Source organism: Streptomyces sp. NPDC051913, assembly GCF_044593635.1.
Taxonomy (GTDB): domain Bacteria; phylum Actinomycetota; class Actinomycetes; order Streptomycetales; family Streptomycetaceae; genus Streptomyces.
On record NZ_JBIUCI010000017.1, the window covers coordinates 57672 to 171476 of the forward strand.

Annotated in this window: 98 protein-coding genes and 3 tRNA genes (2 of these 101 running past the window's edge); 45 read left to right on the forward strand and 56 right to left on the reverse strand. The window is 71.2% G+C overall.

Features of this window, described 5'->3' with window-relative positions; genetic code table 11:
- The 5 genes from ACIHIX_RS37635 to ACIHIX_RS37655 all read right to left on the reverse strand — a co-directional run.
- Positions 1–13: the start of an MMPL family transporter gene (locus tag ACIHIX_RS37635; RefSeq protein WP_399964384.1), read on the reverse strand. The gene continues 2090 nt to the left of window position 1, outside the view; the window shows 13 of its 2103 coding nt (coding positions 1–13); its start codon is at positions 11–13; the stop codon falls past the left edge of the window.
- A gap of 174 nt (positions 14–187) precedes the next feature.
- Entirely contained in the window at positions 188–874 is a 687-nt protein-coding gene (locus tag ACIHIX_RS37640; RefSeq protein ID WP_399964386.1) for a response regulator, read from the reverse strand.
- A complete protein-coding gene (locus ACIHIX_RS37645) occupies positions 871–2052 on the reverse strand; it encodes a sensor histidine kinase (protein WP_399964388.1) in 1182 nt (393 codons plus the stop codon). The genes ACIHIX_RS37640 and ACIHIX_RS37645 overlap by 4 nt, the downstream gene beginning before the upstream one ends.
- A 139-nt stretch (positions 2053–2191) precedes the next feature.
- Complete coding sequence (locus ACIHIX_RS37650) at positions 2192–2968, reverse strand: IclR family transcriptional regulator (protein WP_399964390.1); 777 nt, start codon at positions 2966–2968, stop codon at positions 2192–2194.
- On the reverse strand, positions 2965–3384 hold the full coding sequence (locus ACIHIX_RS37655) for a MarR family winged helix-turn-helix transcriptional regulator (RefSeq protein ID WP_399964392.1): 420 nt from the start codon (positions 3382–3384) through the stop codon (positions 2965–2967). The genes ACIHIX_RS37650 and ACIHIX_RS37655 overlap by 4 nt, the downstream gene beginning before the upstream one ends.
- Before the next feature lie 204 nt (positions 3385–3588).
- Here ACIHIX_RS37655 and ACIHIX_RS37660 point away from each other — a divergent pair, with 204 nt between their 5' ends.
- The 8 genes from ACIHIX_RS37660 (at position 3589) to fxsT (ending at position 15961) form a co-directional block, all read left to right on the forward strand.
- On the forward strand, positions 3589–4506 hold the full coding sequence (locus ACIHIX_RS37660) for an SDR family NAD(P)-dependent oxidoreductase (RefSeq protein ID WP_399964394.1): 918 nt from the start codon (positions 3589–3591) through the stop codon (positions 4504–4506).
- A complete protein-coding gene (locus tag ACIHIX_RS37665) occupies positions 4506–5381 on the forward strand; it encodes an amidohydrolase family protein (protein WP_399964396.1) in 876 nt (291 codons plus the stop codon). The genes ACIHIX_RS37660 and ACIHIX_RS37665 overlap by 1 nt, the downstream gene beginning before the upstream one ends.
- Before the next feature lie 10 nt (positions 5382–5391).
- Positions 5392–6897 carry a long-chain fatty acid--CoA ligase gene (locus tag ACIHIX_RS37670; protein WP_399964398.1) on the forward strand — a complete coding sequence of 502 codons (1506 nt, stop codon included), beginning with the start codon at positions 5392–5394 and terminating at the stop codon, positions 6895–6897.
- Between the two features lie 8 nt (positions 6898–6905).
- The gene (locus ACIHIX_RS37675) at positions 6906–7361 is read left to right on the forward strand and encodes a MaoC family dehydratase (RefSeq protein WP_399964400.1); all 456 of its coding nucleotides are present in this window, start codon (positions 6906–6908) and stop codon (positions 7359–7361) included.
- A gap of 376 nt (positions 7362–7737) precedes the next feature.
- Positions 7738–9858 carry an FxsB family cyclophane-forming radical SAM/SPASM peptide maturase gene (locus tag ACIHIX_RS37680; protein WP_399964402.1) on the forward strand — a complete coding sequence of 707 codons (2121 nt, stop codon included), beginning with the start codon at positions 7738–7740 and terminating at the stop codon, positions 9856–9858.
- On the forward strand, positions 9855–10691 hold the full coding sequence (locus tag ACIHIX_RS37685; protein ID WP_399964404.1) for an aminoglycoside N(3)-acetyltransferase: 837 nt from the start codon (positions 9855–9857) through the stop codon (positions 10689–10691). The genes ACIHIX_RS37680 and ACIHIX_RS37685 overlap by 4 nt, the downstream gene beginning before the upstream one ends.
- A 43-nt stretch (positions 10692–10734) precedes the next feature.
- Positions 10735–12033, forward strand: a complete 1299-nt coding sequence (locus tag ACIHIX_RS37690) for a TIR-like protein FxsC (RefSeq protein ID WP_399964406.1) — start codon at positions 10735–10737, stop codon at positions 12031–12033.
- On the forward strand, positions 12020–15961 hold the full coding sequence (fxsT, locus tag ACIHIX_RS37695; RefSeq protein WP_399964408.1) for an FxSxx-COOH system tetratricopeptide repeat protein: 3942 nt from the start codon (positions 12020–12022) through the stop codon (positions 15959–15961). The genes ACIHIX_RS37690 and fxsT overlap by 14 nt, the downstream gene beginning before the upstream one ends.
- A 7-nt stretch (positions 15962–15968) precedes the next feature.
- On the opposite strand, the gene ACIHIX_RS37700 is transcribed toward fxsT, so the two are convergent.
- The 8 genes from ACIHIX_RS37700 to ACIHIX_RS37735 all read right to left on the reverse strand — a co-directional run bounded on the left by ACIHIX_RS37700 (position 15969) and on the right by ACIHIX_RS37735 (position 27499).
- Positions 15969–16808: a PaaX family transcriptional regulator C-terminal domain-containing protein gene (locus ACIHIX_RS37700; RefSeq protein WP_399964410.1), complete on the reverse strand. Its 840-nt coding sequence runs from the start codon at positions 16806–16808 to the stop codon at positions 15969–15971.
- 56 nt (positions 16809–16864) lie between these two features.
- Positions 16865–18532, reverse strand: coding sequence for a histidinol-phosphatase (locus ACIHIX_RS37705; RefSeq protein ID WP_399964412.1), 1668 nt, complete (start codon positions 18530–18532; stop codon positions 16865–16867).
- A gap of 16 nt (positions 18533–18548) precedes the next feature.
- Entirely contained in the window at positions 18549–20372 is a 1824-nt protein-coding gene (locus ACIHIX_RS37710; RefSeq protein WP_399964414.1) for a LamG-like jellyroll fold domain-containing protein, read from the reverse strand.
- Positions 20373–20407: 35 nt separating this feature from the next.
- Positions 20408–23326 (reverse strand): glycoside hydrolase family 2 TIM barrel-domain containing protein, encoded by a 2919-nt coding sequence (locus ACIHIX_RS37715; RefSeq protein WP_399964415.1) that lies wholly within the window; start codon positions 23324–23326, stop codon positions 20408–20410.
- Positions 23323–24162 (reverse strand): carbohydrate ABC transporter permease, encoded by an 840-nt coding sequence (locus ACIHIX_RS37720; RefSeq protein WP_399964417.1) that lies wholly within the window; start codon positions 24160–24162, stop codon positions 23323–23325. Before ACIHIX_RS37720 ends, ACIHIX_RS37715 begins: the two co-directional genes overlap by 4 nt.
- A gap of 16 nt (positions 24163–24178) precedes the next feature.
- Positions 24179–25129: a carbohydrate ABC transporter permease gene (locus ACIHIX_RS37725; RefSeq protein ID WP_399964420.1), complete on the reverse strand. Its 951-nt coding sequence runs from the start codon at positions 25127–25129 to the stop codon at positions 24179–24181.
- Positions 25129–26415: an ABC transporter substrate-binding protein gene (locus ACIHIX_RS37730; protein WP_399964423.1), complete on the reverse strand. Its 1287-nt coding sequence runs from the start codon at positions 26413–26415 to the stop codon at positions 25129–25131. Before ACIHIX_RS37730 ends, ACIHIX_RS37725 begins: the two co-directional genes overlap by 1 nt.
- A gap of 64 nt (positions 26416–26479) precedes the next feature.
- Positions 26480–27499, reverse strand: coding sequence for a carbohydrate kinase family protein (locus tag ACIHIX_RS37735; RefSeq protein ID WP_399964425.1), 1020 nt, complete (start codon positions 27497–27499; stop codon positions 26480–26482).
- A gap of 128 nt (positions 27500–27627) precedes the next feature.
- Here ACIHIX_RS37735 and ACIHIX_RS37740 point away from each other — a divergent pair, with 128 nt between their 5' ends.
- The 5 genes from ACIHIX_RS37740 (at position 27628) to ACIHIX_RS37760 (ending at position 35187) form a co-directional block, all read left to right on the forward strand.
- Positions 27628–28392, forward strand: coding sequence for a DeoR/GlpR family DNA-binding transcription regulator (locus ACIHIX_RS37740; protein ID WP_399964615.1), 765 nt, complete (start codon positions 27628–27630; stop codon positions 28390–28392).
- Positions 28389–29726, forward strand: a complete 1338-nt coding sequence (locus tag ACIHIX_RS37745; protein ID WP_399964427.1) for a 6-phospho-beta-glucosidase — start codon at positions 28389–28391, stop codon at positions 29724–29726. The genes ACIHIX_RS37740 and ACIHIX_RS37745 overlap by 4 nt, the downstream gene beginning before the upstream one ends.
- Before the next feature lie 71 nt (positions 29727–29797).
- Positions 29798–32839 carry an alpha-mannosidase gene (locus ACIHIX_RS37750; protein ID WP_399964429.1) on the forward strand — a complete coding sequence of 1014 codons (3042 nt, stop codon included), beginning with the start codon at positions 29798–29800 and terminating at the stop codon, positions 32837–32839.
- 3 nt (positions 32840–32842) lie between these two features.
- A complete protein-coding gene (locus ACIHIX_RS37755) occupies positions 32843–34093 on the forward strand; it encodes an alpha-L-fucosidase (RefSeq protein WP_399964431.1) in 1251 nt (416 codons plus the stop codon).
- Between the two features lie 272 nt (positions 34094–34365).
- Positions 34366–35187, forward strand: a complete 822-nt coding sequence (locus ACIHIX_RS37760; RefSeq protein WP_399964433.1) for a sulfotransferase family protein — start codon at positions 34366–34368, stop codon at positions 35185–35187.
- 3 nt (positions 35188–35190) lie between these two features.
- Here ACIHIX_RS37760 and ACIHIX_RS37765 read toward each other — a convergent pair whose 3' ends face one another.
- The gene (locus ACIHIX_RS37765) at positions 35191–36882 is read right to left on the reverse strand and encodes a carbohydrate binding domain-containing protein (protein ID WP_399964435.1); all 1692 of its coding nucleotides are present in this window, start codon (positions 36880–36882) and stop codon (positions 35191–35193) included.
- Positions 36883–37063: 181 nt separating this feature from the next.
- Positions 37064–38194, reverse strand: coding sequence for an ATP-grasp domain-containing protein (locus tag ACIHIX_RS37770; protein ID WP_399964437.1), 1131 nt, complete (start codon positions 38192–38194; stop codon positions 37064–37066).
- Positions 38195–38440: 246 nt separating this feature from the next.
- Between ACIHIX_RS37770 and ACIHIX_RS37775 the strand changes: the two genes are divergently transcribed.
- Complete coding sequence (locus ACIHIX_RS37775; protein ID WP_399964617.1) at positions 38441–39301, forward strand: metallophosphoesterase family protein; 861 nt, start codon at positions 38441–38443, stop codon at positions 39299–39301.
- Positions 39298–39978 (forward strand): 4'-phosphopantetheinyl transferase, encoded by a 681-nt coding sequence (locus ACIHIX_RS37780; RefSeq protein ID WP_399964439.1) that lies wholly within the window; start codon positions 39298–39300, stop codon positions 39976–39978. Before ACIHIX_RS37775 ends, ACIHIX_RS37780 begins: the two co-directional genes overlap by 4 nt.
- A 71-nt stretch (positions 39979–40049) precedes the next feature.
- On the opposite strand, the gene ACIHIX_RS37785 is transcribed toward ACIHIX_RS37780, so the two are convergent.
- Complete coding sequence (locus ACIHIX_RS37785) at positions 40050–40280, reverse strand: hypothetical protein (RefSeq protein WP_399964441.1); 231 nt, start codon at positions 40278–40280, stop codon at positions 40050–40052.
- A 241-nt stretch (positions 40281–40521) separates the two neighbouring features.
- On the opposite strand from ACIHIX_RS37785, the gene ACIHIX_RS37790 reads away from it, so the two are divergent.
- Positions 40522–41544 carry an alpha/beta fold hydrolase gene (locus ACIHIX_RS37790; protein WP_399964618.1) on the forward strand — a complete coding sequence of 341 codons (1023 nt, stop codon included), beginning with the start codon at positions 40522–40524 and terminating at the stop codon, positions 41542–41544.
- 7 nt (positions 41545–41551) lie between these two features.
- Here the strand turns inward: ACIHIX_RS37790 and ACIHIX_RS37795 are convergent, their stop codons facing one another.
- Both ACIHIX_RS37795 and ACIHIX_RS37800 read right to left on the reverse strand, forming a co-directional pair.
- Positions 41552–42085, reverse strand: a complete 534-nt coding sequence (locus tag ACIHIX_RS37795; RefSeq protein ID WP_399964620.1) for a toxin-antitoxin system, toxin component — start codon at positions 42083–42085, stop codon at positions 41552–41554.
- 32 nt (positions 42086–42117) lie between these two features.
- On the reverse strand, positions 42118–42774 hold the full coding sequence (locus ACIHIX_RS37800; protein WP_399964443.1) for a helix-turn-helix domain-containing protein: 657 nt from the start codon (positions 42772–42774) through the stop codon (positions 42118–42120).
- Positions 42775–43011: 237 nt separating this feature from the next.
- On the opposite strand from ACIHIX_RS37800, the gene ACIHIX_RS37805 reads away from it, so the two are divergent.
- Complete coding sequence (locus ACIHIX_RS37805) at positions 43012–43671, forward strand: hypothetical protein (protein WP_399964445.1); 660 nt, start codon at positions 43012–43014, stop codon at positions 43669–43671.
- An 18-nt stretch (positions 43672–43689) separates the two neighbouring features.
- On the opposite strand, the gene ACIHIX_RS37810 is transcribed toward ACIHIX_RS37805, so the two are convergent.
- The gene (locus ACIHIX_RS37810) at positions 43690–44454 is read right to left on the reverse strand and encodes a cache domain-containing protein (protein WP_399964447.1); all 765 of its coding nucleotides are present in this window, start codon (positions 44452–44454) and stop codon (positions 43690–43692) included.
- A gap of 39 nt (positions 44455–44493) precedes the next feature.
- Positions 44494–45252: a FadR/GntR family transcriptional regulator gene (locus tag ACIHIX_RS37815; protein ID WP_399964449.1), complete on the reverse strand. Its 759-nt coding sequence runs from the start codon at positions 45250–45252 to the stop codon at positions 44494–44496.
- 103 nt (positions 45253–45355) lie between these two features.
- Between ACIHIX_RS37815 and ACIHIX_RS37820 the strand changes: the two genes are divergently transcribed.
- Genes ACIHIX_RS37820 through ACIHIX_RS37835 form a run of 4 tightly spaced genes read left to right on the forward strand, consistent with a single transcriptional unit; the run spans position 45356 to position 49320 of the window.
- On the forward strand, positions 45356–46393 hold the full coding sequence (locus ACIHIX_RS37820; protein WP_399964452.1) for an ABC transporter ATP-binding protein: 1038 nt from the start codon (positions 45356–45358) through the stop codon (positions 46391–46393).
- A gap of 25 nt (positions 46394–46418) precedes the next feature.
- Positions 46419–47627, forward strand: coding sequence for an ABC transporter substrate-binding protein (locus tag ACIHIX_RS37825; RefSeq protein ID WP_399964454.1), 1209 nt, complete (start codon positions 46419–46421; stop codon positions 47625–47627).
- A 3-nt stretch (positions 47628–47630) separates the two neighbouring features.
- Positions 47631–48494: an ABC transporter permease gene (locus ACIHIX_RS37830; protein WP_399964456.1), complete on the forward strand. Its 864-nt coding sequence runs from the start codon at positions 47631–47633 to the stop codon at positions 48492–48494.
- A 10-nt stretch (positions 48495–48504) separates the two neighbouring features.
- Positions 48505–49320, forward strand: coding sequence for an ABC transporter permease (locus tag ACIHIX_RS37835; RefSeq protein ID WP_399964458.1), 816 nt, complete (start codon positions 48505–48507; stop codon positions 49318–49320).
- 3 nt (positions 49321–49323) lie between these two features.
- Here ACIHIX_RS37835 and ACIHIX_RS37840 read toward each other — a convergent pair whose 3' ends face one another.
- From ACIHIX_RS37840 to ACIHIX_RS37855, 4 genes are read right to left on the reverse strand one after another with little or no spacing between them, the layout of a single operon-like run.
- Positions 49324–50133, reverse strand: coding sequence for an ABC transporter ATP-binding protein (locus tag ACIHIX_RS37840; RefSeq protein ID WP_399964460.1), 810 nt, complete (start codon positions 50131–50133; stop codon positions 49324–49326).
- A 20-nt stretch (positions 50134–50153) separates the two neighbouring features.
- Entirely contained in the window at positions 50154–50933 is a 780-nt protein-coding gene (locus tag ACIHIX_RS37845; RefSeq protein WP_399964462.1) for an ABC transporter permease, read from the reverse strand.
- Positions 50930–51712, reverse strand: a complete 783-nt coding sequence (locus ACIHIX_RS37850) for an ABC transporter permease (RefSeq protein WP_399964464.1) — start codon at positions 51710–51712, stop codon at positions 50930–50932. The genes ACIHIX_RS37845 and ACIHIX_RS37850 overlap by 4 nt, the downstream gene beginning before the upstream one ends.
- Positions 51709–52677 carry an ABC transporter substrate-binding protein gene (locus ACIHIX_RS37855; protein ID WP_399964467.1) on the reverse strand — a complete coding sequence of 323 codons (969 nt, stop codon included), beginning with the start codon at positions 52675–52677 and terminating at the stop codon, positions 51709–51711. The genes ACIHIX_RS37850 and ACIHIX_RS37855 overlap by 4 nt, the downstream gene beginning before the upstream one ends.
- A gap of 138 nt (positions 52678–52815) precedes the next feature.
- Between ACIHIX_RS37855 and ACIHIX_RS37860 the strand changes: the two genes are divergently transcribed.
- Positions 52816–53685, forward strand: a complete 870-nt coding sequence (locus tag ACIHIX_RS37860; protein ID WP_399964469.1) for an IclR family transcriptional regulator C-terminal domain-containing protein — start codon at positions 52816–52818, stop codon at positions 53683–53685.
- Here ACIHIX_RS37860 and ACIHIX_RS37865 read toward each other — a convergent pair.
- The 3 genes from ACIHIX_RS37865 to ACIHIX_RS37875 are packed head-to-tail and all read right to left on the reverse strand — an operon-like array spanning position 53600 to position 55790.
- Positions 53600–54538 carry a PDR/VanB family oxidoreductase gene (locus tag ACIHIX_RS37865; RefSeq protein WP_399964471.1) on the reverse strand — a complete coding sequence of 313 codons (939 nt, stop codon included), beginning with the start codon at positions 54536–54538 and terminating at the stop codon, positions 53600–53602. The genes ACIHIX_RS37860 and ACIHIX_RS37865 overlap by 86 nt on opposite strands.
- Positions 54535–54720, reverse strand: a complete 186-nt coding sequence (locus ACIHIX_RS37870) for a hypothetical protein (RefSeq protein ID WP_399964473.1) — start codon at positions 54718–54720, stop codon at positions 54535–54537. The genes ACIHIX_RS37865 and ACIHIX_RS37870 overlap by 4 nt, the downstream gene beginning before the upstream one ends.
- The gene (locus ACIHIX_RS37875; RefSeq protein WP_399964476.1) at positions 54717–55790 is read right to left on the reverse strand and encodes a Rieske 2Fe-2S domain-containing protein; all 1074 of its coding nucleotides are present in this window, start codon (positions 55788–55790) and stop codon (positions 54717–54719) included. The genes ACIHIX_RS37870 and ACIHIX_RS37875 overlap by 4 nt, the downstream gene beginning before the upstream one ends.
- A gap of 270 nt (positions 55791–56060) precedes the next feature.
- Here ACIHIX_RS37875 and mftF point away from each other — a divergent pair, with 270 nt between their 5' ends.
- Complete coding sequence (gene mftF, locus ACIHIX_RS37880) at positions 56061–57458, forward strand: mycofactocin biosynthesis glycosyltransferase MftF (protein WP_399964478.1); 1398 nt, start codon at positions 56061–56063, stop codon at positions 57456–57458.
- Positions 57455–58957, forward strand: coding sequence for a mycofactocin system GMC family oxidoreductase MftG (gene mftG / locus ACIHIX_RS37885; RefSeq protein WP_399964480.1), 1503 nt, complete (start codon positions 57455–57457; stop codon positions 58955–58957). The genes mftF and mftG overlap by 4 nt, the downstream gene beginning before the upstream one ends.
- A gap of 41 nt (positions 58958–58998) precedes the next feature.
- Here the strand turns inward: mftG and ACIHIX_RS37890 are convergent, their stop codons facing one another.
- Both ACIHIX_RS37890 and ACIHIX_RS37895 read right to left on the reverse strand, forming a co-directional pair.
- Positions 58999–60009: a zinc-binding dehydrogenase gene (locus ACIHIX_RS37890; protein WP_399964482.1), complete on the reverse strand. Its 1011-nt coding sequence runs from the start codon at positions 60007–60009 to the stop codon at positions 58999–59001.
- The gene (locus tag ACIHIX_RS37895; RefSeq protein ID WP_399964483.1) at positions 60002–60430 is read right to left on the reverse strand and encodes a 4-oxalocrotonate tautomerase family protein; all 429 of its coding nucleotides are present in this window, start codon (positions 60428–60430) and stop codon (positions 60002–60004) included. Before ACIHIX_RS37895 ends, ACIHIX_RS37890 begins: the two co-directional genes overlap by 8 nt.
- Before the next feature lie 119 nt (positions 60431–60549).
- Here ACIHIX_RS37895 and ACIHIX_RS37900 point away from each other — a divergent pair, with 119 nt between their 5' ends.
- Complete coding sequence (locus ACIHIX_RS37900; RefSeq protein WP_399964485.1) at positions 60550–61179, forward strand: TetR/AcrR family transcriptional regulator; 630 nt, start codon at positions 60550–60552, stop codon at positions 61177–61179.
- Positions 61180–61702: 523 nt separating this feature from the next.
- Here the strand turns inward: ACIHIX_RS37900 and ACIHIX_RS37905 are convergent.
- Entirely contained in the window at positions 61703–62128 is a 426-nt protein-coding gene (locus ACIHIX_RS37905) for a tautomerase enzyme (protein ID WP_399964487.1), read from the reverse strand.
- A 144-nt stretch (positions 62129–62272) separates the two neighbouring features.
- Between ACIHIX_RS37905 and ACIHIX_RS37910 the strand changes: the two genes are divergently transcribed.
- The gene (locus ACIHIX_RS37910) at positions 62273–64327 is read left to right on the forward strand and encodes a phosphocholine-specific phospholipase C (RefSeq protein ID WP_399964489.1); all 2055 of its coding nucleotides are present in this window, start codon (positions 62273–62275) and stop codon (positions 64325–64327) included.
- A 63-nt stretch (positions 64328–64390) separates the two neighbouring features.
- Here the strand turns inward: ACIHIX_RS37910 and ACIHIX_RS37915 are convergent, their stop codons facing one another.
- Together ACIHIX_RS37915 and ACIHIX_RS37920 are read right to left on the reverse strand one after the other, a co-directional pair.
- A complete protein-coding gene (locus ACIHIX_RS37915) occupies positions 64391–65380 on the reverse strand; it encodes a hypothetical protein (protein ID WP_399964491.1) in 990 nt (329 codons plus the stop codon).
- The gene (locus ACIHIX_RS37920; protein ID WP_399964493.1) at positions 65377–66195 is read right to left on the reverse strand and encodes a phosphatase PAP2 family protein; all 819 of its coding nucleotides are present in this window, start codon (positions 66193–66195) and stop codon (positions 65377–65379) included. Before ACIHIX_RS37920 ends, ACIHIX_RS37915 begins: the two co-directional genes overlap by 4 nt.
- A gap of 238 nt (positions 66196–66433) precedes the next feature.
- On the opposite strand from ACIHIX_RS37920, the gene ACIHIX_RS37925 reads away from it, so the two are divergent.
- Positions 66434–67048, forward strand: a complete 615-nt coding sequence (locus tag ACIHIX_RS37925; RefSeq protein WP_399964495.1) for a TetR/AcrR family transcriptional regulator — start codon at positions 66434–66436, stop codon at positions 67046–67048.
- A 180-nt stretch (positions 67049–67228) separates the two neighbouring features.
- Here ACIHIX_RS37925 and ACIHIX_RS37930 read toward each other — a convergent pair whose 3' ends face one another.
- Genes ACIHIX_RS37930 through ACIHIX_RS37940 form a run of 3 tightly spaced genes read right to left on the reverse strand, consistent with a single transcriptional unit; the run spans position 67229 to position 70753 of the window.
- Positions 67229–68248, reverse strand: coding sequence for a DUF2510 domain-containing protein (locus ACIHIX_RS37930; RefSeq protein WP_399964497.1), 1020 nt, complete (start codon positions 68246–68248; stop codon positions 67229–67231).
- Between the two features lie 59 nt (positions 68249–68307).
- Positions 68308–69462, reverse strand: coding sequence for an anhydro-N-acetylmuramic acid kinase (locus ACIHIX_RS37935; protein ID WP_399964499.1), 1155 nt, complete (start codon positions 69460–69462; stop codon positions 68308–68310).
- Positions 69463–69466: 4 nt separating this feature from the next.
- Positions 69467–70753, reverse strand: a complete 1287-nt coding sequence (locus tag ACIHIX_RS37940) for an MFS transporter (protein ID WP_399964622.1) — start codon at positions 70751–70753, stop codon at positions 69467–69469.
- A gap of 190 nt (positions 70754–70943) precedes the next feature.
- On the opposite strand from ACIHIX_RS37940, the gene ACIHIX_RS37945 reads away from it, so the two are divergent.
- A complete protein-coding gene (locus tag ACIHIX_RS37945) occupies positions 70944–73628 on the forward strand; it encodes an ATP-binding protein (protein ID WP_399964501.1) in 2685 nt (894 codons plus the stop codon).
- Positions 73629–73706: 78 nt separating this feature from the next.
- Here ACIHIX_RS37945 and ACIHIX_RS37950 read toward each other — a convergent pair whose 3' ends face one another.
- From ACIHIX_RS37950 to ACIHIX_RS37985, 8 genes are all read right to left on the reverse strand, one after another.
- Positions 73707–74498: an SDR family NAD(P)-dependent oxidoreductase gene (locus ACIHIX_RS37950; RefSeq protein ID WP_399964503.1), complete on the reverse strand. Its 792-nt coding sequence runs from the start codon at positions 74496–74498 to the stop codon at positions 73707–73709.
- Between the two features lie 64 nt (positions 74499–74562).
- A complete protein-coding gene (pcaD, locus tag ACIHIX_RS37955) occupies positions 74563–75684 on the reverse strand; it encodes a 3-oxoadipate enol-lactonase (RefSeq protein ID WP_399964506.1) in 1122 nt (373 codons plus the stop codon).
- Positions 75681–77006 carry a 3-carboxy-cis,cis-muconate cycloisomerase gene (gene pcaB / locus ACIHIX_RS37960; RefSeq protein WP_399964508.1) on the reverse strand — a complete coding sequence of 442 codons (1326 nt, stop codon included), beginning with the start codon at positions 77004–77006 and terminating at the stop codon, positions 75681–75683. Before pcaB ends, pcaD begins: the two co-directional genes overlap by 4 nt.
- Entirely contained in the window at positions 77003–77608 is a 606-nt protein-coding gene (gene pcaG, locus ACIHIX_RS37965; RefSeq protein WP_399964510.1) for a protocatechuate 3,4-dioxygenase subunit alpha, read from the reverse strand. Before pcaG ends, pcaB begins: the two co-directional genes overlap by 4 nt.
- Before the next feature lie 6 nt (positions 77609–77614).
- Complete coding sequence (gene pcaH, locus ACIHIX_RS37970; protein WP_399964512.1) at positions 77615–78388, reverse strand: protocatechuate 3,4-dioxygenase subunit beta; 774 nt, start codon at positions 78386–78388, stop codon at positions 77615–77617.
- A gap of 104 nt (positions 78389–78492) precedes the next feature.
- Positions 78493–79695 carry a thiolase family protein gene (locus ACIHIX_RS37975; RefSeq protein ID WP_399964514.1) on the reverse strand — a complete coding sequence of 401 codons (1203 nt, stop codon included), beginning with the start codon at positions 79693–79695 and terminating at the stop codon, positions 78493–78495.
- Positions 79692–80339: a CoA transferase subunit B gene (locus tag ACIHIX_RS37980; RefSeq protein WP_399964516.1), complete on the reverse strand. Its 648-nt coding sequence runs from the start codon at positions 80337–80339 to the stop codon at positions 79692–79694. The genes ACIHIX_RS37975 and ACIHIX_RS37980 overlap by 4 nt, the downstream gene beginning before the upstream one ends.
- Positions 80339–81094, reverse strand: coding sequence for a CoA transferase subunit A (locus ACIHIX_RS37985; RefSeq protein WP_399964518.1), 756 nt, complete (start codon positions 81092–81094; stop codon positions 80339–80341). Before ACIHIX_RS37985 ends, ACIHIX_RS37980 begins: the two co-directional genes overlap by 1 nt.
- A gap of 195 nt (positions 81095–81289) precedes the next feature.
- Here ACIHIX_RS37985 and ACIHIX_RS37990 point away from each other — a divergent pair, with 195 nt between their 5' ends.
- The gene (locus ACIHIX_RS37990) at positions 81290–81754 is read left to right on the forward strand and encodes a MarR family winged helix-turn-helix transcriptional regulator (protein WP_399964519.1); all 465 of its coding nucleotides are present in this window, start codon (positions 81290–81292) and stop codon (positions 81752–81754) included.
- Between the two features lie 27 nt (positions 81755–81781).
- On the opposite strand, the gene ACIHIX_RS37995 is transcribed toward ACIHIX_RS37990, so the two are convergent.
- Positions 81782–82801 (reverse strand): DUF3048 domain-containing protein, encoded by a 1020-nt coding sequence (locus tag ACIHIX_RS37995; RefSeq protein ID WP_399964521.1) that lies wholly within the window; start codon positions 82799–82801, stop codon positions 81782–81784.
- Between the two features lie 223 nt (positions 82802–83024).
- On the opposite strand from ACIHIX_RS37995, the gene ACIHIX_RS38000 reads away from it, so the two are divergent.
- Positions 83025–84215 (forward strand): zinc-dependent alcohol dehydrogenase, encoded by a 1191-nt coding sequence (locus ACIHIX_RS38000; protein ID WP_399964523.1) that lies wholly within the window; start codon positions 83025–83027, stop codon positions 84213–84215.
- A gap of 10 nt (positions 84216–84225) precedes the next feature.
- On the opposite strand, the gene ACIHIX_RS38005 is transcribed toward ACIHIX_RS38000, so the two are convergent.
- Positions 84226–85296 (reverse strand): ATP-dependent DNA ligase, encoded by a 1071-nt coding sequence (locus ACIHIX_RS38005; protein WP_399964525.1) that lies wholly within the window; start codon positions 85294–85296, stop codon positions 84226–84228.
- Positions 85297–85371: 75 nt separating this feature from the next.
- On the opposite strand from ACIHIX_RS38005, the gene ligD reads away from it, so the two are divergent.
- Positions 85372–86397 carry a non-homologous end-joining DNA ligase gene (gene ligD / locus ACIHIX_RS38010; protein WP_399964527.1) on the forward strand — a complete coding sequence of 342 codons (1026 nt, stop codon included), beginning with the start codon at positions 85372–85374 and terminating at the stop codon, positions 86395–86397.
- Here the strand turns inward: ligD and ACIHIX_RS38015 are convergent.
- Positions 86384–88579: an OmpL47-type beta-barrel domain-containing protein gene (locus ACIHIX_RS38015; RefSeq protein ID WP_399964529.1), complete on the reverse strand. Its 2196-nt coding sequence runs from the start codon at positions 88577–88579 to the stop codon at positions 86384–86386. The two genes, ligD and ACIHIX_RS38015, sit on opposite strands and share 14 nt — an antisense overlap.
- Positions 88576–91056 (reverse strand): ThuA domain-containing protein, encoded by a 2481-nt coding sequence (locus ACIHIX_RS38020; protein WP_399964531.1) that lies wholly within the window; start codon positions 91054–91056, stop codon positions 88576–88578. Before ACIHIX_RS38020 ends, ACIHIX_RS38015 begins: the two co-directional genes overlap by 4 nt.
- A 198-nt stretch (positions 91057–91254) precedes the next feature.
- Between ACIHIX_RS38020 and ACIHIX_RS38025 the strand changes: the two genes are divergently transcribed.
- From ACIHIX_RS38025 to ACIHIX_RS38035, 3 genes are all read left to right on the forward strand, one after another.
- Positions 91255–92235, forward strand: coding sequence for a multicopper oxidase domain-containing protein (locus tag ACIHIX_RS38025; protein ID WP_399964624.1), 981 nt, complete (start codon positions 91255–91257; stop codon positions 92233–92235).
- A 26-nt stretch (positions 92236–92261) separates the two neighbouring features.
- On the forward strand, positions 92262–93188 hold the full coding sequence (locus ACIHIX_RS38030; RefSeq protein WP_399964533.1) for an ornithine cyclodeaminase family protein: 927 nt from the start codon (positions 92262–92264) through the stop codon (positions 93186–93188).
- A 183-nt stretch (positions 93189–93371) separates the two neighbouring features.
- The gene (locus tag ACIHIX_RS38035) at positions 93372–94385 is read left to right on the forward strand and encodes a LacI family DNA-binding transcriptional regulator (RefSeq protein WP_399964535.1); all 1014 of its coding nucleotides are present in this window, start codon (positions 93372–93374) and stop codon (positions 94383–94385) included.
- A 72-nt stretch (positions 94386–94457) separates the two neighbouring features.
- Here the strand turns inward: ACIHIX_RS38035 and ACIHIX_RS38040 are convergent, their stop codons facing one another.
- Complete coding sequence (locus ACIHIX_RS38040; RefSeq protein ID WP_399964537.1) at positions 94458–95249, reverse strand: VOC family protein; 792 nt, start codon at positions 95247–95249, stop codon at positions 94458–94460.
- A gap of 196 nt (positions 95250–95445) precedes the next feature.
- On the opposite strand from ACIHIX_RS38040, the gene ACIHIX_RS38045 reads away from it, so the two are divergent.
- Positions 95446–95691, forward strand: a complete 246-nt coding sequence (locus tag ACIHIX_RS38045) for a WhiB family transcriptional regulator (protein ID WP_399964539.1) — start codon at positions 95446–95448, stop codon at positions 95689–95691.
- On the opposite strand, the gene ACIHIX_RS38050 is transcribed toward ACIHIX_RS38045, so the two are convergent.
- On the reverse strand, positions 95672–98143 hold the full coding sequence (locus ACIHIX_RS38050; protein ID WP_399964541.1) for a hypothetical protein: 2472 nt from the start codon (positions 98141–98143) through the stop codon (positions 95672–95674). The two genes, ACIHIX_RS38045 and ACIHIX_RS38050, sit on opposite strands and share 20 nt — an antisense overlap.
- 97 nt (positions 98144–98240) lie before the next feature.
- Here ACIHIX_RS38050 and ACIHIX_RS38055 point away from each other — a divergent pair.
- The 4 genes from ACIHIX_RS38055 to ACIHIX_RS38070 all read left to right on the forward strand — a co-directional run bounded on the left by ACIHIX_RS38055 (position 98241) and on the right by ACIHIX_RS38070 (position 100930).
- A tRNA-Ser gene (locus ACIHIX_RS38055) sits at positions 98241–98312 on the forward strand.
- Between the two features lie 10 nt (positions 98313–98322).
- A tRNA-Asp gene (locus ACIHIX_RS38060) sits at positions 98323–98394 on the forward strand.
- Between the two features lie 32 nt (positions 98395–98426).
- Positions 98427–99758 carry an SDR family NAD(P)-dependent oxidoreductase gene (locus ACIHIX_RS38065; protein ID WP_399964543.1) on the forward strand — a complete coding sequence of 444 codons (1332 nt, stop codon included), beginning with the start codon at positions 98427–98429 and terminating at the stop codon, positions 99756–99758.
- Positions 99755–100930, forward strand: a complete 1176-nt coding sequence (locus tag ACIHIX_RS38070; protein WP_399964545.1) for a ribonuclease inhibitor — start codon at positions 99755–99757, stop codon at positions 100928–100930. Before ACIHIX_RS38065 ends, ACIHIX_RS38070 begins: the two co-directional genes overlap by 4 nt.
- 3 nt (positions 100931–100933) lie before the next feature.
- Here ACIHIX_RS38070 and ACIHIX_RS38075 read toward each other — a convergent pair whose 3' ends face one another.
- Both ACIHIX_RS38075 and ACIHIX_RS38080 read right to left on the reverse strand, forming a co-directional pair.
- Positions 100934–102730 (reverse strand): AAA family ATPase, encoded by a 1797-nt coding sequence (locus ACIHIX_RS38075; RefSeq protein ID WP_399964547.1) that lies wholly within the window; start codon positions 102728–102730, stop codon positions 100934–100936.
- Entirely contained in the window at positions 102731–104134 is a 1404-nt protein-coding gene (locus ACIHIX_RS38080) for a hypothetical protein (protein ID WP_399964549.1), read from the reverse strand. It abuts the gene before it with no gap.
- A gap of 90 nt (positions 104135–104224) precedes the next feature.
- Here ACIHIX_RS38080 and ACIHIX_RS38085 point away from each other — a divergent pair.
- Positions 104225–104301: transfer RNA gene (locus ACIHIX_RS38085), tRNA-Trp, on the forward strand.
- 9 nt (positions 104302–104310) lie between these two features.
- On the opposite strand, the gene ACIHIX_RS38090 is transcribed toward ACIHIX_RS38085, so the two are convergent.
- The 4 genes from ACIHIX_RS38090 to ACIHIX_RS38105 form a co-directional block, all read right to left on the reverse strand.
- Positions 104311–105150, reverse strand: coding sequence for a hypothetical protein (locus tag ACIHIX_RS38090; protein ID WP_399964551.1), 840 nt, complete (start codon positions 105148–105150; stop codon positions 104311–104313).
- Between the two features lie 65 nt (positions 105151–105215).
- A complete protein-coding gene (locus ACIHIX_RS38095) occupies positions 105216–106190 on the reverse strand; it encodes an acyl-ACP desaturase (protein ID WP_399964553.1) in 975 nt (324 codons plus the stop codon).
- 226 nt (positions 106191–106416) lie between these two features.
- Positions 106417–107193: a dimethylargininase gene (gene ddaH, locus ACIHIX_RS38100; protein WP_399964555.1), complete on the reverse strand. Its 777-nt coding sequence runs from the start codon at positions 107191–107193 to the stop codon at positions 106417–106419.
- Positions 107194–107392: 199 nt separating this feature from the next.
- Positions 107393–109015 carry an ABC-F family ATP-binding cassette domain-containing protein gene (locus tag ACIHIX_RS38105; protein ID WP_399964557.1) on the reverse strand — a complete coding sequence of 541 codons (1623 nt, stop codon included), beginning with the start codon at positions 109013–109015 and terminating at the stop codon, positions 107393–107395.
- A gap of 300 nt (positions 109016–109315) precedes the next feature.
- Here ACIHIX_RS38105 and ACIHIX_RS38110 point away from each other — a divergent pair, with 300 nt between their 5' ends.
- The gene (locus ACIHIX_RS38110) at positions 109316–109975 is read left to right on the forward strand and encodes a GPP34 family phosphoprotein (protein ID WP_399964559.1); all 660 of its coding nucleotides are present in this window, start codon (positions 109316–109318) and stop codon (positions 109973–109975) included.
- A 73-nt stretch (positions 109976–110048) separates the two neighbouring features.
- A complete protein-coding gene (locus tag ACIHIX_RS38115; protein ID WP_399964561.1) occupies positions 110049–110939 on the forward strand; it encodes an isocitrate lyase/phosphoenolpyruvate mutase family protein in 891 nt (296 codons plus the stop codon).
- Between the two features lie 20 nt (positions 110940–110959).
- Here ACIHIX_RS38115 and ACIHIX_RS38120 read toward each other — a convergent pair whose 3' ends face one another.
- Complete coding sequence (locus ACIHIX_RS38120) at positions 110960–111376, reverse strand: SsgA family sporulation/cell division regulator (RefSeq protein WP_399964563.1); 417 nt, start codon at positions 111374–111376, stop codon at positions 110960–110962.
- Between the two features lie 294 nt (positions 111377–111670).
- Between ACIHIX_RS38120 and ACIHIX_RS38125 the strand changes: the two genes are divergently transcribed.
- The 3 genes from ACIHIX_RS38125 to ACIHIX_RS38135 all read left to right on the forward strand — a co-directional run.
- The gene (locus tag ACIHIX_RS38125; protein ID WP_399964565.1) at positions 111671–112744 is read left to right on the forward strand and encodes a WD40/YVTN/BNR-like repeat-containing protein; all 1074 of its coding nucleotides are present in this window, start codon (positions 111671–111673) and stop codon (positions 112742–112744) included.
- A gap of 65 nt (positions 112745–112809) precedes the next feature.
- A complete protein-coding gene (locus tag ACIHIX_RS38130) occupies positions 112810–113139 on the forward strand; it encodes a plasmid stabilization protein (RefSeq protein ID WP_399964567.1) in 330 nt (109 codons plus the stop codon).
- A 38-nt stretch (positions 113140–113177) separates the two neighbouring features.
- Positions 113178–113805, forward strand: the 5' portion of a protein-coding gene (locus ACIHIX_RS38135; protein WP_399964569.1) for an endonuclease V. Its footprint extends 131 nt past the window's final position; only the first 628 of its 759 coding nucleotides appear in the window; the start codon lies at positions 113178–113180; the stop codon falls past the right edge of the window.

Here is a 113805-nt window from a genome sequence, read left to right on the forward strand (position 1 = left end):
GTGTGGAGAGCACGGTCCCTCCCGGCGAGGCGTCGGTTGACATGCCCTCAGGCTCGCGGGGAAGGGGGCGGTACCGGATCGCCGGAGCGAGCGGTTTCCGGGGCTCCGTCGTACGGGGGAGAGGGGGCGGCGACTCACTCGCGCGGGGGAGGCGACTGCCTGACCGTACGCGGCGAACCGCTCGCGATCACGGTCCGTCGTCCTCGCCGGACGACCCCGGCACCACCAGACCTGTCTCATAGGCGCAGATCACCGCCTGCACCCGGTCCCGCAGTCCCAACTTGCCCAGCACATTGCTGACATGGGTCTTCACGGTGTGCTCGCTCACGAACAGCGTCGTGGCGATCTCCGCGTTGGACAGCCCCCGCGCCAGCATCCGCAGCGTCTCCACCTCGCGGGCCGTCAGGACACCCAGGCGGTCCGGGGTGACCTCCGCCGTGGCCTCCTCCCGGCGGCGGCGCACGATGTCCGCGACCAGCCGACGGGTCACGGCGGGCGCGAGCAGCGAGTCCCCGGCGGCGACGACCCGCACGGCGTGCACCAGGTCGTCCCGGCGCACGTCCTTGAGCAGGAAGCCGCTGGCGCCCGCGTACAGGGCCTCGTAGACGTACTCGTCCAGGTCGAACGTGGTGAGCATGACGACCTTGCACGCGGACTGTCCGCACACCCGGCGGGCCGCCTCCAGGCCGTCCATCACCGGCATACGGATGTCGAGGAGCAGCACGTCCGGTGCGTGCCGGCGCACCGCGGCGACCGCCTCCGCGCCGTCCCCGGCCTCGGCGACGACCTCGATGTCCGTCTGCGCCTCCAGGATCATGCTGAAGCCGCTGCGCACGAGTTCCTGGTCGTCGGCGACGACCACCCGGATGCTCACCCCGGCCCCGCCCGCCGTCCGCCGACCGGAAGCCGTACGACGACCTGGAAGCCGCCGTCCGGACCGCGCCCGGCCCGCGCGTCACCACCGCAGGCCACGGCCCGCTCCCGGATGCCGATCAGGCCGTGTCCGCCGCCCGGCGTCATGGGCCCGCACCCGTTGTCGGTCACCGTCAGCGTCAACGCCTCCTCCGTCCACCCGAGTTCGACGGTCGCGGAGGAAGCGTACGCGTGCTTGACCGTGTTGGTGAGCGCCTCCTGCGTCACCCGGTAGGCCGCGACGTCGGTGTCCGGCGGGAGGGGGAGAGGTTCGCCCGTGGTGCTCAACTCCACTCGCAGGCCCGTGGATGCACCGACCTGGCGGACCAGGCCGGGCAGGGCCCTGATGCCGGGCTGCGGTGAAGTCCCGTTGCGTTGCTCCTCCTTGAGGACGCCGAGGATGCGCCGCAGCTGCGCCATGGCGTCCCGTCCCGCTCCCGCGATCGCGTCGAACGCGGCCTCCGCGCGCGCCGGATCACTGCGTACGACGACCGGTCCGGCCTCGGCCTGCACCACCATCAGACTCACCGCGTGGGCCAGGATGTCGTGCATGTCCCGGGCGATGCGGGCGCGCTCCTGGGCCGTCGCCCGTGCCGTGTCAGCGGCCCGCTCCCGCTCCAACCGCCGTGCCCGGTCCTCCAGTTCGGCGGTGTAGGCGCGCTGGACGCGGGCGAGCACCCCGAACGCGTAGGCGCAGGCCACGCTCATCAGCTGGAAGGCGTACTCGAAGGGCTCCGGGCTCTCCTTGTGCAGCATGACGAGCGAGACACCGATCGCCCAGCCGACCAGCATGAAGCGCCGCTGCCACGGCAGGCCCCGGGCGGCCATGGTGTAGAGGACCACGAACCCGCCGTACATCAGGTCCGGCGGCGGCGCGTGGTACAGCGCCTGGGCGGGCGTGGCCGCCGACACCGCGCACGCCATCGCGAACGGCGCGCGATGCCGCCACACCAGCGGGACCGCGGTCGCCGCGCCGAGCAGCCAGCCCTGCCAGGTCAGCCGGTCGTCCCCCTCGTCGGGGAAGATCCACTGGAGCGAGGCGGCGAACAGCACGAGCGCGGCGAGCGCGGTGTCGACGACGTACGGATTCGCCGTACGCACCCGCGCGACCAGCGGCGCGAACCAGGACTGAGCGGACATCGACGGCTCCTCGGGGCAGGGGCCGTCCCAGTATCGCGAGGGGCTCGGGTGCGGTGCCTCGCCGGTGAGAGGGATATCCCGGCGCCAGGTGTATTGACCCGCGGGGTTGTTCACGCGTGGGGTCCAGTGGCCGGGGGCGTCACTTCTCCGGGCGCCACCCCAGCGCCCGCGATATCCCGCGCGCCGCGACCCGTACCGCCGGGATCAACACCGGCACCTGTGCGTCGACCTGAGGCACCACGATCGACACCGCGGCCAGCACCGCCCCGCCCCGGCCGCGTACGGGGGCCGCCACCGAGATGGCGTCGTCGGTGACCTGACGGTCGCTCACCGCGACCCCCGTGCGCCGCGTCTCGGCCAGGATCCGGCGCAGGCGGGCCGGTTCCGTGATCGTGTACGGGGTGAAGTCGGCGAGGGGGCCCGCGCAGTAGCGCTCCTGGGCGTCCGGGGTGTCGTGGGCCAGCAGCGCCAGCCCGACGCCGGTGGCGTGCAGCGGCCAGCGGGCGCCGATCCTGATGTGCACGCCGACCGACGAACGCCCCGACAGCCACTCGATGTACACGACGTCGGTGCCGTCCCGTACCGCCAACTGCACGTTCTCGTGCGTCGCTTCGTACAGGTCCTCCAGGTACGGCAGCGCGATCTGCCGCAGGGCGAGACCGCGCGGGGCGAGGGCCGCGACCTCCCACAGCCGCAGCCCCACGTGATAGACACCGGAGTCGTCCCGCTCCAGGGCGCCCCACTCGGTGAGCGCGCCCACCAGCCGGTGCGCGGTGGTCAGGCTCAGCCCCGCCCGTCGGCTGATGTCCGTCAGGCTCAGCGCCGGATGCCCGTGGTCGAACGCGCCGAGCACGGACAGCAGCCGGTCGGGCGCGGTGGCGGCGCCGCGTGAACGAGTTCTCGGCCGGCCGGTCATGGCTGGTCGGCGATCCTCAGCAGCAGGGCGTGCAGCGCGTCGCGCTCCCCGGCGCCGAGTGGCTCCAGCAGGTCGTTGGTCACCCGTCGCCCCGCCTCGTCGGTGTCGCGGAGGAAGGCGAGGCCCTTCTCGGTCAGGAGGACGATCTTGCCGCGCCGGTCGTCGGGGGAGGGGCGGCGCTCGGTGAGGCCGAGCTTCTCCAGGTCGTCGACCAGGCCGACGATCGCGCTCGGGTCGTAGCCGAGCCGGGTGCTCAGCTCCCGCTGGAGGGCGCCCCCGGAGCCGGCGAGATAGCGCAGCACCGCGTAGTGGCGCAGCCGCAGCCCGGACTCCTGGAGGAAGGTGTTGAAGAGCTGACCGGAGCGCAGCCCCAGGCGGTAGAGCAGGTAGCCGGTGTCCGCGTGCAGCCCGCGCATCCACGGCTCGTCCGCGTCGATGGGCTTCGGGGTGGCGTGCTGGCGTGTGATGGCGGGCTCCCAGGGTCGGGTCGGTGCGGCAGACGGATCGGCAGGTGGATTCCAGCATGACGTACCCGTCGGTCGCCAACAACTATTGACGTCAACAATTATTGCTCTTAGCTTCGATCTCGAAGCGGTACTCATGCTGAAAGGACCCCTCCCGTGCCCAGCATCGATCTCTCCGGCAAGGTCGCCGTCGTCACCGGCAGCGGCCGGGGCCTCGGCCTCGCCTATGCGCACGCCCTCGCCGCCCACGGTGCCCGCGTGGTCGTCAACGACATCGACGAGGCCGTCGCCGAGCAGGCCGTGAAGTCCATCACCGAGGCCGGCGGCACGGCCGTCGCCGAGGTCGTCCCCGTGGGCACCACCGAGGCCGCCGAGCGGCTCGTGAACCGCGCGGTCGAGGAGTTCGGACGGCTCGACATCCTCGTCACCAACGCCGGCATCCTGCGCGACAAGGTGCTGTGGAAGATGACCGACGACGACTTCGACGCGGTGATCACCACCCATCTCAAGGGCACCTTCACCTGCGCCCGCGCGGCCGCCGTCCGGATGCGCGAGCAGGGCGAGGGCGGCTCCCTGATCCTGGTCGGCTCCCCGGCCGGCCAGCGCGGCAACTTCGGCCAGACCAACTACGCCGCCGCCAAGGCCGGCATCGCCGCCTTCGCCCGCACCTGGTCCATGGAGCTGGGCCGCGCGAACATCACCGTCAACGCGATCGTGCCCGTCGCCGCGACCGCGATGACCGAGACGATCCCCGCCTTCGCCCCGTACATCGAGGCCATGAGGAACGGCGAGCCGCTCCCGGACTTCCTCCGCAAGGGCGAGGGCTTCGGCACCCCCGAGGACTGCGCTGCCCTCGTCCCCTTCCTCGCCTCCGAGGCCGCCCGCGGCATTACGGGCCAGGCCATCGGCATCGGCGGTGACAAGGTGGCACTCTGGTCGCACCCGCAGGAGATCAGCACGGCGTACGCCGACGGCGGCTGGACCCCCGACACCCTGGCCGACGCCTTCCCGGCGTCGGTGGGCGCCGAGCTCCAGACCGTGGGCATTCCGGCCCCGAAGCTTCCGGAGGCGTGATGGACCTGGAGTCTCTTGTCGCCATCGACGTACACACCCACGCGGAGGTGTCGTCGAAGGGCCACTCCTCGCTCGACGACGACCTGCACGACGCCTCCTCCGCCTACTTCAAGGTCGAGGGCAAGCGGAAGCCGACCCTGGAGGAGACGGCCGCCTACTACCGCGAGCGGAGGATGGCCGCGGTCATCTTCACGGTGGACGCGGAATCGGCGACCGGCACCGCACCCGTCCCCAACGAGGAGGTGGCGGAGGCGGCAGCCGCGAACTCCGACGTCCTCGTCCCCTTCGCCTCCATCGACCCCTTCCGCGGCAAGGCGGGCGTCAAGCGGGCCCGTCGCCTGGTCGAGGAGTACGGGGTGAAGGGCTTCAAGTTCCACCCCAGCATCCAGGGCTTCTTCCCCAACGACCGTTCCGTGGCGTACGCCCTGTACGAGGTCATCGAGGAGACCGGCACCATCGCCCTCTTCCACACGGGCCAGACGGGCATAGGCGCCGGAGTCCCGGGTGGCGGCGGTATCCGCCTGAAGTACTCCAACCCGCTCCACGTGGACGACGTGGCGGCAGACTTCCCCCACCTGAAGATCATCCTGGCGCACCCGTCCTTCCCCTGGCAGGACGAGGCCCTGGCGGTCGCCACGCACAAGCCGGGCGTCCACATCGACCTCTCCGGCTGGTCCCCGAAGTACTTCCCGCCGCAACTCGTCCAGTACGCGAACACCCTGCTCAAGGACAAGGTCCTCTTCGGCTCCGACTTCCCCGTCCTCACCCCCGACCGCTGGCTCGCCGACTTCGCGAAGCTGCCGATCAAGGACGAGGTCAGGCCGAGGATCCTCAAGGAGAACGCCGCCCGTCTGCTCGGGCTGACCAAGCCATAAGGGGCCGTAGATGCGCAACGAGGGACTGGGGTCGTGGCCCGCACGCCGGGCCCGCAAGACTCCGCACCGCACCGCGCTGGTGCACGGCGACACGGCATGGACGTACGCGCAACTGCACGAGCGCACCACCCGCCTCGCCCACGCACTGCGCGCCCGGGGCGTGCGGCGCGGCGACCGGATCGCCTACCTCGGCCCCAACCACCCCTCCTACCTGGAGACGTTGTTCGCGGCGGGCACCCTCGGCGCGGTCTTCGTCCCCCTCAACATCCGCCTCGCGGGACCGGAGATCGCCTACCAGCTCAGCGACTCCGGCACCAGGGCACTCGTCTACGGCCCCCAGTACGCGGGCCTGGTCGCGGGCCTGCCGGGCGACACGGACGTGCGGGCGTACGTGGAGGTGGGCGCCGAGTACGAGGCGGAACTGGCGAGTGCGGCCACGGGCGACCCGATCGACGAACCGGTCGCCCCCGACGACACCTGCATCATCATGTACACCTCGGGCACGACCGGCCGCCCCAAGGGCGCGATGCTCACCCACGCCAACCTGACCTGGAACGCGCTCAACGTCCTCGTCGACACCGACCTGATCGCCGACGAACGCGCCCTGGTCTCGGCCCCGTTGTTCCACACGGCGGGCCTGAACATGCTGACGCTGCCGGTCCTGCTGAAGGGCGGCACCTGCATCCTGGTGGAAGCCTTCGACCCTTCGGCCACCTTCGACCTGATCGAACGCCACCGGATCACCTTCATGTTCGGCGTCCCGACGATGTTCGAACAGATCGCCCGCCACCCGCGCTGGCCGGACGCGGACCTCTCCTCCCTCCGCATCCTCACCTGCGGCGGCTCACCCGTCCCCACCTCGATGATCGCCGCCTACCAGGAGCGGGACCTGACCTTCCTCCAGGGCTACGGCATGACGGAAGCCTCCCCCGGCACGCTCTTCCTGGACGCCGAACACGCGGTCACCAAGGCCGGTTCGGCGGGCGTGCCGCACTTCTTCAGCGATGTACGGGTCGTACGACCGGACATGGCACCGGTCGACGTCGGAGAGACCGGCGAGGTCGTCCTCCGCGGCCCCCATGTCATGCCCGGCTACTGGGGGTTGCCCGAGGAGACGGCCGCCTCCTTCACGGACGGCTGGTTCCGCAGCGGGGACGCCGCCCGCGTCGACGAGGACGGCTACGTCTTCATCGTCGACCGCCTCAAGGACATGATCATCTCGGGCGGCGAGAACATCTACCCCGCCGAGATCGAGGACCTGCTCCTCACCCACCCCGACATCGTCGAGTGCGCGGTCATCGGCGTACCGGACGACAAGTGGGGCGAGGTCCCGCGCGCGGTCGTCGTGCCCCGCGAGGGCGCCTCGCTCGACCCCGGCGACGTGCTGGCCTCCCTCTCCGGCCGCCTCGCCAAATACAAGATCCCCAAGTCGGTGGTGCTCGCGGCCGAGCTGCCGCGCACCGCCTCCGGAAAACTCCTCAAGTCCCGCGTCCGTACCCGCTACGGCAACAGCTAAGGAACCCCATGAGCATCACCGTCAACGGCCTCGACGAACTCAAGAAGCTGGCCGGCGCCGACCTGGGCACCAGCGACTGGATCGAGGTCACCCAGGCCCGCATCGACACCTTCGCCGACGCCACGGGCGACCACCAGTGGATCCACGTCGACCCGCAGCGCGCGGCCGAGGGCCCCTTCGGCGCCCCGATAGCCCACGGCTATCTGACCCTCTCCCTCTTCATCCCCCTGTTCACCGAGCTGTTGGACGTCCAGGGCGTCACCACGAAGGTCAACTACGGCCTGAACAAGGTCCGTTTCCCGTCTCCGGTGAAGGTGGGCTCGCGGATTCGGCTGGTGGGGAAGCTGGCGGAGGTCGATGAGGTGGCGGGCGGGGTGCAGATCGTCGTCGACGGGGTGATCGAGATCGAGGGTGGGGGGAAGCCGGCGGCGGTGTTGCAGAGTGTGTCGCGGTTCTACGTCTAAAAGAGCGTCGGGGCGGTCCGGGGCGATAAGCTGTCCTTGCCGTCAGGGATTCGGTGCCCCGGTCACTCAGTTGGAGCGTGCGGTCTGCGCGCGGGGACCGATCGGTTGTAACGTGCCGGCACTTCCCGCCGCCTGACACTGTGCGGGAGTGCATCACTCGCTCCTTCCTGCATCGGGACCGCCGTGACGAATTCAGCAAACACCAAGCCCCAGCCAGCGGTTGCCACCCCTTCCCCGTGGCTCCTGTCGCCGAGTGACACATCGTCCGGCCTGCGCAGCGTGCGCGGCGTCCGCCGCGCCCTCGCGTCCACGCGGACACCGGGCAGGGCCGCGAGGGCCTTCCAGTCCAGCATCTGAGATCACCTGATCTCCCGTCATGTCCGGTTCGTACGGGCCGTTTCGGCAGCTCGTGTTGAAGGTGCACAGCAGATGCGATCTCGCCTGCGATCACTGCTATGTCTACGAGCACGCCGACCAGAGCTGGCACACCAAGCCTCTTCGCATCACGCGGGACAGGGTCTCCTGGACGGCCCTGCGACTCCTGGAGCACGCCAAGTCTCATCAGCTCTCCTCCGTGCAGGTCGTTCTGCACGGAGGAGAGCCGCTCCTGCTCGGCCCCCGTCAACTGCGATCCGTGTGCGCCGAGTTCACCGCCGCCTTTCAGGGGGTGTGCGCCTTGGACCTGCGCATTCACACGAACGGTGTCCAGCTCCGTGAGCATCACCTCGACCTGTTCGCGGAGTTCGGGGTCAAAGTGGGCATCTCCCTGGACGGCGACCGCCAGGCCAACGACCGGCACCGCCGGTTCGCCGACGGGCGCAGCAGCTACGACCAGGTCCTCGACGCGGTCACCCTGTTGAACCAGGACCGATATCGCCCTCTGTTCGCAGGGATCCTGTGCACCGTCGACGTGCGCAACGACCCCGTCGCCGTCCATGACGCGCTCCTCGCGCTGGACCCTCCCCGCATCGACTTCCTGCTCCCGCACGCCACCTGGGACACCCCGCCCCCGCGGCCCGACGGCGTCGCCACCCCGTACGCCGACTGGCTCTTGAAGGTCCACGACCGCTGGAGCGCGCTCGGACATCCCGTGCCGGTGCGCCTGTTCGACTCGATCGACAGCACGCTCCGCGGTGGCCCCAGCGACACCGAGGGACTGGGTCTTGAGGCACCGGGCATCGTCGTCGTCGAGACGGACGGCACGTACGAGCAGACGGACTCCCTGAAGACCACCCATGACAACGCGCCCGCCACCGGGATGAACGTGTTCGAGCACAGCCTCGACGCGGTGGCCGACCACCTGGACACGAACGCTCCCGGACAGGGCCCGGCAGACCTGTGCGCCCAGTGCCGGGGCTGCCCCGTGGTGCACTCCTGCGGCGGCGGACTCCTCGCCCACCGCTACCGCGGTGCCACCGGGTTCCACAATCCGTCCGTCTTCTGTGCCGACCTGATGGCCCTCATCCGGGGCATCGACCGGGGCACCGCAGCCGACGAGGACCGGGTGATCGGGGCGTTCGATCCGATGGCCGACGGGACCGACGACGGCGACGCCGTAAGGGAACTGGCCGCCGGACGGCGGCGCCTGACGCACCAGTTGCTCAATCTCGTGGGCCAGGAGCGCTCCGCTCAGGCCGACCCGCTGTGGCGCGCCTCATGGCGGCTCGCGCAGGACCTGGCGCGACGCGACGGCGAGCTCCTGGAGCCACTTCTGGCTCACCCCTACACCCGGACCTGGGCCGCACGCTGCCTCGACGGCGCTGCCCCGCCCGAACACCTCGCCTCTCTCATGGCCGCCCTCGCCCCGGCCTGCGAGACGCCCGTCGACGTGCCCGTGCGCGACGGGTTCGTCCACCTGCCGGGACGCGGGCGCCTCGCCGTCCGGACGGCCCGCGCGACCGTCGGAGTGACCGCGGCCGACCTCGTGGGCCCGCAGTGGGAGCCGCTGCGCAGCGTGCGCACAGACGGGCTGCACGTCGTACTGGACGACCTCGACCTCTACCGCGACTGCTTCGACGCCCCCGTCTGTGACCGGCCCGACGACATCGAGGCGGAGCGCCGACGGCGGGTTCTCGAACAGGCCTGGGCCCTGGTCCGGACGGCGGTTCCGGCCGTGGCGCACGCCATGACGCGAGGCGTTCGCGTGATCACCCCGCTCGCCGCTCCCGCCCCCGAACGCGTGTTGCCCGGCGGTGGGTTCACCGCCCTGGGCGTCCACCTCACCGCCGACCCGGTGCGGGTCGCCGTCGACCTCGTGCGGGGCTTCCGTGCCGGACTGCTCGATGCCCTGCTCGACCAGTGCACGCTGTACGCGGAAACGGACACCCGCACCGGCACCCTGCTCCTCGACACCTATGCCCGCGCGGCCACCGACCCCCTGCTCCGCGATCCCGCGGATTCCCGCCGCACGCGGACGCAGTGGGAGGTACTCTCAGCGGCCCCCTCGCTCACCCCACTCGGACGACGGTTCGTCGACGGCATCGGACGGAGCCTATGACTGTGACCACCCAACTCGTCGAGGAGCTGGCGGCCCTCGGCGTGCTGGCCGGGACCGTGCTGCTGGTGCACGCCGCGTGCCGGAACCTGGGCACTTCGCCCGGCGCCGTCCTGGCCGCCCTGCTCCGCGCTCTCGGACCGGAGGGCACCCTGGTCGTGCCGACCTTCACGGCCGGCAACTCCGACACGTCACCGGCGTACCGCCGGTGCACCCTTGGCATGACGGAACGTGAAGCGGCCGCCTATCGAGCGGCGATGCCACCGTTCGACGTCCATCGCACGCCCTCGCAGGACATGGGTGCGCTCGCCGAGAAGGTGCGGCTCAGCCCGCGGGCGGTGCGCAGCGCCCATCCACAGACATCGTTCGCCGCGCTCGGTCCCCAGGCCGTCGAGCTGACGGCCGATCACGACGAGGCATGCCACCTGGGCCCGGACTCACCGCTCGGCCGACTGGAGCGCGCAGGGGCCCAGGTGCTGCTGCTCGGCGTCGGTTTCACCGTGTGCACCGCCTTCCACCTCGCCGAATACCGCCTCCCCGACCCGCCCCGGCGGGAGTACCGCTGTGTGGTCGGACGCGACGGCACGCGCCGCTGGACCTCTTTCAAGGACGTGGACCTGGACGACAGCGACTTCGGCGCCCTGGGAGCCGACTTCGAGCACTGCCGAGCCATGGGCCCGGACCCGCTCGTCCGTACCGGTCGCGTCGGCGCCGCATACGCCAGGCTGTTCCCGCTGGCCCCCGCCGTCGACTTCGCCACTGGCTGGCTGTCCGGAAATAGACCCCGTCACATTCCTCCAGCATCGTCACAGGGAGCGGCGCAGTTCCTACACTGAGTGTTCACCCTCAGAGGTGTGGGGGACGGGATCGGGGGGTCGCGTGGAGCCGACGGAGCCTGCGGGGGCGGACGCCACCGCTCCCTACTTCTTTCTGAGTTACGCCCACATCCCGTCGGCCCGTCCCGACGAACCCGACCCGGACCTGTGGGTGCACCGTCTCTTCCGCGACCTGTGCGAGCACATCCGCAATCTGACCGCACACCCCGGCGCGCCCGGGTTCATGGACCGTTCGCTGCGAGCCGGCCAGATCTGGAGCGACGAACTCGCCGACTCCCTCGGCGGCTGCCGCGTCTTCGTGCCGCTGTACTCGCCGCGCTACTTCATCAGCCCCTGGTGCGGTAGGGAATGGGCCGCCTTCGGTGAACGCCGGGCATGCCACCGGGACCCGGAGACGCGGGGCAGGCCCAGCGCGATCGTGCCGGCCCTGTGGGCGCCGGTGCCGGACCGCGGGCTCCCCGACTGCGTGAAAGAAGTGCAGTACGCGCATCCCGAACTGGGCGACCGCTACCGCACCTTCGGCCTGTACGGACTCGCCAAGCTGCACGCGTTCCGCCGCGACTACCAGAAAGCGGTGTTGCACCTGGCCAGGCGCATCGTCGAGGTCGGTGAGAGCGTGGTCGTCGAACGCGGGGAACCGCACGGCCTGAACACCGCACAGGATGCCTTCGCCACCCTGTCCACCACCGCCGTCGCGCCGCCCGGGCGGCGGCTGCGGATCAGCGTGGCGGCGGGCAGCCTCGGCCGGCTGCCCGAAGGGCGCAGCGCCCATTACTACGGCCCCACACCCCTGCACTGGAACCCCTACCACCCGGAGTCCGAGCAGCCGCTGGCCCAGGTCGCCGCAGGCATCGCCACCCGCCTCGACTTCCGTGCCGACGTGAGCGAGTTCGACGAGCGGTCCGCTCGCTGCGACGCCCCCGAAGTGCTGCTCCTCGACCGCTGGGTGCTGCGCGACCCCGGACACCGCACCCGGCTCGTCGAGTACGACGCCGGGGAGGGGCCCCCGGCCGGTCTGGTCGTGCCGTGGAACGACGACGACCCCGACGGCGACGAGGCGGAACACGAGCTGGCCGCGCAGCTGGACGCCACTCTCCCGCGCCGGGTGCGGCAGGGCCGCGACGCCTGCCGGGCCGCCGTACGGGGGGTGCCCGACGAGAGGTCCTTCCGCGAGGTGCTGCCGCGCGTAGTGCGCTGGGCGGAGGGCCAGTACCTCAGAAGTGCCCCGCCCGTGACACCGGCCGGGCAGGCCGCCCCACGTTTCCGCCTCGGCGCCTCCGGGGGATGGGTGCCGACAGCGCACCCGGAGGACGAGAAGGAGGCGCACGATGAACGGGCCTGACGGACCCGGCGGCAGCCAGGGCCGCATCGTGACGTTCTACTCGTACAAGGGCGGCACCGGCCGGACCATGGCCCTCGCCAACGTCGCCTGGATCCTGGCCGCCAACGGCCACCGCGTCCTCGCCGTCGACTGGGACCTGGAGGCCCCCGGCCTGCACCGGTTCTTCCACCCCTTCCTCGACCCGGGCACCGTCGGCGCCACCACCGGAGTCGTCGACCTGCTCCTGGAGTACGCCTGGGCAGCCACCGGCGACGGCGCTGCCCCCGAGGAACGAGCCCCCGACTGGCATCGTGAATACGCCCGCGTCCAACGCCATGCCGTCTCCCTGAACTGGCTGTTCCCGGAGCCCGGCACCCTCGACCTGGTGCTCGCCGGCCGACAGAACCGTGACTACGCCTCCACGATCGCCACCTTCGACTGGGACAACTTCTACGACCGGCTCGGCGGCGGCCTGTTCTTCGACGCGCTGCGCGAGAACATGCGGCAGAACTACGACTACGTCCTCATCGACAGCCGCACCGGCCTCTCCGACATCGCCGACATCTGCACCGCGCACCTCCCGGACGTCCTCGTGGACTGCTTCACCCTCAGCGACCAGAGCATCGACGGCGCGGCCGTCGTCGCCCGCGACATCCACGAGCGTTTCCAGAGCCGACGCATCCGCGTCCTGCCCGTCCCCATGCGCATCGACGAGGGCGAGAAGGAGAAGGCGGACGCCGGGCGTGCCCTGGCCAGGGCACGCTTCGACGGATTCCCGACCGGCCTGGACGAGGACGGACTCGCCGGCTACTGGGGGGCCGTCGAGATCCCGTACCGCCCCTACTACGCCTACGAGGAGACCCTGGCCGCCTTCGGTGACGAGCCCGGCGTCTCCACCTCCCTGCTGGCCGCGTTCGAACGCCTTGCCGGCGTGATCAGCGACCAGACCGTGACCCGGCTGCCCCGCATGCCGGGGGACGTGCGCGACGGCGTCAGGAGGAAGTTCAGCCGCGCCCGCATCCCGCTCCCGGCGGAGCTGAGACTCAGCTACGCCGCCGAGGACCGCCTGTGGGCCGACTGGATCACGGACCTGCTGACGCGAGCCGGATTCCGCGTGCTGCCGGGGTATGTCGGCAGTTCGGAGGACGGCGCCGAACAGCCCGCCGACCGCACGGTCTTCGTACTGTCCCCGGCCTTCCAGCGCTCCGCACGCGCCCACCGTGTGTGGCAGGCGGCCACCGGCGACGACCGCCGTCAGATCGTCGCGGTCCGCGTCGGCCCGCTGCACCCGGCGAGCACCTACGACGAGCGGCCGTGGCTCGATCTGACGGCCGGTGACGAGCGGGACGCGGCTGCCGCTCTGCTCGCCGCCCTCGGCCGCCCGGCCCAGCCGGTGGAGGGAGCGGACGCCGTCACCGACGCCGACACCCGCTTCCCCGGCACGGTGCCCCGCTTCTGGAACGCCGCACCCCGCAACGCCCAGTTCACCGGCCGCAGCGCCGTGCTGGAGCGGCTGCGCGACGTCCTGGGCCACGGCACCTCCGGCCGGACTCCGTCGCCGTACGCCTTGTGCGGGCTGGGGGGAGTCGGCAAGACCCAGATCGCGCTGGAGTACACACACCGGTTCGCAGCCGACTACGACGTGATCTGGTGGATCAGCGCCGAGCAGCACGAGTTCGTGGTGGAAACCCTCGCGGACCTGGCCCGCCGACTGGGGCTGCGCACCGGCGACGACGTCGCTCAGGCCGCCCGAGAAGCCGTCGACCACCTGCGCCAGGCGTCCGGCCTGAGGTGGCTCCTGGTGTTCGACAACGCCGACGAGCCCGATGAGATCAGGCGCTACTTCCCCGGCGGCACCGGGCATGTGCTGGTCACCTCCCGCAACCGGGCCTGGCTGCAGCACGTCGAGGTGCTGGAGATAGAGCCCTTCCTGCGCGAGGAGAGCGTCGAACGCCTGCTGCGCCGGGCCCCGGACCTGCGGCTCGACGACGCCGACCTGGTCGCCGCGGCCGTCGGTGATCTTCCTCTCGCCCTGGACCAGGCGGGCGCCTGGCTCGCCGAGACCGGCACCCCGGTCGACACGTACCTGGCCGAGCTGGAACAACAGATCGTGCAGGTGATGTCGTTGGACACGCCTACGGACTACCCGCAGCCGGTCGGCGCCACCTGGAACGTCTCCATCGAACGACTCAAGGAACGCTCCCCGGCAGCGGTGCGGCTGCTCCAGCTGTGCGCGTTCTTCGGTACCGAACCCATCTCCATGAAGTTGCTCTACAGCGACCCGATGGTGCGCGTCCTGGCCGCGGAGGACCCCGCGCTCCACGAGAAGCTGTTCGTGGGTCGGGTGATCAGGGAGATCGGCCGGTTCGCCCTCGCGCGGGTGGACTCGGCCACCCAGTCGATCCAGGTGCACCGGCTGGTGCAGGCAGTGATCCGCTCCGAGCTCACGCCCCAGGAGCAGGCCGAGGCACGCCACACCGTGCACCGCATCCTGGCCGCCGCCAGGCCGTCGGGCAACGAGCCGGTCGACGACCCCGAGAACGGGCCCCTCTTCGCGGCGATCTGGCCCCATCTCGAAGCATCGGACGCCGCCGACTGCGACGAACCGGAGACCCGGCAACTGCTCATGGACCGCGTCCGCCATCTGTGGCGGCGCGGCGACCTGAACCTCGCCCTGTCGCTCACAGAGGAACTGCGCACCCGGTGGCAGAGCCGGCTGTCCGAGAACCTGGACGTGGCACTCCAGACCCAACTGCTGCGCCTGCAGACCCAGACCGGCAACGTACTGCGCTCCCTGGGCCGGTACACCGAGGCGGCGGAACTGGGCTTCGCCACCCTGTCCGGGCAGCGCGCCCTGCTCGGGCCGGGCCATCCGCACATCCTGATGACGGCCACCGCACTCGCCGCCGACCTCGGCAGCCTCGGCCGCTTCGAGGAGGCCCTGGAGCTGGCCGGCGAGGCGCACACGGGCTTCGAGGAGCTCTTCGGCGAGAACCATCCGCGCACCCTCAGCGCGCGCAACAACCTCGCCCTGTGCATGAGGCTGCTCGGCCGGTACGCCGAGGCCCGCGCCCTCGACGAGGAGATCTACGAACGCCGCCGCACCCTCCTCGGGAGCGCGCACCCGCACACCCTGTTCACCCTCACCAACCTGGGGCGCGACCTGCGCGAGACGGGCCACTACGAGGAGTCGGTGTCGCAGCTGAGCAGCAGTCACGAGTTGTACCGGGAGCTCTTCGGCGAGGACCACCCGGAGACGCTGCGCACCGCCAAGAGCCTTGCCGTCTCCCTGCGCCGGGCGGGCATGGCCGACGGGGCCCGCGTCCTCACCGAGCAGACGCAGGAACACCACCGCCTGCGCGAGACTCCCGTGACCACGCCGGACGTCCTCGACTGCACCCTGAACCACGCCTGCGACCTGTACGCCACCGGCGCCCGCGGACGGGCCTTGGTCCTGGCACGGGACATCGTGGGGCAGTACCGCGCGGCGCTCGGCGAACGTCATCCGGCGACTCTGGCCGCGGTCAACAACCTCGGCATCTTCCTGGGCGGTTCGGGAGAGCCCGGTCAGGCCCGGCTGGTGCTGGAGCGCAACCTCGCCGCCCTGCGCACCGTGCTGGGCGAGCACCACCCCTACACGCTGTCCTCCTCGGTCAATCTCGCCAACGTCCTGGCGGAGCTGGGCGAGCCGGCCCGGGCCGAGGAACTGGAGCGGACGGCCCTCGCCGGCTTCCGTTCCGTCCTGGGCGGCCGCCACCCGGACACCGTCGTGGCCCGTGCCAACCTGGCCATCACCTTGCGTGCCCTCAACCGCATCACCGAGGCCGATGAGCTGCGGGCGAGCGTGCTGGTCGAGTTCGAGCGGCTGCTGGGCGGAGAACATCCGCACACGGTGAGTGCGCGTGAGGGCAGGCGCATCCACCAGGACCTGGAGCCGCCGCTCGTATGAGACCGACTCAGCCCTCGTCGTCCACGGCGCCGCGTACCGCCACCATGTCCAGCAGACGCCCCGCCGCCTCCCGGGCCAGCGGCGTCAGTCGCTCGTGCACCGCCCGGAACGTCTTCTCCGCCTGCTCCGCCGGCCAGTCGTCCGGCAGATGCTTCACCGGCAGCCGGGGATCGCGCCGGATGACCCGGAGCCACTCCGCCTGGAGCAGGAGGCGTTGGGCCAGAGCCTCGTCGGCTTCCGGTGCCCGCGTCTGCCAGGGCTGCCAGCGGTTGACGAACGCCGCGTAGCGGTCCGCGAGTTCGGCCAGTTCCCAGGTCTCCTCGATCATCGCGCCGATGTCCATGCCCGCGTCGGCGTGCGCGCGGAAGACCTTGACGTGGGCGGACAGGCCCAGCTCGGCGACGAGTTCGGCGACGTCGACCTCGCCGGGGGCGATCCACAGGCCGCTGAACAGGGGGCCGAAGCCGGACCAGGTGAGTTTGGAGCGCAGGTCGTGGCGCTGGCGCTGCCAGGACTCGGGGAGGGAGAAGCCGAGCAGGGTCCAGGTGCCGTCCCAGTGGCGGTTGACGGCGCCCGTCTGCCAGATGCGGCGTTCGCCGTCCCGCAGGACCGCCGCCGAGTGCTCGGTCAGGCCGAAGTACATGCGGCGACCCTCGCGCTGCCGGCGCAGCAGGCCGCGGTTCACCATGCGGGTGAGGGTGGAGCGCGTCGCCTGTTCGCCGACGCCGACACGGGCGAACACGTCGATGACGCTGCCCGAGTACACGCAGACGTCACGCCCGAGCACCTGGTCGCCCAGGAACGTGAGCATGAGGGACTGGGGCCGCAGCGACTCTTCCGTGGTCACGCGGCCACCGTACCTCCCTCCGATTCAGCTGGTGACCTGGTGGTACGAGGACTTCGTCAGGCGCCCGCCACGTCGACGAAGACGGGGTTCGCATAGAACCACGTGTCCGCCCACGGGTCACCGTCACCGGGCGTGTGGGGGATCGGGCCGTTCGGGTCGATCGACGCGCCGAGGTAGCCCGCACCATGGCGGTTGCCGTCGCTGCCGCGCAGTCGGAGGTAGAAGGACTCGTCCCCCGCGGTCAGCGGGATGCGCAGGGTGTACGTCCCCCTGCGGCCGCTCACGTCCTTTGTCTGTACGACCTTCGTGTCCGGCGCCAGCCAGGCGTCACGGTCGGCGGAGGCACCGCGCACCGCGCCCCGGATCACGTCCACGTGCGCCAACTCCGGCAGGATCCCCTGGGGGTTGGGCCGGGACGCGGTCGTGACCGTCACGTACAGGCTGATCTTCTCGCCCTTGCGGACCCGCAGCCGGCCGCCGAGCGTGACGCCGCGGCCGGAGTCGCAGTCCCGCTTCAGGCGCACGTCGAGGCCGTCGAGCAGATGCCCGTGGTCCAGCCAGACGCGGCCCGCGCGCAGGCCCGCCATCACCGCGCGGTAGCCGTAGCGGGTGACGCCGACGTGGGTGCGGCTGAACTCGCCCGGCCAGAAGTCGCTGCCCGGCTGCGGGGTGTCGGTGTTCACCGGGTCGGGCAGCTTGCCGGTGTTGTCGAAGTTCTGGCCGGCCGGCCAGTCGCCGTTCTTCCAGGTGTCGAAGACGGTCCGGTGGTTGTCGGAGTTGGTGGTGATCGAGAACAGCCTGCCCTCGGCCAGCATCGCGTCCCACAGGCCGCCGACGGTCGCCGTCGCCCAGTCGAAGCCGCCGTACGTCACATACGCCTCGGCCGGATAGCCCGCCCAGGACTGCGCGGACGGCTTGTTCTCGTACTCGCCGCGGATCGACGTGGCCCCGCGCCAGCCGGGCAGGGCCGCGCCCTGGGCGCCCGGTGCGCCCTCCATGCCGATCATGATCTCGGGGGCCGCGTCCCGCCAGTTGCGCATCTCGTGCGGGGAGTCGATGCCGAGGCGGAGGGGGTGGTTGGCGATGACCAGGACGTCGTCGACGTATCCCGAACGGCGTTGTTCCGCGAGCCACTTGATCGCCTTGACGGCATGCGCCTCGTTGCGGGCGGTGTCGGTCGCGCCGGCCGAGCCCTCGGTGTAGCCGAGCAGCTTGCCGTCGTAGGCGAGCTCGAACCGAGTGAGCAGATCGGTCTCGTGGGGGCCGGGGGCCGCGAAGACCGTGCAGTGCTCGGCGGCCGGGATGTACCACTCCAGGCCCTGGAAGATCAGCTGGCGCGGGTTCTCGGCTCGGGCCTTGACGATCTCGGCGTGCTCCAGCTTCGCGCCGTACGCGGCGTGGCCGAAGTTGGAGTGCTCGTTGAACACCATCCAGTCCAGGCCGTACTTGGCGGCGGCCCTGGCCTGCTGGGAGAACGTGTACTTGGCGTCGTGGCTGTAGACGGAGTGGATGTGGTGGTCGCCGACGAGGTAGGCGAGCCGCGGGTCGTCGCCGCCGAGCCGCTGTTGGGCGGCCTCGGCGGGCACCGCCGCCGCGCCGAGGGCGAAGGCCGCGCCGAACAGACCGGCGCCGCGCAGGAGCCCGCGCCTCGACAGGCCCTGCGGGTCGAGGTCGGCGGGGGAGACGGAGGGGTCGGCCCAGGAGGGCAGCTGCTGTTCGGTCATGACGGTCCTCGACAGGTCAGTGGTTCATGAAGGACGTGACGGGCAGCGCCCGTTCGACGATGCGGACGTCGCCGAGGCGTCCGTGCAGGATCTGGTCGATCTTCCCGCCGTACTCGTAGCCGCCGAGCAGCCAGGGGAGTCCGACGGAGGTGATGCCGGTCGATGTCGCCCTGGGGTTGCGGACGACCGGGCAGCCCTCGACGTAGAGGGTGGTGTGCCGGCCGTCGTTGACGATCGCGAGGTGCCACCAGGTCTCCAGCGGCGTCTCCTGGCCCCAGTTGGTGGCGATGCCCTCCTGGTTCAGCGGGCGCATCGCCCACTGCGGCTCACGGTCGTTGGAGAGGGACAGCGTGGCCAGCGGCTCGTCGGGGTCGTCGGCGGTCTTGCCGGCGGCGCCGCCCGTGCCGGTACGGCTGACGATGCCGGACCAGGCGTGGTGGCCGGGGTCCCAGTCGGCGGGGAGGCGGTAGAAGGCCTCGATGGTGTAACCGGCCTTGAACATAGCCGAATTGAGCGGGGCGCCGTCGACCGTGCGCAGATACGCGCCCTTCAGCGGTGACTTGTAGCCCTGGAACTCCAGGCTGCCGTGGCCGGGTTGGTCAGGATGGTGGTCGGACGACCAGCCGAGCGTGCCGCCGCCGACCGTGACGAGGCTCAGGTCGTTGCCGCGCCCGGACAGGTCACGCACCTTGTCCGTCACCGCGCTGTCGAACCGCCAGTAGGCCACCGTGCCCGCTATCAGCATCCGTGACACCGGACGGGCCGGACGGGCGGGAGCCGGCGCGAAGCCGGAGAAGCGGTCGGCGAAGTCGATGTCGACGGTGAACCGGTCGGTGTCACCGCTGAGTTCGATCTCCTGCCGCTCCAGCTCGTTGAGCCCCTTCCCGGCCCGGCCCAGGATCCACGGCGAGACCGTCTCGACGTCGATCACGTTCCGGTCCAGGTCGAAGCGGTAGAGCCGGATCATCGCGGCCCCGCCGAAATAGCGGTTCTGGTAGTTCGTCAGATGCAGATGGACGTCATGTCCGGCCGCGTTCCTGCGCGTTGCCCGGGCTGCCGGCCAGTAGTGGCCGTTGAGAGTGAGGAAGATCTGGTCGTGGTCCGCCACCAGGCGGTCCCACAGCTGCTGCCCGTACGTGGACAGCGTGTCGTCCTCGACGACCAGCTCGTGCGTGGTGAGGATGACCGGCGTCTTCGGGTGTGCGGCCAGCACCCCTTTCGCCCACGCGTAACCCTGGTCCGACAACCGCCAGTCCAGTGCCAGGACCAGCCACTCCCGGCCCGCGGCCCGGAAGAGATGGAAGGTGTTGTAGCCGTCGGCGGACGCCCCGCCGAACGTCGGCTTCCCCTTGAACCGGTCCGGGCCGAACGCGTCCAGGTAGGGGGTCGCCCCGCGCTGGTCGGTCGTCGACGACTTCACGTCGTGGTTGCCCGCCAGGACGCTGTAGCCGACACCGCGCCGGTCGAGCAGCTTGAACGCCTCGCTGATCGCGGCGACTTCGGCCGAGGACCCGTTCTGGGTGAGATCCCCGAGGTGGGACAGGAAGACGATGTTCTCGTCCTTCCCGTGCTCCAGCAGATAGCGCAGCGAGGCCTCGACCGGCGCCTTGTCGATGCTCGGCCCGTCGAAGAGGTACTGGGTGTCGGGCATGACGGCGAGGGTGAAGCGACGGCTGTCGGTGTCCGGTCGCCCACCCGATGCGGGGGCGGCCTCGGCCGCGGTCGGCAGCGCGACCCCGGCCGTGGCCGCGGCGCCCAACAGGGCTGTCGCCCGCAGGAAGCCGCGCCGTCCGGCGCCCGCCTGGGCATGCTCGGACCCGTGTTCGGGCAAAGTGCACACGTGTGCTCCGTAAGGGGGGTGAGAACCAGGGGAGTTCAGAGAACGCTCAGGGTCCAGCTCCAGCGGTGGACACCCGGTGCGACGAGATAGGACGGGAAGGTGTCGGGGCCGCACGACGCCGTGCCGAGACCCCGGTGGGCCGCGTCGAGGTGCACGACGCACCCGAGGCGCGGGACCAGCTGGTCGTGGTGGGCCACCGCGCCCAGGTCGGCGGCCCGGTGGCGCGTCACCGACACCTGGCGCGGCTCGTCGAGCGCGACCGCGAGCCCGGTGGCGTCCGGCGCCGACAGCCTGAAGTGCCGTACACCGTTGCGGCCGCCGCTCTCCTGAGGCCGCAGATAGGGGGTGAACAACTCGTCCACCGGCACCGAGTGGTGGCCGACGGGCGCGGTACGGCGGTCGGGGTACGACTCCCAGGGCCCGGGCCCGTACCACTCCATCAGATCGAGCCCCGGCACCGTCTCGAAGACGGAGCCCACCCGCGCCACATCGGCGAGGGCGTCCGGCAGTTCGGCCGACTCCTCGATCCGCACCCCGCCCTCGACGGGCGTGAACACCTGCACATGCCGTACGACACCCACCTCGGCGGCGTACTCGGCCAGCACGGTGACCTGGTCCCCGTCCCGGCGCACGTCGACGACCTTGCGGACCAGGGCGTCAAGGCCCCAGGCCCGCCAGCGCAGTGCCATGCCGCCCAGCTCGTCGTTGTCGGTGGGCGCCCGCCACAGGGAGAGCGCGGGGGCGGCGGCGAGGAGAGGGTGGACGAGCAGACCGTCGTCATCCACCTGGACCGTGCCGGAACGGTTCTCCACGGCGGAGACCGTCGCCTCCCGCAACCGCACCTGCGGCAGACACAGCACGGTCCCCGCGGGCGCCCACGCCTCCTCCCGCGCGGTCGTCACCCGCAGCGTCAGCCACGCCTCCCCACCGTCCACCGGCAGCGCGAAGGGGAGCGGCACGGCCGCGGTCTCACCGGGCCGCAGGTCGGGCAGGTCGGCCGGCGCGGTCAGGACCCGGCCGTCGGCGAGCGACAGCGCCCACTCGCCGGACAGCCAGTCCAGGCCCCGGAAGTGCTGATGGTTGCCCAGCACGATGCCCTCGTGCCGGTGGGCCTCGATCCGGACCGGCGCCGCGATCTCCCGGTGTTCGTACATCACCGGCTTGGGCGTGCGGTCCGGGAACACCACGCCGTCCGCGATGAACGCCCCGTCATGGAGGCGTTCGCCGAAGTCGCCGCCGTACGCCCAGCGGTGTCCGGGCGCGGCGACACCGTTGTCATAGAGCCCGGCGCCCCCACGCCCGACCGGTCTTCCGTCGCTCACGCGCTGAAGGATTCCGTGGTCCCAGAACTCCCAGATGAACCCGCCCTGAAGACCCGGGGTGGACTCGATGGCGGCCCAATGGTCGGCCAGCGTGCCGTTGCTGTTGCCCATGGCGTGCGAGTACTCGCACTGGATGAGCGGCTTGGTCTGCTCGCCGGACAGCGCGTGCGCCACGCAGTCCTCCAGCGGCGCGTACATCGGGCAGGCGATGTCGGAGGCCACCCCCGGATCCGCCCAGCCCTGCTTGGCGGCGCCCTCGTACTGGATCGGCCGCGTCGGATCGTGCCGGCGCGCCCAGCCGGCCGCCGCGTCATGGCCCGCGCCGTAGTCGGACTCGTTGCCGAGGGACCAGATGATCACCGAGGGGTGGTTCTTGTCGCGCAGCACCATCCGCGAGACGCGGTCCACGAAGGCGTTCAGATAGCGCGGGTCGTCGGCGATCTCGTGGGCGTGGTCGTGGGACTCGATGTCCGCCTCGTCGACGACGTAGAAGCCGAGTTCGTCGGCGAGGTCGTACAGACCGGGGTCGTTCGGATAGTGGGCGGTGCGGATCGCGTTGAAGCCGAAGCGCTTGAGCAGGACCAGGTCCGCGCGCATGTCGTCGTACGACACCGTCCGCCCGGTCAGCGGATGGAAGTCATGGCGGTTGACGCCCCGGATGTAGACCCGCTCACCGTTGACCAGCAGGTCCCGGCCGACGATCTCGACGTCACGGAAGCCGATCCGGTGGTACGACGTGTCGGCCACCGTGCCGTCCGCGCGGTGCAGTCGGACGGTCAGGCCGTACAGCTCGGGCGTCTCGGCGTTCCAGGTGCGGACGTCGGCGACGGTGGTCCGCATCCGGGCCTCACCGAGGAAGTCGGAGACGCGTTCGTCCTCGGTGTTGAGGCGGTCGAACTCCGCGTCCTGCGTCAGCGGGACTCCGTCGAGGTCCCCGCTGACGTACCAGCCCTCGGGCAGCGCCCCGCGCCTGTCCCGCACCTGGCAGTCGACGCGCAGTTCGCCGCTGTACGCGGCCCGTACGGTCACGTCGGCGAGGTGCAGCGGGTCCGTGGCGTACAGCAGCACCGAGCGGGTGAGGCCGCCGTGCCACCACTGATCCTGGTCCTCGATGTGTGAGGCGTCCGACCACTTGACGACGGTGAGGCGCAGGGTCGCCGACGAGCCGGGTCGCACCACGTCCGTCAGGTCGAACTCGGCCGCCAGATGGGAGTCCTTGGAGAGGCCGATCGGCCGCCCGTCCACGTGCACGAGCAGCACACTCTCCGCGGCGCCGACCTGGAGGACGATCCGGCGTCCGGCCCAGTCGGCGGGGACGTCCACTTCCCGCTCGTAGACGCCCGTCGGGTTCTCGGCGGGCGTCGAAGGCGGGACCTCCTCGAACGGCATGCGGATGTTCAGGTACTGCGGCAGGTCGTCCGTGCCCTGCATCGTCCAGACGCCGGGGACCTGGGCGGACGACCAGGGACCGCCGACCGGCGCGTCCGGAACGGGCAGCAACCGGAAACGCCAGTCGCCGTCCTGGGGGAGTGATCCGGAGCGCCGGTCGACGGCGTTCATGGGGAGCCGACCCCAGGAGGTCACCTCGGGTGCCTCCCAGGGGCGCAGGGCGATGAGCGGATCGTGGTTCATCCGCGGACGGCTCCCTTCGCGAGGTCGCCGATGATCTGCTTGGCGCCGACCGCGAAGACGATCAGCAGCGGGATGAGGGCGAGCAGTGCGCCCGTCATCACGATGCCGTAGTCCGTGGTGCCGTGGGTGCCGTTGAGCTGGGACAGGGCGACCTGCAGTGTCACGTTGTCGGGGTTGGTGAGGGCGATCAGGGGCCAGGCGAAGTCGTTCCACTGGCCCATGAAGGTGAAGATGCCGAGGAAGGCGAGGCCGGGGCGGACCACCGGCAGCGCCACATGCCAGTACTGGCGCAGGAAGTTCGCGCCGTCCAGCTTGGAGGCGTCGAGGAGTTCGTCGTGGATGGCGCTCTTCATGTACTGGCGCATCCAGAAGATGCCGAAGGCGTTGGCCGCGGCCGGCACGATCAGCGAGGTCATCGAGCCGATCCAGCCGATCTTCGCCATGATCACGAACTGCGGGATGACCGACAGCTGCGCCGGCACCATGAAGATGACCATGAGCAGCCCGAACAGCACGTTCTTGCCGGGGAACTCGAACTTGGCGAAGACGAAGGCGGCCAGCGAGTCGAAGAGCAGGACCAGGAAGGTCACCGACACCGCGACCAGCAGCGAGTTCCACATCGACCCGAAGAAGTCGATGGCGTCGAAGAGATTGCGGACGTTCTCCAGGAAGTGCGTGCCCGGCAGCAGCTTGGGCGGGTAGGAGAAGATCTCCGTCGAGCTGTGCGTCGACATGATCACGGCCCAGTAGAACGGGAAGGCCGAGATCAGTGTGCCGATGATCAGCGGGAGATGCAGCGCGATCCCTCTGCGGCGAGATCCCTTGATGGAAGTCATGATGCGCGCGCCCTTCCTAGTCGCCACGGCGCTGCACGAGGCGCCAGTTGATGATCGAGAAGAGGACGACGACGAGGAAGATGCCCCACGCCACGGCGGCGCCGTACCCGAAGTCGTTGTTGTCGAAGGTCTGTTGGAAGAAGTAGAGGACCATCGTCTGGCCGGAGTGGCCCGGACCGCCCGCGAACGTGGAGTCGTTGGAGGAGGTCTGGAGCAGCACCTGCGGTTCGGAGAAGCTCTGCAGACCGGTGACCGTCGAGACGACCAGGACGAAGAGCAGGGTCGGCCGCAGCAGCGGCAGCGTGATCCGGAAGAAGGTCTGGATCGGACCGGCGCCGTCCATGCGGGCGGCCTCGTAGAGGTCGCTGGGGATGGTCTGGAGGCCCGCGAGGAAGATGATCGCGTTGTAACCGGTCCACTGCCAGGTCATCAGCGCGGCGATGGTGACCTTGATGCCCCAGGGTGTGTTCAGCCAGGCCACCTGGTCGATCCCGACCGCGTGCAGGACGGCGTTCACCATGCCGGCGTTGGTCGAGAAGATCGAGCCGAAGACGATCGCGATGGCGACGACCGAGGTGACGTTCGGCAGGAAGTAGGCGACGCGGTAGAGGCCCTTGAAGCGGACCGCGGAGTTGAGCATCACGGCCGTGACCATCGCCAGGAAGATCATGGGGAAGGTGGCCAGGGCCCAGATGATGACCGTGTTGCCGATCGAGTTCCAGAAGTCGCTGTCGCTCAGCAGGTACTGGTACTGCGAGAGCCCGGCCCACTCCATCGAGCCGAGCCCGTCCCAGCGGTGGAAGGACAGGTAGAGGGAGAAACCGACCGGGAAGAGGCCGAAGGCGAGGAAGATCAGGTAGAAGGGGGAGATGGCGGCGTAGAGATGCCAGTACTTGCGAAAGCCGCTGACGGGCTTGGTCGTTGACGGTTGCGCCACCGCGGGCGGCGTCTGCTCCAGAACGGCCATCAGTAGCTCACCCCCAGGTGCTTCGCGATGCGACGGCACTTGCTCATGGCGTCACTCCAGGCGTCCTTCGGGTTCTTGCCGAGGACGCCGACGTTCTTGATCTCGTCCTTGAGGGGCTGCCCGAGGGCGATGTCGAAGGGGCTGTTGTAGGCGACCACGATCTTCTGCGCGGCCGGTCCGAAGACGTCGGTGGTGACCTGGCCGCCGAAGAACTCGTCCGGCTCCCGCATCTGCTTGAGGTCGTAGGAGGCGGGCGTCGAGGGGAAGAGGCCCGCGTCGACGTAGCCCTGCGCCTGGTTCTTCGCGTCGAGGAGCCAGGTGATGATCTGGAACGCCTGCTCGGGCTCCCGGCACGCCTTGGTGATCGACAGGAACGAGCCGCCGTTGTTGGCGGGCCGCACCGGCATCTGCGCCACCCGCCATCTGCCCTTGGTCTTCGGCACACCGTTCTTGATGTCGAACGAGGCCCAGGAGGCGTTCAGTTGGCTCGGCAGCTTGCCGTCCTGGATGGCCGACAGCTGGTCGGGGGTGCCGCTGACGAGGTCCGAGACGATCCCGCGCTGCTTGGCCTCCACGGCCAGCGCCCACGCCCGGCGCACATGGTCCTGGTCGCCGATGAAGTGGCGGTCCTTGTCGACGTACCGCTGGGCGCCCTGCTGGACGACGTTCTCGAAGACGGAGTTGACGTCGGTGAGGAGCTTGGCGTGCGGGATCCGCTTGCCGAGCTGGACGCCCGCGTCGAAGAACTTCTCCCAGGTGTTCAGCTCGTTCGTCACGTCGTCCGGCTCGTAGGGCAGGCCGGCCTTCCGGAACACGTCGTACTGGTAGTAGTGCGCGACCGGCCCGCAGTCGATCGGGAAGCCGACCATCGTGCCGTCGTCGGCGATGCCCTGGTCCCACTTCCAGGACAGGTACTGGTCCTTGTACTTGTCCGCGCCCAGCGTCCGCAGATCGATGAACTGGTCCGCGTTGGGGAGGTAGGCGGCCATGTCCTCGCCCTTGAGCCCCGCGATGTCGGGGATATGGGCGCGGCCCGTGATGGTGGTGATGAGCTTGGAGCGGTACTGGCCGCCGATCTGGATGGCGTCCAGGCTCACCGAACTGTCGTAGCGGGCCTTGGCGTTCTTCACGACGGTGTCGCTCAGACCGCCGCTCCAGTACCACAGGACCATGTTCCGGCCGGTCGAGCCGGTCGGAACGGCACAGCCGGACGCCAGGCCGCCGAGCGCCGTGGCGGCCGTACCGGCCAGGCCCGCGCGGAGCAGGCCTCTTCGTGAGAGCCGCACAGCTCCCACCGCCTTTCGGATCTTTTCGAAACTTCGCAGGGAAGGGGCGTGGGGGGAGGGGGGATCAGGTCTGCCGTGCCGGCGGGGTGATCGGCGCGTACGCGACCGGCGGCCCGGGATCGTCCGGGAGCCGGTCCGCCAGGAAGCCGTACGCCGACTTCAGGCCGGGGTCGGTCAGGGAGCGCCACCAGCGGTCGACGCCGTACCAGCCGGGAGCCGCCAGCGCGCCGCCGGGCCGCTGGACGGAGAGCCCGGCGGCGAGGACGGCGAACCGCAGCCGTTCCTCCAGCGGCCAGCCGCCGAGCGAGGCGGCGACGAAGCTCGCACCGAACACGTCGCCGGCGCCGGTCGCGTCGAGGACATCGATGTCGAGGGCAGGGACGTCGGCGTACTCGCCCGTCGTCTGGTCCACCGCCACGGCCCCGTCGCCGCCGCGCGTGACCACGGCCACCGGCACCAGCTCGGAGAGGGTGCCGAGGGCCGCCGTCGCGCTGTCGGTGCGGGTGTAGGCCATCGCCTCGGACTCGTTCGGGAGGAAGGCGTGGCACAGCTTCAGCTGGTCCAGCAGGTCGGTGGACCACTGCTGGGTCGGGTCCCAGCCGACGTCGGCGTAGACGTGAGTGCCGTTCGCGGCGGCCTTGGAGATCCACTCGCGGGGCTCGGCCTCCAGATGCACGAGGGCGGTGCGTGCCTCGGGCGGGTCGCCCATCAGCACGTCCTGCGAGAACGGGGGCTCGGAGCCATGGGTGACCAGGGCGCGGTCGTGGCCCTGGGCCAGCGAGACGGTGACGGGGGTGGGCCAGCCGTCCGCGGTGCGGGAGAGCGAGAGGTCGATGTCCTCCTGGTCGCACAGCACGTCCCGGCAGTACTCGCCGTAGAAGTCGTCGCCGAAGACCGTGGCCAGCGAGGTGCGCAGACCGAACCGGGAGGCCGCCACCGCGAGGTTCGCGATGCCGCCGGGGCCGCAGCCCATGCCGCCGGTCCAGATCTCCTCGCCCGGCGTCGGCGGCTTTCCGAGCCCCGTGAGGACGAGGTCGTAGAAGAGCAGCCCGGTCAGGAGTACGTCGGGCCTGTCGTCATCCACACTCGGCACCTCTCGTCAAAACTCGTCAATTTCGATGACCGGAATCGTGCGCCGCTCCGCACGATTGGTCAATACCCGAGCAGAACTGAGCATGGAAATGATTGAAGATGACGAGTACTGTTCACGGCATGCTGGCGGAACGACGACATCAACTCATCCTGCGGGCCCTGCGCTCGGGCGGCCCCGCGGCTGTGACCGACCTCTCCGAGCAGCTCGGTGTGAGCCCCGCCACCATCCGGCGTGACCTCGTCAAACTGGAGGAGGACGGGCTGCTCACCCGGGTCCACGGCGGTGCCCGTGCCGAGGAGGGCGACCAGCCCTTCGCGGAGGTCGCCGAGGTCCGGGTGGCCGAGAAGGACGCGATAGCGGCGCACGCGGCGGCCATGGTCAAGGACGGCCAGTCGGTCCTCCTCGACATCGGCACCACCGCCTACCGCCTCGCCCGCCAGCTGCACGGCCGCCGCCTCACGGTGATCACCAGCAACCTGGTGGTCTACGAGGAGCTCGCCGACGACGAGGGCATCGAGCTGGTCCTGCTCGGCGGCATGGTCCGCCGCGAGTACCGCTCCCTGGTCGGCTTCCTCACCGAGGACAACCTGCGCCAGCTGCACGCCGACTGGCTCTTCCTCGGCACCAGTGGAGTGCGCCCCGGCGGGCAGGTGATGGACACGACGGTCGTCGAGGTGCCGGTCAAACGCGCCATGATCAAGGCGAGCGACAAGGTGGTACTGCTCGCCGACGCGGCGAAGTTCCCGGGTACGGGGATGGCGAAGGTCTGCGGTCCCGAGGACCTGGACGTGGTGGTGACGAACGCGCCGGTGGACCCGGCGACGCGGGCCTCCCTGGAGGAGGCGGGCGTCACGGTGGCACTGGCAGGAAAGGCTCAAGTGTGAAGCTGACGATTCTGGGCGGCGGCGGATTCCGCGTGCCGCTCGTGTACGGGGCGCTGCTGGGCGACCGCGGTGAGGGGCGGGTGACCGAGGTCGTCCTGCACGACCTCGACGCCGGCCGGCTCACCGCGGTGACCCGGGTCCTCGCGGAGCAGGCCGCCGCGGTCGAGGACGCTCCCGTGGTGACCGCCACGACCGACCTCGACGAAGCCCTGCGCGGCGCCGACTTCGTCTTCTCGGCGATCCGGGTGGGCGGCCTGGCGGGCCGCGCCGACGACGAGCGGGTGGCCCTGGCGGAGGGCGTCCTCGGCCAGGAGACGGTCGGCGCCGGCGGCATCGCCTACGGCCTGCGCACCGTTCCCGTCGCCGTGGACATCGCCCGACGCGTCGCCCGCCTCGCTCCCGACGCCTGGGTCATCAACTTCACCAACCCGGCCGGTCTGGTCACCGAGGCCATGTCCCGCCACCTCGGCGACCGTGTCATCGGTATCTGCGACTCGCCGGTCGGCCTCGGCCGCCGTATCGCGCGCGTGCTCGGCGCGAACCCGCGCGAGGCCTGGATCGACTACGTCGGCCTCAACCACCTCGGCTGGGTCCGCGGCCTGCACATCGCCGGGCGCGACGAGCTCCCGCGGCTGCTCGCCGACCCCGAACTGCTCGGCTCCTTCGAGGAGGGCAAGCTCTTCGGCGTCGACTGGCTCCGGTCCCTCGGCGCGATCCCCAACGAATACCTGCACTACTACTACTTCAACCGCGAGGCCGTCCGCGCCTACCAGCAGGCCGAGAAGACCCGCGGCGCCTTCCTCCACGACCAGCAGGCCCGCTTCTACGACGAGGTCGGCGCCCCCGGTGCGAAGGCGCTGGACGTCTGGGACCGCACCCGCGCCGAGCGCGAGGCCACCTACATGTCCGAGAACCGGGAGACCGCCGGCGCCGGCGAGCGCGACGCCGACGACCTCTCCGGCGGCTACGAGAAGGTCGCCCTGGCGCTGATGCGGGCCATCGCCCGCGACGAGCGCACCACCCTGATCCTGAACGTCCGGAACCGGAGCACCCTCTCGGTGCTCGACAACGATGCCGTGATCGAGGTCCCGTGCCTCGTGGACGCCAACGGCGCCCACCCTGTCACCGTCGCCCCACTGCCCGACCACGCCACCGGCCTGGTCTGCGCGGTCAAGGCGGTCGAGCGCGAGGTGCTCGCCGCGGCCGAGTCCGGCTCCCGCGAGACCGCGGTGAAGGCCTTCGCGCTGCACCCGCTCGTGGACTCCGTGAACGTCGCCCGGCGGCTGGTGGAGGGCTATCGCGAGGTCCATCCGGGCTTGGCGTACCTTAGGTGAACACCTGCTGGTAAGCGCTTTCCCCCGCCTTCTCCGCCGACCCCTTCTCTTCCTCCTCCCTGGAGCTCTCCATGCACGACGAACGCCGACGGATCGAGGAGCGCGTAGAGCGCCTCCACACCCAGCGCATCAAGCCCGCGATCTACGCGGCCACCGTCCCCTTCGAGGTCGAGGCGTGGCAGGCGCCCGGGGAGCCGGTCTCCTTCGAGGAGGCCGCCGCCGCCCGCTACGAGCCCTTCGCCATGAGCACCCCGTGGGGCCCGCCGTGGGGCACCACCTGGTTCCGGATGCGCGGTGAGGTGCCGGCCGCGTTCGCCGGGCGGCGCGTGGAGGCGGTCATCGACCTCGGCTTCGTCGGCGACTGGCCCGGCAACCAGGCCGAGGCCCTGGTCCACCTGCCCGACGGCCGTCCCCTGAAGGCGGTCAACCCGCTCAACCAGTACGTCCCGATCGCCCACCCGGCCACCGGCGGCGAGCGGATCGACTACCTGGTCGAGGCCGCCTCCAACCCCGACATCCTGGCGAACAACTTCTCCGAGCCCACCCTGCTCGGCGATGTGCTGACGGCGGGCGACAAGCCGCTCTACACCTTCCAGCGCGCCGACATCGCCGTCCTCGACGAGGAGGTCTTCCACCTCGACCTGGACATCCAGGTGCTGCTCGGCGTCATGACCCACCTCGGTGACCACGAGCCCCGCCGCCACGAGATCATGCACGCCCTGGACCGGGCCATGGACGCCCTCGACCTGGACGACATCTCCGGCAGCGCGCCGGCCGTGCGCGAGATCCTCGCCCCGGTCCTGGCCAAGCCCGCCCACGCCAGCGCCCACGTCGTCTCCGGCGTCGGCCACGCCCACATCGACTCCGCCTGGCTGTGGCCCGTCCGCGAGACCAAGCGCAAGACGTCCCGCACCTTCTCCAACGTGACGGCCCTGGCCGACGAGTACGACGACTTCATCTTCGCCTGCTCCCAGGCCCAGCAGTACGAGTGGGTCCGTGACAACTACCCGCACGTCTGGGCCCGCATCCAGGAGTCCGTGAAGAAGGGCCAGTGGGCGCCGGTCGGCGGCATGTGGGTCGAGTCCGACGGCAACCTGCCCGGCGGCGAGGCCATCGCCCGCCAGCTCATCCACGGCAAGCGGTTCTTCATCGAGCACTTCGGCGTCGAGACCAAGGGCGTCTGGCTGCCGGACTCCTTCGGCTACAACGCCGCCTACCCGCAGCTCGCCAAGCTGGCCGGCAACGACTGGTTCCTCACCCAGAAGATCTCCTGGAACCAGACCAACAAGTTCCCCCACCACACCTTCTGGTGGGAGGGCATCGACGGCACCCGCATCTTCACCCACTTCCCGCCCGTCGACACCTACAACGCCCGCTTCAGCGGCGAGGAGATGGACCGCGCCGTCCGCAACTACGCCGAGAAGGGCGCCGGTACGCGCTCACTCGCCCCCTTCGGCTGGGGCGACGGCGGTGGCGGCCCCACCCGCGAGATCATGGAACGCGCCCGCAGGCTCGCGGACCTGGAGGGCTCGCCCAAGGTCGTCGTCGAGCACCCCGACGAGTTCTTCGCCAAGGCGCGCGCCGAGTACGAGGACGCCCCCGTCTGGCACGGCGAGCTCTACCTCGAACTCCACCGCGCCACCTACACCTCCCAGGCCCGCACCAAGCAGGGCAACCGCCGCAGCGAACACAAGCTGCGCGAGGCCGAGTTGTGGGCGACGACGGCCGCGCTGCACGCCCCGGACTACTCCTACCCCTACGACAAGCTCGACCGCCTGTGGAAGACGGTCCTGCTCCACCAGTTCCATGACATCCTGCCGGGCTCGTCCATCGCCTGGGTGCACCGCGAGGCAGAGGCCGAGTACGCCCGCGTCGCCGAGGAGCTGGAGGCGCTGACGGCGGAGGCGGTCGCGGCACTGGGCGGCGGCGGCCGGCGGGTCTTCAACACCAGCCCGTACGACCGCAACGAGGTGATCCGCACGGATGCCGGCGACCTGGCGTACGTGTCGGTGCCCGCGAACGGCAGCGCTCCGGCAGTGGCCGCCGAGCCTTCGCACCCCGTGACGGTCGAGGGCCGCGTCCTCGACAACGGTCTGGTGCGGGTGGAGGTGGCCGAGGACGGCACGCTGTCCTCCGTGTACGACCTGCGCGCTCGGCGTGAAGTCCTCGCGGACCAGGGCAACCTGCTGCGGCTGCACACCGACCTCCCGAACTACTGGGACGCCTGGGACATCGACAAGCACTACCGCAACCGGTACACGGACCTGCTGGAGGCCTCGTCGGTCGAGGTCGTCTCGGACGACCCGCTGCTGGCTGCGGTCCGTGTCACACGCGACTTCGGCAAGGGCTCCAAGCTCGTCCAGACCATCACCCTGCGCGCCGGCAGCCCCCGCATCGACTTCGAGACCGAGATCGACTGGCACGAGGCCGAGAAGATCCTCAAGGCCGGCTTCCCGGTGGACGTCCGCGCAGCGCACTCCTCCGCCGAGATCCAGTTCGGCCACATCCAGCGCCCCACGCACACCAACACCAGCTGGGAGGCGGCCCGCTTCGAGGTCTCCGGCCACCGCTGGGTGCACGTGGGTGAGCCCGGCTACGGCGTCGCCGTCATCAACGACTCCACCTACGGCCACGACGTCACCCGCACGGTCCGCGAGGACGGCGGTACGACGACCAAGGTCAGCCTCAGCCTGGTGCGCGCCCCGCGCATCCCCGACCCGGAGGCCGACCAGGGCAAGCACCGCTTCACCTACGCGCTGCTCCCCGGCGCGAGCATCGAGGACGCGGTCGCCGAGGGCTACGCCCTCAACCTGCCGCTCCGCGTGGCCGACGCGGCGGGCGCGCCCGAGCCGGTCGTCTCGGTCGACGGCGACGGCATCACCGTGGAGGCGGTCAAGCTCGCCGACGACGGGTCCGGTGACGTGGTGGTGCGCCTGTACGAGTCGCGGGGCGGCCGTGCGCAGGGGCTGCTGCGGACCGGCTTCCCGCTCACGGGTGCCGACGTCACCGATCTGCTGGAGCGCCCCCTGGAGGCCGCGAACGTCGCGGACGGCACGGTCTCCGTCGCGCTGCGGCCCTTCCAGATCCTGACGCTCCGACTCCGGAGGGGATGACCCGTGGCGATGCAACCGTGGTTCACCGACGCCAAGTTGGGGATCTTCGTCCACTGGGGCATCTACGCCGTCGACGGCGTCCAGGAGTCCTGGTCGTTCTACGACGACATCGTGCCGCACGACCGGTACATGTCCCAGCTGGACCGCTTCACCGGCGCCAGGTACGACCCGCGCGAGTGGGCCGACCTGTTCGCCCGCGCGGGCGCGAGGTACGCGGTGCTGACGACCCGTCACCATGACGGAGTGGCCCTGTGGGACACGGAGTTCGGCGACCTGAACCTCGGCAGGGACTACCTCGGCCCCTACGCCGAGGCCCTGCGGGAGAAGGACCTCAAGGTCGGCTTCTACTACTCCCACTCCGACTGGAACCACCCCGACTACGCCAGCACCCGCAAGCCCGGCCGACCGCCGGAGCAGGAGGACAACCCGTACTCCGAGTGCGCGGCGCAGGACGAGGACCTGGCGGCCTGGGAGAGGTTCCTCGCCTACCGCGACGGCCAGATCCGCGAACTGGCCTCCCGTTACCGCCCGGATCTGATGTGGTTCGACGGCGAGTGGGACCGCAGCGAGGAACAGTGGCGCATCCCGGAACTGGCCGCGCTCATACGGTCGTACGTGCCCGACGTCGTGTTCAACGCGCGCATGCTCAGCGAGGGCGACTACGCCACCCCGGAACAGGGCGCGCCCATCGAACCCCCCTCCGGACCCTGGGAGTTGTGCCTCACCATCAACGACTCGTGGGGTTACCGGCACGCCGACCACAACCACAAGTCGCTCACCCAGCTCATCCGCTACTTCACCGAGACCATCGGGGGCGGCGGCAACCTGCTGCTCGACGTCGGCCCCATGGAGGACGGCACCGTCCCGCAGCCGCAGGTGGAGCGCCTGGAAGGGCTGGGGGAGTGGATCGGCAGGCACGCCGAGGCCGTGTACGGCACGGTGCGCGGGCTGCCGGCCGGGCACCACTACGGTCCGAGCACCCTCTCCGCCGACCGCCGCACGCTGTATCTGACCCTTTTCGACATCCCGCGCGCCGAGATCGGCGTCCGTGGTCTCGTCACCGGGGTCCGCAAGGTGACCGTTCTCGGTACCGGGGCCGAGCTCGGCCATCGGGTCGTCGGCGGGCTGCACGACGCGGTGGGGGTGCTGTGGATCGACCCGCCCGCGCTGACCGACCTCGACCCGCACGCCACGGTGCTGGCGGTCGAGCTGGACGGGGAGCTTGAGCTGTACCGGGGCGCCGGCCGCTTCTGATCACCGCGTCTCCCGCCACGCGTCTCCCACCACACGTTTCCCGTCACGCGTTTCCCGTCACGCGTTTCCCACCAAGAATTAAGAGAGCGGTAAGTGACCAGGTCACGGCGGGTTTTCGGCCCGTCGTGACCTCTCTCGTTTCCCTGCCTGACATCTTCGCGTCGCCCGCCACCCCTGGGATGCGGAACGCAGCGGCGTGAGAGAGAGGTGGCCCCGTGCGAGACCCCCGTATGTCAGCGATCGGCAAGGGACTGAGGCGTCGAGGGAGGCTGATGAAGGAGGCGGTGAGCCCGCCGCGCCGGAACCTGGACGCCGTACCCGCACCCCGGCCCGGGCCCACCGCCGACCGGTACACCGCCCCGTGCGCCCCGCGCCTCGTGGAGTCGCCGGTCTTCGTGCTGTCGTCCGTGCGCTCGGGCTCGACCCTGCTGCGGGTGCTCCTGAACAGCCACAGCCGGATCCGCGCCCCGCACGAGATGCATCTGCGCACCCTGCACGTGGAGTTGAGCCGCGACTTCACGGCGGAGGCCATGAAGGCGCTCGAACTGGACCGGCGGGAACTGGAACACGTGCTGTGGGACCGGGTCCTGCACCTCGAACTCGCCCGCAGCGGCAAGGACGTCATCGTCGACAAGACTCCAGCGAACGCCCTCATCTGGCCCCGACTGCACCGATGTTGGCCGCAGGCGAAGTTCATCGTCCTGCTGCGCCACCCCGGCGCGGTGATCACCTCGCTCACCGACCGCCGTACGGATCCCGACCACGCGGCGATCCGCGCCGAGGTCCTCGACTACGCCGAGAAACTGGAAGAGGCCCGCATGGCCCTGGACGCCCATGTGCTGACGTACGAGGAACTGACCGCCGAGCCGGAGCGGATCACGCGCGGCCTGTGCGACTACCTCGGCGTGCCCTGGGAGAACACCATGCTGGACTACGGCGAACAGGACCACGGCTCCTTCCGCCCCCAGCTGGGCGACTGGAGCAGCACCATCAGGTCGGGCCGCATCCAGCCCGCGCGCGAGGCGGACGCGGAGACCGGACTACCCCCACGCCTGGCCGAGTTGGCGCGGGCGTGGGGGTATCGGGCCGGTTGAGCGTCAGCCGGTGAAACCGGCCGTGATCGAGGTGAACTGCCAGTTGTTCTGGCTGATGCCGGAGCAGTTGCTGACGACGCCGCCACCCGCGCACGGCCGGTCACGGTTGACCGACCAGAACGCGAGTCGGGCGATGTGGTGCGAGTTCGCCCAGTCGCGGATCTGCGTCCAGATGGCCGGGCTCGTCAGTTCCTGCTGGTCGCTGAGCCCGTTCATGCCGGAGATGCCGATGTGGGCGTAGGCCGTGGCGTCGTCCCAGCCGAAGGTGGACTTCAGCTTGGCCTTCAGCCCTTCCGTCGCGTTCACGGTGTTGCCGTACATGTCCGCGCCGCCGCCGAAGTCGAACGGCATGATGGTGAAGACGTCGATGTCGGCGCCTATGGACTTGGCCTGCTCGATCAGCCGGTTGCCGTAGTAGGTCGGTCCGGTGGTCGAGGTGCCGAAGGTGACGATGGTCTTCAGGCCGGGGTTGTTGGCCTTGACCGTCTTCAGCGCGGTGAGGATCCTCGCCTGCACGGCCTCGTTCTCGAACTCGTCCGTGTTCTCGATGTCCATGTCGATCGCCTTGAGCGAGTAGGCGTCGATCACCTTCTGGAGGGCTGCGGCGAGCGCACTGGCGGAGGAGCAGTTGGCGCCGAGCTTGCTGCCCTGCCAGCCGCCGAACGAGGGCACGATGTCCCCGCCCGCCGAGCGGATCTGGTTGATGACGGTCTGGTCGACGCCGCCGGTCAGCGGCCGGGCGCTGTCCCACATGGGGTTGCAGCCGCCGCCGTCGAGCATGAACGCCATCGTGAACCACTTGATGCCGGTCGAGCTCATCACCGTCGACACGCTCGGCGGGTCGCCCCAGCCCTCGTACAGATAGGGCGCGGCCTGCTTGAAGCCGGTGCCGCCCCCGCCGCCCGCGTCGGTCGTGACGCCGACCGAGTTGGAGGCCGCCGAGGAGTTCCCGGCCGCGTCCCGGGCCTTCACGGTGAAGGTGTAGGCGGTACTGGCGGAGAGCCCGCTGACGGTGGCCGTCGTACCGGAGACACTCAGCACCTGGTTGGAGCCGCTGTAGATGTCGTACGCGGTGACGCCGACGTTGTCGGTCGAGGCGTTCCACGCGAGCGACACGGACGACGAGGTCTTCCCGGTGGAGCGCAGGCTCGCGGGCGCCGTCGGAGCCTGGGTGTCCGAACTGCCACCGGGCCCGTCGAGGCTGATGTCGTCGGCGTAGTAGGTGCCCTGGGCGTACCAGCCGTGGGTGTAGATGGTGGCGCTGGTCTGCGAGGCACCGGTGGTGAAGCTGACGCTGAGCTGGGCGTACGCCGACGGGGAGGTGGTCCAGGTGGAGGCGCCGCCGTCCACACCGAGGTAGACGTAGCTGCCGCGCACCCAGCCGCTGAGCGTGTACGCCGTGTTCGGCTTCACGGCGACGGTCTGGCTGCACTTGGCGTTGTCACTCGAACTCACCGCCCCCGCAAGGGCCTTGGAGCCGCCGTGCACGGGGGAGGAGACGACCGAGCCGAGGTTCCCGGTACAGGACCAGGGGGAGACGCCGCCCGACTCGAAGCCGGGATTGGTCAGGATGTTCGCCGCCTGAGCGGTGCCGGGAAGGGCGACGGCGCCGCCGAGCGCGAGCCCGGCGGTGGCGAACAGGGCGAGAAGCCGACGTCTGGGACGCCTTGTCGTGTTGCTGAGTGGGTTGCGCACGCGATCTCCCTGAAGAAATGGGGGTGTTCGGGAGTACAGGGGGTGCGCAACAAAGTTGGTATGGACCAATGTGCCTGTCAAGAAGATTGACGGAATTGGTCCATACCGGTGAGGCTGAGGTTCTTCAGGGGGGCGGGGAACTGTGCGACAAGCCGCGAACTACCCGCACCCGGCCGCAAACCTAGAGCGGCAGTACAGAAGCCGCAGCCTCCACCACAACGGCCTCGGACACCGCAGGCGCCGGCATCGCGGGCAACGGCTCCGAAACCTCCCGCTGCTGCGGCAGCGAGACCGCCCGCAACGGCCGAGGTCCCGACACCACCGTGTAGTCCTGCCCCAGGAACGGCGGCGCCATCACCCCCGGGTCCTCGCCCAGCGCCAACTGCACGGCAGCCCAGGGCGCGTTCACCCCGCACAGCGACAGCTGATGCAAACCCCCAGCAGGACGCGTGTTGACATCCATGAGAACGGGCCGGTCGCCGAACATCCGGAACTGGATGTTGGACAGGTAGTGCAGCCCGAACCCCTCGGCGATCAACCGCGCCGGCTCCAGCCACTGCTCGTGCAGCGTGAACCCACGCCGACGCCCGTTCTTCGTCCGCCCCACCGCCAGGCGCAGCCGGTTGTCGGGACCCGTGAGGCAGTCCACCGACACCTCCGGCTGCTCAAGGCGCGGCATCACCAGCCAGTCCACCGACTCCTCGGCCTGCGTCAGCGCCTCGACGACCACGTCCAGCGGGACGTACGGGCTCGGGAAGCCGTTGAGGTGGGAGAGCGAGAAGGGGGCGCGCGTGATCACGCGGAAGCCCACCCCGCCCGCGCCGGACGCCGGCTTGAAGCACGCCTTGTGGCCGTCCGCCTCCAACTCCTCGACCGCCGCGACGAGTTCGTCCGCCGACCGCACCCGGTACCACGGCGGCACGGGCACCCCGATCGCCTGCACGGCCTCGTAGGCGATGACCTTGTCCTCGAAGACGGCCACGGCCTCCGGCGGCGGCGCGAGCAGCGCCGTGCCGACGGCCGCGAAGTCGGCCCGGTGCGCCACGATCGCCGACTGGTGCAGCCGGGGCACGAAGACATCGATGCCGCGGCGCTGGCACTGGTCGAGCGCGTACTCCACGTACCCGGCCGGGGACAGGCCCTCCGGCTCCAGATCCGCCGTGTCGGCGGCGGCCAGTACGGGGGAGTCCGCGTCGCCGTGCGTGGCATGGATCTCGACGGCGCGATCGCTGGGATTTTTCCGCAGCTGATCCATGAAGAACACGTTCTCCGCGTACGTGCGGTTGAGCCAGACGCGTACGCGAGAGATCATGCAGGCCGCCTTTCGGGGTTTTCGGGCACGGCGAAGCAGGCCGTGCCCGGCCAGGGTGGTAGAGGGGACACCAAACCGCCCTGTAAGAAGGGAAGTTCACAGCGGTGGTGTTGGGGCGATCATACGGCCTGCCGGAGGCCTCGCGTGCAACGTGCGTGTTACGGATTTTTCGATCTTGAACTACTCTCCGCGGCTCCGCCTGAATATGCTGTCGTGGACGTGTCCGGGTGCGTGGAGGGGGCGAAGGTGACGTCGACGGCCGGTGGCGCCGGACAACTGCTGGCCATCAGCGATCTCCACATCGGCCACCCCGAGAACCGGGCCCTGGTGGAGCGGATGCGCCCCGGGTCGGACGACGACTGGCTGCTCGTCGCCGGTGATGTCGCGGAGACCGTCAGTGCCGTGAGCTGGGCGCTTGAGACCCTCGCGAGCCGCTTCCGCAAGGTGATCTGGGCCCCCGGCAACCACGAACTGTGGACCCACCCCAGCGACCCCGTCACCCTGCGCGGAGTCGCCCGCTACGAGCACCTCGTCGAGGTCTGCCGCGAGATCGGTGTCATCACTCCCGAGGATCCCTACCCCCTCTGGGAGGGGCCCGGCGGCCCGGTCGCCGTCGCCCCGCTCCTCCTCCTCTACGACTACTCGTTCCTGCCCTCCGGCTGCACGACCAAGGACCAGGGACTGGAGTACGCGCACGGCACGGGCATCGTCTGCAACGACGAGTTCCTGCTGCACCCCGACCCCTACCCGACCCGCGAGGCCTGGTGCCGCGCCCGGGTGGCCGAGACCGAGCGCCGGCTCGAAGCGCTGCCGGACTACCTGCCCACCGTCCTGGTCAACCACTACCCGCTGGACCGGCACCCCACGGACGTCCTGTGGCACCCCGAGTTCGCCATGTGGTGCGGCACCACGCTGACCGCCGACTGGCACCGCCGCTTCCGTGTCCGCACCATGGTCTACGGCCATCTGCACATCCCCCGGACCACCTGGCACGAAGGGGTGCGCTTCGAGGAGGTGTCGGTGGGCTACCCGCGCGAGTGGCGCAAGCGGGCGGAGCCACCGGGGCAGCTGCGCCTGATCGCGCCCGAGGAGGTCGGCGCGCGGTGATCGAGGATCTGCTGCCGGACCCGGTGGTGGCCGTGGAGACCTACGGTCCGGGTGAGCCCGAGAACATCAGGCTCTACCCCGAGGAGGCCGCCCTCGTCGCGCGGTCCGTCGCCAAGCGCCGCCGTGAGTTCACCCTCGTACGGGCGTGCGCCCGGCGGGCGATGGAGAAACTCGGTGTGCCCCCGCAGCCGGTGCTGCCCGGCGAGCGCGGCGCTCCGCGGTGGCCCGCAGGACTCACCGGCAGCATGACCCACTGCGACGGCTACTGCGCCGCCGCCCTCGTCCGCTGCACCGAGCTCGCCTCCCTCGGGATCGACGCCGAACCGCACGGGCCGCTCCCGGACGGTGTCCTCGCCAGTGTGTCGCTGCCCGGGGAACGGGACAGGCTGCGCCTGCTCACCGGGACGCATCCCGGCATCCACTGGGACCGGCTGCTGTTCAGCGCCAAGGAGTCCGTGTACAAGGCGTGGTTCCCCCTCACCGGCTCCTGGCTCGACTTCGCCGAGGCCGACATCGAGATCCTCGTCGACCCCGGCGCGGCCTCGCGCGGCCGGTTGCGCGTCGAACTGCTCGTGCCGGGGCCGGTCGTGGGCGGTCGGCGGCGTGATGTCCTCGAAGGGCGTTGGACGGTCCGGGACGGGCTGGTGGCCACGTCGGTGGTCGTGCCGCACACCTGAGCGCGGGTGCGGCACGGCCGGTGTCGGTCGGGCGGGTCGGGGCGGTCCCCACCGCCCCGACCACCGGCTCGCTAGCGACCCGGCGGGCACCAGTTCTGGAGCAGCCGGAAGAAGGCCTCCTCGTTGCCCGCCAGGCCTGCGTCCGCCAGCGCCTGCTCCGCCTCCGCGAGCACGGAGGGCGGGACGACGGGTGGTCGCCTTCCGTCCGGCGGACCGTCGAACGCGGCCCTGACGGTGTGCAGCAGCCGCAGGTAGGCCTGTACTGCGGTGCGCTCGCGGTCGGTGAGTACGGCGGTGGGCATCGGTCGGCTCTCCCCAAGTCGGCTCGTCGGTCGGCCCCGCCAGTGAGGGCCCGACTCCAGCTTGCCAACCGGCACTGACAATCCGGTCCCGCTACACGTCCGTTCGCCCGCTTAGCCGAGGTGAAACCTGATCGAAATCGCCGGTGGGAACAGGGTCCTACGCTGGAGTGGAAGGGCTTTCAGCCGCCCGCCAGGCCGGACCCCGGCCGGGCGGGCGGCTGGGGAAACGGGAGGCATGTACGTGGTCGACGTCCCGCATCGGCTCCCCGCGCGCACCGTGAGACTGCGCCCGGTGGGTGACGGCGAACTCGAGTTGCAGTACCGGACGGTGCACGGATACCGGCGCGCCTTCCGCATGGCCGGCGAGGGCCCGGCCCTCGTGCTCATCCACGGCATCGGGGACTCCTCGGACACCTGGGCCGAACTGATCCCCGACCTGGCGCGCACGCACACCGTCATCGCCCCCGACCTGCTCGGTCACGGCGCCTCCGACAAGCCCCGCGCCGACTACTCGGTGGCGGCCTACGCCAACGGCGTGCGGGATCTCCTGACCACTCTCGGCATCGAGTCGGCGACCCTGGTGGGGCACTCGCTCGGCGGGGGCGTGGCGATGCAGTTCGCCTACCAGTTCCCGGAGCGGACCGAGCGGCTGATCCTGGTCAGCGCGGGCGGTGTGGGACGTGAGGTCAATCCCGTGCTGCGGCTGGTCTCCCTGCCCGGCGCCCATCTGATGCTGTCCGCGCTGCGGCTGCCGACGGCCCGGCTCCAAGTGGGGCTCGCCGTACGGCTGCTGAAGGCCCTCGACACGGATCTCGGGCAGGACGCGCCCGATGTGCTGCATCTCGTCGACGCGTTGCCCGACGAGACGTCCAGGAACGCGTTCATCCGGACGCTGCGGGCCGTCGTGGACTGGCGCGGGCAGGTCGTGACGATGCTGGACCGGTGCTATCTCACCCAGGGCATGCCGACCATGCTGCTGTGGGGCGACCGGGACAGCGTGGTGCCGGTGCGGCACGCGCTCGGGGCCCATGAGGCCATGCCGGGAAGCCGGTTGGAGATCTTCGAGGGCGCCGGGCACTTCCCGTTCCACGCCGACCCGGGTCGGTTCGTGGCGCTGGTGGAGGAGTTCACCGGAGGCACCGCGCCGGCGGACTGGAGCCGGGAGCACTGGCGGCAACTGCTGCGGGAAGGGCGGCCGGGTGGCCTGCGCGAGCGGGCCGTGGGGCGGGAGCTGCGGGAGGCGAGCGAACGCAGCGCCACGTGAGGTGTGCTCAGCTCTGCGGGCCCAGATAGCCCAGCGACGCCTCGATACGGCCCGCCAGCCGGTCCCGCTGCACCGGACCCCGTACCGAGGAACCGTCCAGCCAGGTGCGGCACTTGCTGGCCAGGAGGAGGCCGAAGCGCTCGGCCTCCTTCTCGTCGGCCTGGTCGAAGCGGCTGCGCGCGGCGACCTTGAGGACGGCCGCCCTGAGGTCCGCGTCGTCGCTGAGCATCCGGGCCGCCACGGCGGCGCCCTCGACATGATGGGTGCTGTGGCCGGCCTGCATGTGCCAGAGCTCATGGCCGAGGATGACCAACTGATGGCCGGGGGCGGTGCGTTCCTCGACCACGACCAGGTCCTGGTCGGCCATGTCCAGCCACAGTCCGCTCGCGGTGCCGACCGGGAAGGCGGCCGTACGGAAGTGGACCGGGCGGCCGCGACGGCGGCTCATCGCGTCGCAGAGGGCCGTGTACAGCTCCGTGGGATGCGCGGCGGGCGCCGGGAAGGGCAGCTCCGCGACCAGCTCGCCGCACAGGCGGCGCATGTCCCTACCGATGCCCACAGTTAACCCCCGGCTCACGACTCGGGCCGTTTGACGCTCTCCAGGAGCATGTCCAGCCATTCGGCGACCTTGTCGCGGTGCTGGTCGGTGGGCAGCTGCGCGGCCCGCCAGGCGATTCCGCGGACGCCATGGTCCTGGAGGAGCTGCTCCAGTGGGTCACCCGCCGTGGATGACGCTTCCTTCTCGCGGTCCGCCAGCTTCTGCAGGAGATCCTGTTCGGTGCGTTGCAGGGCGCCGGCCAGGGCCTCGGGGTCCTCGGCCGTGAGGAAACCGGCGTGGACGCGGAAGAAGCGCTGAATGGCGTCGCAGTGCTCCATGGTGGGACGCCGGTCGCCGTTGATGAGGGCGCCCGCCTGCTGGCGGGACATGGCGGCGCCGTCGGCGATCTCCTGCTGGGTGTACTTGCGCCCGTTGGGCTTCAGACGGGTGCGGCGCAGCAGGTCCAGGCGCTGAAGGAAACGCGCCTGGATGTCCGGTTCGCCCGCCGGACGGCCGCTCAGCAGGGCCTTGACCACGGACTCGGGGACGCCGCAGGCCACCGACAGACGGCCGGTGTGGAAGACCTCGGCGTGCGGCACGCCCAGCCGGTCGGCGAGCGCGGCGACGCGAGCGACGACGGCCGGCAGCGCAGCCGTCACCGGGGCACCCGGACTCGCGAAGCCATCCGCCACCGACAGATCTCCTACGTCTCTCACAGGCTTCTCACAAGCAGCTCAACACAAGCGGTTGCCGTGAACTCCGGGGAGAGTAGCCGTTGTTCGAACGTACATCCAGGTCTCGCCACAACTGTGGCCAATTTCAGCCGTCAACAGGCACGAAATGCCACGATAGTTGACACCGCTCGCGTCAGGGCAGCAGGATCAGGGCGCCACGCGCGTGGCCGCATAGGCAAGAGGGGTGACCTCCCGATGGCACAACAGGCAGGAGGGCAGCGGCCGCAGCCGCGGCCCGCCCCCGAGAGTCCCGAGGCCCGAGCGTATCTTCAGGACTACGCCACCCTTCTGGAAGCGGTTCCCTTCCCTTCCGTCGTGCTCGACCGGCGCTGGGACGTCGTCCTGTCGAACGCCGCTTTCGCGTCACTTTTCGGCGGAGTGGGTCCGCATCCGACCGCGATGCCGGACGACAACTTCCTGAGATTCGTGCTCTTCCACCCGGACGCCGGATCGGTGCTCGGTGAGCACGAGTCCAGCTGGTGTCTGCCGATGCTGGCCCACTTCGCCGCCGCGGTGGAGCGGGACGGCCATGACCACGGACTCCAGGCGATCCGCCGCGAGATCGCCCAGGACCCGATCATGGACGCCGCCTACCGGCACGGCCTGCCGCACTGGATCCGGGCCGTCGGCGAGCGTGCCTGCGCGCACGACGGGGCTGTCCGGCCGCTGCTGCACCCCGACCCGCGCTGGGGCGCCACCGAGTGCCGGGTCGTCGACGAGACGCCCGAGACCCTGCGGGAACTCGGCTACACCCGGCTGACCCTGGTCCTGCGCGAGACCCGCCGTGCCCCGGCACGCGCGCGTGGGACGCGTCGGTCCACCGCGCATCTGAGGGTGGTTCCCGCGGCCGAGTGAGCGCGGGGCCGTCCCGGGTCACCCTTGAACCGTGCTCACCAGCACCAGCGGCACCCCGTCGCACGGCACCAGCCGCACTCCGGCGGCCTGTTCCGGCCGGCCCGTCGCCAGGACCCGCCCGAAGTCCGGGCCCTTGCCGAGCGAGCCGACCAGATGGCGCGGGTCGGTGGAGGCCGCCACCCGGCCGCGGGCGTTCACCAGTCGTGCGGGGCCCGGCAGTCGGCGGAGCATCGGCATGACGGCCGCCTCGAAGTGCCGTAGATACACGTCCGCGGCGGCCACCCCGGCGAACCGGCCCTCGACCAGCACGGGTGCGGACAGGGTGAGGCTGTACTCGTCCGAGCAGAGATAGTCCACGTACGGGCCCGCCACCGCCCGCTCCCCGGTGTCGCGGGGGAGCGCGAACCAGTCCCAGTGCGTGTAGTCGGCGTACGCCGAGTGCTCGGGGTCGAGGTCGAGGAGCAGGGGTCGGACGTCGTTGCCGGAGCCCGTCTGCCACCACTCCAGCCATGCCGGTACGTCGCTCAGCAGGCCCGGCGCGGCCACGAAGCCGACGCCGGACACCAGCTCGACGCGGGCGAGCCGGCCGTGCAGGCCGGGGCGCAGGGCGGCGAGGTCCACGGTGGCCGGGCGGCGGCCCGTGGCGGCCACCCGGGCCAGCAGGGCCGCGGTGTCGGCGCGGGTCGCGGCGACCGCGTCGAACACGGCCTCCAGCGTCGAGCGGACGCGGGCCGCGACCGATTCCTCCGGTGCCCTGTCGCGCGTTGCCGTGGCGAGGCTCATGGCTGCCCTCCAGCGGACGGGGACCTCGCGAGCGGTGGGTTACAGCGTCAGACGCCGGGCGATCAGCCGCGACGTCGACTCCTGGACGCACCGCTCGGCCTGTTCCCTGGCCAATTCGTGGGCCCCATCCTGCACCGCCGAGATGACGAATCGGAGTCGCTCGGAGACCTCTTCACGATATTCGTCGTCCCCGAGCACAAGGCAGAGCAGTGCCCCCACTTCGGTCTGCAACGCCACCTGCTCCCGGGTCAGGCGGGCCGACTGGGACGCCGCCGCGAGTTCGACGTGGAAGCGGCCGTACACCCGGCTGCGCGCCGCCGCGTCGACGGCCTGCGTCAACTCCTCCGCCGTACGGCGGAGTTGGACCAGGTCGTCCGGGTCGGTGCGCTCGGCCGCGAGGCGGGCCGCCGTGCCGGACAGGGCCGCCCAGTGGTCGCCGAGGTCACGGAGTTCCTCGGTGCTCCAGCCGCGCAGCCGGACCTTGAGGCGTTCCTCGCCGGGGACTTCGGGCAGGGAGACGAACGAGCCGCCGCCGCGGCCCCGGCGGGTGGTGACCAGGCCCTGCTGGCGCAGCGCCATGAGTGCTTCCCGCAGCGTCACGGTGGAGACGCCCAGCTGGCCCGCGAGCTCGGTCTCGCCGGGCAGCTGCTCGCCGTCGGCCAGCAGGCCGAGCTCGATGGCGTCGCCGATCCGGCGCACCACGGCGTCGACCCTCGCCCGGCTGTCGACCGGGGCGAAGACGGCTTTCCGGGCGCCGCCGTTCATCTGCGTCTGCTTCACGGCCACCACCTTGCTCATTGACTCAAGCTTTACCCTAAGGGGGCCTTGAGCTTTGAACTATGACTTCATATGTTTCCGGTCAATAGGTCAACGCACGAGAGCACCAGGAAGGTTCCCGCCCATGGAGGGAATGGCGATCCGGCTGCAAGGCCTGCGGAAGTCCTTCGGGGAGACGACCGCCGTGGCCGGGGTCGATCTGGAGATCAGGGACGGCGAGTTCTTCTCGATGCTCGGTCCCTCCGGCTCCGGCAAGACCACCGTGCTCCGCATGATCGCCGGGTTCGAGGCCCCGAGCGGCGGCCGGATCGAGCTGGCCGGGCAGGAGGTGACCGGACTCGCCCCCTTCGAGCGCGACGTGCACACCGTCTTCCAGGACTACGCCCTGTTCCCGCACATGACCGTCGAGCAGAACGTGTCCTACGCGCTCAAGGTCCGCAAGGTGCCGAAGGCGGAGCGGCTGGTCCGGGCGCGCAAGGCGCTGGCCGAGGTGCGCCTCGAAGGGTTCGGCAAGCGGCGCCCCTCCCAGCTCTCCGGCGGCCAGCGGCAGCGCGTCGCCCTCGCCCGCGCCCTCGTCGGCCGCCCCCGCGTCCTGCTGCTCGACGAACCGCTCGGCGCCCTCGACCTCAAGCTGCGCGAGCAGATGCAGGTCGAACTCAAGGCGCTCCAGCGCGAGGTCGGCATCACCTTCGTCTTCGTCACCCACGACCAGGAGGAGGCCCTGACGATGAGCGACCGCATCGCCGTCTTCCACCAGGGCCGCATCGAACAGGTCGGCACCCCCGCCGAGGTCTACGAACGCCCCGCGACCCCGTTCGTGGCCTCCTTCGTCGGCACCTCCAACCTCCTGGAGGGCGAGTCCGCCCACCGGATCGTCGGCAGCCCCGGCACCTACAGCATCCGGCCGGAGAAGATCCGCGTCCTCAAGGAGTCCGCCGAGGCCGACGAGCCCGAGCACTCCACCGCCGTCGGCACCGTCGCCGAGGTCGTCTACCTCGGGGACGCGACCCGCTTCCTCGTCGACCTCGACAACGGCGGCCGCCTCACCGCCCTCCAGCAGAACCTGGAGACCTCCTCCGAGGACGTCGCCGCCTACCGAGGCACCCGGGTGCGCCTGCGATGGCACCGACGGCACGCCGTGGCCGTGCCCGTCCCCGACTGACCGTCCCCGCTCGTCCCCCTCACGTATGGAGTACGTCGTGCGCTCTACCCTCAAGGCGGCGGCAGCCGTCGCCGCACTGCTCCTCGCCGCCACCGCCTGCGGATCCTCCGACGACGGCACCGGCTCCTCGGCCACCGGCCTCAACCCCCCTGACCTGAAAGCGCCTTCGAAACTCGGCAGGACCGAGGGCCAGGTCAACCTCATCGCCTGGGCCGGCTACGTCGAGGACGGCTCCAACGACCCCAAGGTCGACTGGGTCAGCGACTTCGAGAAGCAGACCGGCTGCCAGGTCAACGCCAAGACCGCCGCCAGCTCCGACGAGATGGTCAAACTGATGAAGACGGGGCAGTACGACGCAGTCTCCGCCTCCGGCGACGCCTCGCTGCGCCTCATAGCCTCCGGCGACGCCGCCCCCGTCAACACCGCCCTCGTCCCCAACTACCAGGACATCTACAGCGGGTTGAAGGACGGCTCCTGGAACTCCGTCGACGGGCAGATGTACGGCATCCCGCACGGCCGCGGCGCCAACCTGCTGATGTACAACACCGAGAAGGTCACCCCGGCCCCGACCTCCTGGTCCGCGGTCTTCGACGACGCCTCGAAGTACAAGGGCCACGTCACCGCGTACGACTCACCCATCTACATCGCCGACGCCGCCCTGTACCTGAAGGCGACCAAGCCCGACCTCGGCATCAAGGACCCCTACGCCCTGGACCAGAAGCAGTTCGACGCCGCCGTGGACCTGCTCAAGCGGCAGAACGCCGACATCGGCGAGTACTGGAGCGACTACCTCAAGGAGATCTCCGCCTTCAAGAGCGGTGACTCCGTCGTCGGCACCACCTGGCAGGTCATCGCCAACCTCACCGCCGACGAAGGTGCCAAGGTCAAGGCCTTCGTGCCGAAGGAGGGTTCGACCGGCTGGTCCGACACCTGGATGGTCTCCGCCAAGGCCAAGCACCCCAACTGCGCCTACAAATGGCTGGACTGGATCGTCTCCCCGAAGGTCAACGCCCAGGTCGCCGAGTACTTCGGCGAGGCACCGGCCAACTCCAAGGCCTGCGTGCTGACCAGCGACAAGAACTTCTGCACGACCTACCACGCCGCCGACGAGAGCTACTGGAAGAACATCGCCTTCTGGAACACGCCCATCGAGCAGTGCCTGGACGGCCGCACCGACGTCAAGTGCGTGCCGTACGCGAAGTGGGTCCAGGCCTGGACCGAGATCAAGGGCTGACAAATGGCCCTGATCACCCGGACCGCGGGGGCGCTGCACCGGCGCCCCCGCCTCAGGCTCACCCTCCTGCTGACCGCCCCGCTGCTGTGGCTCGCGGTGCTCTATCTCGGCTCGCTGGGCGTGCTGTTCGTCTCCGCGTTCTGGACGACGAACTCCTTCACCTCCGAGGTGGTGAAGGTCTGGTCGACCGACAACTTCCATGAGCTGTTCACCGTCCCGGTCTTCCGGCAGGTGATCCTGCGGAGCGTCGGAGTCGCCCTGGCCGTCACCGCCCTGTGCGCGGTCATCGCCTTCCCGCTCGCCTTCTGCACCGCCCGCGTTGCGAAGCCCCGGTGGCGGCCGCTGCTCGTCGTCGCCATCCTCACGCCGCTGTGGGCGAGTTACCTGGTCAAGGTGTACGCCTGGCGGCTCATCCTCTCCGAGGGCGGGCTCGCCGACTGGATGCTGAGGCCGTTCGGGCTGAGCGGGCCGGGGTACGGGCTGACGGCGGCGGTGCTGACCCTGACGTATCTCTGGCTGCCGTACATGATCCTGCCGATCCACACCGCGCTGGAGCAGTTGCCGGCGAACCTGTTGGACGCCTCGGCGGACTTGGGGGCGAAGGGCCCGAGGACCTTCCGGTCGGTCGTGCTGCCGATGGTGCTGCCGTCGGTCGCGGCCGGATCGGTGTTCACGTTCTCCCTGAGCCTCGGTGACTACATCACCGTGCAGATCGTCGGCGGCAAGACCCAGCTGATCGGCAATCTCGTCTACTCCAACATCGAACTCAACCTGCCCATGGCCGCCGCCCTCGGCACGGTCCCCGTCGTCGTCATCGTGCTGTATCTGCTGGCGATGCGGCGCACGGGCGCCCTGAGCAGTCTGTAGAGGAGCCCCCGTGCAACTGTCCCGCTCCGCGCGGATCGCGCTGCGCGTCGCCGCCGGGTTCGGCTTCGTGGTGATCTACGTGCCGCTGCTGCTCGTCCTCGTCAACTCCCTGAACCCCGACCGGAGCGCGAGCTGGCCGCCGTCCGGGCTCACCGTTCACTGGTGGTCGGTGGCCTGGGACAACTCCGGTGCGCGAGCGGCCCTTTGGACGTCCGTGAAGGCGGGGCTCGGCGCGACCGCCATCGCGCTCGCGCTGGGCACGCTGATCGCCTTCGCGGTCGCCCGGCACCGGTTCTTCGGCCGGAACGCGATCTCCTTCGTGGTCGTCCTGCCGATCGCGCTGCCCGGCATCGTCACGGGCATCGCGCTCAACTCGGCCTTCAGCACCGTACTTGAGCCGCTCGGGGTCGGGCTCGGACTGTTCACCGTGGTCGTCGGACACGCCACCTTCTGCATCGTCGTCGTCTTCAACAACGTCGTCGCCCGGCTGCGGCGCACCTCCGGCTCGTACGAGGAGGCGGCGATGGACCTCGGCGCGAACACCTTCCGCGCCTTCGCCGACATCACCTTCCCACTGGTGCGCTCGGCACTGTTCGCGGGCGGACTGCTCGCGTTCGCGCTCTCCTTCGACGAGATCGTGGTGACCACGTTCACCGCGGGGCCGGGCGTCGAGACCCTGCCTATCTGGATCTTCGACAACATGACCCGGCCGCAGCAGGCGCCGGTGGTCAACGTGGTCGCGGCGGTGCTGGTGCTGCTGTCGGTGCTCCCGATCTACGTCGCCCAGCGGCTGTCGGCGGACACGGCGGGCGGGAGCCGGGTCTGAGGGTCAGGTGAGTGACTGCCCGGGGGGAGGGGCATCGGTGCTCCCGCGCTTGGCCGACTGGATCTGTTCGTACACATGGGTCCGCAGTTCGGCGAAGCGCGGGGCCACCCGGGTGTGCAACTGGTCGCGCTCGTCCGGCAGATCGACCTTGAGCTGTTCCCGCACCACCGTGGGGGAGGCCGACAGCACGATCACCCGCTGACCCAGATACACGGCCTCGTCGATGTCATGGGTGACGAAGAGGATCGTGATCCCGCGCTCCCGCCACAGTCCCCGTACGAGATCCTCCAGATCGGCCCGGGTCTGGGCGTCCACCGCCGCGAACGGCTCGTCCATGAGGAGCACTTGGGGTTCGTACGCCAGGGCGCGGGCGATCGCCACCCGCTGCTGCATGCCGCCCGAGAGCTGCCAGGGGTACGCCCCGGCGGCGTCCGCGAGACCGACCGAGTCCAGCGCGTCGGAGACCAGCTCCCGGCGCCGCGCCTTGCTCAAGCCCTTCTGCTTCAAAGGAAGTTCGACGTTGTCGCCGACCCGCATCCAGGGGAAGAGACTGCGTCCGTACTCCTGGAAGACGAACGCCATCCCGGGCGGCGGCCCGCTCACCTTCTCCCCGGCCAGCCGCACCTCACCCGCCGTCGGGGCGAGCAGGCCGCCCATGCACTTCAGCAGGGTCGTCTTGCCGCAGCCCGACGGGCCGACGAGACAGACGAGTTCGCCCGCCTCGACGGTGAAGGTGAGGTCACGGACCGCCTCCACCCGGCGCCCCGACCCCTCGTAGACCTTCCGCAGACCGGATACGACCAGTGCGTGCATGGACCGCCCTTTCGTGAGGGTCACGGGGACCGCCGGGCCGAGGCCCGCAGACCGTGGTACCAGCCGAGCATCCGCCGCTCGACCACCTGGAAGACGACGGAGAGGACGAAGCCGAGCAGGCCGAGGACGAGGATGCCGGTCCACATGTCGGGGATCGCGAAACTCCGCTGGAACTGCACCACCGTGAAGCCGATGCCGTTGCTGGCGGCGAACATCTCGCTGATGACCATCAGGATGATGCCGATCGACAGGGCCTGTCTGAGCCCCGCGAAGATCTGCGGGCTCGCCGAGCGCAGCACCACGTCCTTGAGGCGGGCGACGCCGGAGATGCCGTACGACTTCGCCGTCTCCGCCATCACCGGGTCCACCGCGCGCACGCCCTCCACCGTGTTGAGGAGGACCGGCCACACACAGCCGCTCGCGATCACGGCGATCTTCATGGTGTCGCCGATGCCCGCGAACAGCATGATGACCGGGACCAGTACGGGGGGCGGTACCGCCCGCAGGAACTCCAGGACCGGTTCGCAGAACGCGCGGACCTTCCGGTACGAGCCGATGACCGTGCCCAGCGCGACGCCGACGACCGCCGCGCACGCGTAACCGGCCGTCAGGCGCAGCAGGCTGGGCAGGACGTCGTCCTTGAGGCGGTCGGCCGTCCAGACGTCCGGGAAGGTCTTCAGGATGGTCCGCAGGGGCGGCCAGAACACGTTCGTGCTGCCGTCCGACGCCGCCCACCACCCGGCGACCAGCAGCACGGGCAGCGTGAGCACGAAGAGCACTCTCAGCAGGACGCGCCTCACACCGCCACCTCCCCGCGCACCGACTGGTGCCAGGCCAGCGCCCGCCGCTCCACCGCGCGGGCACCCACGTTGATGAGCAGGCCCAGCAGGCCGGTGACCACGACGAGAGCGTACATCTCGGGTACCGCCTGGGAGTTCTGCGCGACCGCGATCCGCTGCCCCAACCCCGGTGCTCCGATGACGAGTTCGGCGGTCACGGCGAGGATCAGCGCCACGGCCGCCGCGAGCCGCACCCCGGTCATGACGTACGGCAGCGCGGTCGGCCACAGCACATGGCGGACCCGGGCCCAGGTGCCGAGACCGTAGGACCGCGCCGTCTCCTCGGCGACCGGGTCGACGTCCTGGACGCCGTACAGCACCTGGACCAGCACCTGCCAGAACGAGGCGTACACGACGAGGATGAGCACCGACTCGAGTTCGGTGCCGTACAGCAGCACGGCGAGCGGGATCAGCGCCACCGACGGGATCGGGCGCAGGAACTCGATCGTGGACGCCGTCGCCTCACGCAGATACGGGACCACGGAGATGAGGATGCCCGCCACGATGCCGGCGCCGGAGGCGATCAGCAGGCCGAGCGCCCAGCCGGTGAGGGTGTCGCCGAGCGCGGTCCAGAAGGTGTCGTCGGCGAACTCGTCGGCCAGGGCGTCGGCGATACGGCTGGCGGGCGGGAAGTAGGCCTCCTTGACGAGGCCGAGCCGCGGCACCGCCTCGCCCAGGGCGAGGAAGACCACGAGCCCGGCCGCGCCGAGTGCGGCGTTGACGGCGGTCTGCCCCTTCACGGCAGCAGCTTGTCCAGGTCGGGGGCCGTCTTGAAGAGGCCGTCGGTCCGGCCGAGCTTCGCCAGCGCGTCGAGCGAGGCGCGGTCGGGGTCGGCGGGCCAGGCCGGCAGGGTGACCTTCGCCAGTACGGCCGCCGGGATCTTCGTGTACGTGGTGACGATCTCGCGGGCCTCGTCCGGGTGGGCGTCCGCGTAGGCGAGCGACTCGGCCGCGGCGGCCTTGAACTTCTGCACCACGTCCGGGTGTTGGGTCTCGTACGAGGTGGAGGTGAAGTACATCGCCACCGTCAGGTTCGGGGCGACGTCGACCAGCGGTGAGGCGATCTCCCGGCCGCCCTGGCTCTTCACCGTGGCCAGCGCCGGCTCCACCACCATCGCGGCGTCGATCTGCCCGCTGTCGAGGGCCGCCGGCATCTGGTCGAAGGCCAGTTCGACGAACTTGACCTTGTCCGGATCGCCGCCCGCTTTGCGCACCGACTCGCGCACCGCGGTCTCGTTGATGTTCTTCAGGGTGTTGATCGCGACCTTCTTGCCCTCCAGCTGGTCGGCCGTCTTGAGCGAGCTGTCGCCCTTGACGACCAGTGCGCCGAAGTCCTTGCCCTGCACGCCCGTTGAGGCGATGCCGTTGGTGACGACCTTCACCGGCACGTTGTTGGACTGGGCGATCATCAGCGAGGTCGAGTTGGAGAAACCGAACTGGTACTGACCGCTGGCGACGGCGGGCACGATGGCCGCGCCGCCCTGCGCGAGTGTCATCTCCAGTTCCAGGCCCTGCTTCTTGAAGAAGCCCTTCTTCTGGCCCAGATAGAGCGGGGCGACATCGACGATCGGGATGACCCCGACCTTGACCTTGGTGGTGCCGCCGGACGACGCCTTGTCCGACGAGTCCGAGTCCCCGGACGAGCCACAGGCCGACACGGTGACCAGGAATGCTCCGGCCGCGAGGGCGGCGAGCAGACGACGCATGGCTCCTCCTGTGCAGACTTCGTTGTTCCGACAGGTGTGCGCAGAGCGCACGTTGGTGCACAGCGCGAAAGGTAGAGTCTTTGCTCGCCGCGGTCAATGCCCTTGGCTAACAATATTGTTGACAGTCTGGAGGCGGCCATGCCTGCAGCAACCCGCGCCCCGCACTTCGTCCGCTCCCTCGAACGCGGCCTCGCCGTCATCCGCGCGTTCGACGCCGACCATCCGGAACTGACGCTCAGCGAGGTCGCCCGGGCCTCGGAACTGACCCGCGCGGCGGCCCGCCGCTTCCTGCTCACCCTGGCCGACCTCGGATACGTCCACGCCGACGGCCGCACCTTCCGGCTCACCCCGCGCGTCCTGGAACTCGGCTACTCCTATCTCGCCGGCTTCTCCCTGGCGCAGATCGCCGAACCGCATCTGGAGCAACTGGTCGAGCGCACCAGGGAGTCGTCGTCCCTGTGCGTTCTCGACGGCGACGAGATCGTGTACGTCGCCAGGGTGCCCGCACGCCGCATCATGACGGCGGCGATCACGGTCGGCACCCGCTTCCCCGCCCACGTCACCTCGGTGGGCCGCGTAATCCTCGCCCATCTTCCTGAGACAGAGCGGGAGTTGGCGCTCTCCCGTGCCGACCTGCGCGCGCTGACGCCGCGCACGATCGCCTCCGCCGAGCTGCTGCGCGCCGAACTCGACCGGGTGCGGGGCCAGGGTTACGCCGTCGTCGACCAGGAGCTGGAGGAGGGGCTGCGCTCGGTCGCCGCCCCGGTGCGCGACCGGGACGGCGAAGTGGTGGCGGCCGTGAACATCCCGGTGCACGCCAGCCGCAACACCGTGGCCTCCGTCCGCCGCGACCTGCTCCCGCATCTCCTGGACACGGTCGCCGGGATCGAGGCGGACCTGCGGATGGCCACGGGGGCCGCGGCTACAGGTCGAGGACCAGTCGACGCCCCCGGCACCGGGACACACAGATCATCATCGTCTCCCCGGCCTCCTGCTCCTCGTCCGTGAGCACCGAGTCCCGGTGATCCGGAGTGCCGTCCAGGACGTCGGTCTCACAGGTCCCGCAGGTGCCCTCGGTGCAGGAGAACAGCACCTCCACCCCAGCGGCGCGCACGGCGTCGAGCACCGAGACGTCGGCCGCGACGGTCACGGTCGCGCCGCTCCGTGCCAGCTCCACCTCGAACTCCGTGTTCTCGACGCCCTGTTGCTCCTTGGGCGTGAACCGCTCCATGTGCAGGCACCCGGCCGGGCAGCGCGCCTCCACCGCGTCGAGCAGCGGCCCGGGACCACAGCAGTAGACCAACGTGCCCTCGGGAACGGAGTCGAGCACCGAGGGCAGGTCCAGCAGCCCGGTCTCGTCCTGGGGAGCGATGGTGACGCGATCGCCGTAGCGGCTCAACTCCTGCGTGAACGCCATGGATTGTCGTGTCCGGCCACCGTAGAGCAGGGTCCAGTCCGCCCCCGCCGCCTCCGCCGCCGCCAGCATCGGCAGGATCGGAGTGATGCCGATGCCCCCCGCGACGAAGCGATAGCGGGCGGCGGGCCTGAGGGCGAAATGGTTGCGGGGCCCGCGCACGCGCACCTTGTCGCCCTGCCCCAACTGCTCGTGCACATGCGCCGATCCGCCGCGCCCGTCCGGCTCGCGCAGCACGGCGATCCGCCAGACGGCGCGGTCGGCGGGGTCCCCGCACAGGGAGTACTGGCGCTCCAGTCCCGGACCGAGGACGACGTCGACGTGGGCGCCGGGCTCCCAGGCCGGGAGCGGCTCGCCGAGCGGGTGGCGCAGCGAGAGGGCGAGCACGCCGTCAGCGGCGAACTCGGCGCGTTCGACGACGAGTTCGGCCTCGTACACCTCGTTCATGAAGGGTTCCCTCGTGGCTCGTGTCCCTGCGGGTGGGCGAGCATCCACTCCCACATCTCGATCGGGTCCTGCGCGGTGTGCTCGCGGCCGCAGTGACAGGTGCCGTGCAGGACGTCGGTGCCCGGCAGCCAGTCGACGCGGTAGATCTCGCGCGGCCCGTCGGAGAAGAGCCCGCTGCTCACAGGGCCTTCTCCACCGGCTTGTCGCCCTCCTCGACCAGGCGGGCGAGGATACGGCGGGCGGCGAGGCCGCCGGTGTCGATGTTGATGCTGAGTTCCTGGTATCCCGTGCGCTCCGAACCGAGCGTGCGCTGAAGCAGGTTGAGCGCGTCGACGTCCTGCATGACGACCGTGTGGTTGTTGCTCCGCAGGAACTCGGTGACCTCGGCGTCGTCCGTCGCCCAGTCCCGCGACACGGCCCAGAAGTCGTACACCTTGCCGTCCTCGGACGGTGTGATGGCGTAGGTGACCTCGGTGTGGAAGCCCCCCGGGTCGCTGCCGTCCGCCTCGGGCACCACACCGACCGGCGCGACCCGGCTGTGCAGCAGATACAGACAGGGCGCGTGGTACTCGATGTCCTGCCAGCGCGTGATCCGCCCCGATATCCCGGTCGACCTGGCGTAGAACGGCGGGCACTCGGCGTCGTCCATGTGCCGGCTCACCCGGACGATCCCCGCGCCCTCGTCCGCCTCGGTGGTGATCGGTGTCTCGGCCACCTCGGGGGTGCCGATGTAGCCGCCGTGCAGATACGTCTCGTGGGAGAGGTCGAGGAGGTTGTCGACGAGGAGGCCGTAGTCGGCGTCGATGGGCTCCATGCCGCGCACGGTGACCCAGCCGGGGGAGTCGAGGTGCCGGGCCCGCGGGACGGTGTCGGCGTCGGCGAGCTTCGGGTCGCCGATCCACACCCAGATCAGCGAGTCCTGCTCGACGATCGGATAGGAGGCGACCCGCGCCGTACGGGGAACGCGTTTCTGCCCCGGCACGTACACACAGGTGCCGCTCGTGTCGTACGTGAACCCGTGGTACCCGCACACGAGCCGGTCGCCGTCGAGCCTGCTGGGCTTCTCGTGCAGCGGGTACCGGCGGTGCACACACCGGTCGGCGAGCGCGACCGGCGTCCCGTCCTCCTCCGTCCGGTAGAAGACGAGCGGTTCACCGAGGATCGTGCGACCCAGCAGCTCCTCGCGCCCCACCTCATGGCTGTAGGCGGCGACGTACCACTGGTTCCGGGCGAAGGCGGTCGTGTGCGGCATCGTTGCGGCTCCCGTCTGTCTGCGTTGCCGACATCGTCGGGAAGGGCGTCACAGGGGCGCAACACGGCTTCCGCCTCACGGAAGGAGGGCTGTGAAGCGCCTGTTCAGAAGAGGTTCGCTGCTGCGACGTGTCCGGGCGCCAAGGCGTTCGCCGTCCGAGGGGGCACCTCGCACGTATGCTCAGATCTTCGAGGAGCGCGCTCCCGGTGTCCCGCGGCTGATGTGACCGACGCCCGCACGGAGTTGGACCCGCACGGAGGTGGTTCGGCAATGTCCCTGCCCCACGGCTTCACGGTCACGCTCGACCGGCACACCGAGGTCGTCGACGGCGGCCGGGCCCTCCTCGGCGGCTTCCCCACCCGCCTGCTCCGTCTCTCCGCGCGGGCCCGGCCCCTCCTGAGCGGCCGGGACCTGCGCGTCACCGGCCCGGCGAGCGCGCTGCTGGCGGAGCGGCTGCTCGACGCCGGAATGGCCAACCCCGTCATCGCCGCGCTGCCCGAACTCGCGGACTGGCGGCACACGTTCGTGGTCCCGGTCCGGGACCGCCCGCGCCAACTGGACCGGTTGCTCACCAGTATCGGCACCGGGCGCACGGTCATCGTCGTCGACGACGCGTCCGTCCGCCCCGACGCCGTCGAGGCCGTCACCGTCCGGCACGGCGCCACCTTCCTCCCGCTCCCCGTCAACGTCGGCCCGGCCGGGGCCCGCAACGCCGGGCTGCGCCGCGTCACCACTCCGTACGTCGTCTTCGTCGACTCCGACGTGGTCCTGCACCCCGACACGGTCCCCACCCTGCTCCGGCACTTCCACGACCCCCGGCTCGCCCTCGCCGTCCCGCGCATCACGGCGCTGGCGACCGCCGACTCCACCAACTGGCTGGGCCGTTACGAGAGCGCCCGCTCCTCGCTCGACCTGGGCGCCCACCCGGCGACCGTCCTGCCCGGCAGCCCGGTCTCCTGGGTCCCGACGGCCTGTGCCGTCGCACGCGTCGACGCCCTGGGAGACGGGCTCGACGAGCGGCTGCGGGTGGGGGAGGACGTGGACCTGTGCTGGCGGCTCATCGAGAACGGCCGGCGGGTGCGGTACGAGCCCGCAGTGGAGGCAGCCCACGAACACCGGGTCCGTGTCCATGACTGGTTCCGCCGCAAGGCCGTCTACGGCACCGGCGCCCACCCCCTGGCCGAACGCCACCCCCGCTTCATCGCCCCGGCCGTCCTCGCCCCCTGGAACACCGCTCTCCTCCTCGCCCTGCTGGCCCAGCGCCGCTGGTCGCTCCCCGTCGCCGGAGCCGTGTGCGGCGTCACCGTGCTGAGGATCGCCCGCAAGCTCTCCGGCACCGAGCACCCGCACCGCCTCGCCGCGCGGCTCACCGCCCACGGCACCGTCGCGGCCCTCTCCCAGGCCTCCGCCCTCCTCACCCGGCACTGGTGGCCCCTCACCGCCCTCGGCTGCGCGGCCTCCCGCCGGGTCCGCAGGGCGGCGGCCGTCGCCGCGCTGACCGACATAGCCCTCGAACACCGCCGCGACCGCGCGCCCCTGGACCCCGTCCGCTACGGCCTCGCCCGCCGCCTGGACGACCTCGCGTACGGCAGCGGCGTGTGGTGGTCGGCCGTCAGGGGCCGCTCCACGGCGGCCCTGCGCCCCCGCTTCGTACGGTCGGGGCGATGAGCCGGTACGACGTCCTCGTCGTCGGCGCGGGAGCCGCCGGCGCCGTACTGGCCGCGCGGCTCGCCGAGGACCCCGGCCGCAGGGTGCTCCTGCTGGAGGCGGGCCCCGCACCGACCGGACCGTTCCCCGCCGATCTGCTCGACGCCCGTCTGGTCCCCGGTGCCCGGCCGGGCCACCCGGCGGTCCGGCCCTATCCTGCCCAGCTGACCCCCGACCGCCCGTACACGGCCGCTCGCGGCCAGTACCTCGGCGGCTCCACGACCGTCAACGGCGGCTATTTCATCCGCGCCCGGCGCGAGGACTTCGACCGCTGGGCGGCGGCGGGCCACCCCGCCTGGGCCTATGAGCGGGTGCTGCCGCACCTCCGCCGCATGGAGACCGACCTCGACTTCGGGCCGAGCCGGACGCATGGCGCCCACGGCCCGCTGCGGGTGCGGCGCGGCGAGCCGAAGCATCCGGCCGCAACCGCATTCGCCTCCGCCACAAGGGAGCTGGGGTATCCGGCGGAACCGGACAAGAACGCCCAGGAAGCGCCGGGCTTCGGGCCGGTGCCCTCCAACGCCGTCGACGGCCTACGGCTCAACACCGCCGTCGCCTACCTGCGTGACCGCCCGAACCTGACCGTCCTGGGCGGCCGTAGGGTGGTGCGAGTGACCGTGGCACGGGGCCGTGCCACCGGGGTACGGCTCGCTGACGGCACCGTCCTCGACGCGGGCGAAGTCGTTCTCTGCGCGGGGGCGTTCGCCACCCCGCAGCTCCTGCATCTGTCCGGCATCGGACCCCGCGCCGACCTCGAACGCCTCGGCGTGCCCGTGCTCCAGGACCTCCCCGCCGTAGGAGCGGCCTTCAGCGACCACCCGCAAGTGGCCCTGGAATGGACCCCGCACCAGGATCTGGGCGCCCCGGTGGACTCCTGGCTGGGCGGCTGCCTGCACCTGTCCTCCACCGACGCTCCCCACCCCGGGGACCTGGAGATCCTCCAGTCCCTGACGCCGATGGCGGCCCTGGTCGGCGGCACCGTCACCGCCCCCGGCGCACCGCTGGCCTTCCTGGCGTCGGCGCAGACGCCCCGCCGCACAGGCACCCTGCGCCTCGGGTCGGCCGACCCGAACACCCCACCGCGCATCAAGTACGGCTATCTGCGCACCCCTGACGACCGTCGCCGCCTGCGTGAAGTCGTGCGTGCCACGGCGGAGTTGGCCACCACCCGGGCCTTCGCCGAGGTCTCCCGCGCGTTCCTCGGCCCGGCCCCCGGCACCCTCGCCGACGACCGGGCCCTGGACGCCTGGATCGCCGACCACCTGGGCACCGCCCAGCACACCTGCGGAACCGTCCCCATGGGCCCCGCCGTCGACCAGTACGGCCGCGTCCACGGCATCGCGGGCCTGAGGGTCGCCGACACCTCGATCCTCCCTGACGCCCCCGTACGGGGCCCGGCCGCCACCGCCGTACTCATCGGCGAACTCGTCGCGGACGCCATGAGGCGCGCGCTCCCGTGAGGCTCGGGGCGCCGGGACGAGGCGTCCGTCGAAGTCCCCGGTCAGCCGTCCGCCCGTACGAACACGGGCTTGAGGTGCTTCTCCGGCAGGGCGTCGGGCAGTTGCTCCCAGTCGATGACGTGCGAGACCACGCGCGCCGGGTCGACCCTGCCCGAGCGGGCGAGTTCCAGGGCGTCGGGGATGTGGCCGCGGACGTTGTCGCGGGCGATGCGCAGGGTGACGCCGGTGAGGTACATGTCGAGCAGGGGCAGCTCGCCGGGGCGGAAGTGGTTGCCCGCGGACTCGCAGACGCCCTCCGGGGCAAGGGACTTCACGGTGAGCGCGAGCTGGTCGACGCGGCCCGTGGCCTCCACCGCGATGTCGAAGCCGTGCCGGACGGGATCGAGGGACTCGGCCGTGGCGGCACCGAATCCCCGCGCCAGTTCCCGGTGTTCGGGGTCCGGATCGACGTACAGCACCTCCGACGCGCCGAGCGCGCGGGCGATGTCGCACACATACAGCCCGATGCTGCCGCGCGCCACGACCAGGACCCGGGCGCCGGGCCGCGCCTTGAGGTGCGGTGCGACCAGCCGCCAGGACAGCGACCAGTTGTCGCTCGCCGACGCCATCGCGACGGGATCCAGATCGCCGGGCAGTGGCACCAGCATGGCGTCCGCCCAGGGCACGCGGACGAGGTCGGAGAAGAGCCCGCCCCAGGTGCCGCCGATCGGGGCGCCGTACATCGCCATGTGCGGTACGGCCGTGCAGTGCGCGGTGAGTCCGGCACGGCAGTGGTCGCACGCACCGCAGTTCAGCGACCACGGGACGACGACCAGGTCCCCGGGGGCCACGCCGGTCACCGCGTCCCCGATCTCCACCACCCGGGCCACGCACTCGTGCCCGAGCGCGAACGGCGGATCCAGGAAGCCGTGTCCGGCGAGGATCGCGGTGTCGACGTCGCAGGAGGTCGCCGCGACCGGCGCGACGATCGCCTCCCGGCCGGACCGCACCTTCGGGTCGGGCGCCTCCCGCCACTCGACGGTGTCACGGGCGACGTAGGTCAGTTCACGCACCGGTCTGTCCCTTCGCGAGGGCCACGAGGTCGGCGTAGCGGACCACCGAGCCGCCCGCGCCCCAGGTGCCGTCGGCCTGTTCGTGGACCAGCACCCACACCCGCGGCGCCTCGTTCGGAGACAGCCCGGCCGCGCCGAGGACCGTCCTCGTGGCCTCCTCGACCAGCCCCGCCTCGCGGCGCTCGGACAGCGCGCCCTGCGGCACGGTCACCTCCACCAGGAAGCGCGGCGCGTCGTCCTCGGCGGTGGTCTGCGCCCCCGCGGGCAGCTCGACCAGGTAGCTCCACGCCTGGGCCCGGAAGAACGCCGTGTCGGGTGCTCCCTCCCAGCGCAGCAGGACGTCGGCCAGGTCGCGCCGTACGGTCCCGCGACCCTCCTCGGTCAGGGCACCGGACGGGACGGTGAGCCGGATCATCGGCATGACGGGTCTCCTTCGCTCGCTCAACTCAAGGGAACGGACGACTGCGGGTTATGACAGTCGTTATAGGCGGCGCCCACGCTAGACTATGACGAGCGTTATAACCAGAGAGGGGCACGGCCTTGGCGGAATCCAGCACACCGTCGCGCGAGCGCATCGTGGCCGGCGCTGCCGACATGATCAGCAGGCGCGGTCTGAACGCCACGAGCATCCGTGAGCTGGCCAAACACGCCAAGGCGCCGCTCGGCTCGACCTACCACTACTTCCCCGAGGGCAAGCAGCAACTGGCCACCGAGGCGGTGCGATACGCCGGTACGGCGGTCGAGCGCATCCTGCGCAAGGAACTCGACGCGGGCCCGGCGGCCGGGCTGCGCGCCTTCCTCGCCCTGTGGCGCGGCATCGTCGTCGAGAGCGACTACCGGGCCGGCTGCCCGGTGCTGGCCGTCTCCGTCGAGGAACCGCCGATCGACGAGACGCCGCCCGCCCTTCTCGCCGCCGCCGAGGCGTTCGGGCGGTGGGAGCGACTGCTCGCGGAGTCGTTGCGGGACCGGGGCGTGGAGCGCGAGCAGGCCGCGGGTGTCGCGGCCCTCGTCGTGGCGGGCGTCGAGGGGGCGATCGCGATGTGCCGGGCGAAGCGGAGCATGCGACCGCTGGACCTGGTGGAGCGCCAGTTGGCAGCGGTGATCGCCGACACCGTGGCCGCCGCCGAGCGATCAGGCGCCGATCGCCGACACCGTGCTGCCGCCGACTGATCAGGCGCCGTTCGTCGGTGTTGTGGCCGCGGTGGGGTGATGTGGCGTCGGTCGCGGACGCCGTGTCTGTCGTCGGGTGGTCAGGCGTCGGTCGCGGACGGCGTGTCTGCCGCTGGCTGGGCGGGCGCCTGACGTCGGTGTTGTGGCGGCCGTGGGGTGATGTGGCGTCGGTCGCGGACGCCGTGTCTGCCGCCGGGTGGTCAGGCGTCGGTCGCGGACGGCGTGTCTGCCGCTGGCTGGTCGGGCGCTGTTCGTCGGTGTTGTGGCCGCGGTGGGGTGATGTGGCGTCGGTCGCGGACGCCGTGTCTGCCGCCGGGTGGTCAGGCGTCGGTCGCGGACGCCGTGTCTGTCGTCGGGTGGTCAGGCGTCGGTCGCGGACGGCGTGTCTGCCGCTGGCTGGGCGAGCGCCTGACGTCGGTGTTGTGGCGGCCGTGGGGTGATGTGGCGTCGATCGGCGACGCCGTGCCTGTCGTCGGGTGGGCACGCGGTGGCCGCCCGTGGCGTGTCTGCCGTTGGCGGCTGATCAGGTCTCGATCGCCGCTCGGATCGCCTTCGCCTTCTCCTCGGTGAACACCCCGCTCTCCAGCAGGGACGGGATCGACAGCACCCCGCCGCTCGACCCCCAACTGCCCTCGACGACCACCCGGAAGGTCACCCACCAGGCCGGCCAGGGCTCTGGCAGCCCGCACGCGCGCCAGTCCCCGTCCATCACCGTCACGTCGATCACCATGACGTCGAGCCCCGGGCCGGCGTCCGCCGGCAGTCTGCCGCCGATGGCCGTCATGTCCGGCTCGCGCTCCACGAAGTGCACCTGGAACCCGGCGCGCGCGGGCGGCGCGAACCGACCGACCTCGGGGACCGGTACCGCGTCCGTCAGCGGCTCCGCCGGCCTCCGGCGCTGTTCCAGGGTCAGACGTCCCTTGGGCGCGTGCACGGTGATCACGGTCACGGCTGACACCTCGCGTACCGGCGACTTTCACATGGGTGTCACCGCACCCTTCCCTGACGTTTGGTGCTCTTGGAACACTCGCTGCGCGCACCTTCCGCCACGTTCCGGCCATCCGCACCCCTGGATGAGAGGCAGATCCCACCCATGCCCGAAGTCAATCGGCGCAGTTTCCTCCAACTCGCGGGCGCCACCACGGCGTTCACCGCGCTGTCCAACAGCATCCAGCGCGCCGCCGCACTCCCGGCGAACCACCGCACGGGATCGATCGAGGACGTCGAGCACATCGTCGTCCTCATGCAGGAGAACCGTTCCTTCGACCACTACTTCGGCACACTGCGCGGTGTCCGCGGCTTCGGGGACCCGCGACCCGTCAAGCAGGCGGACGGCCGGTCGGTCTGGCACCAGAAGGACAGCGGCGGCAAGGAGATCCTGCCGTTCCACCCGGACCACGACGACCTGGGCCTGGCGTTCGTCCAGGACCTCCCGCACGGCTGGAACGACGGCCACGCGGCCTTCGACAACGGCAAGTACGACAAGTGGGTGCCCTCCAAGGGCTCCACGACCATGGCCTACCTGACGCGCGAGGACATCCCGTTCCACTACGCGCTCGCCGACTCCTTCACCGTCTGCGACGCCTACCACTGCTCGTTCATCGGCTCGACCGACCCCAACCGCTACTACATGTGGACGGGTTACACCGGCAACGACGGCCAGGGCGGCGGCCCCGTCCTCGGCAACGACGAGGTCGGCTACGGCTGGACGACGTACCCCGAACGTCTGGAGCGGGCGGGCGTCTCCTGGAAGATCTACCAGGACGTCGGCGACGGCCTCGACGCCGCCGGTTCATGGGGCTGGATCCCCGACGCCTACCGGGGCAACTACGGCGACAACTCGCTGCTGTACTTCAACCAGTACCGCGACGCCCAGCCCGGCAGCCCGCTCTACGACAAGGCCCGCACCGGCACCGACTACACCAAGGGCGAGGGCTACTTCGACCAGTTGCGCGCCGACGTCAAGGGCGGGAAGCTGCCCGAGATCTCGTGGGTCGTCGCCCCCGAGGCCTTCACCGAGCACCCCAACTGGCCCGCCAATTACGGTGCCTGGTACATAGCGCAGGTTCTCGACGCGCTCACCTCGGTGCCGGAGGTGTGGGCGAAGACGGCGCTGTTCATCACGTACGACGAGAACGACGGCTTCTTCGACCACGTCGTCCCGGCGTTCCCGCCCGCCTCCGCCGCGCAGGGCAGGTCCACGGTCGATCCGGCCCTGGACCTCTTCAAGGGCGACAGCGCCCATGTCGCCGGCCCCTACGGACTCGGCCAGCGGGTGCCGATGCTCGTCGTCTCGCCCTGGAGCAAGGGCGGTTACGTCTGTTCCGAGACCCTCGACCACACCTCGATCATCCGGTTCATGGAGCGCCGCTTCGGGGTGCACGAGCCGAACATCTCGCCCTGGCGCCGGGCGGTCTGCGGCGACCTCACCGCGGCCTTCGACTTCTCCCGCACGGACGTCAGGCCGGTCACCCTGCCCGACACCGCCGGTTACGAGCCGCCGGACCGCGAGCGGCACCCGGACTACGTGCCCACCCCGCCCGCCCACCCGGTGCTGCCGAAGCAGGAGCGCGGACTGCGCCCCGCCCGCCCGCTGAAGTACGCCCCGCGCGTGGACGGCTCGGTCGACGCGGCGACCGGAAAGTTCACCCTGACGTTCGCCTCCGGCGCCCGGGCGGGCGCGGGCTTCCTGGTCACGTCCGGCAACCGCGCCGACGGACCCTGGACCTACACCACCGAGGCCGGCAAGTCCGTCGCCGACACCTGGAACTCGGCGTACTCGAACGGCTCGTACGACCTGACCGTGCACGGCCCGAACGGGTTCGTGCGGGCCTTCAAGGGCGGCAACAAGAAGGCCGGACCCGAGGTCACCGCGCGGCACTGCGGCGACGACGTCGAGCTGACTCTCACCAACCAGGGGACCGGCAGCGTACGGCTGAAGATCGTCAACGGGTACGGCGGTGCCGCGACCTCGGTGACCGTGCGGCCCGGCGCCACCGTCAGGCGCACGATCGGCCTCACGGCGAGCCGGCGCTGGTACGACCTGACCGTCACGTCGGACGCGGACCCGGCGTTCCTGCGCGGATTCGCCGGGCATGTCGAGAACGGCCGGGCCGGGGTGAGCGACCCGGCGATCATCGCCGAGTAGCGCGGAGCCGGGCGGACCGGCGCCCGGCTCCCTCGCGCCGCGGCCGGTTCGCGGCGGCTCGGCTCACAGTGATGTGAGGTGCCCCGGTTGCTTGGGCTGCCGGGGCACCAGCCCCTGCTCGGCCGCCGCCTTCGCGGACTCCAGAGCGAGTACGGCGGCCACGGGATGGGCCGCCACCGGGTCCTCGGTGGCGGGTCCACCGGACGCGACGACCTTGCTGGGCGCGACCGCCGGCTGCGGCGTCACCCGGCTCAGCAGCACCACGCCCCAGGCCGCCACGCCCGCTCCGGACAGCGCCAGCAGGACGCCCGCGGCGCCGCCCTGGAGGCGTTCGCCGAGCAGGGACAGACCGATCACCGCGGCGGCCAGCGGGTTCGCCAGGGTCACCACCGCGAGCGGGGCGCCGAGACCGCCCCGGTAGGCCACCTGGGACAGCAGCAGACCGCCCGCCGCGAACGCCGCGACCAGCAGGGCCACGCCGATCACCTGCACGCTCAGCAGCGACTCCGAGCGGTCGGTCGCCGCCACCGTCACCGTCTGGGTGAGGGCCGAGGCGACCCCGGAGGCGAACCCCGACCCGGTCGCGTGCCGCAGCCCGGGGCGGGTGCCGCGGCGGGCCAGCAGACCGATCAGCGCGGCCGTGACACCGGCCACCGCGAGCGCCTCGGGTGTGCTGAGGACGTTCTCGGGGGCGGCCCCGGAGGCCGTGACGAGGATCGCGGCCAGACCGATGAGCGTGTACGCCGTGCCCCGCCACTCCGTGGCGCTGACCCGGCGCCCGGCCACGCGCGCGCCCATCGGGACGGCGGCGACCAGGGTGAGCGCGCCCAGCGGCTGGACCACGGTGAGCGGGCCGTACTTGAGGGCCACCACGTGCAGCAGCGCGGCGGAGGCGTTCAGGACCACGGACCCCCACCAGGCGCCCGAGGTGAGCATCCGCACCATGCCCGAGCCCGGGTCGCGGGAGGCCAGCCGCTCCTGGGCGACCGCCGCGGCCGCGTAGGCGACGGCGGAGAAGAGCGAGAGGACGACGGCGAGGACGGTGGCGCTCATCGGCCCGCTCCGACCAGGACGTTCTTCTCGGCGTGCGCGTCGGCGGGGGCCGGGCGCTCCTGGGCGCGCCCCGCGGTGGTCCCGGTGTGCTCGGGCCGGCGCGGGAGGCGGATGACCGCGAGCGCGATGCCCAGCATGGCGGCGGCCACGATCGCGTCGAGCCAGTAGTGGTTCGCGGTGCCGACGATCACCGTCAGGGTCAGCAGCGGGTGCAGCAGCCACAGCCAGCGCCAGCGCGACCTGGTCGCCACGATCAGACCGATCGCCACCATCAGGGCCCAGCCGAAGTGCAGGGAGGGCATCGCCGCGAACTGGTTCGAGAGGTGGTCGGTCCGGGGCGGGCCGTAGACCGAGGGTCCGTACACCTTCGCGGTGTCCACCAGGCCCGTCGCGGCCAGCATGCGGGGCGGGGCCAGCGGGAACGTGAGATGGACCACCAGGGCGGCGGCGGTGACGGCGGCGAGGATCCGGCGGGCCCAGACGTAGTGCGTGGGCCGGCGCAGATAGAGCCAGATCAGGAAGGCCGCGGTGGCCGGGAAGTGGACCGTCGCGTAGTAGGTGTTGGCGAGGTGCACGAGGGTGTCGCCGTGCAGCAGCAGGTTCTGCACGGAGCCCTCGCCGGGCAGGTGGACGGCTCGTTCCAGGTCCCACACGCGGTGCGCGTTGCCGAAGGCCTCGCCGGTGTGGCCGGTCGCCAGCTGGCGACCGAACTTGTAGACGAGGAAGAGCCCTGCGACGAGCAGGAGCTCACGGACGAGCGGAGGCCGCGCTATCGCGTCGGTCTCTCCTTCTGCAGGCTCGGTGCGGGCATTCATCCCCCGGCCCCTTCGCTGACGGTGGTGCGGGCTGAACTGGTGACGTCCGGAGCGCGGGGAACTCATCGCGCTCCGCACCAGACTCAGCGATACGGGTGCGTACCGATACGCCAGTGTACCGATACGGTCCAGTACCGGTACACTCGAGTATCGATAGACGTACGCCACACTGGAACGCAGCCCCTCAACACCTTGGCCGCGGCAGCTTGAGCCGCACTAGAAACGAGGAGAAGAGCCGATGACGTCGCAGGCCGCGGACGGACCGGACACGGTCGCCGCCTCGCGCCGCTCCAAGATCTCGCGCGAGCGTGAGCAGGAGTTCTTCGACGCCGTCCTCGAGCAGATCAGGGAGTGCGGCTATGAGGCCGTGACCATGGAAGGGGTGGCCGCCAGCACCCGGTGCAGCAAGTCCACGCTCTACCGGCAGTGGAAGACCAAGCCCCAGTTCGTGGTGGCCGCGCTGCGCTCGCGCCGGGTGTCGAAGTTCGAGGGCATCGACAGCGGAACGCTCGCGAACGACCTGCGCGAGGTCGCGCGGGCGGCGGGCCGGTGGTCGATGCGGGACACCAAGCTGCTCCAGGCGCTCGGGCACGCCGTCACACAGGACGAGGAACTGGCGATGGCCCTGCGTGAGGCGCTCGTCCATCCGGAGATCGCCGCGCTGAAGGAGATCCTCCAGCGGGGGGTCGAGCGCGGTGAGATCGCCGCCGACCAGCCCGCGCTGGAGTACATCCCGGCCCAGCTGTTCGGGGTGATCCGCGCGCGGCCCGTAGTGGACGGGGAGTACGCCGACCCCGACTATCTGGTCCGTTTCGTCGACGCCGTGGTGCTGCCGGCGCTGGGCCTGACGTGAAGACCTGAGACGTGAAGACCTGAGACGTGAAGACCCAGGCCGCCGTCCGTGGGATGACTGGACGGTGACCTGCTCGCGCCGCACCGTGGGGACGGGGGCGGCGCGCACCCCCCGGCCGGGTGGGGTTCCTCTTGAGCGGAGAGGCGCCCCACCCGGCCGACTGCTGTCCGGCGGGCGTGCTTACACGTCCGTGCCGCTGCCGCCGCCCGTCGACACCTTGATCCCCTTGGTGATCTCGTCGATCACCGACTGCTTCTCGCCGACGTCGACACCGAAGCGCACGACGACGATCTGCTGCGCGTTGGAGGGGGAGGGGAAGGCCAGGGACTCGACGTAGCCGTCGGCGCCCTTGCTCGTCACCGCCTTCCAGCGGACCAGATAGCCCTTCTGCCCGGCGACGGTCACCGCCTTGGAGGCGAGCACGTCGTGGGAGGTGATCGCGCCGTAGGTCTTGCCGCCGTAGGACTCGTCGGCGTTGGCCTTGATGTCGGCCTTGGCGACCGCCTCGGCCGACTTGTCCTGGTGGCCGAACGCGGCGGCCGGCGCGGAGTAGGCGCCGCCCTTCGTGCACGTCTTCGACGTCTCACCTGGGCACTGGTAGGAGTCGTTGGACGTGACCGATGCGCCGACCTGGATCTCCTGGCCGTACCAGCCGTCCGGGATCGGGATGCTGATCCCGCTGATCGAGTCGGACACCGAACCGCTCTCGATCTTCGGCGCCTCGGACCCCTGCGGCGACGGCGAGGCGCCTTCGGACCCACCGGATCCGCCCGAACCGCCGTTGCCGCCGGGACCGCCCTGGCCGCCGTCCTGGCCACCGGGACCGCCCTGGCCGCCGCCGGGGCCACCGGTGCCGCCCGGCTGCTGCTGGGAGTTGGCGGTGTTGCCGCCCCCGTCGTCGTCACTGGTCAGCGCCCACACGCCCACGCCGATGCTGGCGAGGACCGCGACGGCGACCGCGACGGCTATGCCCGTCCGCAGCCCCCGTCGCCCACCGGCCGGCGGCTGACCCGGATACGCGGGGTACGCCGGGTACGGCCCCGCGTCGGCGGTCTGCGCCGGAGGACCCCATGCGGCGGCCGACCCCGCGGGGCGGATCTGGTCAGTCCATGCCTTGCCGTCCCACCAGCGCTCGGTGGCGGGACCGTCACTTGTCTGCCCGGGATCGGGATACCAACCGGGAGGAGTCACCTGCGTCATGCCCCCACCGTATGAGGCGTCGGTGAAAGGCGTATGAGAGGGCCGGTACGGAATTCCGGTCAGTTCAGGACGAGTCGTACAGGACGTACCCGCGCGGGCGGCGGCAGGCGCAGTCCGTCCCGTCCCGGAGTCACCGAACCGAGCACGCGCGCGTGCCGGGCACCCGTGCTCCGCGGCACCGTGCCGGGCAGACCGTGCACGGTCAGGAACCCGAGAACGGCGAAGGCGTACGCCTCCTTCGCGTCCGACGGCAGCCCCAGTTCGCCGGAGGCGCGCAGGGCGAGACCGGGCAGCTGGGCGCCGAGCATCCGCATCAGCGTCGGGTTGCGCGTCCCGCCGCCCGAGGCGATCACCTCCGTCGCGTCGAGCGTCCGTACGGCGTCGGCGACCGTCCGGGCCGTGAGCATCGTCAGGGTGGCGACGACGTCCTCGGCGGGCAGCGTCCCGAACCCGGCCAGGGCGTCCTGGAGGTGCCCGAGGTGGAACAGCTCCTTCCCGGTCGTCTTGGGCGGCTTCAGCGCGTAGTACGGCTCCGCGAGCAGCCGGGAGAGCAGCGCCCCGTGCACCCTGCCCCGCGCGGCCAGCGCCCCGTCGGCGTCGTACGCCAGGCGTCCGCCGCTGAACCCCCGGGCCGCCGCGTCGATCAGCGCGCACCCCGGCCCGGTGTCGAAGGCCGTTCCGTCGGGCGCGGTGAGGTTGGCGATGCCGCCGAGGTTCAGCGCGACCGGTGTGCCCGGCCGGCCGTTCAGCCACAAGAGGTCGACCAGACCGACCAGCGGCGCGCCCTGCCCGCCGACGGCGATGTCACGCGGCCGGAAGTCGGAGACGACGGCCAGTCCCGTCGCCTCCGCGATCCAGGCGGGCTGCCCGAGCTGAAGCGTGCCGTGCACCCGGCCCGCTTCGGCCCAGTGATACACGGTCTGCCCGTGCGAGGCGACCAACTCGGCTCGTCCGTCGCACAGTTCACGCCCGGCCCGGACGGCCGCCGCGGCGAAGGCCCGCCCGATGAGGGTGTCGAGCCGGCACACCTCGGCCATCGACGTCCGCCCCGGCGGCAGGGCGGCCCCGAGCGCCTCGCGCAGGTCGTCGTCGTACGGCTCGCTCACCATCCCCAGCGGTTCGAGTACGAGGCTGTCGTCGACGAGCCTCAGGTCGGCCGCCCCCGCGTCGATGGCGTCGTACGACGTGCCGGACATCAGTCCGATGACCCGCATCCGCTCAACTCCCCTTTCTGCCTGGTGACTTGGCCAGCGCCAACGCGCTCACCGCGCAGGTCGCCGCCGCGTAGTACGCCGGGATGTCCACGTTCCCGGTCCGCTCCACGGTCTTGGTGATGATGAGGCCCGCGCACCCGGAGAACACCGCATTGGACAGCGCGTAGGCGAGTCCCAGCCCCGTGCAGCGCACGTTCGTCGGGAACAGCTCCGCCAGCATCGCCGGCCCCGGCCCCGCCATCAGACCCACCACGGCACCCGCACCGCACACCGCGACGCCCTTCACGGCGTTCGAAGTTCCCTCATCCTGCAGGAGGTTGAGCAGCGGCACCGCGAGCACCACCACCAGCACCGCCCCCGTCAGCATCACCGGCCGCCGCCCCACCCGGTCGCTCAGCAGCCCCGCCGGGACGATGCTCGCCGCGAAACCCAGATTGGCCAGCACGGTGGCGAGCAGCGCCTGCCGGAAGCTCGCGTGCAGGGTGCTCTGGAGGTAGGACGGCAGCACGACGAGGAAGGTGTAACCGGCCGCGGCCCAGCCCATGACGCGCCCCGCGCCGAGCGCGATCGCCCCGGCGAGCTCCCGCGGAGGCGGTCGCACCGGTGACCGCTCCTCCTCGAAGGCCGGGGTCTCGTCCAGCCGCAACCGCAGCCACAGCGCCCCCAACCCCATCGGCAGCGTCAGCACAAACGGCAACCGCCAGCCCCAGTCGCCCAGTTGCGCCTCCGTCAGCACGGTCGCGAGCAGCGCCGCAGCCCCCGCGCCGCCCAACAGCCCGAGCGCCACCGTGAACGACTGCCACGACCCGTACAACCCCCGGCGGCCCGGCGGCGCGAACTCCGTCATCACCGACACCGCCCCGCCGAACTCCCCTCCCGCCGACAGCCCCTGAATCACCCTCAGAAAGGTGAGCAGCCAGGGAGCGAGCGCGCCGACCTGGTCGTACGTCGGCAGCGCACCGATCAGAGCGGTCGCACCGGTCATCAGCGCGATCACCAGGATCAGCACGGGCCGTCGACCGATCCGGTCCCCGAGCAGCCCGAACAGGGCCGCTCCGACCGGCCGGAAGAAGAACGCCAGCGCGAACGACGCGTACGTCCTGACCAGTGCCTCGACCTCGCCGCCGCCCTCCGGGGTGAAGAAGCGCGCCGCGATGATCGTGGCGAAGTAGCCGTAGACACCGAACTCGTACCACTCCAGGAAGTTGCCGACCGACCCGGCGACGAGGGCGCGGCGGGAGCGACCGGCGCCTTCGCCGGTCGCGCGGTCTTCTTTCCGATCTTGAAGAATGGGCTCCTCCTCCGGTTTTTGACTGACAGTCAACAAGTGCGCGGCGCAGGTCACGGGCCGGGCGCGTCGCCCGCGCGCACCCGCTGTCACCCGTCGAGGCAACAGCTGCCCGGACCGCCCTCCACATAGGCAATCGGACGGCTACGCTCGAGGTCTGTACGTCGTTCGGGCGACTTGGGGAGGTAACGGGATGACGGAGGCACGGCCCACCCAGGCCGCCTCGGCCTTCCTGTGGGAGCGCGACGAGGAGGTCGCCGCCGTCGAGCAGGCGATCGACACGCTGCGCGCCGACAGCTCGTCGTCGGGCAGCGTGCTGGTGTTCCGCGGCGAGGCCGGACTCGGCAAGACCGCGCTGCTGGCCGAGACCCGGCGCAGGGCGGAAGCGCGCGGCTGCGTCGTCTGGTCGGCCCGCGGCGGCGAGACCCTCAGGTCCGTCCCCTTCAACGTGCTGCGCCAGCTCCTCCAGCCCGCCCTGGTGTCCCTGATGCCGGAGGAGGCGCGCGAGTACCTCGGCGACTGGTACGACATCGCCGGCCCCGCCCTCGGACTGACCGAGCCCGGCGCGGTCCAGGCCGACCCGCAGGGCGTGTGCGACGGCCTGGTGGCCGCCGTACGCCGACTCGCCCGCCGCGACTGGCCGCTCGTGCTCGTCATCGACGACGCCCACTGGGCCGACCAGGAGACCCTGCGCTGGCTCGCCGCGTTCGTCGAGCGCCTCGACGACCTGTCCGTCCTGGTCCTGGTGGCCCGCCGCCCCGGCGAGGTGAGCGGCGAGAGCGCCCGCCATCTCGACGCCATCGCCGCCGCCGCGGACGCCCCGGTCGCCACCCTCAGCGCCCTGACCCCGGAGGCGACCGCCGGCCTCACCCGCGCCACCCTGGGCGGACACGCCGATGCCCCGTTCTGCCGCGAGGTGTGGGCCGTCACCGGCGGCAACCCGTACGAGACGGTCGAACTCCTCGCCAAGGTCCAGGACAGCGAACTCGAACCGGTCGAGGCCCAGGCGCCCGAGCTGCGCGCCCTCAACCGCTCCGCCCGCGGCGGCGGCCTCGTCGCCCGCCTCGAAGGACTCGGCATCGAGGCCACCCGGTTCGCCTGGGCGGCCGCCATCCTCGGCACCGGCATCTCCGTCGGCCTCGTCGCCAAACTCGCCACCATGAGCGACGAGGACGCCGTCCGCTGCGCCGAACTCCTGCGCAGCGCCCGCATCCTGACCGGGCCCGACCCCGCCACGGCCCCGGCCGACGGCGGCGACCTGGAGTTCGTCCACCCGCTCATCGCCAGCGCCGTCTACAACTCCATCCCGCCCGCCCTGTGCACCGCGATGCACGGCATCGCCGCCCGCGTCGTCACCGACTCCGGGCTCGGCGCGGCGATGGCCTCCCGGCACCTGCTCCAGGTCCACCCGGACGACGACGAGGAACTCGTCGAGCAGCTCCGCGAGGCCGCCCGCGAACACCTCGCCGTCGGCGCCCCCGACGCGGCCCGCCGCTGTCTGGAACGGGCGCTGCTGGAACCGCCCCGGCAGGAGTCCCACGCCCGCGTGCTCTACGAACTGGGCTGCGCCATCCTCCTGACCGCACCCGCCACCACCGTCGACCATCTCCAGTCCGCGCTCGCCATGCCCGGCCTCGACGGAGCCGAGCGCGTCGACGCCGTCTTCCGGCTCTCCCAGGCCCTGATCCACAACGACCAGCTGGAGGACGCGGTCCGCACGGTCGAGGCGGAGGCCGCCCGGCACGCACCCGGTCCCGCCCAACTCCGCCTCCAGGCCGTGCAGTACATGTGGGAGGGCATCCACGCGGGCGAGGCCAGCTCACCGGGCCGCTCCGAACGGCTCGCCGAACTCGCCTCCACCTGCACCGGGCGGGACAACTCCGAGCGCGCCCTGCTCATCCTGCGCGGCTTCGACGCCATGACCCACGGGGAGAACGCCGAGGTCGTCGTCGAACTCAGCGACCGCGCCCTCGTCAACGGCCGCCTGGCCCCCGGACTCGGCTGGACCGACACCGAGTGGGGCCTGGAGATTCTCATGATGCTGGCCAGCTCCTACACGTACACCGACCGGCTCGACCGCGCCGAGAGCATGTTCACCGACGCGCTGCGCACCTACGAGTCCTCGGGTTGGAGCGGCGGCCACCTCGCGCTGGCCCACGCCTTCCTCGGCTTCAACCACCGCAGGCGCGGCCGTCTCAGGGAGGCCGAGGACGCGCTGCGCGAGTCCCTGCGCATCGCCGACCGGGTCGCCCGCGGGCTGCCGCTGTACTGGTCGGCCACCTGCAACCTCGTCGACACGCTGCTCGCGCGCGGGCATGTCGAGGAGGCCTGGGAGATAGCCGAGCAGTACGGCTTCGCCCCGCCCTATCCCTCGACCATCGTGCTGCCCGACCCGCGCTCGGTGCGGGGCCGGTTGCTGCTGGCCGTCGGCCGTACCCAGGACGGCATCAACGAACTGGAGGCGGCGGAGAAGGCGGCGACGGCCCGCGGACACCACAACCCGGTCATGGTCCCCTGGGCGCTCGACCTCGCCCGCGCGCTGTCCACCCAGGACCCGGCGCGCGCCGCCCAGCTCGCCACGGACGCGCGGCGCCGGGCCGAGCGGTTCGGTACGGACACCGCGATCGGTGAGGCGCTGCGGTGCGCTGCCGCGCTGGAGACGGGGCAGCGGGCGGTGCGGTTGCTGTCGCAGGCGGTGACGTATCTGGAAGCGTCGCCCTGCCAGTACGAGCACGCGGCCGCGCGGGTGGAGTACGGGATCGCCGCGCGGTCGGTGGCGGAGATCCAGCGGGGGCTGGCGCTGGCTCGGTCCTGTGGGGCGGATGGGCTGGTGGCGCAGGCGCGGGATGTGTTGGAGACGGGTCGGGGGCTGCGGTGAGAGCTCGGGGCCGCGAGTGGTCGGGTGAGTGCGGGCCGTCTGCGGCTGGTCGCGCAGTTCCCCGCGCCCCTGGGGGCGTTACAGCGCGAGGAGTTGATCAGTGATCGTCGCCAATCGTTCCTGTACCTCGCCGTCGTACGTTTCCTCGTGGGACCTTGCCCTTTGCGTGCCGTCGAAGTAGCCGCCCGTGCCCAAGTCCTGGGTGGCCAGGGCCAGTACGCCCGGTGCTCCGTCCGCCACCGTGCTCCAAGGGGCGACCCCTCCCTCCCGGACCATCGCCGTGTCCATGAACGTGGCCGGGTGCAGGACGTTCACCGCGATGCCCGTGCCCGTCAACTCCTCGGCCAGGGTGAACGTATGGGCCGCCAGGGCGAACTTGGCGCGACGGTAGGCCGCGAAGCCGTCGTAGCCGCGGCGGAACTCGATGTCGTCGAAGTCGACGGGGTCCTGGCCCACCGAGCCGACGTTGACGATCCGGGCCGGGGCGTTCGCGCGGAGCGTCGGCAGGAGGGCTCGGGTCAGGGCCACCGGCGCCAAGTAGTTCACGGCGAAGCGCAGTTCATGGCCGTCGGCGCTGAGTTCGCGGGCCGCGCCCGGTGAACCGGCGCCCACGCCCGCGTTGTTGATCAGCACGTCCAGGTCGGGATGGGCGTCGGCTACCTGCGCGCCCAGCTCGCGCACCTGCGCCAGGGAGGCGAGGTCGGCGACGAACGCCTCGGCGTCGCCCTGCGCGCGGAGTTCCTCGACCAGGCTCTCGGTACGGCCCGGATCGCGGCCGTGGGCGAGGACGACGTGCCCGGAGCGGACCAGCTCGAAGGCGACGTACCGGCCGAGACCGGAGGTGGCGCCGGTGATCAGAACAGTCGACATGCCTCCACCGTAGGCACACGGCGGAGGCAGGTGGCAGATGCTGCTGGGGGTAGGACCGTCAGGGTCAGGCTTCCCCGTCCTCCGCCAGCACCCGCTGTGCCGCCGCGAACGCCGAGTTCGCCGCCGGAACCCCGCAGTACACGGCCGTCTGGAGCAGTACGGCGCCGATCTCCTCCGGCGTCAGACCGTTGCGCCGGGCCGCCCGCACATGCATGGCCAGCTCCTCGTAGTGGCCGTGCGCGACCAGCGCCGTCAGCGTGATCATGCTGCGCTCGCGGCGGCTGAGCGTCGGGTCGGTCCAGATCTCGCCCCAGGCGTAGCGCGAGATGAAGTCCTGGTAGCGGGCGGTGAAGGGGGTCTGCCGGGCCTGTGCCCGGTCCACGTGGGCGTCGCCGAGGACCTCGCGCCGTACCTGCATGCCCCGCCTGGCGCCGCCGTCGAAATGTGCGCGCAGGGCCGTCAGCACGGCCTCCGGGCGTTCGGCGGGAGCCAGGTGCGCCGCGCCCGGGATCTCCACGAGCCCGGCGCCCGGCACCGCGTCGGCGATCTCCCGCAGATGCGCGGGCGGGGTCGCCCGGTCCTCGCGGCCGGCGACCAGCAGGGTCGGTGCGGTGATCTCCGCCAGCCGGTCCCGCAGGTCGAAGGCGGCGAGCGCGTCGCAGCAGGCGGCGTACGCCCCGGGATCGGTGTCCCCCTGGTCCCGGACCAGCCGGGGCTCGGTGAAGCCCGGGGTGAACCAGCGCGTGTCCGCGCTCTCCACGAGCCAGTCCAGGCCCTCGGCGCGCACCCGTGCCGCCCGCTCCTCCCAGGGCTTGGCCCCGTTGAAGTGGGCCGAGGAGCAGACCACGGCCAGTGCCGAGATCCGCTCGGGGTGGTGGACGGCCAGGTGCAGGCCGACCGCGCCGCCCAACGACACCCCCGCGTAGGCGAAACGCTCGATGCCGAGCGAGTCGGCGAGCGTGAGCACCAGGTCGGCGAGGTCGGCGACGGTGGCGCCGGGGCCGATCAGGTCGGCCGGGCTGCCGCCGTGTCCGGGCAGGTCCCAGCGGACGACCCGGTGGGTGATGGACAGTTCCGGCGCGACCTTGCCCCAGAGGGCGGATGACGTGCCGAGCGACGGGCCCAGCAGCAGCGGGGCGGCCGAAAGGGGGCCCTCGGTGCGGTGGTTGAGGAGGGTGGCGGTCAACGTCGCTCCAGGGCGCGGTCGGTGAGGGTACCGGCGGCGCCGGTGTAGTGGGTGGGGTCGAGGTCCACGGCTTCCTTCAACTCCGTTTCCTCCGCGAGGAGTTCCTGGAGAGAGCGGCCCTCGGTGTAGGTGCGGCGCGCGAGCTGGGTCAGCAGTTCCTTGGCGCGGGCCCGCCCCAGGATCGGGGCCAGTTCGGCGGACAGGCGCTCGGAGACGATCAACCCGTGGGTGAGGTCGAGGTGTTGCCGCATGGCGTCGGCGTTCACCCGCAGACCCTCGGTGAGTTCGGCGGCATCGCGGGCCGCTCCGCCGACGAGCCGGAGCAGGTCGCGCAGCGGCTCCCATTCGGCGTGCCAGGCACCGGCCGGCCGCTCGTCCTCGGGGGCCAAGGACCCGTACAGCGTCGCGGCGAGCAGAGGCGCCCGCCGGGCGGCAGCGGCGATCAGCGTGGACCGTACGGGATTCGCCTTGTGCGGCATCGCCGACGAACCGCCGCCGCTGCCCTCCGCCACCTCGGCGATCTCGGTGCGGGCCAGGCTCAGCACATCCGTGGCGATCTTTCCCAGTGCCCCGGCCGCGAAGGCCAGGCAGCCGGCGAGATCAGCGATCGGGGTGCGCAGGGTGTGCCAGGGCAGATCGGGCGCCTTGAGGCCGAGTTCGCGCGCGTACGCCGTCGGCAGCGCGGTCGGGTCCGTCGCGCCGTACGCAGTGAAGGCGGCCAACGTGCCTGCGGCGCCGCCGAGTTGGGCGGGCAGGGAGTCGCGCACGGATGTCACCCGGTCCCGGGCGTCCAGCACCAGCGACCGCCATCCGGCCGCCTTCAGCCCGAACGTCGTCGGCACCGCGTGCTGGGTCAGCGTGCGACCCGGCATCGCGGTGTCCCGGTGCTCGGCGGCCAGCCCGGCCAGCGCCGCCTCCGTCCGCGCGAGATCGGCACGGACCAGGTCGAGGGCGCGCACGGCCACCAGCATCGTCGCCGTGTCCAGGATGTCCTGGCTGGTCGCGCCCCGGTGGACATAGGGGCCGTACTCCCCGCCGACCGCCTTCGTCAGGTCGGCGACCAGCGGGATCACCGGGTTGCCGCCCGCACGCGCGCGTACGGCGATGTCCCGGGCGTCGAGCTCCCCGGACCGGGCGGCCGAGGTGACCGCCGTGGCGGCCTCGTCCGGGGCCAGGCCCAGGGCCGCCTGGGCACGGGTGAGCGCGGCCTCCGCGTCGAGCAGCGCGCGCAGATACGCGGCGTCGCTCGTCGCGGCCGCGGCGGGGGAGTCGGCCCACCCGGGGGCGAGCAGGCCGGCGTCCGACTCCGAGGCAGATGTCACTGGAACTCCAGGAAGACCGTCTCGCCTTCGCCCTGAAGGCGGATGTCGAAACGGTACGTTCCGTTGCCGCCGTCGGCCGCGATCAGCGTGCCGCGCCGCGCGGGGTCCACCCGGTTCAGCAGCGGGTCCGCGGCGAGCGCGGCCTCGTCACCGGGGAAGTAGATCCGCGTGTAGAGGTGCAGGAGCAGCCCGCGCGCGAACACGCACACGCTGAGATACGGCGCGCTCTGTCCGCGCGCGCCCGGACGCAGCGTCCGCGCGGACCAGTGCCCACTCGCGTCGGTCTGGCTGCGGCCCCACCCGGTGAACTCCACACCCGTGCGCCCCATGAAGCCACCGCTGGCCCCGTCGCGCCGCATCGAGCCGTCGACCTGCGGGATGTTGCCGTCGGGGTCAGGACCCCACAACTCGACGAACGCGTCCGGCAGCGGGTTGCCCTCACCGTCGTAGAGGCAGCCGTGCACGACGATCGTGTCCGGGTGGCCGACCGGCGCGATGTCCTCGCCGCCGGGGAAGGGCAGGGCGTGGCCGTAGAAGGGGCCGACCGTGTGCGAGGGGGTCGGGAGGACCGTCTCCGGACGGCTGGTGTCGATCTTCGTCATGGCAGGTCAGCGTCCCTCTTCGATCCAGGTGGCGTGCGGTCCGTCGAGCACGATGTCCCAGTGGTAGCCCATGGAGAACTCCGGCACCGACAGGTTGTGGTCGTACGTCGCCACCAGCCGCTGCCGGGCCGCGTCGTCCGTCACCGACTGGATGATCGGGTCGTACGGGAACAGCGGGTCGCTCGGGAAGTACATCTGCGTCACCAGCCGCTGGGTGAACGCCGTGCCGAAGAGCGAGAAGTGGATGTGGGCGGGGCGCCAGGCGTTGACGTGCTGACGCCACGGGTACGGGCCCGGCTGGACGGTCGTGAAGTGGTACTGCCCCTCCGAGTCCGTCAGCGTGCGGCCGACGCCGGTGAAGTTCGGGTCGAGCGGCGCGTCGTGCTGCTCGCGCTGATGGGCGTACCGGCCCGCCGAGTTGGCCTGCCAGATCTCGATGAGCTGGCCGCGGATCGGACGGCCGTCACGGTCGAGGAGCCGCCCGGAGACGGTGATCCGCTCGCCGATCGGCTCGCCGTTGTGCTGTCGGGTGAGGTCGTTGTCTATCTCGGTGATGTCCCGCTCCCCGAAGGCGGGGGAGTGCAGCTCCACCAGCTCCGGGTCCTGGGACACGTCGATGGTGACCGGCGGCTGTTTGGGGTGGCGCAGGACCGAGGAGCGGTACGGGGCGTAGTCGCGGCGCGGCTGGTGCTCGACCGGGGCGCCACCGGCGATCCGCTTCTCGTAGGCGGCGTGCTCGGCCGCGATCTCCTGGTCGATGTCGTGCTGGGTGAGAGTCATGGGGAACGTCCTGGGGTTTCTTGAAATCGGGGTCGGGGTCGCGCCCTTGGGGGCGCGGGGAACTGCGCGACCAGCCACATCCGGCCCGCAGCCGCGATCGATACCTAACGTTCCAGGACGAGTGCGAGCCCTTGCCCGACACCGATACACAACGTGGCGACACCAACCCCACTACCCTGTCGGGCGAGTTGGTGCGCCACCGTACCGGCAAGCCGAGCCCCGGAAGCCCCGAGCGGATGCCCGAGAGCAAGAGCACCGCCCTGCGGATTGAGGATCGCCGGATCGAACGCGGGCCACTCGGCGACACAGCCGAGCACCTGCGCGGCGAACGCCTCGTTCAGCTCCAGGACGGAGAGATCGCCGAATCCCTTGCCCGCCTTGGCCAGCGCACGCGTGACCGCCTCCACGGGTGCCAGTCCGAAGTAGTCCGGGTCGAGGGCGTTCACGCCGGTCGCGGAGATCCGGGCGAGCGGATCGCGCCCCGTGGCCCGCAGCCCCTCCTCGTCGACCAGCAGCAGCGCCGCCGCCCCGTCGTTCAGCGGCGAGGCGTTGCCCGCGGTGACCGTGCCACCGGCCTTGCGGAAGGAGGGCCGGAGCTTGGCCATCGCCGCGAGGGACGCATCGGCCCGCACGCACTCATCCGCACCGAACAGCGCCGGATCGCCCTTGCGCTGCGGGATCGAGACAGGCGCCAACTCGATGTCGAACAGCCCCTGTTCCTGCGCCGAGGCCGCCTTCCGGTGCGAGGCCAGCGCGAACTCGTCCTGCTGCTCACGCGTGATCTTGTGCTTGTCGGCGATCAGTTCGGCCGACTCGCCCAGCGGGATCGTCCACTGCGGATCCATCTGCGGGTTGACCATGCGCCAGCCCAGCGTGGTCGAGTACAGCTCGGTGTGCCCGGCGGGGAAGGCCCGGTCGTTCTTCGGCAGCACGTACGGCGCACGGGTCATCGACTCCACGCCGCCGGCCACGGCGATGGACGCGTCCCCGACCGCGATGGCACGGGCCGCCTGGATCACCGCCTCCAGGCCGGACGCGCAGAGCCGGTTGACCGTCACGCCCGGGACGGACGTCGGCAGTCCCGCCAGCAGCGCGCCCATCCGGGCCACGTTGCGGTTCTCCTCGCCCGCCCCGTTGGCGTTGCCGAAGTACACGTCCTCGATGCGGGACGGGTCCAGGTCCGGGGTGCGGGCGACGAGTTCACGGATGGCGTGCGCGGCCAGGTCGTCCGGCCGTACCGAGGACAGGCCGCCGTTGTAGCGGCCGATCGGCGTGCGGACCGCGTCGACGATGTAGACGTCCTTCACGACTGGATCTCCTCCGGGACGCGGACCTTCGCCGCGGTCTTGGCGACGATCTCCTCGACGGTCACCTCGGGCGCGGTCTCCACCAGGACGAGGCCGTCCCCGGTGACGTCGAGGACGCCGAGGTCGGTGATGATCCGGTTCACGCACGCCTTGCCGGTGAGCGGCAGCGCGCACTCCTGAAGGATCTTCGCCGAGCCGTCCTTCGCGGTGTGGGTCATGACCACGATGACGGTGCGGGCGCCGTGGACCAGGTCCATCGCCCCGCCGATCCCGGTGATCATCTTGCCGGGGATCGCCCAGTTGGCGAGGTCACCGCCGGCGGAGACCTGCATCGCGCCCAGCACGGCGACATCGATGTGCCCGCCCCGGATCATCGAGAAGGACAGCGCCGAGTCGAAGAAGGAGGCGCCCGGCAGGACCGTGACGGTCTCCTTGCCGGCGTTGATGAGGTCGGGGTCGACCTGGTCCTCGGTGGGGTAGGGGCCGGTGCCCAGGATGCCGTTCTCGGACTCCAGGATCACCTCGACCCCGGGCGGCAGGTAGTTGGGGATGAGCGTCGGCAGCCCGATGCCGAGATTGACGTACTGCCCGTCCTGAAGCTCGCGCGCCGCCCGCGCGGCCATCTGCTCGCGTGTCCAGGCCATCAGTTGCTCACCGTCCGCTTCTCGATGCCCTTGTCGTCGGCCTGCTCCAGTGTCAGCGCCACCACCCGCTGCACGAAGATCCCCGGCAGATGCACCGCGTCCGGATCGATCTCGCCGGGCTCGACGAGCTCCTCGACCTCCGCGATCGTCACCCGTCCCGCCATCGCGGCGAGGGGGTTGAAGTTGCGGGAGGACTTGTTGAAGACGAGATTCCCGTGCCGGTCGCCGCGCGCGGCCCGTACCAGCGCGAAGTCGGTGCGGATGCCCCGCTCCAGCACGTACTCGGTGCCGTCGAACTCACGCACCTCCTTCGGCGGTGAGGCGAGCGCGACGCCGCCCTCACCGTCGTACCGCCACGGCAGTCCGCCCTCGGCGACCTGGGTGCCGACACCGGCGGGGGTGTAGAAGGCGGGGATGCCGGCGCCGCCGGCCCGCAGCCGCTCGGCGAGCGTGCCCTGCGGGATCATCTCGACCTCCAGCTCGCCGGACAGGTACTGCCGGGCGAACTCCTTGTTGGCCCCGATGTAGGAACCGGTCACGCGCGCGATGCGGCCCGCCGACAGCAGGACGGCCAGGCCGGACTCCATGGCACCGCAGTTGTTGGAGACGACGCCGAGGCCGCTGGTCCCGCGCGCGTGCAGCGCCTGGATCAGCACGTTGGGCACCCCGCTCAGTCCGAAGCCGCCGACGGCGAGTGTCGCGCCGTCCGGCACATCGGCCACCGCCTCGGCGGCTGTGGCGACCACCTTGTCCATGCGTGAAGCTCCATCCCGCCGATTAATCAGGGCACTGAGTATTTCGGTGAAGTTTCCTTCACGCTGCCATCGGAAGGGTGCGGCGTCAAGACCCTGAAGAAAGGCGAGGTCAGCGATACGGGCCGAGCTACAGACAGTCATGGGGGTGACGAGTATTGTTCAGTGCACCAATCAATTCGATCGTGGGGAGCGCACATGGTCGCGGTGGACCTCACCACCCACCCCGGGCACCTGGCCCGCCGACTGCAGCAGGCCCACTACCTGCTGTGGAACACGATGGTCTCGGAGGAGATCACCTCGCCCCAGTTCGCGGTCCTCAACGCGCTCGTCGCCGAGCCGGGCCTTGACCAGCGGACGGTGGGGGAGCGGGTCGGGCTCGACCGGTCGACCATCGCCGAGGTGATCAGCCGGCTCGGTCGCCGCGGCCTGCTCGACAAGGTGCGCGACCCGCAGGACGGCCGCCGATTCCTGCTGCGCCTCACCGACGACGGAGTGCGCACCCACCGCAAGCTGACGGTCCGCACGGCCCGGATGAACCAGGTCTTCCTCGCCCCGCTCTCCGCCGACGAGCAGTCCGTGTTCTTCGAGCTGATCCAGCGGGTCGCGGACGCGGCCGAGGGGCTCCGCAACCCGGCGGAACCCCTCGCGGCCCAGCGCTGAGCGGGCGTCGCGGCGCCGGCTAAGCCGTCAGGGCGCCTTCGCGAACAGCACCCACACCTGGCCCTCGGCGAAGTTCACCGGGTCCCCGCCGCTCGTCGTGAACGTCGTGCCGTCCGTCGCGCTCTCGCGTTCCCAGTGGACGTCGTACGCCTTCCCGCCGCGCAGCACCTTCGCCTTCCCGGAGCCCACGGTCTCGGTGTACGGGGTGTTGTTGCCGAGGAAGTCGTGGAAGTCGGACTTGCGGATCTTCACGTACTGCACGACGACCGTCGCCGGGGCGAGCCGCTTGCCGCCGGTCGTCACCGCCGGGGTGCCGTCCATGGCGACCAGATAGCGGTCGCGGCTCGACGACCAGGTGAAGGAGTAGCGGGCCGCCGGGTAGCGCACGGTCTCCGACGTGTCCTTGCGGCCGCCGTCGGGGGCGGCGCCGAAGGTGAAGCCGGTGGTCAGGGCGTCCGCGCCGGGCGCGCCGGGCAGCAGCCGGGACGGGTGCAGGTAGAGGTTGTGCGGGGCGGCCCTGTCGGTGCCGCGGAAGTAGGCGCCGGGGGTGTTCTCCGGTGTCTGCGGGTTCAGCGGCGCCTTGTCGATCAGCGGCATCAGCTTGCCCTGGGCGCCGGAGAAGGCCAGCGTCGGGTGATCGAACTGGCGCAGCAGCTCCAGGTCGGACTCCCGGGCGCTGCGCACCGGCCCGATCACCTTGGGGAGCCGGGTCGCGTAGACCGCCATCAGCCGGCTCAGACCGCCCTCGACCTGCTCGGCATAGATGATGTCGGCGGCGTCGGTGCCCGTGTGCGGCCGGGCGGCCCGCGCGTTGTCGATCTTCACGGCGAGGACGGGCGCGCCGGACGGCCCGCTCTGTGACGGTTCCTGGCTCGGGTCCGGGGTCTGGCCGCCCTCCTGGGTGTGGCCGGGGCCCCGCCCGTCGTCGTTCGCCGGGCCGGAGCCTTGGCGCGTGCCTGTGCAGCCCGCCGCCAGGGCGACCGTCAGCGCGGCGGCCAGGAGCGCCGCCGTAGTCCCGGCGCGCCCGGTGCGCGCCCTTCGTCCCATGCCCACCGTCGCCACCCAAGTCTCGTTTCCCTGATTGTGCGCTTATTTGTTCATTGCTGGCCATACCCGCTCGGATTTGATCGGTCGGGTGAATGTCTCTGGTGAACACCTCTGGGGGAGCGCATGGCTACGCCGAGCGGCCCAGAGCGCGGTTCGGCCCGGTGTGTCCGGGTACCCGGGGCGCCTCCGAAGGGGGAAGCAGGGGGGAAGGGAGCGTGCGGCGATGAAGGCAGTCACCTGGCAGGGCAAGCGGGACGTACGGGTGGAGACCGTGCCCGATCCGGGGATCCAGGAGCCCACGGATGCCGTCATCCGCATCACGTCGAGCGGACTGTGCGGCTCCGATCTGCATCTGTACGAGGTGCTCACCCCGTTCATGACACCGGGCGACATCCTCGGTCACGAGCCCATGGGCATCGTCGAGGAGGTCGGCGCCGGGGTGCCCGACCTCAAGGCGGGCGACCGGGTCGTCGTCCCCTTCCAGATCGCCTGCGGCAGTTGCTGGATGTGCGAGAACGCCCTGCCGACCCAGTGCGAGACCACCCAGGTCACCGGCGAGGGCATGGGCGCCGCGCTCTTCGGCTACACCCGGCTGTACGGGGCCGTACCCGGCGCCCAGGCCGAGTATCTGCGCGTCCCGCAGGCCCAGTTCGGCCCGATCAAGGTGCCCGAGGGCCCGCCCGACGACCGTTTCGTCTACCTCTCCGACGTCCTGCCCACCGCCTGGCAGGCCGTCGCCTACGCGGACGTCCCGGAGGGCGGCACCGTCGCCGTGCTCGGCCTCGGACCCATCGGCGACATGGCCTGCCGGGTGGCACAACTGCGGGGCGCCGGAACGGTGTTCGGGGTCGACCTGGTCACCGAGCGGCTGCACCGGGCCCGGGAGCGCGGCGTGGAGACCTTCGACCTGCGGGACTTCGACGGCGAGAAGGAACTCGTCGGCGCGATCCGCGACCGTACCGCCGGCCGTGGCCCCGACGCCGTGATCGACGCGGTCGGCACCGAGGCCCACGGCAGCGCCGCCGCCCGGCTCGCCCAGAACGCCACGGCCCTGCTGCCGCGGAAACTGAGCGCCCCGTTCGCGGAACGCTTCAGCGTCGACCGGCTCGCCGCCCTGTACACCGCCATCGACCTGGTCCGCCGCGGCGGCACCATCTCGCTCTCCGGCGTCTACGGCGGCATGGCCGACCCACTGCCGCTGCTCACCCTGTTCGACAAGCAGATCCAGCTCCGCATGGGCCAGGCCAACGTGCGCCGCTGGGTCGACGAGATCCTCCCGCACCTGAGCGACGACGACGTCCTCGGCGTCGAGGACTTCGCCACCCACCGTGTGCCGCTCGACGAGGCGCCGCACGCGTACGAGATGTTCCAGCGCAAGCAGGACGGCGCGGTGAAGGTGCTGATGAAGCCGTAGCCGCCATGTGTCAGTCGGGGGAGCCCAGGATCTCGGCCAGGTCGTAACGCACCGGCTCCTCCAGCTGCCCGTACGTGCAGCTTTCCGGCGTCCGGTCCGGGCGCCAGCGGCGGAAGCGGGCCGTGTGCCGGAACCGCGCCCCGTTCTCCATGTGGTCGTACGCCACCTCGACCACGCGTTCCGGCCGCAGCGGCACCCAGGACAGGTCCTTCTTGCCCGACCAGCGGCTGGGCGCCCCGGGCAGCCGTGCCGTCTCGTGCGCCGCCTCGTTCGACCAGGCCGCCCAGGGATGCCCGGTGACGTCGTCCATGCGCAGCGGCTCCAGTTCCTCGACCAGCTCCGCGCGCCGCTTCATGGTGAAGGCGGCCGACACGCCCACATGCTGGAGGGTTCCCCGGTCGTCGTACAGCCCCAGGAGCAGGGACCCGACGACGGGGCCGCTCTTGTGGAGGCGGTAGCCCGCGACGACCACGTCCGCCGTCCGCTCGTGCTTGATCTTGAACATGGCGCGCTCGTCCTGGAGGTAGTGCAGGCCGAGCGGCTTGGCGATGACGCCGTCGAGACCGGCCCCCTCGTACTGCTCGAACCAGTTCTGGGCGACGTCGATGTCGGTCGTCGCGGGCGCGAGATGGACCGGCGGGGTGACATCGGACAGGGCCGCGGCCAGCAGGGCCCGCCGGTCGGTCAGCGGGACGTCGAGGACCGACTCGTCGGCCAGGGCCAGCAGGTCGAAGGCGACGAACGACGCCGGGGTGCGCTCGGCGAGCGTCCGCACCCGGGAGTCCGCCGGGTGGATGCGCTCGGTGAGCGCGTCGAAGTCGAGCCGCCCGTCCCGGGCGATGACGATCTCGCCGTCCAGCACACAACGCTCCGGCAACCGTTCCATGAGGGCGGTCACCAGCTCGGGAAAGTACCTGGTCAGCGGCTTGCCGGTCCGGCTGCCGAGCTCGACCTCGGTACGGTCGCGGAACACGATCGCCCGGAACCCGTCCCACTTCGCCTCGTACTGCATGCCCGGCGGGATCTTCGCGACCGACTTGGCGAGCATGGGCTTCACGGGAGGCATGACCGGCAGATCCATGGTTCCGATTCTGCTGGCCGCCGATGGATTTCGCCCGGTATGCGCGGTCTGTCCCGCTGGCCTACCGTGGCTCGCATGGGTGACGCGGTGGAGCTTGAGGTGGCCGGGCGGACCGTACGGCTGTCCAGCCCGGACAAGATCTTCTTCCCGGAGCGCGGTTTCACCAAGCTGGATCTGGCCCGGTACTACATCTCCGTCGCACCGGGCATCCTGCGCGCCCTGCGGAACCGCCCGACCACGCTGGAGCGCTATCCCGACGGTGTGACGGGCGAGAACTTCTTCCAGAAGCGGGCGCCGAAGAACATGCCCGACTGGATCCCGACCGCCCACATCACCTTCCCGAGCGGTCGCAGCGCGGACGAGATGTGCCCCACCGAGGAGGCGGCGGTCCTGTGGGCCGCCCAGTTCGGCACGCTCACCTTCCATCCGTGGCCGGTACGGCGCGACGACGTCGACCGCCCCGACGAGCTCCGCATCGACCTCGATCCGCAGCCCGGCACCGACTACGACGACGCCGTCCGTGCCGCCGGTGAACTCCGGGACGTGCTGGAGGAGTTCGGCGGACTGCGCGGCTGGCCCAAGACGTCCGGCGGACGCGGACTGCATGTCTTCGTGCCCATCGAGCCCCGCTGGACCTTCACCCAGGTGCGGCGGGCCGCGATCGCGGTCGGACGGGAGATGGAACGGCGGATGCCGGACCATGTGACGATCAAGTGGTGGAAGGAGGAGCGCGGCGAGCGCATCTTCATCGACTACAACCAGACGGCCAGGGACCGCACGATCGCCTCCGCCTACTCGGTACGACCCCGCCCGCACGCTCCCGTCTCCGCACCTCTGCGCTGGGACGAGGTGGGCGTGGCGCATCCGCAGGACTTCGATCTCGCGACCATGCCCGCGCGCTTCGCCGAACTCGGCGATGTGCACGCGGACATGGACGAGCACGCGTTCTCGCTGGAGCCCCTGCTGGAACTGGCCCGCCGCGACGAGCACGACCACGGGCTCGGTGATCTGCCGTACCCGCCCGAGTATCCGAAGATGCCGGGGGAGCCCAAGCGGGTACAGCCGAGCAGGGCCCGCAAGGATGGGACTACAACTCCTTGATCCGCACATCCCGGTAGGAGATGACGTCCGTCGTGCCGTGCACCTGGAGTCCGACGTAGCCGGAGACGAACCGCCTGCCGTCCGTGCCCGGGTCGTCCGAGCGGGGCGGGACGAATTCCTGGCCGCCGGTGTTGTCGAACTCGTTGATGAGCACGCCGTTGCGGTAGACCGAGTAGTGCTGGTCGACCACCCGGATCTCGTAGTCGTTCCAGGTGCCCTTCTGGGTCACACCCGCGCCGGCCAGGCCCACGCGGTCGAAGCCGTAGATCGAGCCGGTCTTGTACATGTCGCCGTCGGGCCGGTCCAGGACCTGCACCTCATGCCCGTACTTGATGGCGACCCATTCCGGGCGGGACTCCTCGGGGTGGTCGTGGACCCACGGGAAGCGCACGAACACACCCGCGTTGGCGTTCCCGGTGCCCGGGGCGTCGTCGCGCCACTGGAGGCGGAGCGAGAAGTCGCCGTACTTGCGTTCGGGGAACCACAGCATGCCGAGCCCGCCCTTGGTGGTCCCGGAGGTGATGGACCCGTCGGCGTTGAGACCGAACGAACCGCCCCCCACCTGCTGCCACTTGGCGAACGACTCGGCGGTGCCGTCGAGGATCTTCCGGTAGCCCTCGGTCTGCCCCGGCCTGCCGATGCCGGACTGGCGGGCGGCCTTCTGGACGGCGTTGTACTCGCGCTGGTCGACGACGCCTTCCTTGAGGAGCTTGTCCAGGACCGTCTTCACGTGCTTCAGGAACAGCGCGTGAGACGTCCACTCCCTCTCGTCCTCGATCAACTCGTTGATCCGGCACCGGTTGTTGGTCAGCCGGTTCGGCACACCCGAGTCCACCTCGCCGACGATCACCGTCAACCGCTCGTCGAACTCCGCGCAGTTGGGTGCGGGCACCTGGCTCGACACCACGGTGAAGGTCACCGTACGGGCCGTCGCGGTGTTGCCCGCCTTGTCGGTGGCCCGGTAGGCGAGGGTGTGGGTGCCCGCGCGGTCGACGACCACGGGGCTGGTGTACGCGAGGTACGGGCCGCCGTCGATCGAGTACTCGACCCGGTCGACCCCCGAACCGCCCTCGTCCGTCGCGCTCACGATGACCCTGGCGTTGCCGACGTAGGCCCCGGCCGAGTTCTTCGTGCCCTCGACACTCACACCCGTCACGGGCGCTGTGGTGTCCGGCGAGGGTGTCGCGACGACCGTGAACTGGACGCTCTTCTCGGCGGCGACGTTGCCTGCCTTGTCGGTCGCCCGGTAGCGGACGGTGTGGGAGCCGAGCTGGTGCACCATCACGGGGCCGCTGTACGGCTGCCAGGCCCCGCTGTCGACCGCGTACTCGATGCCGCTGACCCCGGAACCCGTGTCGGAGGCCGACACGGTCACCGTCGCCATGTCGAAGTACGCCCCGCCGGCGTCCTGCTCACCGGTCACCGTCGCCGAGGTGTCCGGCGGGGTGGTGTCGTCCGAGGCCGGTGGTACCACCGTGAACGTGACGCTCTTCTCCGCGGCGACGTTCCCCGCCTTGTCCAGCGCCCGGTAGCGGATCGTGTGACGGCCCACCTGGTCGACGACGACCGGGGTGGTGTACGGCAGCCAGTCACCCGTGTCGCCGACCGCGTACTGGACGCTGTCGACCCCGGATCCCCCGGCCTCGTCCGTGGCGCTGATGGCGACACTCGCCGAACCGACGTACTCACCCTGCGCGTTCTGTGTCCCCGTGACCTGCGCTGCCGTCGCGGGCGGCGTGGTGTCGGTGCCGCCGCCCTCGGTCACCACGAGGATGCCCTGCATCTGGCCGTGGCCCGGGATCGTGCAGTGGTAGAAGTAGCGGCCCGGGGTGAGCGTGACCTCGGCGGTGTGCCGGCCCCCCATGTCGTCGTTCGGGTTGGCCAGGATGTTGAGTGTGACGTCGCTGTTGAACTCGGGATCGCTGGTCACGAAGGTCAACGTGTGCGGCATGCCGGTGGTGTTGCCGGTGGCCGCGCTGTTCTCGAAGACGATCGTCGCCTGCCCGGCCACCGCGGTCGTCGGCGCCGACGTGTACCGGGTGATGTCGTCGCCTGCGGTCCAGGTGAGGGTCTGGGCGGCCGCCGTCTCCTCGGGCCGGGCGGTGCTCGGTACGGCCTGGAGACCGAGCAGCAGCAGCACCGCGGCCAACAGGGCGGTGAGGACTCTTCGTTGCCGTGTCACCGCGTCGCCCCCCTCGCCAGCCGGTCAGCGGCCGGTGTCGGACCGCCGCCCGTGTAAGTGACCCGCCACAGCGCCGACTTGGCGTCCGAGGTGAAGAAGCCCCGGCCGTAGTCGAGGACGTACAGCGAGCCGTCCGGACCGAACTTCCAGTCCATGAGGTTCTTGATGCCGTCGTTGCCGATCGGGATGATCTTCTTCAACGACTCGGAGTGCACGGGGAGTCCGCCTTCACCATGGTTCTTCGGGTCGGTGATGACGGCGTTGCGCGGCTGGTCGGCGTCGTAGAAGTCGCCGACGAACCACTTGCCGTCCCAGTACGCGGGCCACTTCACCGCGCTCGCGCTCTGGGCGTCGTAGCGGTAGACCGGCCCGTTCATCGCGGCCTGGCCGCCGCCCTTCAGCCACGGCAGCAGATACGTGGACTCCTCCTGCTTGTACGACGGGACGCCGTTCGCGTCGCGCGGGAAGTCCGGGGCGCCGCCCTGGGGCGAGTACCAGATGTTGTTGCCGGTGACCGGCGGGAGGTTGACGAGGCCGTCGTTGTTCGGGGACTCGTTCTTCGGGTGGTCGCAGTCGTACCAGCCGAGCGGTTTCGTCGGGTCGGGGAGGTTACGGTCGCGGTAGGGCTGCTTGTTGCCCATGCAGTACGGCCAACCCCGGTTGCTCGCCTTGGTGATGACGGCGAACGTGTCGTACTTCGCCGGACCCCAGGTCGTCGAGGGCGCCGAGGCGTCCGGGCCGACCCACCCCGCGTAGAGGATGTCGGTCTTCTGGTCGACGAAGATGCGGGCGGGGTTCCTGACCCCCATCACATAGATCTCACCGCGGGTCTTGCCGCCGCCCTCGTCGGTCTCCTGGCCCGTGAAGAGGTTCCCCTGCGGAAGGGTGTAGGTCCCGTCCGCCTCCGGGTGGATGCGCAGGATCTTGCCGTTGAGGTTGTGAGTGTTGCCGGCGGTGCGGCGCGCGTCGGCGAAGGAGACGCCCTTGTAGTTCGGCTCCGGGTTGTTGCCCGAGTAGCCGTCGCTGAACCGGCTGGAGTTGTTGTCGCCGGTCGCGATGTACAGGTTGCCCTTGGAGTCCCAGGTCATCCCGCCGCCCGCGTGGCAGCAACTGTGGATCTGTACCGGCCACTTGAGCAGCACCTTCTCGCTGCCCAGGTCCAGCTTGTTCGTGGCGAGGTCGAGGGTGAAGCGGGAGACGCGCCGCTCGGCCGTCCGGCTGTCGCGGTTGATCCGCGAGTGCGGGGTGTAGTGCAGATACACCCACCCGTTCTCCTCGAACCGCGGGTCGAGCTCGATGCCGAGGAGCCCTTCCTCGACCTTCACCAGTTCGTCGCCGCCGCCCTTGTTGCCGAAGACGGTCAGGGCGCCCGCGAGGGTCACCTTCTTGGTCTTCGGGTCGTAGACGTGGATCTCGCCCTGGCCCTTGCCGACGTCGGGGTTGTTCCAGTCGGTGACCACCGGCTGGGAGGAGTCGGCGCCGCCCCGCCCGATGTAGAGCACCCGGCCGTCGGGGGCGGTGACCAGGCCGTGCGGTTCGCCGATCTGGTCGTTCCGCCCCGGCTGGTTGGGCTGGGTGAGGCGCTCGGCCTTGTAGTTGCCGGTGATGGTGGCCTTGCAGTCGGCCTGCGCGATCCGGGTGGTCCACATCAGTGCGCCCCGCAGATGCGCACGGAAGTCGGTCTCGTCGTACGACGACACCGTGCCGCCCATGCCGGTGTAGAAGGAGCGCCCGCCGTCGTAGTCACGGCACCAACTGACCGGATGGTCCCAGCCGTTCTTCCCGTCCCCCGGCTGATACGTCGACTCACGCACCCGGGCCACGGTGTGCACGGAACCCGACGGGTTCTTGGCCCAGTTGAACCACTGGTCCGGCCGCTTCCACTGCACGGGCAGATCCTTGGTCGCCGGATGCTGCCGATCACCCACCTCGACAACAGCTCGCTGCACGGCGGTTGGACCGGAGGCGGCGGGCCGGGCGCCGACGAGCCCCGTGAACCAGTCCGAGTACGGCTCGGCGCGTGCGGCGTCATGGATGCCGACGAACCCGCCGCCGGCCTCCATGTAGGCCTCAAGTCCCGCCTCCTGCTCGGGATCGAGGATGTCGCCACCCCCGGTGAGGAAGACGATGGCGTTGTACCGGCCGAGCTTCGCCTCATCGGTGAACACCGAGGCGTCGTCCGTGGCCACGGTCCTGAACCGCTGATCGGCCGGCCCGGACAAGCCGATCTTCTCGATGGCCTCGATCCCGGCGTTCACGACCGGCGACTCCTCGCCGGCCGCGGCGGTTCCGTAGAAGACCAGCACCCGTACATTCGCGCCGCCCGGCGGCGACTTGATGGACATCGTTGTCAGCGTCGGTTCCGGCGCCGGGCGCGCGGTGGCGACGGGGCCGGACATCAGCCCGGCCACGACGACCCCGGCGGTCACGCCCGCCACACCGATCCGTCTTCTCGTGCTCAACCCTCGTAAGTGCATGGGCACCTCCTCGGTCACAGCGACAGCGCCAAGGAAGCTAGACGTCTTTGCGCAACTCGCCAATACCTATGACCGAGTTGGGGCCAACTTTGTCCTGAGTGTGGATAAACAGCGGAACGGCCGGTACCGTCTCACAGGTTCATCACAGGTGCGTCTCCGCAAATTCCGTCCCAGGGTGGGGAGTTCCGCATGTTCCGCATGGACAGGCGCGGGTTCAATCGACGAGTGCTGCTGGGCGGCGCGGCCGTCGTGGGCGCCGGAACCGTCGCGACATCGTTGTCCGTCGCACCGGAGGCCGCGAGCGCCGACACCCCGGCGAAGACGGCCCCGGCGGGCGGCGAGGTGCGGCACATCAAGCTGTACGCCGAGAAGCTCGCCGACGGACAGATGGGCTACGGCTTCGAGAAGGGCAGGGCGACGATCCCGGGCCCGCTGATCGAGCTGAACGAGGGCGACACGCTGCACATCGAGTTCGAGAACACGATGGACGTGCGGGCGAGCCTCCATGTCCACGGCCTGGACTACGAGATCTCCAGCGACGGCACCAGGTTGAACAAGAGCGACGTCGAACCGGGCGGCACCCGCACCTACACCTGGCGCACCCACGCCCCCGGCCGCCGCAAGGACGGCACCTGGCGGTCGGGCAGCGCGGGTTACTGGCACTACCACGACCACGTGGTGGGCACGGAGCACGGCACGGGCGGCATCCGCAAGGGCCTGTACGGCCCGGTGATCGTCCGCCGCAAGGGCGACATCCTCCCGGACGCGACGCACACGATCGTCTTCAACGACATGCTCATCAACAACAAGCCCGCCCACTCCGGCCCCGACTTCGAGGCCACGGTGGGCGACCGGGTCGAGTTCGTGATGATCACGCACGGTGAGTACTACCACACCTTCCATATGCACGGTCACCGCTGGGCCGACAACCGCACCGGCATGCTCGCCGGTCCCGACGACCCGAGCCAGGTCATCGACAACAAGATCGTGGGCCCTGCGGACTCCTTCGGCTTCCAGGTGATCGCGGGGGAGGGGGTGGGGGCGGGCGCGTGGATGTACCACTGCCATGTCCAGAGCCACTCGGACATGGGGATGGTGGGGTTGTTCCTGGTGAAGAAGACGGACGGGACGATTCCCGGGTACGAGCCCCATGAACACGAGGCCGAGCATGAGCACTGACCGACTGACTGGCGGATCATGGGCGGGTGACTCTTCTCCTCACCCGCGGTGACATCGAGGGCGTACTGGACCCGGCGGCCTGTCTCGACGCTTTGAGGGAGGGCTTCCGTACGGCGGCTGAGGCGATGCCGGCCGGGCAGCGGATACGCACGGACCTGCCGTTCCCGGGAACGGCCACGGCCCTCGTCCCCGGGCTGCTGCCGGGCATCGAGGCGTACACGGTGAAGGTGAACGCCAAGTTCCCGGGCGCGCGGCCCGCGTTGCGGGGCGTGATCTGTCTCCACAGCGGCCGGGACGGCGAGTTGCTGGCGCTGATCGACTCGGCGACGGTGACGGCGTGGCGGACGGGGTTGGCGGCGGCACTGGGAACGCAGGTGCTGGCCGGTGCGGTTGATGCTCTCGGAGTGGTCGGGGCGGGCGCACAGGCCGAGTTGACGGTACAGGGACTGAAGGCGCTCCGGTCCCCCCTTGACGTGGTGGTCCACGACACGGACGGCGAACGGGCCGCCGAGTTCGCGGCGCGACATGGTGGACGCGTGGTGGGCTCGGCGGCGGAGGTGGCCGCGGCGACCGACACCGTCCTGCTGGCGACCTGGTCCCGCGAGCCGCTGCTGCACCTCGCGGACACGCGTCCCGGCCAGCATCTCACCAGCCTCGGCGCGGACGAGCCGGGCAAGCGGGAGCTGGGCGCGGATCTGCTCGAGGCTGCCTCGGTGATCGTGGACGACCGCGACCTCGCCGGCACGATGGGAGTGCTGGCGGAGGCGGGCCTGACGGCGGACGCCACCCTCGGGGAGGTACTGCGAGGCGACCACCCGGGCAGGGCCGACGCCACTGACCGCACCGTCTACGCCCCGGTGGGACTCCCCTGGCAGGACCTGGCGCTCGCGTGGGCGGCGTACGGGGAGGCTCGACGGAGGAGGGTGGGGCGAGAGGTGGATCTGCTGGCTTGAGGTCAGCTGATGTCGAGCACGGCGTAGGGGGCGCCCGGGCATCAGTGGCCGTGGCCGCATCCCGCACCGCGATCCGCTTGCCGCCCCGGCGCCGCCGCAACCCTGTTCCCGCTTCCCGAGAGCGCTCTCACCTCCCGCGTCGACCAGGGCTATCCTGGGCCGCAACCACGAGGAGGGCCCGAAGTGAGCGAGACAGTGCCGCGTCCCACGCTGGAGGCCGTGGCCGCGCGGGCCGGGGTCTCGCGGGCCACCGTGTCGCGGGTGGTGAACGGTGGTGACGGGGTCAGGGAGCCGCTCGTCGAGCGGGTGCGGCGGGCCGTGGAGGAGCTGGGGTACGTTCCGAACCAGGCGGCGCGCAGCCTGGTCACGCGACGCCATGACGCCATCGCCGTCGTCGTCGCCGAACCGGAGACCCGGGTCTTCTCCGACCCCTTCTTCGCTCTGCAACTCCGGGGCATCAGCAAGGAGTTGACGGCTCACGACAACCAGCTCGTGCTGCTGCTCACCGAGGGGCGGGACGATCACGCCCGGGTCGGTCGCTATCTCGCCGGGGGGCATGTCGACGGGGCGCTCGTCTTCTCCCTCCACCTCGACGACCCGCTGCCCGGTCTGATCCAACGGGCCGGAATCCCGACCGTGTTCGGCGGCCGGCCCGGCTGGAGCGACGGCACGGGGGACGACGTGGTGTACGTCGACAGCGACAACCGGGGCGGCGCCCGGGACGCCGTACGGCATCTCGTCGGCCTCGGCCGCAGCCGTGTCGCCCACATCACCGGCGCCCTCGACCAGACGTCTGCGGTGGACCGGCTGGAGGGCTTCCGCGATGTCATGGGGGACGTCGACGCGCGGCTCGTCGCGGAGGGTGACTTCACGCCGGGCGGCGGGGAGCGGGCGATGCGCGAGCTCCTCGACCGCTGCCCGGACATCGACGCGGTGTTCGCCGCCAACGACCTCACCGCGTCCGGCGCCCTGCGCGTACTGCGCGAGCACGGCCGCCGCGTCCCCGACGACGTCGCCGTCATCGGCTTCGACGACATGCTGCCGATCGCCGAACAGACCGACCCACCCCTCACGACGATCCGCCAGGACATCGAGGAGATGGGCCGGCTGATGGCCCGCCTGCTGCTCAAGGGCGGCGGGGACGCGGCCTCCGGAGTGGTGCTGCCTACGACGCTGGTGCGCAGGGCGTCCGCGTAGCCGGCGGGCGTCCGCACAGCCGGCCCGCGGAGGTGGAGCGGCGTTCTCCGCCTCCCCGTGGCCCTGCCCGCCTCACCCCTGCGCGGGCGCACTCCTGATCACCGCGAAGCGGGCCCCGTACGGGTCGGCGAGGCGGGCGACCCGGCCCACGCCCGGGATGTCGGTGGGCGGCATCCTGACCAGGCCGCCCCGCTCCTGCGCCTCGGCGACCACCGCGTCCACATCCGTGGCCTCGAAGTACGGCAGCCAGTGGGGCCCGCCCTCCGCCTCCGTGGGCGCGTCGGCGAGGGGGATGATGCCGCCGAACATGGCGTTCTCGGACTCGCCGCGTGGGTTGATCGTCGTGTAGGTGCCGCCCGGGAAGTCGACGCCGTAGGTCTCCAGGCCGAGGACGGCGTTGTAGAACCACGCGGCCATCGGCTGGTCCGCCGTGTAGAGCTCGATCCAGCACAGGGAGCCCGGCTCCTGCGTGACGTCGAGACCCTTGAGGCGGCCGGGCTGCCAGATACCGAAGGGCACGCCGGCCTTGTCGGCGAGGATCGCCGTACGGCCCTGGTCCATCACGTCCAGGGGCTGCATCAGCACCTTGCCGTGCGCCTGCTCGGCGGCCTTCGCGGTGGCGTCCGCGTCCGGGGTCTGGAAGTACACCGTCCAGGACGGCGGGCCGTCCTCCGCGGTGCTCTGCATGCCGCCCGCGACGGTCCGCCCGTCCAGCTGGAAGAAGCCGTAGCCGCCGGACTCGGGCGGCCCGGGCTCGAAGCGCCAGCCGAAGAGGGCGTTGTAGAAGGTGGAGGCGCCTTCGATGTCGGGGGTGCCGAGATCGAGCCAGTTCGGTGCGCCGGTGACATAACGGGTGGTGAGCATCCTTGCCCTCCTCCGAGGGGTCAGTTCACTGCACTGCCGAGTCTCGCACCGCCCACCGACAATCGCCCCGCAACGCCGCGCGCCGCCGTGCGTCAGGGCGCACGGCGGAGCAGTATCGGGGCGGCCGGAGGCCTCGGAGCGCGGCGTTGATCCGGCGTTGATCGAACGTTTTTCGCCGCCCGGCACGATCCTGCACATGCTCATCGAAACGATCACGCCACCCGGCCTGGACTGGCAGGAAGAGGCGCTCTGCGCACAGACCGGCGGGGACTTCTTCTTCCCCGAGCCGGGCAGCTCCGTGCGAGAGGCGAAGCGGATCTGCGGTCTGTGCCCGATCCGCTCCGCCTGTCTGGAGTTCGCCCTCGACAACGACGAGCGCTTCGGCGTGTGGGGCGGCCTGTCGGAGAAGGAACGGCTGGAGATCAGGCGTACGTCACACTGAACCGCACCGTCCCCGCCGGCACCCGTACATCCTGGCCCGTCCGGTCGAGCTCGTGCCCGTCGGCCTGCGCCGACCGCACCTCGCCGAACCGGCACGGATAGACGAACCGCACCCCCTCGGGCGCCTGCGTGATCTCCACGGTCACCCTCCGCTCCACCGGGTCGTGCGAGAGCCGGTACCCGAAGGGCACCCCGAAGAGCGTGGGCGCGGCGTCCACGGTGACCGGTTCACCCCCGGGCACCCAGTGCGGCCGTACCCCCGCAGCGATGTACAGGTGCGGGTCGCGGTCCTCGTCGGCCTCGAAGAAGAGGATGTCGCGGATCAACAGCAGATACTCGGCGGCCGCCCAGCCGTGCGGCATGTCCCCCATGTACCACCGCCCGTACGGCACTTCGCGGAAGTCGGACGCGATCGGGAACGCGTGCTGCTCGTTCCACGCCCCCAGTGCCACCGCGCGCTCCGCGACGCTCGGGAACCCCGCCGCGACCGTCCAGCCGAGCAGTGCGTCCATGCGCGCCGGGTCCCCGGCGAGCAGACAGGCGTGCGCCAACTGCAGGGTCAGGTAGGGCCCGTAGGCCTGCCAGGCGGCCTCGTGCCGGAAGCCGCCGGTGACGAAGTGCGCGTACATGGTGTCGAGGGTGTGGCGGGCGGCCCGGTCGATGTCGTCGCCCAGCTTGCTGCCCATGTGCAGACGCAGCGGGTGGAAGTACGCCGCCGCCCCGATCATCGTCGAGTCGAGCCGTCCGACGTCGCCGGGGCCGGTCGGGATGTACGTCTCCCAGGCGCCGCGCGCCCGCTGCTCGCCCAGCACCCAGCGGATCGAGTCACCCGTGGCCTGCTTCAAGTCGTCGAACGCGGACCAGAGTTCGCCCACCTCCGGCGCACCGATCCGTTCGGCCAGGCGTGCGGCCTCGTAGAGCCCGGCCAGTGCCCAGAAGTCGTCCCAGTAGTGCGGCTTGTCGCGCTCGCCGAGGTGTTCGGCGCTCCAGCCGCTGTGCAGCAGGCCGTACCGGTCGCGGTTGTCGCGCAGCCAGCGGGCCGCGTCGCGGACGTAGGGGACGTACAACTTCGTTCCGAAGGCTGCCTGTTGACCACTCGTGCGGTCGAAGCGGCCGATCGCCCACAGGGCCTGGCCGTTGCTGTCCCACTCGCGGTCGTCCTTCTCGTGCGGGCCGCCGTAGAAACCGTACTCGGCGCACGGACCGATCCGGCCCGTCCCGAGACTGAACTTCAGCGGGTAGTGCGTACCCAACTGCCGTTCGACCAGGGCCGAGTCGCCGACGAGTGAACACGCTGTCGCCTCGACGGAGGAGTCCCGGATCCAGAAGGAGTCGTAGACCGTGGGGCCCGGATGGATCTCGCCGTGGTCGGACAGGACGAGGAGCTGGGTGCGGGACTGGCGGAACAGGTCGGTGAGATGGGCCACCGGGCGCGGCAGACCCGGCTGCACCCCCTGCCCGAGGATCTTCGCCGTCCAGAAGTCCCGGTTGGCGGCCTCCAGTTCGGCGGCCGGCGTGGCGCGGAGCCCGGCGAGGTCCGCCGCGCCGCTGAACAGGTCGACCGGCAGGCGTACGTCGATCTCGAAGACCTCGTCCTCCGTCACCCGGAACGGCCATGCGAACACCGCGCTGCACATCCCCGCGACCTGGTCCTGCGCCTCCAGGGCGCCGTTCAGCTTGCCGCCGACGACCAGGTCGTGGAACGGGCTGTGGGTGAGGTAGGTGTCCGGGTCGAAGGAGAAGTCCGTGTTGCCGTAGACGCCGTACTGCTCGGGCGCGGTGTCGAAGACCGGGCCCCAGCCCGAGTTGGTCTCCACCCGCTGCTCGTCCGGCAGATGGCGCAGGAACGTCAGGCGCCGGTCGGTGATCTGGCGGCCGTCGCGGTCGTGCCGCTGGAAGCCGCTCGGACCGGCGGGCAGTACGGCCGCGCACAGCAGCCCCTCGCGCGGCTGCCCGGTGGGACTGCCCACGGTCACCCGCGTGACCACCAGGTCCCGTTGGCTCACGCCGACCGGCGTGGCGAAGGTGCGCTGCACGAACTCGACGTCCTCCGGTGTGCGGAACGTCGTCAGGACCACCGGCAGATGCGGAGCCTCCATCCGCTGCTCCACCCGTCCCGCGTCCGGGAGTTGGGGCAGCCGCAGGGTGCCCGTCGCCGGATCGTGGAGGAAGAAGCAGAGGCTGTACTTGTCGTAGACGGGCTCGATCTCGCCCGCCTGGCCGATCAGGGACTCCTGGCGATGGTCCTTGACGCCGACCATGTGCCAGTAGCGGTACAGGGCGTTGGAGGCGAAGGCCGCCTCCTTGGAGTCGTACGTGCCGGAGTCGAAGTCGTCGCTCCAGCGGCGGAAGGCCTGCTGCGCCCACCAGGGCACGGGATACGGGACCCGGTCCCGACCCGCCCAGCCGCGCCACATGACCTCGTAGAACATCCACTCATGGGTCTGGGCCATGGTGTGTCACCCCCTGCGGGCACCGTTGCACCGCGGAGGCGTCCCGTAAATCCGTGCGACCGGCCGTTCGGGGTGCGGTTAGGATCCGGGGGCGCGTCCGGACGTAGCGCAGAGGCAGGCGCACCGCCTTGCTCAGGCGATCACACCGGTTCGAATCCGGTCGTCCGGACCCGCGCGGAGGTCCCGTAGAGCAGAGGCAGACTCGCCGCCTTGTCAGGGCGGATACGCCGGTTCGAATCCGGTCGGGACCGCGGTACGGCGGAACACGGGGCGGGGACGGCACATGGGCGAGGCGATCAGTGAGGCGGAACTGGCCGCCTTCCACCAGGTCGTGGGCAAGCTGCGCGAACTGCCCGTCGACGACCCCGTACGGCTGTCCGCCGAGCAGGTCGCCGCCTCCTTCGCCCGCGACGGACGGCTGCGGCGGCGCAAGGCCCGGGGTGCCGAGGCGTCCGCCGCCGACGCGCGGACCATGGCGGCGACGGCGACCGGCGCCCCCGAACGGCGCGAGGACGCGCCGCTGACCCCGGCGGCCGGCACGTCCGGTGTCTTTCGCAAGCCCCGCACCTGCTACGTCTGCAAGGCGCCCTACCGCGAGGTCGACTCCTTCTACCACCGGCTGTGCCCGTCGTGCGCCGCCGACAACACGGCCCGCCGCGCGCTGAGCTGTGACCTCTCCGGTCGCCGCGCGCTGCTCACCGGCGGCCGAGTGAAGATCGGCTTCCAGCTGGCCCTGATGATGCTGCGGGACGGCGCCGAACTGCTGGTCACCTCCCGGTTCCCGTACGACACCGTGCGCCGCTTCCGGGCCGAGCCGGGCAGCGAGAAGTGGCTCGACCGACTGACCGTGCTCGCCGTGGACCTGCGTGATCCCCGCCAAGTGCTCGGCCTGTGCGAGGAGTTGCGGCGCGAGGGCGAGCCACTGGACATCCTCGTCAACAACGCCGCCCAGACGGTGCGCAGACCGCCGGAGTCGTACGCGCTGCTCGCGGGCGGTGAGTACGACGCGCTGCCCGAGGGCGCCCGGCAGGCGCCCGGGTTCACGCCGATGCGGATGCTGGCGAGCGGCGCCGCGTCCCTGCCCGTCGCCCTGCGCGAAGCCGACGAGGCCGGGCTGCTGCCCGACCCGTCCCCGGAGAACTCCTGGTCGGCCCGGCTCGGCGCGCTCGACCCGGCCGAGGTCCTGGAGACCCAGCTCGTCAACGCCCTCGCCCCGGCGCTGCTGTGCGACCGGCTGCTGCCACTGCTGCTGGCGTCCCCGCGGCCACGTCGGTACGTGGTCAACGTGACCGCCGTCGAGGGCCGCTTCGCCGTCCGCAACAAGATGGCGGGGCATCCGCACACCAACATGGCCAAGGCCGCCCTCAACATGCTCACCCGCACCAGCGCCGCCGAACTCGCCGACCAGGGCGTGCACATGTGCGCCGTCGACACCGGTTGGATCACGGACGAGAACCCGGCGCCGAAGAAGGCGCGGATGGCGCGGGCCGGGTTCCGGACGCCGCTGGACATCGTGGACGGGGCGGCCCGGGTGTACGACCCGATCGTGCGCGGCGAGGCAGGGGAGCCCGTGTCCGGGGTGTTCCTCAAGGACTACCAGGAGGCGGAGTGGTGAGTCAGGAGACGAGCGGCTTCGCCGGGGTGCCGTCCGTCGTGCCGCGCCCGGTCGCCGAACTGGGCCCGCTGCTGGACTGGTTGAGGGCCGGACGGCCGGCCGGAGAACGGCTCGACTTCCCGGCCGGTACGGCACTGCCCGACGGGCGCCTCGACCTGTGCAAGCAGGAACTGGGCGCCGAGGGGGCGTCCTTGGTCGCTCAGGCGCTGGGGGACGGCCCGACACCGGTACGGCATCTGCTGCTCGGGACCGACGGCCTTGGCGATGCCGGGGCCGAGGTGGTGGCGGGGGCTAGTGCCGAGGTCGAGACGCTCTACCTCGGCTGCAACGGGATCACCGCGGGCGGCGCCTGCCGGATCGCCGACCAGCTGCGGGCCTCGCCGCAGGTCGTCACCGGGGTGTGGCTCAAACGCAATCCGCTGGGTTCCGGTGGTGGCCGGGCCGCGGCGGAACTCATCGAGTCGGCGCGGTCGTTGCGCACCCTCGACCTCGTCCAGACCGGTCTCGACGCGACCGCCGCCGCCGTCCTCGCCGACGCGCTGTCGGCCGCCGCGGACAACGGACGCCGCGTCGAGCGGCTCTTCGTCGGCGGGAACCCGCTGGGCGAGGCGGGCGCGGCGGCGCTCGGAGTGGTGGTCGCCGATGGCGCGATCGACGAACTGTACATGTCCGCGGCCCGGTTGGGGGACGCGGGCGCCCTCCGTCTCGCCGACGCGCTGGAGCGGGCGCCGTACGGGCGGCTCACCCGGCTCGCGGTCGCCAGCAACGGCATCGGGCCACAGGCCGCCGCCCGGCTCGTGACGGCGGCGACCACCGCGGGCGTCACCCTGCTGGACCTCGGCCGGGTGCGCGCGGCGGCGGTGCTCGGCGCGGCGGACAACCGCATCGACCTGGCAGCCTCCGGCACGATCGCCCACACCCTGGCGACCGCCGAGCACCGCCTGACCCACCTCGTCCTCACCCACACCGGCATGCGCAGCCGCGAGGCCCACCGACTCCTCGACACCGCGCCCCACGCCGTCACCGCCACCCGCTTCGTCCTCGGCCAGGGCATCGCGGCCAGCGTCAAACGACGCCTGGAGACGCACAGCGCCCACCTGCCGCGGCCGGCGGTCCCGGCCGACGTGGCCGCCGTCCGGAGCGTGCACCGCACAGCCCCGCCTGACGCCTGACGCCTACTGTCTCCGCATCCCCAGGAAGACCTCCGTCCAGAAGCGCTGCTGCCGCTCCGACGCCCCCACCAGATACGTCGCCCGCAGCTTGGCCGGCAGCAGTGCCACCAGGCGGGCCACCACCGCGCGGTGCTTCTTCAGCTGGGACAGTTCCGCGTTGGCGAGGATCTGGTGGACCACGTCCGTGTCGTTGCCGCCCTCCTCGGACCGCTCGGCCGCGCGGCGCAGCCGAGCCTCCCAGGCGTCCGCGTCGCGGGCCAGCTCCCGCAGACCGGTGACCTCACGGCCCCTCAGCCGGTCGAGGAGCGCGGTGAGCGGCACGGGCGCGTACTCTCCGTCGCCGAGATACACCGTGCCCATCTCCAGCGGCAGCCCGCGCCGGTGCAGCTTGATGAGCCGCTCCAGGGTGCGCTTGGTGATCCAGGCACGGCCGTCGTCGTCTATGTCGTGCTTCCACCACTCCAGGACCGTCTCGGCGTCCGCGCCGTAACGGGCCAGCAGCCACTCGTTGGCCGGGATGTCCTGCGGATCGACCTCCAGGGAGGCCGTGAAACGCGTCGCCTGCGCGATGTTGTTCCGCGACACCAGCAGCTTGCGGCCCAGATGGTACGGCGGGTTCTGCACCGCGATCTGCGCCCGCAGGTTCTCGATCCGCCGCCCCGCGAGCGACCACTCCTGGGTGATCTCCATCAGCTTGGCGAACGCCGCCTTGTCCTTGGGCCGGTTGTACTCGTCCCACACGATGGCCTTGGGCTCGGGGCCGGTGAAGTGGGCGGCGAGGAGGTGGTCGAGGGTGCCGTCGGCCGACGGGACCGGCGCGCACAGGTCCTCGACGTTCGTCACCGGCAGCGAGAAGTACAGCGGCTCCCGGCCGAGACCGGCCCGCACCGTCTCCCGCACCAGTTCCGTCTTGCCGCACCCGGGCGGGCCCTGGAGCAGCACCGTCCAGCGGTTGCGCAGGGCGGCGCGCAGCACCTGTCGCACCGGGTCGGGAATCGTCGACGGGTTGGCCACGCCCACCGCCTCGGCGATCCGGTCGAGGATCTCGTGCGTACGGTTCTGCCCCGGCTTTCCGTCCGGACCCGGCTCGGCGAGGCGCAGCCGGTCGCCGTCGACCAAGGGGAGGCCCCAGCGCAGCGGGAAGCCCTCCTTGGCGTTGGCGAGGACATGGTCGAGTGTGCGCGGGGACAGCAGTTCGCGCAGGGCGGGGGAGAGGGACGCCCACAGCGAGAACACCGGACGCAGGTCCCACGGGCGGTACTTGGCCGCCAGATGCCGGCGCCACGAGGTGTCGTTGGCCGTGATCCGCAGCGTGACCATACGGTCCAGGAGCGCGAGGTCGCCGCGCCGGGCCGACGTCTCCGTCAGCGACTCGTTGTCGGTGAGGAAGACGCCGACGCAGCCCAGCGCGCGCAGGTCGTGCTCGCCCAGCGTCCAGTTGCAGGCGATCTGCATCAGCTGCGACTGGATCGTGTCGCCCGCCTGGAGCGAGTCGTCGATCAGCAGCACGAACGGCGTGCCCGGCTTCAGCTGGCTCATCACCAGCTGGCGCAGCACCAGTTCACCGGTGTACGGGTCGCGCACCGGCGCGTTGACGAGCAGGTCGTCCGGCGTCAGGTTCGCCGCCGGGACGTACACCAGGGTGGTGTCCGGACGGGCGTGGGCGAGGTGGGAGAAGAACGTCGCCGTCTTGCCGATGCCGTGCTCGCCGAAGATCTGGCCCGTCTGCCCCATGTCGATCATCGCGTCGATGAACGACTCGAGCCGGGAGGCGGTCAACTTCTCGGTGTCCGTGGTCATTTACCGTGATCCTGTGGTGACGCGATGGCAGTCCATCGCCGGTGTGTGCGTCTCTGGCCACTCACTGCCGCCCTCCGTGATCAGCCAGATCCATTTCTCCGGCTCGGCGGGCGTGATCGGTGGCGCGTATCCGTCCGTCAGCATCACGACGGCGTCCGGCGTGACGTCGAAACGCCGGCCGTTGACCTCCGTACGCCCCTCCACGTAGTCCGCGACCACCTGGAAGCTCGTGCCGCCCCCGCCGTAGACCCGCTCGCCGGGCGCGAAGGGCATCACCACCGCGTCGAAGGACAGCCAGTGCGCCTCCACCCCGTCGATGCGGCCCACGAGTTCGGTGAGCCAGGTGATCACATGCTGCGGCATCGAGCCGGACGTGTCGTACGCGACGACCAGCACCTTGTCCCGCACCGGGCCGCGCCGCGCCAGCATCGGGTCCTGGCCGAGCGCGGCGAGCAGCGCACCCCGCTTCTTCGGGTACACCAGCCGCTCGCCCTCGCGCAGCCTGGAACCGAGGACGTCGACCAGCCAGCGCTGCCACCAGTGGACCGTCCGCGTGCGCGTGGTCTCGCCCCGCAGCACGCCCGCGCCCAGCTGCCCCCAGATCCGCGCCGCGCGTGCGCCGCAGTCCTCGGTGCGGCCCATGAGGTCCAGCAACTCCCGCTCCGCGCCCGCGTGTCCGCGCCGGGCCGCCAGCAGGGAGTTGAGCAGCGCCGAGGACGTCACCGCGTCGACGGTCTCCTGGTCGGCCGGGACGAGGTCGCCCCCCAGGTGCACACACAGCCGCCGCTGCGGCACCGGTGGACGGTGCATCCGCTTCAGCTCGCCGTACACCCGCAGGTCCGTCTCGGTGAACGTCTCGTACGGGACGGGCTCCAGGCCGTGCTCGGTCAGGTCCGCGCGGTACCGCTCGTACACCGCGCGCGGGTCGACGCCCGTCGGCCGGCCGTCCAGGAGGGGGAGTTCGTCGCGGCGGAGCCGGACCAGGGCCACGTGGTTGATGGACACCTCGGCCGCCAGCTCGAAGACCGGGTCGGCCCGCAGCTCCGGGTCGGCGAAGAGATGGCGGTGCACCAGATGGCGTGCCTCGTGGAACAGGACGAACTTCACGCCGTCCAGGCCGAGTCCGGCGAAGAAGTCCGGGTTGAACAGCAGCAGACACGTCCCGTCGCCGGACGCCACCACGGCCGCCGTGTCGATCGCGGTCGTCGGGATCTGGTGGTGGCACTTGGCGTACAGCCAGGACGCCACCGCCGACTCCGTCAGCCCGAAGTCCAGCAGGGCCGCCTCCTTGAGCCGGCGTGCCTGCGCCACGACCGCCGGATCCGCCGGGCGGTACCCCTCCAGCGCCCGGCGGTCGGCGAGGTCGACCACCGGGGGACGCCGCCCCCGCTCCCCGTACGCCATGTCCTGCCCCCGTACCGAATGTGCCCCCGTGGCTCATTGGTACCAGGACCCACTGACATCGGGCCAAGGCATTACGATCTGGCGTCAAGGGCGGGGCCGTAGCGCAGAGGCAGGCGCACTGGTCTCCAAAACCGGAAACACGCTGGTTCGAATCCAGCCGCCCCGCCCCCCTGCGGTCACGCGACGGCACCCGCCGTGACGATCAGTTCCGGTGTGTTCCCGTGGAACGTCTCCGCCAGCTGGACCAGCACCGCCCACGCTTCCTCACGGTCGCCCAAGTGCTCCTCGACGAGCGGGCGCAGGGCGGCCTCGGCCTCCTTCAGCCGCGCCGGGAACAACAGCCGCCCCATCGACAGCACTTCAAGGACCCGTAGGGCGGGGCCCTCGGAGGCCACGTAGTCGGCGGCGCTCTCGAACACGCCCGCCTGGCGCAGGCGGTGGGTGAACTTGGCGTGGGTGCCGAAGCCCGCCCGTACCGACGGCGGGCAGTCCGGGCGTACGTTGAGCGCCCAGCGCGCGTAGCCGGGCAGCGGACGTTCGCGGTCCGCCGCGCCGACCGTCGCCCAGTCGGCGCGCGTCAGGACCATGGACGCCGCGGCGCGTCCCTGGTGCACCGTGGTGACCTGGCGCAGCGCGCCGACGAGACCATGGCGGGCGTAGCTCTCGGGAATCTCGGGTTCCTGCCCCGGCAGGGTCACGTCGACCGGCAGGGGATCGACACGACCGGCCGCGAAGGGCACTCCGCGCGCGATGGCGCGGCGCAGACCGGAGTCGGTCGGGATGTGCCGCCACACCAGGGCGTTGAGCTGCGGGTCGTCGTTCTCCATGATCCACAGCGCCACGGAGGCCTCAAGGCCGCGGGCCCAGGTCCACGCGCGCGTGACGCGTCCCCGGGCCTGCGCGGGGGTCTCGGGCTCCGGCAGGCCGGTCCGGGCCCGGATCCGTACGGCGGTCTCCTCGTCGACGAGGCCGAGCAGGAACGCGACCGACCTCTCCGCCCTGGTGTTCTCTCGCATGGCGGCATGATGCCGCCGGTCAGGGGCGGACCGCACCGGAAAATCGACGGCCGCCCCTGCTGTGATCAGCCCGCCGCGCGTGCCGCCATCCGCGCCTTGCGCGCCGCGAGCTTCGCGTCGAACTTCGAAGCCTCCGCGTCCAGAGCACCCATGAACAGGCCGAGTTCCTCCTGGGCCTGCTGTCCCTCGGGGCCGAGGCCGTCGATCTCCATGATCTTCAGGAAGCGCAGCACGGGCTGGATGACGTCGTCGTGGTGGATGCGCAGGTTGTAGACCTCGCCGATGGCCATCTGCGCGGCGAAGCGCTCGAAGCCGGGCATGCCGTGGCCGGGCATGCGGAAGTTGACGACGACGTCCCGGACGGCCTGCATGGTCAGGTCGGGGGCGAGCTCGAACGCGGCCTTCAGGAGGTTGCGGTAGAAGACCATGTGGAGGTTCTCGTCGGTCGCGATGCGCGCCAGCATGCGGTCGCAGACCGGGTCGCCGGACTGGTGGCCGGTGTTGCGGTGCGAGATACGGGTCGCGAGTTCCTGGAAGGCGACATAGGCGACCGAGTGCAGCATCGAGTGACGGTTGTCCGACTCGAAGCCCTCGCTCATGTGGGCCATGCGGAACGCTTCCAGCTTGTCCGGGTCCACCGCGCGCGAGGCGAGCAGGTAGTCGCGCATCACGATGCCGTGCCGGCCCTCCTCGGCGGTCCAGCGGTGCACCCAGGTGCCCCAGGCGCCGTCGCGGCCGAAGAGCGAGGCGATCTCGTGGTGGTAGCTGGGGAGGTTGTCCTCGGTGAGGAGGTTCACGACGAGCGCGATGCGGCCGATCTCGGTGACCTTGGACTGCTCCTTGTCCCAGGCCTCGCCGTCCTCGAAGAAGCCCGGGAAGTTGCGGCCGTCGCTCCATGGCACGTACTCGTGCGGCATCCAGTCCTTGGTGACCTTCAGATGCCGGTTGAGCTCGGTCTCGACCACTTCCTCCAACGCGTACAACAGCTTGGCGTCGGTCCAGACGGCGGGGCTGCCGAGGTGAGGGGAAGTGATCGTCACGGGAACTCCAGGGGGACGCGTAACAAAGCGGGGGAAAGCCGGGTGACCGGCGAGCGGTTGCCGGAACCTACGAGAGCGTAGGCTACGAACCCGTAGGTTACGAAGCCGTAGGTTAAGCGCGATGTAAAGATCCCTGATCAGCCAGTGTTCCCAAGGGTTTCGGAGGCCTGTGCAAAAGCCCCAGGACCCGCAGGTCCCAGGGCCGAACGGTTGATCCGTTCACTCGTCAGGCATACAACTCCCGGACGCGGACCGAGAGGCATGTCACACACCCCTCCAGCTTCTCGAACTCGCTGATGTCGACCACGACCGGGTCGTGGCCGAGGTCGGCCAGCAGGTCGGCGGTCTTCGGCGCGCTCGCCGATATCAGCAGCTTGTGACCGCCGAGGAGCACGACGTGACCGCCCGCCTCCTCCGGCACGGACAGGAAGCGCGGGAAGAGGGACGGGCGGTCCACCTTCGGGATGTTCCCGAGGACCGTCCCGTCCGGCAGCGCTGTCACCGCCGACTTCAGATGCAGCACCTTGCTCACCGGCACGGCGACGACCCGCGCCCCGAGCGGCTCGAAGGCGGCCCGCAGCTGCTGGACGCCCGCCGCGTTGGTACGGCCGCCGCGGCCGACGTAGATCGTGTCGCCGACCTTGAGGACGTCACCGCCGTCCAGGGTGCCCGGCTCCCAGATCCAGTTCACCGAGCAGCCCAGCGAGGCCACGGCCTCCTCGACCCCGGCGGTCTCCTCGCGCCGTGACTCGGCGCCGGGCCGGGTGATCAGGGCGACGTTCTTGTACATGACCACCGTGTCCTCGACGAACACCGAGTCCGGGCAGTCGTCGGCCGGTTCCACCTCGATCGTCTCCCAGCCGTGGGCACGCAGGGCCTCGGCGTACGCCTCCCACTGCTCGACCGCGAGATCGACGTCGACCTTCTCGCGCTCGAGGTGCGTCACCAGGCCTTCGGCGAGGCGCGGGCTGGGGCGGCGGATGAGGGCCTTCTTGCTGGGCACGAGGAAACTCCGTAACGGCGGCAGGTGGCGGCGCCCCGGAAAAGCGGCGCCGGTCAGCCATCATGCAGGGCGGGCCCGCGCGCACAAAACCCCCGATGCGAGGCTGTGGCCCTCCTGAGATACGCGGCGGTAACCACGGCCGGGAGGGGCCCGTCGGCGATCTCGGTCGTCCCGAAGATCACCGACGGCGCCCCTGCGCCTAGGCCAGGTCCGCGAGCGCCTCGGGCGAGGTCTCCCGCAGCTCACCGTCCAGCAGCAGCCAGCGCGTGATGCCGATCGACTCCAGGAACGGCAGGTCGTGGCCGGCCACGATCAGCGCCCCCTCGTACGACTCCAGCGCACTCGTCAGCTGCCGCACGCTCGCCATGTCGAGGTTGTTCGTCGGCTCGTCCAGCATCAGCAGCTGCGGGGCCGGCTCCGCCAGCATCAGTGCCGCGAGCGTCGCCCGGAAGCGCTCGCCGCCGGACAGCGTCGCCGCCTTCTGGTCGGCCCGGGCGCCCCGGAACAGGAAGCGGGCCAGCCGCGCCCGCACCCGGTTGTTGGTGGCGTCCGGCGCGAACCGGGCCACGTTCTCCGCGACCGACAGCTCACCGTCGAGCACGTCGAGCCGTTGCGGCAGGAACCGCAGTGGCACGTGCGCGTGCGTCTCGCCGGACACCGGCGCCAACTCCCCGGCGATCGTGCGCAGCAGCGTCGTCTTGCCCGCGCCGTTTCGCCCGATCAGCGCGACCCGCTCGGGACCGCGCAGATCGAAGCCGCCCCGCAGGCGCGCGCCGTAGGCCAGTTCCAGGTCCATCAGGGTCAGCACGTCACGCCCCGGCGGCACGGCCGTGTACGGCAGGTCGACACGGATCTCGTCGTCGTCCCGTACGGCGTCCACCGCCTCGTCGAGGCGGTCCTTGGCCTCGGCGAGCTTCTCCTCGTGCATGATGCGGTGCTTGCCCGCCGAGACCTGCGCCGAGCGCTTCTTCAGTTTCATCACCGCCCTGGGCTCGCGCTTGTTGTCGTACATCTTGTTGGCGTACCGCGTGCGTTGCGCCAACTTCGAGTGCGCGTCGACGAGTTCACGCTTCTGCCGCTTCAGGTCGGCCTCCGCGACCCGCACCATCCGTTCCGCCGCCTCCTGTTCGGTGGTGAGAGCCGCCTCATAGGCGGAGAAGTTGCCGCCGTACCAGGTGACCTCTCCGGAGCGCAGATCGGCGATCTGGTCGACGAGGTCGAGGAGTTCACGGTCGTGGCTGACGACGACCAGCACGCCGGACCAGGACGCGACGGCCGCGTACAGCCGCCTGCGCGCGTACAGGTCGAGGTTGTTGGTCGGCTCGTCCAGGAGCAGCACGTCCGGCCGGTGCAGCAGCAGCGCGGCCAGCCGCAGCAGCACCGACTCGCCGCCCGAGACCTCGCCGACCGTGCGGTCCAGGCCGATGCGGTCGAGGCCGAGTTCGCCGAGCGTGGCCAGGGCGCGTTCCTCCACGTCCCAGTCGTCGCCGACGGTCTCGAAGTGCTCCTCGGCCACGTCGCCCGCCTCGATGGCGTGCAGGGCGGCCCGCTGTGCGGCGATGCCGAGCACCTCGTCGATCCGCAGCGCGGTGTCGAGCGTGACGTTCTGCGGCAGATACCCGACCTCGCCGGCGACGCGGACGGCGCCGTCGGCCGGCGTGAGGTCACCGGCGATCAGCTTCAACAGGGTGGACTTCCCGGACCCGTTGACGCCGACGAGGCCGGTACGGCCGGGACCGAAGGCGATGTCGAGGTCGTCGAAGACGGGGGTGCCGTCGGGCCAGGCGAAGGCGAGGGACGTGACGGACAGGGAAGAGGACATGCGGGCCTCGCGGTTGCTTGATGCGGTCAGGGGCACACGCGTATCGAGAACACCTGCGACCACAGGGGAGGCTCCGCGGGCGGCGGAGGGGCAAGAGAAAAGCCCCTGCACCGAAGGATGGCTCGCACGCCGAGGTCGCACGCAGCGCACACACCACAGAGATGTGTGACGCGGTGTCTCAAGACCTCAGAGGAGCAACGTCCTTCTCCGATCGACGGCAGCAGAAGCGTTCTACACCGTAGGAGCAGGCCTGCGGACGGTCAACCGAATTAACCTGGATCCCGATCTCGAGGAGGCCCCGTGCCCGACGGTTCGCTGTCCCTGCCCGCCCGGCTCTGTCTACTGGCCTGGGACACCACCAGAAACGAGCTCACCGGCGAGCCGCACCTCCACCACCTGGTGCGGGCCGGTGCCCTCACCGAGCTGGCCCAGCGCGAGCTCCTCGTCGACGACGACGGCATCGCCACCCCGGCCGACATGGACTCCCGCACCGGGGACGCCGTCCTCGACGGGCTCCTGGAACTCGTCAGGGAGTCCCGGCCGCACCACTGGCGCGGCTGGGTGCCGCTGCACGCGCGCGTGACGCTCGACGCCGTACGGGAGCAGCTGGCCGCCGAGGGGTACCTCCGCGCGGAGAAGCGGCGGGTCCTCGCGCTCTTCCCGACCGTCGAGTACGCCCTGGAGCGCGTCGCCGCCGCGGACGCGCTGCGCGAGCGGGCCCGGCAGGTCCTCGAAGGGCCGGTACCGGCGGCGGAGGTCTCCGACCGCGACGCGGCGCTCGTCACCCTGGCCGCCGCGGCCGAACTCCGCACGCTGGTGCCGCGCGAGGAGCGCGGCCTGCACAAGGACCGCCTGGCGGAGCTGGCCGAGCGGAGCGGGGCGGCGGGGCCGGCGATGCGGAAGGTGGGGGAGGAACTGCGGGCGGCGCTGACGAGCGCGGCCGCGCCGGCCGGGGCGTGAGCCCTTCGGTGCCGCACGTTGATGTCGATTTCCTGCCAGCCCCGCCCCACCCCCGGCTGCTTGAGTGAGCGGCATGACGAAGCAGCCCTCACTCCGCGATCGAGCCCTCGCCTTCCACGCCCTGCACATCCCCGGACGTCCGGTGATCCTGCCGAACGCCTGGGACACGGCGAGCGCCCGGATCGTCGAGGACACCGGGGCCGCGGCCGTCGCGACCACCAGCGCGGGGCTCGCCTGGGGCCTCGGCGCGGCGGACGGCGACCGGGTGGACCGGGAGCGGGCCCTCGGGGTCGTCGCGGACATCGCCGCCGCCGTGGACGTACCGGTCAGCGCGGACGTCGAGAGCGGCTTCGCCGTCGACCCGGAGGGCGTCGCCGACACGATCCGCGCGGTCCTCGCGGCGGGCGCGGTCGGCGTGAACATCGAGGACGCCCTCTACGAGGAGGGCGCGGGACCGCTGCGGGACGTCAGTGAACAGGCCGAGCGGATCGCCGCCGCGCGCGCCGCCGCCGACGCGGCGGACGTGCCGCTGTTCGTCAACGCCCGCGTCGACACGTTCCTGCGGGGAGCCGGGGGAGTGGACCGCACCCTGGAGCGGGCCGCCGCCTTCCGGGCCGCGGGCGCCGACGGGATCTTCGTCCCCGGGGCCGTCGACCCGGGAACCGTGAAGGAGCTCGTCGACGGTGTCGACGGCCCCCTGAACATCATGGTCGGCCCCGGCGCCCCACCGGTCGCCGAACTGGCGGCGCTCGGCGTCGCGCGCGTGAGCTCGGGCGCGGGCATCCCGATGGCCGTGCACGCCCTGGTGCGCCGCGCCGCGCGGGAGCTGCTGGACACGGGCACGTACGCGTCGCTGGCCGACGGGTACGACTACGGCGGGCTCAACGCCCTGCTGGGCGGGGAGCGTCGGCGACCGACGACAACGCGGCAGATGGGCGTGCCAAGCCCCGCGGTCCCGGGATGATCCGAAAGACACGGCCTAGCTCAGCAGGCGTCCCGCATCAGCTCGGCCAGCTGGTGGTCCAGGTCGAGCTGGAGATGCTCCAGGCCGACGGGCACCAGCTCGGCCGTCGCCTCCAGGAAACGCCGCAGCTCGCCCGAGCGGACATGCACGACGGCGGTGCCCTCGGGGGCGTGGAACTCCAGGACGGTGCGGTCGTAGCCGTACGGCCGGACGCGGACGTCGCCGTGGCCCTCGGGGTCCTTCATGCCGGCGGCGAGGAGTTCGCGGGAGAACGTCCAGCAGACGTCCACGCCCTCCAGAGTGGCCGGGGCGGGGAAGGTCATGCGGACGGCGAACGGATCACGCCGGTCGTAGTGGAGTGTGGCGGGAATGCTCGGCATCCGCGGTGCGGCGGCGACGAGGCGGGCCTCTACGGGCTGCTCGATGACGGTGGACAACGCCTTGCTCCCTTGTGACGGCGGACTGACGGCTGTGCTGACTTCCGGGTGGATGGGGCCGGCTACTGGAAGAGACGTCGGAATCGGCCCATCCGTGCACACCGGAATCGAGTGACCTCGGTCACCGCCTTTCATGCACAGGAGTGACGCGGCCGTCTTCCCGTGTCGCGACGGGCACTTGGGGCGACCAGGACCCCATCTGGACGCCCACGCGTGCGTGGGCTAGCTTCGCCCGCCATGAGGCGCTTGGGGAACACGCGAGGAACGCGACGGACGAGACGTACGAGCCGCACGATGCGCACCGGGACCAGGGTGGCCGCGGGGGTGGCGTGCGCGGCGGCGCTGGCCGCGCTCACGGCCGTACCCGCCCAGGCGCACGAACCGCGGCACCGGGCACCGCACTGGGAGCTGAAGGACAGCGGCACCCCCGACGTACGGTTCCGGGGCCTGTCCGCCGTCAGCCGTACGACCGCCTGGGTGTCCGGCACCCAGGGCACCGTCCTGCGCACCACCTACGGCGGCGCGAGCTGGCGGAACGTATCGCCGCCCGGCGCGGAGGAGCTCCAGTTCCGGGACATCGAGGCCTTCGACGCGCGGCGGGCGGTGGTCCTCGCGATCGGCGAGGGCGAGGCGTCCCGGGTGTACCGCACCGACGACGGCGGGGTCACCTGGACGGAGTCCTTCCGCAACACCGACGCGCGGGCCTTCTACGACTGCCTCACCTTCCTCGACGCCCGGCACGGCCTCGCGATGAGCGACCCCGTGGACGGGAGGTTCCGCATCCTGTCGACGAGCGACGGCGGACGCTCCTGGAAGGTGCTGCCGAGCGAGGGCATGCCGGCCGCGCTGGACGGCGAGGCCGGGTTCGCCGCGAGCGGCCAGTGCCTGGTCGGCTCCGGTCCGAAGGACGTCTGGCTCGCCACCGGCGGAGCGGCACGCGCGCGCGTGCTCCACTCCTCGGACCGCGGCCTGACCTGGACGGCCACCGACACCCCGATCCCCGCGGGAGACCCGGCCAAGGGCGTCTTCGCGCTCGCCTTCCGCGACCGTGCCCACGGTCTCGCGGTGGGCGGCGACTACCGCGCGGACCAGACGTCCCCGCGGGCGGGCGCGGTGACGAGGGACGGCGGCCGCACCTGGCAGCCCGCCGCCACACCCCCGCCCGCCTACCGCTCCGGCGTCGCCTGGCTCCCGCACAGCCGCACCGCCGCCCTCGCGGTCGGCCCCACCGGCACCGACCTGACGACCGACGGCGGCCGCACCTGGCGCACGGTCGACACGGGCTCGTACGACACCGTGGCCTGCACCCCCGACCTGGGCTGCTGGGCGGCCGGCGAGAAGGGGCGGGTGGCCCGGCTGGAGAGCTGAGCGCGGATGTGGGTACCCGGTGGCCGCAGGCGAAAGGACTGTGAGGGCGAGAGGAGTGAGCGCACATGCCACGCGGTTCCAGTCCCAAGCGGGAGCGGCAGTACGAGCACATCAAGGAGAGCGCGAAGGACCGGGGCGAGAGCACCGAGCGCGCCGAGGAGATCGCCGCGCGCACGGTCAACAAGGAACGCGCCCGCTCCGGGGAGTCCAAGACCGCGAGCCGCACCTCCACGCAGGACATGTCGTCCGGCAAACGGGGCGGACAGCGGTCCGGCAAGGGCTCCCAGGGCCAGACCTACGACCAGCTCTACGCGGAGGCCAAGCGCCGCAACATCAGCGGGCGTTCGGACATGAACAAGAGCCAGCTGAAGCAGGCGCTCGGCGCGAAGGGCTGACCGGAGCCCGCGGCGGGGTGCGTACGCTCGTCGTCATCATGACGACCGTACGCATTCCCGCGGGCTGGCCCGCGACCGAGGACGAAGCCCGTGCCGTACAGGACGAGTTGCGCACGAGGGTGGTGCTGGACGAGCCGGGCCCGCCGCCCGGGACCGGCCGGGTGACCGGCGTCGACGTGGCCTACGACGACGAGCGGGACGTCGTCGTGGCCGCGGCGGTCGTCCTGGACGCGGCGACCCTGGAGGTAGTCGCGGAGTCCACGGCCGTCGGCCACGTCTCCTTCCCGTACGTCCCCGGCCTGCTCGCCTTCCGCGAGATCCCCACGGTGCTGGCCGCCCTGTCCTGCCTCCCCTGCCCACCCGGCCTGATCGTCTGCGACGGCTACGGCCGCGCCCACCCCCGCCGCTTCGGCCTCGCCAGCCACCTGGGCGTCCTCATGGACCTCCCCACGATCGGCGTCGCGAAGAACCCCTTCACGTTCACCTACGACGACCCGGCCACCCCACGCGGCAGCACCACCCCCCTCCTGGCCGACACCGAGGAGGTGGGCCGCGCCGTCCGCACCCGCGACTCCGTCAAGCCGGTCTTCGTCTCCGTCGGCCACCGCGTCACGCTGCCCGACGCCATCGCCCACACCCTGGCCCTCACCCCCGCGTACCGCCTCC

Excerpts from the sequence above, each read along its gene's own strand:
- ACIHIX_RS38125 (WP_399964565.1), top strand. The coding sequence starts at position 111,671 with ATGCGCACCGGGACCAGGGTGGCCGCGGGGGTGGCGTGCGCGGCGGCG.
- ACIHIX_RS37825 (WP_399964454.1), top strand. The coding sequence starts at position 46,419 with ATGGAGTACGTCGTGCGCTCTACCCTCAAGGCGGCGGCAGCCGTCGCC.
- ACIHIX_RS37750 (WP_399964429.1), top strand. The coding sequence starts at position 29,798 with ATGCACGACGAACGCCGACGGATCGAGGAGCGCGTAGAGCGCCTCCAC.
- ligD (WP_399964527.1), top strand. The coding sequence starts at position 85,372 with ATGGGTGACGCGGTGGAGCTTGAGGTGGCCGGGCGGACCGTACGGCTG.
- ACIHIX_RS37875 (WP_399964476.1), bottom strand. The coding sequence starts at position 55,790 with ATGCCGCACACGACCGCCTTCGCCCGGAACCAGTGGTACGTCGCCGCC.
- ACIHIX_RS37680 (WP_399964402.1), top strand. The coding sequence starts at position 7,738 with ATGTCCGGTTCGTACGGGCCGTTTCGGCAGCTCGTGTTGAAGGTGCAC.
- ACIHIX_RS37980 (WP_399964516.1), bottom strand. The coding sequence starts at position 80,339 with ATGGCCTGGACACGCGAGCAGATGGCCGCGCGGGCGGCGCGCGAGCTT.
- ACIHIX_RS38040 (WP_399964537.1), bottom strand. The coding sequence starts at position 95,249 with ATGCTCACCACCCGTTATGTCACCGGCGCACCGAACTGGCTCGATCTC.
- ACIHIX_RS38130 (WP_399964567.1), top strand. The coding sequence starts at position 112,810 with ATGCCACGCGGTTCCAGTCCCAAGCGGGAGCGGCAGTACGAGCACATC.
- ACIHIX_RS38025 (WP_399964624.1), top strand. The coding sequence starts at position 91,255 with ATGGACAGGCGCGGGTTCAATCGACGAGTGCTGCTGGGCGGCGCGGCC.
- ACIHIX_RS37865 (WP_399964471.1), bottom strand. The coding sequence starts at position 54,538 with ATGAACGAGGTGTACGAGGCCGAACTCGTCGTCGAACGCGCCGAGTTC.
- ACIHIX_RS38105 (WP_399964557.1), bottom strand. The coding sequence starts at position 109,015 with ATGTCCTCTTCCCTGTCCGTCACGTCCCTCGCCTTCGCCTGGCCCGAC.
- ACIHIX_RS37830 (WP_399964456.1), top strand. The coding sequence starts at position 47,631 with ATGGCCCTGATCACCCGGACCGCGGGGGCGCTGCACCGGCGCCCCCGC.
- mftF (WP_399964478.1), top strand. The coding sequence starts at position 56,061 with ATGTCCCTGCCCCACGGCTTCACGGTCACGCTCGACCGGCACACCGAG.
- ACIHIX_RS37945 (WP_399964501.1), top strand. The coding sequence starts at position 70,944 with ATGACGGAGGCACGGCCCACCCAGGCCGCCTCGGCCTTCCTGTGGGAG.
- ACIHIX_RS37720 (WP_399964417.1), bottom strand. The coding sequence starts at position 24,162 with ATGACTTCCATCAAGGGATCTCGCCGCAGAGGGATCGCGCTGCATCTC.
- ACIHIX_RS37655 (WP_399964392.1), bottom strand. The coding sequence starts at position 3,384 with ATGCGCGGGCTGCACGCGGACACCGGCTACCTGCTCTACCGCCTGGGG.
- ACIHIX_RS37855 (WP_399964467.1), bottom strand. The coding sequence starts at position 52,677 with ATGCGTCGTCTGCTCGCCGCCCTCGCGGCCGGAGCATTCCTGGTCACC.
- ACIHIX_RS37985 (WP_399964518.1), bottom strand. The coding sequence starts at position 81,094 with ATGGACAAGGTGGTCGCCACAGCCGCCGAGGCGGTGGCCGATGTGCCG.
- ACIHIX_RS37725 (WP_399964420.1), bottom strand. The coding sequence starts at position 25,129 with ATGGCCGTTCTGGAGCAGACGCCGCCCGCGGTGGCGCAACCGTCAACG.
- ACIHIX_RS37860 (WP_399964469.1), top strand. The coding sequence starts at position 52,816 with ATGCCTGCAGCAACCCGCGCCCCGCACTTCGTCCGCTCCCTCGAACGC.
- ACIHIX_RS38020 (WP_399964531.1), bottom strand. The coding sequence starts at position 91,056 with ATGCACTTACGAGGGTTGAGCACGAGAAGACGGATCGGTGTGGCGGGC.
- ACIHIX_RS37670 (WP_399964398.1), top strand. The coding sequence starts at position 5,392 with ATGCGCAACGAGGGACTGGGGTCGTGGCCCGCACGCCGGGCCCGCAAG.
- ACIHIX_RS38065 (WP_399964543.1), top strand. The coding sequence starts at position 98,427 with ATGGGCGAGGCGATCAGTGAGGCGGAACTGGCCGCCTTCCACCAGGTC.
- ACIHIX_RS37935 (WP_399964499.1), bottom strand. The coding sequence starts at position 69,462 with ATGCGGGTCATCGGACTGATGTCCGGCACGTCGTACGACGCCATCGAC.
- ACIHIX_RS37705 (WP_399964412.1), bottom strand. The coding sequence starts at position 18,532 with ATGACCGAACAGCAGCTGCCCTCCTGGGCCGACCCCTCCGTCTCCCCC.
- ACIHIX_RS37895 (WP_399964483.1), bottom strand. The coding sequence starts at position 60,430 with ATGCCGATGATCCGGCTCACCGTCCCGTCCGGTGCCCTGACCGAGGAG.
- ACIHIX_RS38000 (WP_399964523.1), top strand. The coding sequence starts at position 83,025 with ATGAAGGCAGTCACCTGGCAGGGCAAGCGGGACGTACGGGTGGAGACC.
- ACIHIX_RS37685 (WP_399964404.1), top strand. The coding sequence starts at position 9,855 with ATGACTGTGACCACCCAACTCGTCGAGGAGCTGGCGGCCCTCGGCGTG.
- ACIHIX_RS37990 (WP_399964519.1), top strand. The coding sequence starts at position 81,290 with ATGGTCGCGGTGGACCTCACCACCCACCCCGGGCACCTGGCCCGCCGA.
- ACIHIX_RS37810 (WP_399964447.1), bottom strand. The coding sequence starts at position 44,454 with ATGAGCCTCGCCACGGCAACGCGCGACAGGGCACCGGAGGAATCGGTC.
- ACIHIX_RS38050 (WP_399964541.1), bottom strand. The coding sequence starts at position 98,143 with ATGGCCCAGACCCATGAGTGGATGTTCTACGAGGTCATGTGGCGCGGC.
- ACIHIX_RS37815 (WP_399964449.1), bottom strand. The coding sequence starts at position 45,252 with ATGAGCAAGGTGGTGGCCGTGAAGCAGACGCAGATGAACGGCGGCGCC.
- ACIHIX_RS37770 (WP_399964437.1), bottom strand. The coding sequence starts at position 38,194 with ATGATCTCTCGCGTACGCGTCTGGCTCAACCGCACGTACGCGGAGAAC.
- ACIHIX_RS37785 (WP_399964441.1), bottom strand. The coding sequence starts at position 40,280 with ATGCCCACCGCCGTACTCACCGACCGCGAGCGCACCGCAGTACAGGCC.
- ACIHIX_RS38115 (WP_399964561.1), top strand. The coding sequence starts at position 110,049 with ATGACGAAGCAGCCCTCACTCCGCGATCGAGCCCTCGCCTTCCACGCC.
- ACIHIX_RS37795 (WP_399964620.1), bottom strand. The coding sequence starts at position 42,085 with ATGCGCCGCCTGTGCGGCGAGCTGGTCGCGGAGCTGCCCTTCCCGGCG.
- ACIHIX_RS38090 (WP_399964551.1), bottom strand. The coding sequence starts at position 105,150 with ATGCGAGAGAACACCAGGGCGGAGAGGTCGGTCGCGTTCCTGCTCGGC.
- ACIHIX_RS38080 (WP_399964549.1), bottom strand. The coding sequence starts at position 104,134 with ATGGCGTACGGGGAGCGGGGGCGGCGTCCCCCGGTGGTCGACCTCGCC.
- pcaH (WP_399964512.1), bottom strand. The coding sequence starts at position 78,388 with ATGACTCTCACCCAGCACGACATCGACCAGGAGATCGCGGCCGAGCAC.
- mftG (WP_399964480.1), top strand. The coding sequence starts at position 57,455 with ATGAGCCGGTACGACGTCCTCGTCGTCGGCGCGGGAGCCGCCGGCGCC.
- ACIHIX_RS37645 (WP_399964388.1), bottom strand. The coding sequence starts at position 2,052 with ATGTCCGCTCAGTCCTGGTTCGCGCCGCTGGTCGCGCGGGTGCGTACG.
- ACIHIX_RS37805 (WP_399964445.1), top strand. The coding sequence starts at position 43,012 with ATGGCACAACAGGCAGGAGGGCAGCGGCCGCAGCCGCGGCCCGCCCCC.
- ACIHIX_RS37675 (WP_399964400.1), top strand. The coding sequence starts at position 6,906 with ATGAGCATCACCGTCAACGGCCTCGACGAACTCAAGAAGCTGGCCGGC.
- ACIHIX_RS37820 (WP_399964452.1), top strand. The coding sequence starts at position 45,356 with ATGGAGGGAATGGCGATCCGGCTGCAAGGCCTGCGGAAGTCCTTCGGG.
- ACIHIX_RS38075 (WP_399964547.1), bottom strand. The coding sequence starts at position 102,730 with ATGACCACGGACACCGAGAAGTTGACCGCCTCCCGGCTCGAGTCGTTC.
- ACIHIX_RS37650 (WP_399964390.1), bottom strand. The coding sequence starts at position 2,968 with ATGACCGGCCGGCCGAGAACTCGTTCACGCGGCGCCGCCACCGCGCCC.
- pcaG (WP_399964510.1), bottom strand. The coding sequence starts at position 77,608 with ATGACGAAGATCGACACCAGCCGTCCGGAGACGGTCCTCCCGACCCCC.
- ACIHIX_RS37910 (WP_399964489.1), top strand. The coding sequence starts at position 62,273 with ATGCCCGAAGTCAATCGGCGCAGTTTCCTCCAACTCGCGGGCGCCACC.
- ACIHIX_RS37740 (WP_399964615.1), top strand. The coding sequence starts at position 27,628 with ATGCTGGCGGAACGACGACATCAACTCATCCTGCGGGCCCTGCGCTCG.
- ACIHIX_RS37760 (WP_399964433.1), top strand. The coding sequence starts at position 34,366 with ATGAAGGAGGCGGTGAGCCCGCCGCGCCGGAACCTGGACGCCGTACCC.
- ACIHIX_RS37920 (WP_399964493.1), bottom strand. The coding sequence starts at position 66,195 with ATGAATGCCCGCACCGAGCCTGCAGAAGGAGAGACCGACGCGATAGCG.
- ACIHIX_RS37930 (WP_399964497.1), bottom strand. The coding sequence starts at position 68,248 with ATGACGCAGGTGACTCCTCCCGGTTGGTATCCCGATCCCGGGCAGACA.
- ACIHIX_RS37915 (WP_399964491.1), bottom strand. The coding sequence starts at position 65,380 with ATGAGCGCCACCGTCCTCGCCGTCGTCCTCTCGCTCTTCTCCGCCGTC.
- ACIHIX_RS38005 (WP_399964525.1), bottom strand. The coding sequence starts at position 85,296 with ATGGATCTGCCGGTCATGCCTCCCGTGAAGCCCATGCTCGCCAAGTCG.
- ACIHIX_RS37840 (WP_399964460.1), bottom strand. The coding sequence starts at position 50,133 with ATGCACGCACTGGTCGTATCCGGTCTGCGGAAGGTCTACGAGGGGTCG.
- ACIHIX_RS37950 (WP_399964503.1), bottom strand. The coding sequence starts at position 74,498 with ATGTCGACTGTTCTGATCACCGGCGCCACCTCCGGTCTCGGCCGGTAC.
- ACIHIX_RS37665 (WP_399964396.1), top strand. The coding sequence starts at position 4,506 with ATGGACCTGGAGTCTCTTGTCGCCATCGACGTACACACCCACGCGGAG.
- fxsT (WP_399964408.1), top strand. The coding sequence starts at position 12,020 with ATGAACGGGCCTGACGGACCCGGCGGCAGCCAGGGCCGCATCGTGACG.
- ACIHIX_RS37925 (WP_399964495.1), top strand. The coding sequence starts at position 66,434 with ATGACGTCGCAGGCCGCGGACGGACCGGACACGGTCGCCGCCTCGCGC.
- ACIHIX_RS38045 (WP_399964539.1), top strand. The coding sequence starts at position 95,446 with ATGCTCATCGAAACGATCACGCCACCCGGCCTGGACTGGCAGGAAGAG.
- ACIHIX_RS37995 (WP_399964521.1), bottom strand. The coding sequence starts at position 82,801 with ATGGGACGAAGGGCGCGCACCGGGCGCGCCGGGACTACGGCGGCGCTC.
- ACIHIX_RS37715 (WP_399964415.1), bottom strand. The coding sequence starts at position 23,326 with ATGAACCACGATCCGCTCATCGCCCTGCGCCCCTGGGAGGCACCCGAG.